The sequence below is a fragment of the Ensifer sp. Root954 genome, assembly GCF_001429005.1.
In the GTDB taxonomy this organism is placed as follows: Bacteria; Pseudomonadota; Alphaproteobacteria; order Rhizobiales; family Rhizobiaceae; genus Ensifer; species Ensifer adhaerens.
This window is the reverse complement of sequence record NZ_LMJM01000045.1, coordinates 57,940-170,611: the sequence shown is the minus strand read 5'-3', so window position 1 is coordinate 170,611 and position 112,672 is coordinate 57,940. Positions and strand designations below refer to the sequence as shown.

Sequence of the window (112,672 nt, the reverse complement as noted above, 5' to 3'; positions counted from 1 at the left end):
CGGCACTGGCTACTTCTACATCCCGGGCACCGAAACCTGCCTCAAGATCGGCGGCTTCATCCGTTTCCAGACCTCCTTCGGCCCGAACGAAGTCAACAGCCGTCAGGGCTGGGGCGATGCCGGCACGTCTGACTGGGATTCGTTCTCGCGCGCTTACATCTCGTTCGACGCCAAGAGCGACACCGAGTTCGGCACGCTCACCGGCTTCTTCGCAGCTGAATTCAACGCCGACAACGACACCGACGCTGGCGACAGCCGCATCGACGTTGACGAAGCCTACATCCAGCTCGGCGGCCTCAAGGCCGGCTTCTTCTACAGCTGGTGGGATAAGGGCCTGAACGGCGAATCCGACACGCTCGGCAACAACACCGAGTTCAACTCGATCGCCTACCTCTACGACGGCGGTTCGTTCCAGGCTGGTATCGCCATTGACGAACTCGAAGGCGCAACCACCAAGCCGAACGGCGTTGGTGTTGAAGCCATCGTTTCGGCCACCGTTGGCGGCGTTTCCTTCGACCTGCTCGGCGGCTACGACACCGAAGTTGAAGAAGGCGCGATCCGCGCTCTGCTCTCGGCTGACCTCGGCCCGGGCACGTTCCAGCTCGCTGGTATCTGGGCTTCCGACCCGAACGCTTACTGGAACGCTTCGGAGTGGACGGTTGCAGCTTCGTACGCCTTCAAGGCGACCGACAAGCTGAAGATCACCCCCGGCGCTCAGTATTGGGGCGACTACAAGTTCAACAGCGACCTCGACCGTTGGCGCGCTGGCCTGACCCTCGACTACGCGATCACCGAAGGTCTGGCGACCCGCGTATCGGTTCAGTACAATAAGGAAGACATCAACGCGACGACCGACCGCGATTTCGTATCGGGCTTCGTCCGTCTGCAGCGTAACTTCTAATCCGAATAAACTCGGATGAAAGAAGCCCGCAATTTCGCAAGAAGTTGCGGGCTTTTTCTATTGATTAAGTAAAACTGATTGCCGTTGCTTATTTCAAATCGAACGGGCCCGCATTACTTTGCTGGCGTCGGCATCAACGCTTCGCGGCCTGAAGTTGCGCCGGCTCGCGCGCCCTCCCGCGCCCCTCAAGCGTTCGCTTCCATGGCGTGCGCCGTTTCCGTCGCAGGCGGCTTTCAGGCAAGCGGACGATGCGCACGCAAAAGCCCGCAGCTGCGGGCCTTCGTGGGTCTGGCGCCAATTGCGGCGGGCCGTGTGCGGCTCAGTTTGCCGGGGTTGGCTCTCCAAGTGAGAGCATCAGCCGGTTTGCCCAATTGAAGAAGGCGGCACCATGGATGACGTCGGCGATCTCCAGTTCGTCTAGGCCTGCTGCCGAAAGTCGGCCGATGTGCTCCTCCCCAAAGGTAGGCGGGGTCGCCGTCAACGCCACAGAAGCGGCGACTATTGCATTCCAGCGTTCGCCGAGATCGGTTTCGACGCCCTCGTCGAGGAGCTTCTGCACATCCTCTGTGCGCTTTGAGTGATGCGAAGCGAAGCGCGAATGTACCGAGGCGCAGAAGATGCAGCCGTTATATCTAGACGCGGCGGTCGCCGCCAGTTCGCGCTCGGCGCGCGGCAGGCCCGAGCGGGTGTTGTAGAAGATGTCCTTGTCAGTTTTCGTGCGCGCTTCAAGCACTTCCGGATCGCGCACGAGCAGGCGGAAGTAGGGCGACTTTGCGCGCCCAGCCTCGACCAGGCCTTTGAGGTGACGCTCCGTCAGCTCTTCCTCAGGCAAGGGCTGCAGCCACGGTGTCCAGCCGATCTCGGCCTGCGTGAAGGTAACAGGCGGATTTTCAACGATCGGGATGATGGCATGTTCGGTCATTCGCATGTCCTCTTGAGTTCTTAAGCCGCAGCGCGCTTCGTGGCGGTCGACAGCAAGCCAAGACCGGTGATGACGCGGATCTGAAACGCAACGAAGGAAACCAGCTGCGACAGGGTAACGACACCATTTGTCGTCCAGCCAGCGTCGAGCAAGGCTTGCAACGCCTGCGGGCTGGCATCACGCGAATGGAAGACGAGCAGGTGGGCGTGCTCCAGCGCCGCGGACAGCTTACGGCCGAGCACCTCGCGGCTTGACCGTGATACTTGATAGAGTGGGCCGGCTTCATTCTCTCCATTAAGCGGCCCGTCCGGATAGTTGCCGTATGGCCCTGTTGCCCGTCCTGCCCCGATCTCGGCCTTGATGACCTCGATCAACCAGCGATCGGTGTCGCTATCTTCGAAAGGACTGCTGTAAAATTCGAAAATGTCCGGCTGACGGTGCAGGCCGGCAACGAAACTTGCGATCGCATGCCGCTCCGCCGCCGACACGTCGCCGAAATCCGCGGGCTGAAAGAGTGCAAGATAACTTTTCTGCGCCTGTTCGCGGGTTTCCGTCCGTTGGGCGCGAATGCGGTCGAGCGCCGACCCGGCGGTGATGCCGGCCAGCAGATCGATGATATCCGGTGACGTGGTGGTCATGACGTCGTCTCCTTTGAAAAATGGAACCAGCTGTCCGTTTCAACCGACGGCGCCGAAACGCCGGGCATGGAATTTCTCCTGTGGCGACCAGCCGAGCGCCGGAGCGACCTTGGTGGCGATGAGCTCGATGGAGCGCAGAATCAATGGGTGCGGCGGATCAACGGAATGAACCTGGAACACCAGATCGGTGACACGCTCCAGCGTCTCATCTGCGCTGAGACTGGCGATGACGTCGTCAACGGCGCCGACATGTACGTCGAAGGCCGCAATCAGATCGGCAAGCGAATTGCCGGGAACTGTATGACCGCTAGCGATCAGTCGTTCCGCACCCCGTCTCAACCCAACTTCGGCAAGCCGCAACGCTTCGGCGCGGCTGTCGGCAACGAACAGGCTGCGAGAACCGAGGATACGCGGCGCGCGGCCGGAAGGAAGCGCATGCAGATAGGCGTCGATGATCGGGTTTTGCAACTCCGCCAACGAAGCGTGCGGATTGTCTTCTGGCCGCGGTTGGGTGCGTGACAACATCAGGCCGTCGCCGGCCCGCCCTGCCCGCTCGCCACCCGCCACCGAAAAGGTTGCCTGCCAGATACGGCCGAGCAGTTGCGGCGCTGACGGGTAGAGGCGATCTCCGCCTGGAAGGCCACGACCTGCCCAGGCGTCGAGAACCGTTTGGAGATGCCTGCCGAAGATCGCGCCGCGATCGGCGCTTTCCAAGCCAAAGGCCGTGAAGGAGGACGGCGTGCCGCCGGTCCCGAACCCGACCTCCAGTCGCCCGCCGGAGAGCAGATCGAAAACGGCGGCGTCCTCGGCCACCCGGATCGGATTTTCGAGCGGCAGCGTAATGACACCGGTTCCAAGACGGATGCGCGTCGTCTCCGCGGCGACATGGGCAAGGAAAACCAGAGGCGCCGGAAGGCCGCCTTCGTCCGCGTGGAAATGGTGCTGCGCGACCCAGGCTGTGTCAAAGCCGAAACGCTCGGCGGTGACGATCTGCTCCTTTGCGTAGTAGTAGCGGGTGCCCGCCTGAACGTCGTCGAGCAGCCGGGTAAAAAAGCCAAGGCGTTTGCGTGGCGTCGTCTCAATCATGGTCGGTCCTGTCTGTAGTCCGCTGCTTCAGGCCGCAGCCCGGCGGTTGCGTCCGGGAATGGCATTGATCAGCTCACGGGTGTAATCGCTGCGAGGGTTTTCGAAGACGTCGGAAACGGTTCCGCCGTCGACCAGACGCCCATCCTTCAGAACCGAAACGGTGTCCGAGATCTGACGCACCACGGCGAGGTCGTGGGAAACGAAGAGGTAGGTGAGCCCGAGGTCGCCCTGCAGTTCGTCCAAGAGGTCGAGAATGCGGGCCTGCACGCTGACGTCGAGTGCGGAAACCGCTTCGTCGAGCACAACCAGTTGCGGATCGAGCACGAGCGCCCGGGCGATGGCAACACGCTGGCGCTGGCCGCCGGAAAGCGCATGGGGCCGCCGTGCAAATGCGTCCTCAGGCAAACCGACGCGGCCAAGGATCGCCCTTGCCTTCTCCTCACGATCAGAACGTAGAAGTCCCGGGTAATTCGTCAGCGGCTCGGTCACGATCTTCAGCACGCTTTGACGCGGGTCCAGCGAGCCGTAGGGATTCTGGTAAACGAGCTGGACCTTGCGGCGGAACTGCCGAAGCCCTTCTCCGCTCAGGCCCGAGACATTGGTGCCGTCGATCTCAATCCGCCCGGCCGTCGGCCTGTCAAAGCCGACGATGTTGCGGATCGTCGTCGTCTTCCCAGAACCGGATTCCCCGACGATCGCATGGGTCGTTCCGCGCCGGACGCGAAAGCTCAGTTCGTCGACGGCGCGTAGCGGGGACCCGCCGTCCTTGCGAACGAATTCGCGGACAAGGCCCTCGACGACGACGATATCGTCCGGGGCCTCCGCAACGGGTGGTCGAACCGTTGCCAACCTCGGGGGGGCGGTAAAGGATGGCGCGTCCGAAAGCAGTTGTTTCGTGTAGGGACTGCGTGGTGCGGCCAGAACAGCGCCCGTTGCGCCCTGCTCCTGAATCCGGCCGCCCTGTAGGACGACGATCCGATCGGCCCGGTCGGCGGCAACACCGAGATCGTGGGTCACCAGAAGCACGGCCGTACCATACTCCGTTCGCAACTCGTCGATGAGATCAAGAATGCGCTTCTGGACTGTGACGTCGAGCGCGCTCGTCGGCTCGTCGGCGATGATCAACTGCGGCTTCAGCGCAATCGCAATCGCAATCAAGACCCTTTGGCGCATGCCGCCCGACAGTTCATGCGGATACTGCCGCGCCCGAAGTGCCGGCTCGCTCAAGCCGACGCGGGCCAGAAGAGAGAGCACCTGGGCCTCGATCTCGTCGGATCTCAGCGCGCCGTGGATCCGGAACATCTCGCCGAGTTGCGAGCCGATCGTCTTGACCGGGTTGAGCGAACTTCCCGGATCCTGAGGCACGAGGCTGATCCTCGCGCCGCGCACCGTATCCAGTTGCCGATCCGTCCAGCGGGCAATGTCGGTTCCATTCAGCTTGATGGTTCCGCGTTCCACTCGGCCATTCGCAGCGAGCAGGCCGATGATCGACTGTGCGGTCGTCGTCTTGCCGGAACCGGATTCACCGACAAGGGCCACAACCTCGCCTGGATTGATGCGAAACGAAACGTCATGAACGGCGCGGCGTTCGCCGCTGCTGTCAGCGTAGGCAATGCAAAGATCCTCGACCTCGAGAACGGGGGGAAAAGGTCCAGGTATGACGGTCATGCTGCGGGCCTCCCGAAAGATTGGCTGACGCGATTGGCAGCCAGCACGACGAGGACAACCACGATGCCGGGCGCGGTGGTCAGCCACCAGGCGGTCGAAATGTAATTGCGCCCCTCGGCGATCAGCAGCCCCCATTCCGGGGTCGGCGGCGGCGCGCCGTAGCCGAGAAATCCAAGCGTCGAAATCTGCAGTACGGCCGATCCGAATTGCAGCGCGGCAAAGGCGACGACCGAGGTTAAGGAATTCGGCAGAATATGGCGCCACAGAACCGAGGCAAAGGTCCCGCCACTGCCGAAGGCCGCCTCGACATAATCGCTGCGACGCACGCGCACGACTTCCGCCCGCGCCAGCCGGGCAAAGCCTGCGACCGAGGTGACCCCAACAGCGATTGCCGCGTTCACAGTTCCAAAGCCGAGCAGGATAATGATGCTGAGCGAAAGCAGCAGCGGAGGGATCGACAGGAGCACGTCGACAACGCGCATGATCGCATCGTCGAAGCGACGCCGCACCGAACCTGCGACGACGCCGAGACCGGTGCCAACCGCAAGTCCCAGCCCAACGGCGACAAAAGCACCGGTCAGGGAATGAACGGCCCCGTAGACGATGCGCGCATAGAGATCGCGCCCGAGCGCATCGGTTCCGAGCAGATGATCGGCGCTCGGCCGCTGCAACTGCGCGCCACCGACGCCCTCAAGCGGGTTGTAGCCTGTGAAGAACGAGGGGGCGACCGCCCAGAGGAAAACAGAACCGAGGATAAGCCAGGAAAGGGCCAGTCCTACGGGTACACGGCGCAGCCGCGATGCCGCGCCAGAACGCCGCTCGCTCTTTGCCCTTGGCGCCGCAATAGCGTCATCGCGAAGCGTATCGAAGGTCGTCATGCAACGGCTCCCGTTTTGGTCCTGAGGCGTGGGTCGAGCACCGGATAGAGCAGGTCCACAGCGAGATTGATGATCACGAAGGCCAGCGCAGACAGAACGACGATCGCCTGAAGCACGGCTGCGTCCTGGCTGCCCACGGCGCGTTCGGTCAGCCCGCCAATGCCGTTCAGCCCGAAGACGGTCTCCGTCACCACTGCCCCGGCAATCAGTTCGCCGAACAACACGCCGGCAATCGTCAGCGTCGGAAGCAGCGCGTTCTTCGCGACGTGCCGCCAGAGAACCCAAAGGCGAGTGGCGCCCTTTGCCCGCGCCACGGCGACGAAGGGCCGCGTCATCACCTCGTCGATATTGCGAACGAGCACCTGCGCCAGTGGCGCGGAAATCGGCACGGCAAGCGTTGCGACCGGCAGGATCAATTCCTGCCAGGGACCAGGGTTGATGACGGGCACGAGTTTCAGGCGGAAGGAGAAGATCTGGATGAGCATGATGCCGAGCCAGAAGGTCGGGATAGAAATGAAGAGCGACGGAACCGACTGCAGCGCGCCACGCAGCCACGCAAACGGCGCGAGACTGGAGAGGAAAGCGATGACGGTCGCCAGGATCGCAGCTAGCAGGAAGCCTAGCCCCGCGAGCTTCAGCGTTGCCGGCAGATGCGCAGCAAGCAGACTTGAAACCGGAACACCGGCTTGAACCGAGTAGCCGAAGTTGCCGGCCAGGAACTTGCCGATAGTCCGCGCGTATTGCACCGGCACGGAGCTATCGACCGCATAAGAGGCGCGGATTTCGGCGACCTGTTCGGCGGTCAGGCCGAGATCGGGGTTCTGGAACTTAATGAGGATCGCATCGCCGGGCATTGCCTGCAGCAGCACGAAAGAGATCGTGAATGCGGCCCAAAGCACAAACAGAGCCTGAGCAACACGATTGAACAAATAGGCGGACATGATCCGTTCCTCGCAGGCGGATTTCAGAGACGACGGCCACCGACGTTGCGGTGGCCGTCGAACCGATCAATGTTCAGCAAGCCAGGTGCTGTAGAAGCTTGGACGCCCGACGGCCTCGAATGCCACACCCTGGACGTAGGGCGCACCTGCATAGGCCTGCGGCTCCTCGAAGATCGGGATCGCATAGGCTTGATCGACGACGTAATCCTGAACCTCGCCGGCAATCGCGAGGCGCTTCTGGCGATCCGGCTCGGACGCGAGCGCATCGAGCAGACCATTCAGCTTGGTATCGACGAAGCTCTGGACCTTGTCGCTAAGCCCGCCCTTCTGGCGCAGCACATCGCGGTTCTTCGGATAGTACTGGCTCTTGATCACATCGGGATCGGCACGGCCGACCATGGCAGGCGACACCGGCGTCTTCAGCGGATCGAGATCATCCACCGTCTTGCTGCCGCTATCGCCGGCAAGAACGCTCAGCTTGACGCCCACCTTTCCCCACTGCTGCGCGACCAGTTGCAGCGTTCCCTTGTTCTGCGGCTGCGGCAGCGATTCATAAGCCGTCAGCACCAGTTCCTTGCCGTCCTTCTGGCGCAGACCGTTGGCGGCGACCGACCAGCCCGCTTCATCGAGCAGGGCCTTGGCCTTCGCCGGATCAAAAGCGAGCTTGGCCGAGATATCCTTGTAGCCGAGGGCCGACGACGCGATGATCGAGGTTGCCTGCGGATAATTGGCAGAAAACAATGTGGTGACGATTTCCTTGGTGTCGGTCGCATGCAGCAGCGCCTGACGCACCCTGATGTCGGACACCAACGGGTTGTCCGGGCGGAAGACGACACTGTTGTTCACCCCGCGGGTGGAAGGCGCGTAGATCTGATAGTCCTGCGCCTCGACTTGGCCCTCGTCATAGGCCTGGACCTGGCGGATGAAATCCGCCTGCCCTGCGAGCAGTGCACCAATGCGCACGCTGTCTTCACCGGTGATGATGTACTTGATGCCGTCGAGATAGGCGCGGCCCTGGTGTTCGAGTTTGGCCGGGCCCCAATTGTATTCGTCGCGCGCCTTCAGGTTCAGTTCCTTGCCGATCGTCTCGCTCTCGACGACGAATGGGCCGGAGCCGATGATTTTCGTGGCGTCGCCGAGTTCTTCGAAGGGCAGCGCCAGCGTGCTTGCCGCGACCAGGCCCGAACCGATCACGGACGTTCCCTGAAGGAATCCCGGCGACGGTTTCTTGAAGTAGAATTTGACCGTCAGCGGATCGACGACTTCGCTGCGCTCGTAGTTGTTGATGACCTCGGAGACCGGCTGCTTCAGGGCTTTGTTGCCGAGGCCGAAGACGTCGTAGTTCTTGGCAACGGCAGCCGCGTCGAGCGGCGAACCATCGGAGAACGTCACGCCGGGACGGATCTTGAACGTATATTCGGTCGCATTCGCGTTGACCGTCCAGGACTCGGCGATCCAGGGCTCGATCTCCAGCGTCTTCGGGTTCTGATAGGTCAGCTTGTCGGTGATCTGGTTGAGGATGCCACCGTTCGGATAAAAGCCGCCGGCCGGCGGGTAGAGGTTCGTATGGGCCTGCTGCTCAAGATAGATCAGCGTACCGCCCTTGACCGGATCTGCCGCTTGCGCCTGCGCGTCGCTCAGAGCCAGGCCAGTGGTCGCAAGTGTGGCGAGCGTCAGTGCCAAGCGTTTCAGTTTCGTCGTCATGAGAGCCTTCCTTCAGAAATCTGGAGGCTATGGTACGACTGCGGCCGGCGTAATCAATTAAATCTAGTAAATTAATATGCTATATGTTTTACCCGAACCGAAAGAAGCATCTAGCGCGCCGTCGCCGGGGAGATAATTGTCCCTTCCCGCATTTTTCCCACCAATTTTGAAGGGCCGGGATCGACGGAAGTGTGGAAAGAAGCCCGCTGGTAACCACCGCCACATACGCGACATGGACACGTGCTTGATTGCGCGCGGCATTGACACCATTGTCGTCATCCGTTGAAAAATCTTGGCAATTTCTCTGAACCTCCCAAGGATCGTAAGCATCATGGAAAGCAATAAAGTCCTCGTCGTCGGCGGTGCCGGCTACATCGGCTCGCATACGTGCCTCGAACTCGCCAACAAGGGTTTCGAGCCTGTCGTTTACGACAACCTTTCGAACGGCCACGAAGAATTCGTCAAATGGGGCGTGCTGGAAAAGGGTGATATCCGCGACCGAAAGCGGCTCGACGAAGTCCTTGCCCGTCACAAGCCACGCGCCATCCTGCATTTTGCCGCGATGATCGAGGTGGGTGAATCGGTGAAAGACCCGGTTTCCTTCTACGACAACAATGTCATCGGCACGCTGACCTTGCTTTCGGCTGCCCTTGCCGCGGGCGTCGAAGCTTTCGTCTTCTCTTCGACCTGCGCCACCTATGGCCTGCCGGAGAGCGTGCCGATCGACGAACAGCACCGCCAGGCGCCGATCAACCCTTACGGCCGGACCAAATGGGTGTGCGAACAGGCATTGAAGGACTACGGGCAGTACAAGGGCCTGCGCTCGGTGATCCTGCGCTACTTCAACGCCGCTGGCGCCGATCCGGAAGGCCGCATCGGCGAGTGGCACGAGCCGGAGACGCATGCCATCCCGCTCGCCATCGACGCGGCCCTCGGCCGACGCCAGAGTTTCAAGATCTTCGGCACGGACTACGACACCCGCGACGGCACCTGCGTGCGCGACTACATCCACGTGCTTGATCTTGCCGACGCCCATGTGCGCGCGGTCGAACACCTGCTTTCGGGCGGCGACAGCGTCGAGCTCAATCTCGGAACAGGTACCGGCACGACCGTCAAGGAACTCTTGACGGCGATTTCCGAGGTTTCGGGACGCGAATTCCAGGTCGATCTCGTCGACCGCCGCGAAGGGGATTCGACCACCCTGGTCGCCAACAACGACAAGGCGCGCGACATTCTCGGCTGGGTTCCGAAATACGGTCTCACCGACATCACGCGCACGGCCTGGAACTGGCATTCCCGTCGTAATCAGGGTGTCTGAGATACAGACCACGTCTGGCGCGGCGGTGATCGCCGCGCCAGACGGCTCCGATTTGTCAGGCCGTGTGCTGCACCGGCCTTGAGAAAAAGCCCGAGCGCAGCCGTGTGGCCAGCGGCTTCTCGATCAGAAGATAGGCGAAAACGCCAAGCGCAGTCCCCGCAATGACCGCCAGCAGCGCCGATGTGAGCAGCCCTATACCCATCATTCCACAAGCCTTGACCACGACCGAAATCGCAAAGGTGTGCCAGAGGTAGATCGAGTACGATGCGTCGCCGAGCATCATCGGCAGCCTGCTGGGGCGGAACCAGCCCTGCGCTTCGAGCGCCAGCGTTCCCAAGACGAGCATGACGGCCAAAGGCCCGAGGATGAATTCGTCGAAAGGCAGGCGAAGCACGGCGACCGCCGCAAATCCTGAAAACGCGCCGGCGACAAGCATAAGGCCGGACTTTGCGCCGGGCACCCTGCCTCTCAGCCACAACTCGGCGACGACCATGCCTGCCACAAATTCAAGAATAATCGGCCGCGTATAGGTGACGAAGAGCGCGTTGTCGCTGTCGACGGCAAAGCCGATGGCAACCACCGCCGAGAAACAGCCAGCGATCGCCGGCAACCGGCTCGACCGCGGCAACAGCAGTGTCAAGGCGAAGATCGCATAGAAGAACATCTCGTAGTTCAGCGTCCAACCCTGCACCAGCACTGGCCAGATTTCGCCGCTGCTTGGGGATCGCATGGGAATGAACAGCAGCGAGGAAAGCACATGCGCGTTGCTCAAGACAAGATTGGGAAACAGGCCAACAAGGCCGCCGATGACCATGACCGCGGTTGCGAGCCAGTAGATCGGCGCGATCCTCTGGATGCGATCGCGGAGGAAGGCGAGCGGTGACACCGGCCGCCGTTCGCTGATCACCCACATGATGAAGCCGCTGATGACAAAGAAGACGTCGACGCCGGCAGCACCAATTGCGAAGTGGTGCCCGGTGCGCTCGGCGGCATGAAAGACGACGACCCCGAGCGCTGCGACGGCCCGCAGATACTGAATGCCGTAGATCGTTGTCGTCGGGGCGCTGATCATTGATACCTCAGTCGTAGCGGGATCTCCGATACGGCCGGCGCCGGACGATCTTCGACGCTCTGGTGCGTGCGCGCTTCCGGTAAAGTCAGCTTTCCGGCGGCGAAATAGAGCAGGAACGAGCCGATGTGATAGGGGTTCATGATGTCGATTTCGACGAAGGACCGCACCAGCAGAAGCAGCGCTATGCCGAAGAGCACGGAAGATTGCGTGTCATGATCCTGCGTCAACAACCGCTTGGTATGCCCGAGCACGGTTATCAGAAGGATGCCGGACAGAAGCACGAGCCCGATCGCGCCGGTCTCCACCATCGCTTCGATAAAGGTGTTGTGGAAGTGGAAGCCGGAGCGCGTGGCAATATAGAACTCTTCCCACAGGCGTTCGGGCTCCGAGAAGCCCTGGACCCAATAGGCCTGATAGCCGACACCGACCAGCGGTGACGACATGGCCGCCTCGATGCCCTGCTGCCACAGATAGGTCCGTCCGGTTAGGGTGGAATCCTTGCCGAAAAGCCCGAGGACAAGATCGACGCCCCCACCATAGATGGCCGCAACGGCGACCATGACGCCACAGACGGCGGCGGCGAGGAAGAGCCCCTTGCGGTGTGCCGGCGACAATAGTCCGACCAACCGCATGCCCAGCCACACCCCGATGATGACCACTGTGGTCAACACCGACGTCGCCGATTGCGAGGCAAAAAGTGAATAGGCCGACAGCAACGCGACCAGGCTGGCTGCCGCGAACCACAGGCCGCGTTCGCCAAGCGCGATCGGCGCGACAAAGGCGAAATAGATGCCGAGCGAGGCGTAGAAGCCCAGCTGGTTCTTCGAGGCGAAAGCGCCGACGAAGCTGTAAGTGCCGTCGAGAGGATCGAGGTGGTAGACGCCGAAGAGGAGTGAGTGGACGAGAACGACGCCGGTTCCGGCAATCGCGCCGCGCACCAGGGTCCTGATGTCGACAACCCGCATGGCAATCAGGGCGCAGATCACGTGGGAGAGATACTGTATCCCCGTTCGCGCCGTCATTCCGGGCGCCGCCGACCAGAAGACCGACAGGCAGGCGAAGATCGCAAATCCTAAGATCCAGAGGCGGATTCCGTAATTGCCGAGCACACGACGGTAATCGACCAGCACCAGCGGCAGCCACAGGCCATAGTAGAGCAGGATCGACGCCTGTCCGAAGCGCGAGGAATAGGCGAAGACGAACAGCGATAGCGCGATCGCAACAGTGCCATAGACACCATTGCGATCGGGAGAAATCAGGCTCGCCTTCGAAATTTTCACAGCCGTTCCTACTGCGTTGCCAGGTTGGCTTCGACCTTGATCACGTCACCGGGCAATACAGGCGTATTTTCGTCGGCGGAGATCTCTGTCGGCTTTCCGTCGCGCTCGCGCATGATCGAATAGGCGATCGTCGCCTCCTCCGTATTGTCTTTCGACTGCGCGGCTTCGGCCGATTGCAGCAACGCTTCGGCCATCAAGTCGCGGCTGGTGCCGAGCTTGATCGAAAGCGTGTCGAGTTCGGCCTCGGTGTTCTGCAGGTCCTGCGCCAGCTGAGCGTCCCAATCGTTGCGAAGATTGGTTTCGTCCTGGCCCGCCTTGCTGACATCCTGTTTCGCCTTCAGCGAAGCAGTATCGATGTCGAGAAGGGCGGCCTGCAGTTCGGCTACGCGCTGCTCCAGGGACAGCTTGCGCTGGCTGAGCGCCAGGCCCTTTTCGGCGAGGCTTTCGACCTTCTCGCGGTCTTCAACGACGAGCTCGAGCTGGCGGTTCTGGGTTTCCGTCTTCTTTGCCAGCGACTGGATTTCGCTTTCGAGCAAGGACTTCAGATCGGCGAGCGACTCCAGTTGCAGCTTCTGCTTCCTGTCACGCGAGGCCATCAATGCGGTCTCGTTTGCGAGAAGCTTGTCGATACCGGGAACACCCTGAAGGTCCTTCGGCAGTTCGATGCCATCCTTTTCGGCGATCTCGGCCTGAAGGCGGGCGCGACGGATCAGCAGCCGGTTGCGCTCGGATGTCTGGACGCTCGAATCGCCATGCGCATTGATGTAGTCGCGCGCAAAGCGCTGGCCGCTTTCCGAACGGCGCAATCCGCCGCCAAGGCTTACGGCCTTCAACACCGTCAGATTGGGGGCAAAAGGATATTCGCCGGGCTTCTGGACCTCGCCCGCGAGATAAACCGGGCGGTACTGCGCGAGTTCGACGGAGGCGGACGGCCGATCGCGCAGACCGAAGAGCGTCTGCATCTTCTCGCCGATCGCTTCACCAACTTCGGTCGTCGTCTTGCCCGCCGCCGGCAGGTCGCCGATGAAGGGCAAGGATAGAGCACCCGAAGGACCAACGGTGTACTCGCCGCTGACGACCGACCAGTCGCGGACAGCCCCCTCCGCGGTCTGCCATTCGGCCACGCGAATTCTCAGCCTATCCATAGTGCCGAGCTGATACTCATCGGCCCAAGCCGGAAAAGCACAAGTGAGCGCCGCGGCGATGAAAACCGCCCGGCGCAGGAAACGGGGTAGCGTGCGCGGCATGCGCGACTGTCCCGACAGATGATGTTCTCTCATTTGGGCTTCCCGAATGAAGGCGCCTTCCCGCGACCGGTCGCGCGGGCTTTCCAGGCGCTGTTTCGTCAGTAGCTGCCGCGCGAAAGGCAAACGGCGGGAATGGTTCTGACAACGATGGAGAAGTCCTTCAGCAGCGACCAGTTCTGGACGTACTGGGTATCGAACGCGATGCGGGTTGCGTAGGATACGTCGTTGCGCCCGCTGATTTGCCAAAGGCCGGTAAGACCGGGTCGGGATTGCAGGTAGTAGACGGCGGCGCTGTCGTAGAGCTCCAGTTCGTCCTCCACCACCGGGCGCGGGCCAACCATGCTCATTTCACCGCGCACGATGTTGACGAGCTGCGGCAGTTCATCAAGGCTTAGTTTGCGCAGGACACTGCCGACGACCGTAACACGCGGGTCGTCCTGCAGTTTGCGCGTCGCGCGCCATTCCTCGTAGGCGGCCGGATTGGCCTTGAGGTAGTCCTGCAGGATCCGGTCCCCATCAGGGCGCATGGTGCGGAACTTAAGGCAACGGAACGACTTGCCGTTGTGGCCGATGCGGCGGTGGCCGTAGAAGATGCTGCCGCCGTCGGAAAACTTGACCAGCGCCATGAGCATCAAGAACAGCGGGCTTAAGAAAACAAGGGCGAGGGAAGCGGCAAGCACGTCGAAGCCACGCTTCGAAACGCCACCCACGGGTGGGATTGCCGCAAACTCTGCGGCACTGAAAAACGGCGAATTGGCCGATCTGGTCGCAGACTTCATAGAGGTGACTCCATTTACGTTTGGCGATTTGTCGGTCTCCCCAGGGGGGCCTACAGCCCACACTGGGGCGCGCTCATCGTGAATAATGAACGTCCGGTAAGGATTTGCTTTTTGAAGGCGAAATAAAGGCGAGTATCCGAGCAGGGGCCAAAATGGGTATATCACCACTTTCGAATATGAAATATTTCTCGTGACAGGCGCTGTTATATTATTGCGAGAAACAGTATCACCTCGCACGTATTCCTGTATTGTTTCTGGCGTGCCAAATTACATTTCCGGAGAAGTGGCGATATCTTCGCAGGCCGATGTTTTCCTTGAGCTTCGGGAGCGTGATTTCCCCTGCTCCAAAATTAACGGTCGTCCGTATTTCCCAAATTTTGCTGCGTCGCACCAAGTCTTCGCGGCGCACACAAAGACTCGCAACATCGTTCAAACTTGTAATAAAAGTTGATCAGCACGTGAGTGTGGCGGCAACCATCGGGCGACGCGGAGAGCGTCTCCCGACGGGAGGTGGAAAATCAGCTGCCGAGCGCAGGCTCGCGTCACAATGGCGTTCGAGGCCAATCAACTGATTTTGATTCGATCGACGCTGCTCGAAACGCGACATAAAGATTTGCCTGTTTCTATGTGCCAAAGCGGCGGCTATTGCCGGTTGCAGCCGATGTCCGTCGCCAATATATTAACATTTGCAGAGGAAAGGCCGATTTTGCGATGACGTCTGCAGCGATAGAACCGATTGCGAGCTAGTGCCATGTACGCACCACGCGTCTTCGTGAGTATGATCGGCGCCCTGACGGTTTTTGCTGTCGTCACCTATTTCCTCAATGGCTCTCTCACATCCACGCTGATCCAGACGGCGATCTGTGCGGTCCTCATTCAGATCGGCTATTTCCTCGCGGTCGTTTTCCTAATCTGGAGGAAAGCGCGCGAGCGCGGAAAAAAAGCGGCTGAAGTGCTGCAATCGGCCAGTGACGACAAGCCGGGCAGCAATAGCCACCGCCTGGACCGGCCCGGTCACTTCAATCGTTGACCGCACGGCCGGACAAGCCGCCTCGCCATTCTTCAAAAAAATCGCCTTTGACGCGGTTGCGACATGATCGCCCTGCATGGTGCGGCCCGTTACGGCAAGATTCCATGCCGGGCTGCATGATCTAGCGGGTTGCCAATGACCCGGCTGCGTCATGCAGCGATCGAGAACTGGTGCAGTCCACTTGGCCCCTAGGCGCCGCGCTGCCCGCGAGACACGATACTGGAGGCCCCCATGACCACAGTCGCCCGGACAGATGTCTGCGTCATCATTGCTGCGAAGAATGCCGAGGCGACCATCGCCCGCGCGGTCGCGTCGGCGCTGGCCGAACAGGAAACCGCCGAAGTGATCGTGGTGGATGACGGCTCCACCGATCAGACCGTCGCCGCGGCGCGATCTGCCGACGATCACAGCGGACGGCTGACGATCGCACGCTTTGAAAGCAATCGCGGTCCTTCAGCAGCGCGCAACCATGCGATTGCCATCAGCCGCGCCCCGGTCCTGGCGATCCTCGACGCCGACGATTTCTTTCTACCGGGCAGGCTCGGCAGGCTGCTCGCAGTAGAGGAGTGGGATTTCATCGCCGACAATATTGCCTTCATGGGCGAGGCCGCAGTGACTGGTGCGGCTCCAAGGGTCGATGACTTCCCGCCACGGCCGCGCCTTCTCGGCCTCATTGATTTCGTCGAGGGCAATATTTCGCAGCCGGGCGTGAAACGTGGCGAGATCGGCTTCCTGAAGCCGCTGATGCGCCGCCGCTTCCTCGATAAGCATGGCATCCGCTATCAGGAGGCGCTTCGTCTGGGGGAGGATTATGACCTCTATCTTCGCGCACTGGCCAAAGGTGCACGCTACAAGGTCATTCAAAGCTGTGGCTATGCGGCGATCGTGCGCGGCAATTCGTTGAGCGGCAGCCACCGGACCGAGGATCTAAAGCGCCTCTACGAGGCCGACCGCGTCATACTCGCGGCAAACGACCTCGACGGTGAGGCAGCGGCTGCCGTGCGACGGCATGAGCGTCACGTGCGTGGCCGCTACCAGCACCGCCACTTCCTCGACCTCAAGAAAGAGCGCGGTGCTATGGCTGCGATCGGTTACCTCATGCGGCGCCCGGGCGCCGCGCCGGCCGTCACCGCCGGTATTTTCGCCGACAAGACGGAGCGCTTCAGGCCGCGCCAGGATGCGGCACCGGCGGGCGGAGGCGCGGCAGTGCGCTACCTTCTGCCCATCGGCGCGGAGCACGCGCGCTAGCACCACGCGTTGCGGCGTCGGCGCCACGTCGAACCATCGCGAGCGGAATACGCTCCGGCATCTCGTCCGGAGCGTCGTTTGTCACATCCTAGAAGTAGGCGCGCCGTACGGCGGCCAACGCATCCTGGAAGCGTTCCTTGCGTTCGGCGAGCCGGCTGTCGCTGCTCAATTGCGGCTCTGCGCGAGTGGCCTGCCAAAGTGCAAGCGTCGACGGCGCCGCAAGCACCTGCTTGGCCGCGCTGCGCAAGAACGTCTGACGCGGTTCTCTGGCCGCGACGATCACCTCGCCGTCGGCGGATCGCAGGTTCGCAGCCTCCGGCACGGTCTGCGCCTCGAAGCCCATGCCCCAGAAACGTGCGCCCTTGATCATGGCTTCGGTGCGGCTGGAGACCGGAACATGGCGGGGACGGTATTCGACGCCGACGGTTTTTGCCCAGTCGTTCCACTTGAAGCTGTTGATGCTGTCCGACGTCGTCACCGCCACCCAGGGAACGCGGAATGCATCGGCAAGAATCGCCCCATGCATCGATTCGGCGACAATGAACTCCGATTGCGCGATCTCGCGGATCACGCTCTTGGCCTCGCCGCGCGGGTCGATGTAGTGCATGCCGACGGTGCCGCAGGTGACGGGCCACATACCGGCGATCGCACTTTCCCAATGGGGAATGAAACTGCGCTTGTATAGCTTAGGCAGGTTCCGGAATTCCGGCATGTCGGCGACCATGACCGCGGGATCGACAATACCGCGCTCCGGCGCAAGGCCGATCTTCTCGGCTGTCAACGGCCCGCGCACACAGCGAAGGTCCCATTCGGCGGCATCCCGCATGTCCGGCAAGCTGCCGTAGCCGAAACCGCTGCCGATAACGAGCTTGCGGACGCCATCAGGCAGAAGCGCGCGGTTGAGCACCGTGCCGACGCCGACAAGGAGGATGTCGTCATGGACATCGCGAAAACCCGGCAGCAGGAAATCCCAAAGCCAGAGGTTGAGGTCGTCGCCGAAATTGCCGTGCTGAGATTCCCAGTAATAGGGCTTCATGGGCGGTCCCTTCTTTCAAATGCGAGATAGGTTCGATGCCGCGCCTGGCGGGCTTGTTCTTCCTCCAAAAGGAGTTTCTGTCCGGATCAGCGTGAACGGGAAAACTTGCCGACGGCAAGCTCGAATGCGCTTTGCAACAGCTTGGGATCGCGCAGGACCCAACGTGCCAGCAGTCGAAACTGCGGCGACTTGCGCCGCTTCAGCCGGCGCGCCTGGCTCCAGAGCGCCTGACGACGGGCCGTGTGCTGGTAGGACTGGATCGACGCGACGGCCGATGGCTTGCGCGAAAGCCGGTGCTCAAGCGTCTCAAGGGCAACAAAGGTGTTGAACTGCTGCTGCAGGAATTGCGGCGAATCGTTGTCGATCGAGTGGAAGATGTTGATGCCCTCCCCGCGCATGGCACCGGCTGCATCACAAAGCACGACACGATTTGCCGCCAGAATGCAGTCGCAGAAGAACAGCACGTCCTCGGCCGCGAGACGCAGCTCGGCATCAAAGCGCACCGTCTCGAAAAGCCGGCGACCAACCACCATGCAAGACAGGTGCAGGAAGCTCCAGTTCCGCAGCATGACATTGGAAAGATCGGGAACTTCGACGACAAGCGGGCTTTCCTGCAAGCGCACGACCGTATCGCTTGCCTCGAGATCGGCGACGCCGAAATGGTAGTAGAACGCCTCCCCGCCTGTTATCGACGCCCAGTAGCAGTCGGCACCAAAGCGGCTCATGCTGTCGACGGCATTCTGGAGATGATCGGTGGTCCAGATGTCGTCGGAATCGAGGAACGCGGCGAACGCGGCGTCGGCCGGAACGTTGTCGAGCCCGGTGTTGCGCGCGCCGCCTGGACCCTTGTTGTCCTGCCGGATCACCGTCACGCGCGCCCGCTCGCCATCGGCAAGCGGCCTCAACTCCTCGTCGATCGAGTAGGGAGATTGATCGTCTATCACCAGGACATGGAAGTCTTGATAGCTTTGGGCAAAGACGGACGCGAGCGCGCGCCGAAGAATACCCGGCTCCTTCTGGTAGTAGGGAATAATAACAGTCAGCTTCGCCATCTTTTCGCCCCTGCGGTTTCTCTAAAAGAGTATTTCGTGGTCTCCTCCCACCGGGTCGCGACCTCAAATCTAGCGCTTGCCCTTTGTCGGAAATCCTTCAAAGGCATCACGGGATGCTCACATGCCTTCAAACGTAAATGCCAAGTCTGTGACTCGGAACGTCGGCTGGAGCGTCCTTTCAAAGACAGGCACATTCGGGCTGAAGTTTGTCACCGTGCCGATTCTTGCCCGTATCCTGACGCCCGAGGAGTTCGGAACGGTCGCCGTCGCGCTCACCGTCGTGCAGTTTCTGGCGATGATCGGCGGCGCCGGTCTTGCCTCCGCTCTGATCATCCAGCGCGACGAGGACATGGAACTCATCCACTCCGCTTTCTGGGCCAATCTGGTGGTTTCGCTGATGATGGCGCTTGGGCTTTTCGTCTTTGCCGAACCGCTGGCGAGCCTGCTGGGTGCGCCGGAGGCAAGCCATCTGCTCCAGATCATGAGCCTGCTCATCCCGTTGCAGCTTGCCGGCGATGTTGCCTATTCACTGCTTGCCCGGCGGATGAATTTCAGCAAGGACGCGGTCTGGACCATGCTCTCCGAAATCCTCGGCGCGCTCATCGCGGTCGGGGCGGCGCTTCTCGGCTTTGGGGTGTGGTCGCTGCTCGCCCAGCTTTTCGTTTCTGCATTCATCCGTTTGGCCGGTCTCTACGCCGTCTCCGGCTATGTCCCGCGTTTCGTGTTCTCGGCACGGCGCGTACTTTCGCTCTGCCGCTTCAGCTTTGGCATGATGGGCTCCGAGATCGCCAACTTCGTCACCTTCCAATCGCCGATGGTCGTCATCAGCCGTTATCTCGGCCTTTCGGATGCCGGCGCCTATTCGGCGGCGAACCGCTTTTCCAGCATTCCGAACCAGATCGTCCTTTCAGCAGTCATGGGCGTTCTCTTTCCCGCCTTCAGCCATATGGGCGAGGATCGCCAGCGGCGCTCGCAAGCGCTGATGCTCAGCACGCAGGTCACCACCGTGCTGCTCGCGCCGATGATGTTCGGCCTCTGGGCGCTTGCCGAGCCGGCGATGCTCGTGCTCTTCGGACAGCAATGGGCCTCAGCCTGGCCGGTGCTCGGCCTGCTCGCCCTGTCGAAGGGCCTGCTGACACCCTGCAGCACCTACATTCCCTATCTCAAGGGTATCGGCCAGGGCACGACCCTCTTCTGGTGGGCGGTGATCCGGGCAATCGCCACCACTGCCGCCGTCGCCTATGCCGCGATCGGCGGATCGCTCGTCGAAGCGATGATCGCCCTCTGCCTCGTGAACCTAGCGACGCTTGTCGGCTATTCCTGGGTTGTCTTTCGCGCCGACCAGCTGCCCTTCCTGCGCGGGTTCCTGATTTCGGTGAGGCCGCTGGTCTCGGCTTTCCTCATGGCTGTCGTCGTAAGGCTGCTGCTGGACCACTACGGCATGCTTCTTCCAAGCGCGGTACTCCAGGTTCTTGTTGGCGCCACGATCGGTGCCCTGATCTATCTGGTGCTGGTACTCGTTACCGAACGGTCGCTGCTGGCAAAGCTCACCGATATGGTTCGTTCCCGTGGTGCTTCGAGCTCGGTACCAGCCGCCGCCGAGTAACGATTGGAATAGCGCTAAAGACTGCCCCACCCTTGCCGCATTTCGGCGAGGAATGAGTTCCACGGCATTGTCTCAACTGAAAAACAGAAGAAAAAGCGCACAACTTTTCGGCGTTACATATGCACTTTAACAAGCAGAAGCATCAGAAAATCAGCGGCCGTTAATATTCCGCAACTGACGCCCACGTCATGGTTTTTTCCCAGTCCAAGTGCGGGGATAGGCCTATTTTCCTAGTATTGCCGCGATTTCTAATGCTGCACCGCAGCAAACCAAGGCCGATTCGTTTGCTGCGGCGCCATATTTTGATCCGTGCCCGAGCCTAATCTTCTGGGTGCGGGCTCTGGTCTGCTCTGTTGAAACGGCCGCTTCTAAACGCGCTGCCAGATGGGGGTGACGGATATCGTTGATGTGAACGCGAATATCTCCTCGCGGATCAATCTGATGCGCATCGTGCTGATCTCAGGCATTGTCTTTGTGCATGTGCCTTACGATCCGGCGACCAGTCCGTATGTCGGCACCTATGGCGGCATCGACTGGTTGCGCATTTTCCTGGGCGACAGCCTCTTCCGTGTCGGCGTCCCTTGCCTCAGCGCGATTTCCGGTTATCTCCTGTTCCGTCGCGGTCTCGAAAATTTCGACTATGGCCGGACGCTGAAGACCAAGGCTCGGACGGTACTTTTGCCATTCCTGTTGTGGAACCTGGCGTTTCTCGCGCTGGTTTTCGTCGCGCAGAGCAAGGACATCAGTTCGGGCTATTTGCCGGAGGTCATCGGAGCCAGCCCCAGAGAGTGGCTGAGCTTTGCCTTCGCGCTCGAGGATCTGCCGATCAATCTACCGCTCTATTTTCTGCGCGATCTCCTGCTATGTATCGTTCTTTCGCCTGCGCTCGCGTGGCTGATCAAGCGCTATCCGGCACAGACGCTCGCCGTCCTCTTCGCCTATGCAGTGCTGCCCGTTCCGAACGGCATCTTCTTGAAGAAGTCGATCCTCTTCGGGTTTAGCGCCGGCATCTACATGAGCCTGCATCGCATCGATGTCCGCAGCTTCGATCGCTTTTCCTGGCCGATTACCATCGCGTTCCTAAGCGCAGCCGTGCTCCTGTCCATCCTGCTCTATCAGTTTGGCCCGAATTTTCCGGTGTGGCTCGAAATGCTGCGCAGTCTGATTGCGATTTCCGGCATCGTCGGTTCCTGGGCGGTTTCGGCACTTCTCGTCCGAACCAACATCGGCGCTCAGCTTTCGCGCGGCAGCGGTCTCAGCTTCTGGATCTTCTGCACGCACTTTCCGCTACTCGTGCTCTTCTGGATGATCTGGAACCGCTCGGACATCGGCTACTACCCGGCGTTTTACTGCGCGGTTCCGCTCATCACGATCGCCTTCCTCGCCGGCGCCTACGCTCTTTCCGCGCGCTGGCTGCCAGCCCTCACCGCTATTCTCACCGGCAGCCGGACCGGCTCCGCCCGCGACATGCGTGCGCGGACAGGGGCTGTTCGCGCCGGTCCCTCCCCCCAGCAAAGGACCTGACCATGAGATCGAAACGACCTCACCGCCTCGCCCTGCTCACCCTTGTCGCCGTCGGCCTTGCCGGTCCGGCCCTGGCCGAAGAGACCACGACGGGTGCGTCTTTCATCGACAACTTCGATACACTCGACACCGCCGTCTGGTACGTCTCGGACGGCTGGAACAATGGCGCGCATCAGAACTGCACCTGGTCGAAGAAACAGGCGAAGGTCGTCAACGGCATCGCCGAACTGACGTTTGCTGAAGGAAAACTCGGCGAGCGCAATTACGCCTGCGGCGAAATCCAGACGCGCAAGCGCTTCAGCTATGGCACCTACGAGGCGCGGATCAAGACGGCCGACGGCTCGGGGCTCAACTCCGCCTTCTTCACCTATATCGGTCCGGCCGACAAGAAGCCGCATGACGAGATCGATTTCGAAGTGCTCGGCAAGAACCCGGCAAAGGTCCAGATCAATCAATACGTCTCCGCCAAGGGCGGCAACGAGAAGCTGGTCGACGTGCCGGGCGGCGCCAACCAGGGCTTCAACGACTACGCTTTCGTCTGGGAGAAGGAGCGTATTCGCTATTACGTAAATGGCGAACTGGTCCACGAGGTCACCGACCCAGCGAAGATCCCGCCCAATCCGCAAAAGATTTTCTTCAGCCTTTGGGGAACCGAAACCCTGACGGATTGGATGGGCGCCTTTGCCTACAAGGGTCCCTCGATGATGCAGGTCGACCGGGTCGCTTTCACCGCGCCGGGAGACGAGTGCCAGTTCCCCGAGTCGATTGCCTGCAAAATAAACTAGCCGACGATCGGGAGCCGCGCCGGTGGGCGTGGCTCTCGCCGCTGCAAGGCGCAAAATTTGAACCATGTCCGGCTCAGCCGGACAGAAAACTGGATGTTCATGCTGCAGATACTTTACTTCGCCCAGGATCTTGCCGACCCCGCCGTTCGCCGACGCGTGCTGATGTTGCTTACCGGCGGCGCAAAGGTGACGCTTGCCGGGTTCAGGCGCGACGCAAACCCGCTGGCGGCGATCGAGGGCATCGTACCTGTCGAGCTCGGCAACACCCATGACGGCCGGTTCGTCCATCGCGTCGGTGCGATCGCGAAGAGCTGTCTCTCGCTGAAGCAGGCGCTGCGCGGCGTCGAACGTCCAGACCTGATCATAGCCCGCAACCTCGACATGTTGGCCATCGCCAGGAAGGCCGCCAGCCTCTTCGGCGGCGACGTCCCAATCGTCTACGAATGCCTCGACATTCACCGCCTACTCCTTTCCCCCGGCATCGCTGGCAAGGCGTTGCGGACAAGCGAGCGCCTGCTCGGCCGTGACGCGCGCCTTTTGATCACCAGTTCTCCCGCCTTCGTCGAGAACTATTTCCGCCCGTTATCGGGTATCTCGGCACCGACCATGATGCTTGAGAACAAAGTGCTCGAACTCGACGAAACCGATGCGCGACCATCGGTGACCGCTGCCGCCGCACCGACACATGGCCCATGGCGGATTGGCTGGTTCGGTGCTCTGCGCTGCCGCAAATCACTTGCGCTGCTGGCGGCCTTCTCGCGCCGCATGGAGGGTCGATTCGAGATCGTGCTGCGCGGCCGGCCGGCCTATCGCGAGTTCGACGACTTCGACGGCTTCATCCGCAACGAACCTTTCATGACGTTCCACGGCCCCTATCGCAGCCCGGAAGAGCTTGGCGCGATCTACTCCGACGTGCACTTCACCTGGGCGATCGACTTCTTCGAGGAAGGTCAGAACTCCAAATGGCTGCTCCCGAACCGGCTCTATGAAGGCTGCCGCTTCGGGCGGGTGCCGATTGCGCTTCGCGGCACCGAGACCGCGCGGTTTCTGGCCATACGTGGCCTTGGCGTGCTGCTCGAAGAAGCTGATGCCGACGCGCTTGCCGCGCTCATGGGGTCGATGACCTCCGAGATTTACGACGCCACATCCCGGCGGATCGCGGCCTGCGCGCCGGAAACCTGGATCTTCAATCGCAGCGATTGCGAGGGCCTCGTGCGCCGTCTGTCGGCCGTCACGTCCGCCGCTCCGCCGCGCATCGCGCTGGACTTCCCGCAAGCACATCAAAACACCTCAACGCCCCAAAACGAAGGTGGATTGTCATGAGCATACGTGTCCTCATCGTCATTCCCTGCCTCAACGAGGCGGAACATCTGCAGGGCCTCGCCGAAGCCTTGCTACCCGCGGCAAGGCGCCTCAACGGCGCCATCCTGATCGCCGACGGCGGCAGCACCGACGGCACCCGTGAGATCGCGGCGCGTCTCGCCGAGAAGGATCCGGCCGTGCTGGTGCTCGACAATCCGAAACGCATCCAGAGTGCTGCGATCAATCTCGCCGTCGCACGCCATGGCACCGATTTCGATTATATGATCCGCATCGACGCGCACGGCACCTATCCGGATGACTATTGCGAGCGCCTCGTCGAGGAGGCTCTTCTGACCGGCGCGGACTCCGTCGTCGTCGCCATGCAGACGGTTGGCTTCACGCCCTTCCAGAAGGCCACGGCCTACGCCCAGAATTCCAAGCTCGGCAATGGCGGCGCCAAGCACCGTCTCGGCGCGGCGAGCCACTGGGCCGATCACGGTCACCATGCACTGATGCGCATTTCCGCCTTCCAGGCGATCGGCGGCTACGACGAGATCTTCAGCCACAACGAAGACGCGGAGTTCGACTATCGCTTCCGCCAGGCGGGCTATCGCATCTGGATGACCGACCGGACCAGCATGGTCTACTACCCCCGCGCCAAGGTCGGGCCGCTCTTCCGCCAGTACTTCGCCTATGGGCGCGGACGCGCGCGCAATGTGTTGAAGCATCGCGCCTGGCCGAGCCTCAGGCAGTTGCTGCCGCTTGCCGTCGCTCCGGTCGCTGTCGGCGCACTGCTCGCGGTCGTCAGCTGGCTTGCAGTCGTTCCGGTCGTGCTCTGGGCTGTGGCCTGCATCGGCTACGGCATGTGGATGGCGCTCGGCCAGAAGAACCCCTACGGCCCGCTCGCGGCCATCTCGGCAATGGTCATGCATTTTGCCTGGTCGGCCGGCTTCTGGCGGGAATTGCTCACCACGCGTAACCGGAGGGTGGCACCATGACCAACACCGTCGCCCGGACACAGATCGACATAGCGGTGTGCACGTTTCGCCGGCCGGAGCTTGCAGAAACGCTGCACTCCCTCGCGCTCATCACCGTGCCTGCCGGTGTGGCGATCCGCATTATCGTCGCCGACAACGACGTGACGCCGAGCGCGCAGGCGCTCGTCAACCAGATGCGCCCGACCATGCCTTGCGAGATCCTCTACGTGCATTGCCCGGCGTCGAACATTTCCATCGCCCGCAACGCCTGTCTCGACAACAGCACCGGGCACTATCTCGCCTTCGTCGACGACGACGAGACGGTGTCGAGAACCTGGCTTGTGCAATTGCTCGATACCGCGCTAACGACCGGCGCCGATGTCGTGCTCGGCCCGGTTCGTGCCGAATACACGCTGTCTGCCCCGAACTGGATGCGCCGCGGCGATTTTCATTCAACCCGGCCGGTCTGGGTCGATGGCGAGATCCGCACGGGCTACACCTGCAATGTTCTGATCGATCTCACTCGCCCGGTCGTCTTCAACAGGCGGTTCAATCTGGCGCTCGGGCAGACAGGCGGTGAGGATACGGAGTTCTTCCGCCACATGCATGCGGATGGTGGGCGTCTGGCCTATGCGCCCGATGCGCTGGTCTTCGAACCGGTACCGGAGAAACGCGCGCGACTTGCCTGGCTTGCAAAGCGTCGTTTCCGTTCCGGCCAAACCCATGGCCGGCTCTTGAGTGAACCGGGCCAAGCCGGCAGCCGAGTTGCCGAAATCGTCCGCGCGACGGCGAAATCAGGCTATTGCGCTATCGCAAGTCTTATGCTGCTCGGATCGCCGGTCGCTCGCTCGCGCTACGCGCTTCGCGCAATCATGCATGCGGGCGTCGTCAGCGGCCTCATTGGTGTGCGCGAACTCCAGCAATACGGAGCGGCGACCGCTTGATGACGCAACGCGCCCCCGACGTCAGCTTCGTCATCGCGGCCTATAATGCTGCCGACACGATCCGACGCTCCATCGACAGTGCGCTTGCGCAGACGGGCGTCGACGTCGAGGTGATCGTCGTCGACGATTACTCAAAGGACGAGACCTGTGCGGTCGTCGAAGAACTCGCTGATCCGCGCGTGCGGCTGCTGCGACTTGCCGAGAACCGCGGGCCCGGCGGCGCGCGCAATGCCGGTCTCGAAGCGGCCCGTGGCGACTGGATCGCCATTCTTGACGCGGACGACACGGTTAGCCCTCAGCGGCTGTCGCGCATGATCGGCCTTGCTTCCTCGACCGAAGCTTCGATTGTGGTCGACAACATCGACGTCCTCAATCTCGATGGGCGGCTGGAGCGCATGTTTCCCGAAGCCGAGCTTGAGCGCCGTCGGACGCTGACGCTTGCGGCCTTCATCGGTTCCAACGTGCTTTTCCGCTCCACCTTCAATTTCGGCTACATGAAGCCGATCTTTGAGCGCCGGTTTCTGAACGAACATCGCTTGCGCTTCGAGGAAACGATCCGCATCGGCGAGGACTACATCCTGCTCGCCTCGGCGCTTGCCCATGGCGGCCGCTGCGTTGTCGATCCCTCGGCCGGCTATTGCTACCACATCCGCGAGGGCTCGATCTCGCGCGTGCTCGAACTGCGCCACATCGAAGCGATGATGACGGCCGACCGGGAATTCCTTGCCAGGCACACGCTCGATGCCGAGGCGCTGGCGATGCAGCGCCGGCGCGACAAAAGCCTCGTCGAGGCGCACGCCTTCCTTCGCCTTGTCGAACACCTGAAATCCAGATCGTTGGCCGGAGCTACCCGTGTGGCTCTGACCAACCCCAGAGCGCTTCGGCACCTCAGAATGCCGATCGCCGTGCGATTGCGCCGGCTACTTGCGCCAATCGCACGCATGAAGCCTGCCACCTCGACGGTGGCGGCCGAACGACCCACCTCGGGCGAAAGCCCACACGTAAGTAAAGGATAAGACCATGGACCGTATCAGGACCGTCAGGAAAGCTGTGATCCCGGTCGCCGGCAATGGAACGCGGTTTCTTCCCGCAACGAAGGCGATACCGAAGGAGATGTTGACGATCGTCGATCGTCCGGTCGTGCAATATGCGGTCGATGAAGCCCGTGAAGCGGGCATCGAGCACATCGTTTTTGTGACCAGCCGCAACAAGCAGGCGATCGAAGACCACTTCGACGACACGCCTGAACTCATATCGTCGCTGACCCGCTCCGGTAAGAACGCCCAGATTTCCGAACTGGAGCAGATGCTGCCGCGCGCCGGTTCCGTCAGCTTTACCCGGCAGCAAGCGCCGCTCGGCCTCGGCCATGCCGTCTGGTGCGCCCGCGATCTCATCGGCGACGAGCCCTTCGCACTGCTCCTGCCGGACATGCTCTGCCACGGCGGACGCGGCTGCATGGCCGGTCTTGTCGACCTCTACCGTCAGACCGGCGGCAACGTTGTCGGCGTCGAGCAATGCGCTCCGGAAGATGCCTCGAAATATGGCATCGTCGGCAAGGGTGCGGCCGTCCCCTATGGCTTCGAAGTCACCCAAATGGTCGAAAAACCGCTTATGGGCGAGGCCCCGTCCAATTTTTATCTGAACGGTCGCTACATCCTGCAGCCGCAGATCTTCGACATACTCGCCCATCAGCCGCGCGGCGCCGGAAACGAGATCCAGCTAACCGACGGCATGCTGAAACTCTCGCAAAATCAAGCGTTTCACGCTCATCCCTATGATGGGCGCACGTTCGACTGCGGCTCCAAGGAAGGCTTCATCGCGGCCAATGTCGCCTTCGCACTGGCGCGTTCCGATCTCGGCGACGCGGTCTATGCCTCGGTCAAGGACATGGTCCTGTCTCACGAAGGCCGCATCCGCGCCGCATAACTGGCTTCGGCGCCTCTTTTGAAAACAAGAGGCGCCAGCCTTCGGACCAAAGGGAAACGGACAGAGCGACCCAATGAACCAAAGAAGTCTCCCCTTCAACAGTGTCGTACCGCGCAACGTGGAGGAGCCCGACGGCTTCATCGACCTCGATCGTCTGTTTTCGGTCGTCTTGCGTCGCGCCAGAATGGTCGGCCTGTTCGTGGCGCTCTTCATCGCGCTCGGTGTCGCCTACCTGGTCTTCGCAACACCGCTCTACACATCGGCAACGCAGGTCCTTCTCGACGAGAACCTGTCGAAATTTGCCGAAGAACAGGCGCCGCCGCAAAACAGCGCCCTGCTCGACACCCAGATTGCCAGCGCCGTGGAAATCCTGAAATCCGGCGAACTCGCCCTGCGTGTCGTCGACAAGATGAACCTTGCCGACAACGACACCGTCCTCAATCCACCGCGCTCGCCGTTCGACGTCGTCAAGGACGGGTTGAAGTCCGTTACGGGCATCTTCTCGAGCGGGCCGGAGATTTCCGAGGATATGGCCCGCAACGGCCGCAGGCAAAAGGCGGCGGCACTGCTCCAGCAGGGACTGGCCGTCGAACGCGTGACGCGAAGCTCCGTCGTCTCGCTTGCCTATCGCTCCAGCGATCCGCAGCTTGCCGCCGGCATCGTTCGCACCTATGCCGACGCCTATCTCAACGACCAGCTCAACGCCAATTTCGAGGCGACCGAACGGGCCTCGGTCTGGCTGCAGGAGCGTCTTGCAGACCTTCGGCAGCGCACGCAGACCGCGTCGCTCGAGGTCGAAAAATACCGCAGCGAAAACGGCCTGACGCTTGCGCGTGGCGAACTCATGTCGGAACAGCAGCTCGCCGATCTCAACAGCCAGCTGATCATTGCCCAGGCCGATAGCGCAAGCGCTTCGGCGCGCTACAAGCAATTCCAGGCGATCGTCGACCAGGGACCGGAGACGGCCGTCAAGAACGCCACGATTTCCGCCAAGGAGGGTGACAACTCGGTCATCCGCGATCTGCGCACGCGCTACCTTGCGGTCAGCAAGCGCGAACAGGACGTGAGCCAGAGCTTCGGCGCCGACCATCCGCAGGCCGTGTCGCTGCGCAAGGAGAAAACCGATGTCGGCCGCCAGATCTTCCAGGAACTGCAGCAGCTGACGGCGAGCTACCGCAACGAATACGAGGTGGCGCGCTCACGCGAAGCGTCGCTGCGCGAAAACATAGAAGGCACCACCGGCCGCAACGCAAATGCAAATGTCTCGCTCGTGCACCTGCGCGAACTGGAGCAGCGGGCAGCCGCGCTGAAGACGCTCTATGAGACCTATCTGAACCGCTACGAGCAGGCCTCGCAGCAGCGCTCCTTCCCGATCGCCAAGGCACGGGTGATTTCCAGCGCCGGCGTCCCGGCCTCGCCTTCGAGCCCGAAGAAGACGATGGTGCTGGCCCTTTCGGCGGTGCTCGGCCTGATGGCGGGCGGCGCGTTTGCCGCTTTCCAGGAATTTCGCGAGCGGACGTTCCGGCTCGAAGGCGACGTGCGCGCCATCCTCGGGCACCGGTCGTTCGGCTACATTCCATTGGTCGGCCCACGTCACCCTGGAACGACGGATCTCGTTCGCGCCAAGCTGATGAAGAACAAGATGCCGCCACCGGTAACGCAAGGGGCTCCGTCTTTCGAGCGCCTCAGCCGCATCGTGCTCGACGCTCCGCGCTCGTCCTTCACAGAGACCTTCCGCAACGCCAAGCTTGCCTGCGACCGGATGCTGACCGGAAACGGCTCGCGCGTCATCGGCATCGCCTCGGCGGTGCCCGATGAAGGCAAGTCGATCATTGCCGCGAATTTTGCGGCCCTCCTTGCCGCAAGCGGCAAGAAGACCCTTCTGATCGATGCCGACATCCGCAAGCCGGGTCTGAGCAAGATGATCAATCCGCCGCCGAAGGCGGGTCTGGTGGAAGCGTTGACCGGGCAGGCATCCTGGCCGGCGGGCATCAAGATCGACCAGCAGACGAAGCTTGCGATCCTGCCGGTCGGCGGGGAAGCAGTGGACGGCAACGGCCCGTATGACAGCCATGAGCTGCTTGCGTCGCCGGCCATGGCCGAGCTCATCGACAATGCACGCAAGTCCTTCGACTATGTCGTCGTCGATCTCGCGGCACTCGCCCCGGTCGTCGATGCCAAGGCCTTCTCGCCGCTTGCGGACGGCTTCCTCTATGTCGCCGAATGGGGCCGGACGCCGTCGCGCCTGGTGCGCGACCTCTTGCATTCGGAGCCGCAGATCAATGCCAAGATCCTCGGCGTGATCCTCAACAAGACTGACATGCAGGAACTGGCAAAGTACAGCGATTTTGGCGGTGCCGAGCATTACCGCCACCGCTATGAGAAGTACTACATCGAAAGCGCCGGCACGCGCCGCAAGACCGAGGCCGCCTGACAGGGCGCGCCTCGTTTCGACCTGTCGCTCAGTCCCTCCAGAAAAGCGGTGTCAGGATGACCAGGACCGTCAGGATTTCCAGACGGCCGAGCAGCATCATGAGCGACAGGAGATAGAGCGCCGGGTCGGTCAGCGTCGAGAAGTTGCCGGCCGGCCCGATGATCGGGCCGAGCCCGGCACCAACGTTTGAAAGCGCCGTTGCGACCGCCGACACCGCCGTGACGAGATCATAGCCCATCGCCCCCATGGCGAGGCTTCCGAAAGCCCAGATGAACATGTAGGCCGTGAAGAACATGAACACGGTGCGCTGCACGTCTATGTCGACAAGTGTCTTGCCGTAGCGCACCGTGTGGACCGCGTTGGGGTAGATCAGCTTGAAAAGACCGGCGCGGATTGAATTGAAGATGATGATGAAGCGGTAGGCCTTCATGCCGCCCGCCGTCGAGCCGGAGCAACCACCCATGAAGGTGGCGGCAAAGGCAAGTGCGACGATGAACTCACCCCAGAGCATGTAATCGTCGCTGGCAAAACCGGTGGTCGACAGGATGGACGAGACGGTGAAGAAGCCGTGCGCCAAAGCCTCATGCGCCGAGACCCCGTTGACGATCCGCTGGTAGAGGCTTGCGGCGAGCGCAAGTGCCGTCAGATAGGACAGAAAGACGATGATCTGCGGATCCTTCAGCGTATCGAGCCGGCCACGAACGATGAAGAGGATGAGCACCGAAAACGGCAGGCTGCTCAGCGTCATGAAAAAGGTTGCGACCCAGAGGATCGGCAGGCTGTTGAAGTAGCCGAGCGAGGCATCGTGAGTGGAGAAGCCACCGGTCGCGACCGTCGACATTGCGTGGTTGATCGCGTCGAAACGGCTCATGCCCAGATAGGAGAAGATGATCGTGCACGTCACCGTCATCACGACATAGATCAGGATGAAGGCGCGCGTGAAGGTGACGATGCGGGCGAAGGGCTTTTCGGTGGTGTCCGAGGACTCCATCTTGAAGAAGGACATGCCGCCGACCCTGAGATAGGGCATGACGAAGAGCCCGAGCGCCACGATCCCGATACCGCCGAGCCAGTGCAGAACCGAGCGCCAGAGAAGAATGCCCGGAGGCGCATGGTCGAGCCCGCTGATGACGGTCGAGCCCGTCGTGGTGATGCCGGAGACCGATTCGAAGAAGGCCTTGGCGAAATCGAGCTTCAGCGACGACAGCCAGAAGGGCACGGCGCCGACGAGAGACACGACGATCCAGAGAAGATTGACGACGAGAAAGCCCATCTTGCGGCTGAACAGCGGCGAGCCGCCCTGCGTGGCGGCAATCGCCAGAAGCGACAGACCGCCAGTCGCAAAGGCCGAACCGGCAAACACTCTCCAGTTGGGATGACCATAGAACAGATCGACTGCGGCCGGCAGCAGCATCGCGAGCGACAGATAGAACGCGGCCTTCGCGGCGATGTTGATCGCGGTCTGATAGAGGGGTGCATGCAACGGTTGATCGCCTCAGCGCTTTGTCCAGGACCGAATCCGTCCTCTGGATCTGCGGCCATTCAACCTCAAAGGCGCGTGATTCGCACCGGCTCGGGGCAGAGAACCCTCTGGAGAGCGACGGTCAGTCCCGTATTTTCGTCGATTTTGTCGCATGGGCGCGGCAATCGTGTCCAGGCGGTCCCGGCAAATGCCGCGTGAAAGGCGCCATTTCCATGCTGCACTGCGGCATTTTGCCCAATCAACTCTAACTCACGAAAAGATCACGACTTTTGGCCGCGGCAAGTCATCACCTTGACTTATTTCCACGTGTAAAGCCTGCTTCATCCATTCCACATGCAACCTTGAGCACAACCGATGACCCCCGCCCGTTTCACCCAATGCCTTCTCGTTCTTCGTTGGACGCCGATCAATCTGGCAAGCGCCCTCCATTGCAACCTGGCATGGATCGAGGCGATGGAGACCGGGGACGAAATGGTCCCGGAGGAGCTGGCGACCTGGCTGGAAACGCTGGCGCGAACCCACGAGGAACTCGGCATTCCCGTCACCTACCGCGGCAAGGGGCTTGAACCGGCGACGAGCCGCGCAACGCGGCGCTGATCGACAAGGGCGCTTGGCTCCATCCAGCTCACAGCTAAAAATGCCTCGCATCAATCACCCTTGGCCGGTTCGATCGCAAGCGCGCCGGCCGGGCTTAGAGCACCGCAGCGCCATAGCCGGTAGTTCTGCTGGGTGTCCCAGTCGTAGTAGTAGGCGGCATCCAGGCGTTTTTCTTCGGAAAAGCGCTCGAAGACCGTCCGCATGGCCGTCATCGCCCCTTCGCGTTCGCGATCGTCGACGGGGCAGCTGCGCGCCGTGTTGGCAATCCCCCATTCTGTCACCCAGCAGGGCCGCCCCCGGTCGGCAGGCGCGCAGAAATCGAGAAGTTTGGTGACGATCGAGGTGATTGCAGCCTTATCCTTGCGCGCCGGGTAGATGTGAATGCCATAGGCATCGACGAGCGCGTCCATGCCCCGCGCCTTCAAATGGGCAATCACCTCGCCCGGATCCAGCCGCTCCATCCCCTGGCGGTCCGCTTCCTTGGGCCCCATGTCGGAGAGCCCGGCGGAGACGATGATCGCCTTGCTGTTGGCGCTCGCTCTTACGGCGTCGCGGGTGATCTTCAGCGCCTCGACGTAGTTGTCGAGACCTTTTCCGAACGCCTGGGGATCCCTGAGTTCGCCGAGATGTCGCGGCGTCGCTCGGCCCGGCTTCTCGTAGACGGCGAGGTCGCCGTTATAGCCGGCGAGGTTGATCTCGTTTCCGGGTTCTACCGCGTCCAGACGGATGCCAAGGGCATCGATGCGCTGCAGAGCTGACGCCAGGCCGACGCGGTAACGATCAAGGTCCAGATCGGACAACCGGTTGATATCCCAGATGCGCCCGAAGCCGGTGCGCGGGCGAACGCTGTCCGGATAATAGCTTTTGTTCGACAGCTGGATTTCGAGCAGGATCCGCAGACCCAGCCGGTTGGCAATCTCCAGCGCGTCGATGCTTTTTTCGACGGGGCGCGACAACGATAGCCGCACATGGGTCGCGCCGCTGTCGGCAATTTCGCGAAGGATGCGTTCCTGATCCGTGCGCTCCAGCCAGGCGAGATTGAGCCGATTGACGCCGTAGCGCGCAGCCGCAGCCTCGCCCGCGAACGCCGGAGCGCCACGCGAAAGCGCCGCCCAGGAGACCAGGGCGGCAAGGAGCAGCGCTAACGGCGCTGCCCGGGTCAGGGGCAGATTAAATGCCAACCTGTTTAAGCGCACTTTGGAAGTTCGCCTCGCATGCCGAATAGCGTTCGGTAACCGCCTGCGCATCGATCTTCGACAGGAAGTTGGCGAGATGCGCCTTCTTGTCCGTCTCACGATTCCAGACACCCGCCTCGATATAGGGGAAGCCGATGAATTCGAGCATCTCGCGCATACGGTCGTCGACGGCGATCATCAGCGAAGGCGTGCCCGCCTGCATGCCAATGACGCAGCCATGGAAGCGCCTGCCGATGCAGAGGTCCCGGGTCGATGACCAGGCGCGCCACTGGTTGGTGTCGAAGAACACCATCAGTTCGTTCTGCCGCTGCCATTTTTCCTGATGCTTGTATTCGGTCTTGCCGGTGATGCGGCCGCTGGAGCGGTCGTAAACCGGCGCGTTGTCATCCACGGGAAGCGTCAGGTTATAGGCGACGACTTCGTCCTGGATGACGTAGCTGGCCACGCTCTCCGGCTTCAGCAGCGCGTGGGCATCGACGATGGTGTCGGCGACGCTACCGAGATAGCCGCCGAGCGCGAGCTTCTGTGCCGAGGCAAGGTCTGCGTTGGCAAGCGACGTCAAGGAGTGGCGCATCTCGTTTGGAGCGAAGAAGAGCGAGGGGCAGCCGGTCGGCTTGACGAACTTCATGCCCTCCGCGCGCAGGAACTCGGCGGTGAAATAGCCGCGGGTCAGGAAGAAGCTTTCCTTCTGCTTCAACACCTCCAGGAACCGCAACGTACCGGCCGGCAGGTTTTCCTTCAGACCTTCACGCTTCTGGATGCCGATGCCCATCACCAGAACCGGCATCTTCAGCTTCTCGAACACATCCGCTTCGAGATCGGCCGAATATCCCGGACGCAACAGGTTCGCCGAAGCGAACACGCACATGTCGAATTCCTTGTTCAGGGCATCGTAGACGTCGTTGGCCCCGCGGCTGTTGACCAGATGCCAGAACGGCACATAGGTCACGTCATGACCGCGCAAGGCGTAAGCTGCGCCCTCGCCGATCAGGTAGTTGCCGGTGTTGGCGATCTTCTTGACCTGGTCGACCAGATCCTTCTTGCTTCGGATATCGTCGAAGTAGGGTTTGTGATGAACCGTCGCACCGGAAACGCGCGCCACGGTACGCTGGAGGTAGGAAGGGATTCCGGTGAGCAGGATACGCATCGATACACCTGGTTTGTGGACTGGCCCACAGAGTTGAGGAAGAGGGAGGGCGGCACGAGGAAGCGGATCTGCAAACCTCACCGTGCCGCCCGAACATCATGAATTGAGCGCCTCGGATCGAACGCGTCCGAGGCATCACGGTTTAGAGGCCGATGCCGATCTCGCGCAGCACCGTACGGAAATTGCGTTCGCGATCGGAGTAGCGGTCGACCAGTTCCGATGCGTTCAGCCCGGCCAGATGGCTGGCAACGAACTCCGCCCGGTTTTCCGCCTTTTCGAGCTCCTGGACGTCGACCGACGGCAGGCCGGTAAAGCCGAGCATTTCGCGCATGCGATCGTCGACAGCCACCATCAGGCTCGGCACGCCTGCCTGCATGGCGATGATCGAGCCATGGAAACGACGGCCGAAATTGAAGTCCATGTGCGAGGCCCAGGCGCGCCACATGTTGGTATCGAAGAAGGTGCGTACATCGAAGGGCACCTTCTGGCGCTCAGCGCCCGGGAAAGCGAGCTCGCCGAGCATCTTGCCCGAGCAGGAATCGAAGACCCTGCCATCGGCATCCGGCTCGACCTTCATGTCGAAGTGCAGGAATTCGTCCTGGATGATGTATTGGGGCTTGGCGCCTTCTGGGTTGAGCGCGATCGCATCGACGATGCAATCGTGATTGGCGCCGAGATAGCCCGAAAAGATCGTCTTTGCCTGACCGATCTTGACGTCAGGCAACTTCTTCATCGAGGCGCGCATGTTGTTCGGCGCGAAATAGACCGAGGGGCAGCCGGTTGGCCGGACGTACTTGAACCCCTGGTCCTTGAGGTAGCCGGCGGTTTCGTAGCCGCGGGTCAGGAAATAGTGCTCGCGGTCCTTGAGAACATCGAGCAGGCGCTTCGTCCCCTCCGGCAGGCCTGTTTCCAGGTCCTTGCGGTTCTGGTGGCCGATACCGAGCATGACGATCGGCATCTTGAGCTTGCTCAAGACATCAGCCTCGGCATCCGCAGAAAGCCCCTTGCGCAACAGATTGGCGCAGGTGAACACGCAGATGTCGAAGTTGTTGTTGAATTCATCGAAACCGGTGCCGTTCTTGTGGGCGTTGTAAAGATGCCAGAACGGAATCTGCTTGGCATGCGGTGCGATTGCACGAAGAGCGCCCTCACCGATCAGATAGTTGCCGGTGTTGCTGATGTTGCGAAGCTCCTGAAGAAACTCGTCCTTGGATTCGGGCTGTTTTTGCCGTTCCGAATAGGAAACCGACAGGCCATTGGCGCCGTTTGCGAGGCGCGTGTAATGACCAGGAATACCCGTCAGGAGGATTCTTGGACGCATGCGTAAGTCCCTTCTCTTTGAAAAGTCGTACGGGTCGATCAGCCTGCAGCTGCGACGCCGGTATTGGATGTCTCACGCGCCCGGATGACCTTGGCACGCGAAAGCGAGGAATTGTTCACGGCGCCGTCGCACCAGCCGAGGAACTCCGAAAAGGAGTTCGCCCAGCCGCGACGCGCCGCTGTTCTCAGGCACCCTTCCATGATCGGAGCCAGCAGGTTGCGATCGCGCGAAACCTCGGCGATCGCCTTGACCATGTCGCGCACCACCTGGGGATCGGAGGAGGCATCGATCAGGATGCCGTCCTCGCGATCGACGATCAGTTCGTCGACGGCGCCAACCGCGGTTGCGATCGGCACGCACCCGAGCTGTTGGGCTTCGGCGATCATCAGCGGGGCACCTTCCCAGCGCGAAGGCATGATCAGAACATCGGCCCAGCCGAGCGCCTTGATCAGGTCGCGGCTGGCAAAGACCGGTGGGCGCACGTCGACGCCCAGTTCCTTGAGCCGATCCGTCCAGGAGAACGAGGCATCCGCCAGGATCTCGCCACCGATCGCCCGCGCATCGAACGACACGTGCGCCGCACGCAGCTCGGCAATGGTCGCGGCCAGGCGGTCGATGCCCTTCTGCTGGTCAAGACGACCCATGTAGAGCAGCCGCAGCCGGTCGTCCTTGCGCTCGATCCGCCGCACCTGCAGCACGTCTGCAAGCACCTTGGGCGGCACGGAGAAACTTGCGCCGTTCGGAACGGCAAAGATCTTCTCGAGCGGCACGCCGAAGCTGTGCAGGTAGAACTTCAGTTGTTCCGAGCAGGTGAGGAAGGCGTCGTAGCAATGCTCGTGGGCGATGGCTGCAAAGGGCTGGCCGGCCGGGCGCTTGAACGGCGTGTTGTCGACGACGTGCAGATAGCACGCCGTGCGTGTCCCTTCCGAGCGCAGCCGCGCGATCAGCGGATGCATCGCCATCACGTGGTTGTTGATGACGAGATCGAAGCCCGAGAGCTGGCCTTTAAGCACGCCCCAGTCGACATCATGATGTTCAGCGATGAAATCCTGACCGAGGAACGAACCGGAGCCGCCCCATGTAGGTATACCCTGATCCCAGAAATGAACATAGTCGAAGCTCGAATCGAACTCGTCGATCACGTCCATGCGGCTGGTGCCGAGCACGAACAGATGCGTCTCGTAGCCTGCGGCCTTGAGTTCGCGCGAGGCGGCGTAGATCACCTTCTCGGCACCACCGAAGGAGGCATTCGGCACCAGAAGCGCTGCGGTCTTCTTGCCGGCATCGCTATGACCGAGCGGCAGCACCGGCGAGCCGCCGATCTCCGTTCGCAAGGCCTTGTGCAGGTCGGAATAGGGCATGAGCCGCGCGGGCCGCCAGGTCCAGCGGCGGCCGGCCGTGCGGCGAAGCGGACTAGTGGCAATCGCGTTGACGCAGTTGATCATCACCTGTTGCGGCGTGATCAGCGTGCGGCGCGGCAGAGCGCGCGGGAACGGGAAGCGCACATTGAGAACCGCCGAGGTCGGCCAGACCTGCTGCGTGCCGATCGAAGCAAACCAGTCGAGCGCATTGTTGCGGATGACGTCGCGCAAGAGCGCCGTCGAAATGAAGATGAGATCCGGTTGGCCGAGATGCTGGGCGCCGGCGTCGAGGAAGGTCGGCTCGATCTTGCGCTGCGTCGCGTCGTTGCCGAGATGAACGAAAACGACGTTGGCTTTCTCACTCAGGCGCTCCAGGTGGCAAAGCACGTTGGGCAGCATGCGCGAGCGCAAAAGCAGATCGATCGTCGCGCCGCTGCCGGCCATCACAAAGGGCGGGAAGTGCACGTTGTCGGGCTCGCCGGTGCTTGCCCAGAAGGCCGGGATGATGTCGTCGAGGCGCAGCCGCTTCGGTTGCTTCGTCGGATCTGTGAAGAACGAGATCGCCGCGTCTTCGGTGCGCGCGAAGAGATAACGCGGGCACTCCTCATGCTCGAAATCGACGAGCATTGGCCGCTGGAACAGAGCCTTGTGGCGCTTTCTGAGGAAGCTCACGGATGTCGCGCGGTCGCGGTTGGCTTCCTTGAAACGGCTTTCGGCGCGCAGGCGATATTCGAAGGTCGTGTCATGGCAGGGCGTTCCGACGAAGCCGTGCTCGACGCAGGAAAGCCAGAACTCCCAATCCTCAAAACCGTTCTGTCGATCGTCGTTGAACCGAACGCCTTCCTGGAAGACCTCGATCGAAATCATCGAGCCGGTATCGCAGATGTTGTCCGTGATGCAGTGGACGAGCCGCGAATACTGGTTGCCGTAGTGAGCCCGCCAGCTCACCGAGAAGGTGTCGATGTTGGTATAGACCCAGCCGGCGCCGCTTTCGTGCAGGCGCCGATAGAGGGTCTCGATCGTTCCCGGCAAGACTCGGTTGTCGGCATCGAGGAAATAAACGGCCTTCGCCTCGGGCAGATTTTCGAGCACGTAGTTGATGGCGCGGTTGCGCGCGCCGCCGGGGCCGGCGTTACGCCCGAAGACCACATGGATATCAGGGTGGGCCGCGGTATAGAGCAACAGCTGATCGAAGGTTTCCTGCCGCGGGTCGCCGTCGACCGAAACGACGATGGCAATACGGCAGCCCTCGAGATCCGATGCAAGCGCGGATTCGAGCGCTTCGAGCGCCAGCGCCGCGTGGCCATAGAGCGGCATGGCGATCGCAACGAGGTCCCTTGGATCGCTATTGCTGTGCATGAGACGCACCACCCGACTGCTTGACCATCCGGAAGCCCGACACCTTGAGCCAGGAGAAATCGACCGAGTCGGTTACGGCGCGGCTGAGGATCATCAGATCCATGGGCTGGCGCACCGGCTCGTCGAGTTGGAAGTTGATGTTGATCGGCTGCTCATTGGTGACCTCGCGCCAGCCGCTGAAGAAGGCGGACGGCTTGACCACCCCCTTGCGAGCCAGTTCCGCCACTTCGGAGCGCGCGTTCGAGCCCGCTGGAGCGAGCAGGAAGCTGACGGCCGCCGGGGCGCCCTTGGGATGATCGACCACTGCGCTTGCGGAGAAGGATATGGTGCCGGGCTCGACAGCGCGACCGACGGCGCCGGCCGATACGCCATTTGCGAGCGGATGGCAGACGACGGCGTGTTCGTGTTCGAGAAAGCGTACCGTCTGGAATTCCGGGACAACCGGCGTCACCGATACGTCGACGATCTGGCTGAGCAGATCGACCGACAGACGATAGTCCTCGATGAAGTGGCCGTCGAGCAGCGCGGTCGGCGCGATCATGTTCGGCATGCGCGTCGGCTTGACGCCGGGCAGACCGGTATAGACGCGGAACGCTAGAGGGCGCAGATCAAGGTCGGCGTGGCGGGTCTCGGACCGAGCCGTATAGTGTTCGCTGGCGATGGGATAGCCGAGCGAAAGCCCGATCGTTTCACTACCGGTCGTCGAAACGCGCAGCCGCAGGGTCTTCGCGCCACCCCCGCAGGTGCGCGGCAGGGCAAAGAAGTTCCAGCCTGGAACGAGCTGCGAGAATGGAACGGCCCACTCGGCAACCCCCTCGCCGCTCTCGACATAGCTCAAGACAACGACCAGTTCGCCGCCATCCCGCGGGACCGAATTGAAGTGAAGCGCGATACCGGCGACGCCATGGCTGGAGACCGGCAGGAGCTGTTCGACGAAGGCATTGGCAATCAGATGGCCGATGCCCTCGTCCTTGGGATCGACATAGGGGTCGTGCGCAAAGACTTCGGCGACCGGCTCCCAGTTGCGTGCCTGGAACGCATCTTCGAGTGCGCGATAGTTTTCAAGTAGCGTTTCACGCTCGCGGCGAAGCAGCGCAAGCTCGGATGTGATTGCCGACGAAAACCGGGCAAGCCGCCCGACACCACCGTCGACCAATGCCTGGATGAGCCCCGCACTTTCGCTGACGGCCTCGGCGCTCAAGCGCTTGATCGGGATATCCGGGACGGTGCCAAGCGCCCGCAACGAGACGATGCCGTCGGCCAGATCCGCCTCGCCCTCCCTTGAAAAGGCGAGCCCGATCAATGGAAACACGTTTTCCAGGGTCGCATCAGGCCGATCGCCTGCCGGAAGAAAATGAACCAGGTGCTCGATGCCACTGCCCTGGACACTCGCCCTATCGTGATCCGAGGCCAACACCAGCTTTCTCTTCGCCTGCGAATACCTCACGCCAGAAGACACCAACCCTTGCACGCGCCACCCTCAATACAACCGAATTCTCTCTGTAGTTGAATCCGCCGATCCGAAATAAACCGGCGAATTCAACGACCTAGAGAAAGCATATCAAGGTTATTTGCACTGCACAATAAGTTATATTTGCGTTTTTCGTGAAATAATACTTCGGGTTTTGAAGTATTATGCAGATGAGACCCGTAATATTTGAGTGGATCCGGGATTTCCCATCGCCTTATCCAGCAATGTCATCTGTCGTGCAATGCAATCGCCCAGACGGAACCTTTGCTCGACGGTGCGGCGGGCGGCTGCACGCAACTCGGAATACTTCTCCGGTTGCTGCAAGGCGCCGGAGATCGCCTCCGCGAGCGCATCCGTATCGAAGAACGGCACGAGCAGGCCGTTGCGGCCGGAGCTCAACACCTCCTGCATCGGCGCCGTATCCGACCCGATGACGAGCGCGCCGCAGGCCATGGCCTCGAGGACCGACCAGGAAAGCACGAAAGGATAGGTCAGATAGATATGGGCGGCCGAAATCTGGAACAGCTGCCTCAGGACGCCATGCGGCACCACGCCTGGAAACAGGAACCGGTCAGCCGGGATATCCAGGGACTGAAGCAGGTAGTCTTTCCAGGAACCGCCACCAGGTGGCGGTGCGCCGTAACTGACGCCGTCGCCGCCGACGAAAACGAAAAGCGCATCAGGATGGCGCTTCGCGACCTTTGCGGCCGCCTCCAACGCCTGCGGGAAGCCGCGATAGGGCTCGAGATCGCGGGCGACGAAAGTAACGATCGGCGGATCACCCGCCTTTAGCACCCGTCCGTCCGGAAGCTTCAATGATGCCGACGGATCGGGACGGAAGACGCGAGTGTCGACGCCCTCGTGGCACACGCCGATACGGGCGCGATGCTCCGCCGGATAAAGGCTCCGTTGCCATTGGGTCGGGCTGAAGCCGCCATCGATCGCATCAAGCGTCAGGAGTTGCGCCATGTTGCGCAGCCGCAGCCGCTTGCGCGTATCCTGGTCGGGCTTGTCGTCGGGGGCAAAGCCGATATCGGCCCCTTCGGCTCGGTAGAAAAACTCGCAATAGCCGAGTGCCGGGACATTCGGCAGCACATCCTTGACGAAGGTCATGCCGCCCCAGCCGATGTGCCCGACGATAACGTCGGGCACCTGCCCCTGGCGGGCCATGGCATCGAAGGTTTCGGCGACCCGGTGACCGATCCGGACATGATGGTCAGGCACACCGAGGTGCCTTGCCATCTGCGAATTGGCCTGCGGGCCGGGTTCTGCTCTGTGGCGAATGACGCGCGTTGCCGGAATCCGCTGATCCACGGTTTCCGTCACGAGTGTCACTTCATTTCCCGTCTGCGCCAAATGAGACGCGAGAGCGGCGAACTGGCAGAAGCCGCGCCGGTGTACAAATGCTACGTGCATATTCCCTGCCTATAGCCGTTGAAAGGACAGCCTGTGCGCGGGCATCTCAGATGCCGTAGCGCGTTGCATTCCCCCAAACCAGCTCGAGCCGGTGCAGCGTTTGAAATGCGGTTTCGAGATTGCGCCGGTCCTGCTCGCCGTGGCTGAGGACACGTTCATAGGCGCCAGCCGCCTTGCGCAGGGCATCGCAGAGTTGCTTGCCCTTCTCCGAAAGCTTGATGCGGGCCGAGCGCCGGTCGCGCTGGGAGGCGGCCCTGTCGATATACTCCCCGTCACCCAACTGCTTCAGGTAGTAGGAAACGTTGGAGCCGACATAGTGGCCACGGTCCAAAAGCTCCGCCACCGACACTTCCGCATCGCCGATCGCCAGAAGGACCATCGCCTGTGCCGGGCCGATATCGTCGACGCCAAGCTTCGTGAGCTCGGCACGCAACAGGCCGGTAAAGCGCCGGCTGGCCCGTTCCATCATCCGTGCCAACTCGAAATATGTGACCACGGATGCTTCGCTCTCCTGGTCAATATTGTCATGTTCAGGGGCACTTCCAACTGCGTCATCCCCGGGGCGGATGGCAACAGCGCCGCCAAAATCTGCGAACGGATAGAGAATCCTTTGATTCATCCCTCTCTCCAACTGAGCATTACTACAATATTCAAAAATTACTTCAAATTTTGAAGCAATTTTTCGCCCCCTTTACTCCCCCCGAATACGACTATCTTGAGCATTCCACCATTATTGTGTCACACTTATCACGGCAACACTGTGATTTAAGTGATAACAAACAAAATAGCTTCCTCAAGACCCCAACGAACTTATCCAGAAAATCGCCACGCGTGACAGCAAACGAGGCAATATGATTAGCAAGAACCAAATTGGGCCAAAGAAGGCGCAAAATGGAGCAAACGATCCGCGGCTGCTTATTTTGAAGGCACGCCGCGTGTTCGTTTTGGCACTTATTTATGCAGCCCTGCTGAGTGCTTGCATCGGCATATTGCAGCTCTCGACACCACTCTACATGATGCAAGTTCATGACCGCGTGTTGAACAGCCAGAGCATGGACACGCTGACCATGCTGACGATTCTCGTCATCGGCGCGCTCGTGATCTACGGCGTGCTCGAATACATCAGGGCTTTGACGTTCCAGGCGATGGGTAGTGCGGTCGTGCGCTGGCTGAACCTGCCGGTGCTGACCGCCGCCGTTCAGGCGGCCGCCGATCAAGGGCTGACCCGGGCGACCCAGTCGCTGCGGGACCTGGCGGAATTGCGCAGCTTCCTCACGACGTCTGCCGTCAGCGCTCCGCTCGATGCCGCCTGGTCGCCGATCTTTCTCGGGGTGCTCTTTGCGCTGCACCCGATGTTCGGCCTTCTTGGCGCCATTTCCATTGCCCTGCTTGTATGCTGTGGATTGCTGACTGATTTGCTGACTCGCCGGCTGATGAAAGAGGCCAATCAAGCCAATATCGAGGCCGTTTCGAAAATAGGTTCAAGCTTGCGCCATGCCGAGGCGATCGAAGCGATGGGCATGCTGCCAGCACTCGCCCGCCGCTGGCGTACCGCACAGCTGCACGCGCTCGACGCTTTGGAAATAAGCGGAAGCCGCAGCAAGGCGATGGCTTCGATCACCCGTTCGCTGCGTTTCATGATCCAGGCGGCCGCACTGGCAACAGGCTCTATCCTCGTGATGAAACAGGAGATTTCCCCCGGTGCGATGATGGCGACGACCATCCTCGTCGGACGCCTGCTCGCCCCGTTTGATTCGATGATCGAGAACTGGCGTCAGTGGGTGCTCGCCATCGCAAGCTGGCGCCGGATAGAGACTGCGCTGAACCAGGATCTGGCCGTACGCCAGACCATGCCGCAGCCGCGCACGCAGGGCGATCTTGTTGTGGATAAGCTCGTTTACGCGGCGCCCGGCCTCGATGTGCCGATCATCAAGGGCGTTTCCTTCTCGCTCTCGCCCGGCCAAGTTCTCGGGATCGTCGGCCCCTCGGCGGCGGGCAAATCGACACTGGCCCGGCTCCTCGTCGGAATTCAGAAGCCGACCACCGGCGGCGTCTTCCTCGACGGTAACAATGTCTATCTGTGGGAACGCGCTTCCTTTGGCCAGATGACCGGCTACCTGCCGCAGTCCGTTTCGCTGCTCGAAGGAACAATCCGCGACAACATCTCGCGCATGGAGGAAGGCGAACCCCAAAAAGTGCTCGAAGCGGCTCGGCTTGCTGACGTGCACGACATGATCGGCCGCCTGCCGCTCGGCTACGACACCCCGGTCGGCGATGGGCATCTGACGCTTTCGGGCGGCCAGCGCCAGCGCATCGCTCTTGCCCGCTGCCTTTACGACCATCCTCGCCTGATCGTTCTCGACGAGCCGAACGCCAATCTCGACGCCATCGGCGAGCGCGCATTGATCCGCGCGATCGAGCGGGCGCGCAACGACGGTGCGATCGTCATCATGATCGCCCACCGGCCGACGATCATGCAGGCCGCCGACAAGCTGCTCGTTCTTGAAAACGGGCGCATCACCCAGTTTGGCCCGCGCACCGACGTGGTCGCATCCATGACACCCGGCGAGCCGAGACGGGAAGGCGTATCCGCATGACGAACAAACAGAACCTGCCGGCCTCTCGCGAGGCGCGCACACTCGTGGCCAAGGACGACCGCGCGAACCTGCCCGCGATCCCCGACCGGCCCCACCCGCTGCACGGGCTGGATGCGGACGCCGAAGGAAGCGCCACCGCGCCGCTGCGCGGCGTGGTCCTTGCGGGCCTGACGACGATCCTCGTCGCCTTCGGCGGCTTCTTCGGCTGGGCGTTTTCGACGGAACTCAGCAGCGCGTCGGTCGCAAGCGGCACGATCGTGGTCGATTCGAAGCGCAAGACCGTCAGCCACTTCGAAGGCGGCATCCTCGACCGCCTCCTCGTCCAGGAAGGCGATCGCGTCACGCTCGGCCAGCCGCTGGTCAAGCTTGCCGACACCCGCGCCCGATCCGACCTTGAGGCACTGCAAAGCCGGCGCCTTGGTCTGATCGCAAAGCTTGCCCGCCTCAGGGCGGAGCAGACGGAGGCCGCGCAGATAGACTTCCCTGACGAGCTGATGGGCACCGCGGAAACCGCTGCCGACGACGCGGTGAAGGCGGAGACAAACTTCTTCGACCGCCGGCGCGAAGCAAAGGCCGGCCGGCTCGAGGTTCAGGGCAAGACCATCGAAGAGTACTCGGAAAGGGCCAAGTCGCTTGCCGAGCAGATCAGAGCGACCGACCGCCAGATCGAACTGATTACCGAGCAGCGCACCGCGATCGCGACGCTGGTTGCAAAGGAATTTGCCCAGCGCTCCAAGCTGATCGAGATCGATGCCAAGCTCAGCGAACTTGCCGCTTCGCGCGGTGAGCTTGCCGGCAACAAGGCCCAGGCCGAAAAGGCGGAAGCCGGAGCGGAACTCGGGCTGACCGGTATCGAGAACGAATTCCAGTCGGAGATCGCCGGCGAAATCACGACGGCCCGCCTCGAACTTGCAGACGTGGGACAGCGGCTCGTCTCGGCCAAGGACGTCTTGAGCCGCCTCGAAATCCGCTCGCCGCAGACCGGCATCGTCACCAACATTCAGTTGCGCACACCCGGCAGCGCGGTCTCTGCCGGCCAGCCCTTGCTCGACATCGTCCCCGAGGACGAGCCGCTTCTCGTCGAGATGCATGTCGGCACCCGAGACATCGATAGCATCGGCATCGGCTCAAAGACGCAGATCCGGCTGACCGCCTACAACCAGCGCTCGCACCTGCCGCTCGACGGCGAAATCAGCTACGTCGCAGCCGACCAATCGGTCGATGACAAGTCGAACGTCTCCTACTACGTGGCGCGCGCCCGCATTGCGCCGGCGTCGCTCACCGCCAACCCGGACATCCGCCTCTATCCCGGCATGCCTGCGGAAGTGCTGATCGTGCACAAGCCGCGCTCGGCGATCGATTACATGGTCTCGCCGATTGCAGAGAGCCTCAATCGAGCCTTCCGCGAAGACTGATCCAGAGAGCTCCAACACCACCTGCACCGGCGAAATTCAATTTCGCCGGCAATTTGTTTCTAATTTTGAATTTATTTCTAAGTAATAACAAAACTATCTCCCCTTAGATCTCAGGGATAATCATCAAACTGATACAAGATATACATCGTAGGTAGCAGATAATAATACAGTACAGCTGTTTTTATTTCTTTTTTGCTGTTGCCATATGTTTTTTTGCAGTGCAATGTCGCCGCGCTCGCCACCGGTTTGAGACCGGGGATGAGCGCAAGCAACAACCAAGATGACGTAAGCAACAACTAAGAGGAGTAGCATATGGCCACGTTGGAAGGCGGCGCGTATGATGACGCCCTTTTTGGCTCACGCTTCGACGACTTCATCCATGCCCGTGCTGGCGATGACTTCGTGAACGGAGGCAATGGCGACGACACCATTTTCGGCGACGAAGGTGATGACATGCTGTTCGGCGGTAACGGCAGCGATACCCTGTTCGGCGGCTGGGGCGACGATGTTCTCCATGGCGACAACGGGAACGATGTCCTGTTCGGCGGCCAGGGCAACGACCTGCTCTACGGCGACAACGGCAACGACATTCTCATTGGCGGCGACGGTAGCGACCTGCTGATGGGCGGCCGCGGCAGCGACATTCTGTTCGGTGGTGCCGGCAACGACATCATCAACGGCGGCCACGGCGACGACGTCATGACCGGCGGTGAAGGCAGCGACGTGTTCGTGTTCGACGGCGGTGGCGGCAACGACGTCATCCTCGACTTCACGCCCGGCGAAGACCTTCTGCAGATTTCGAAGGACATCAACGGCCTCGACATTTCGTCGCCTGAAGATCTGGCATCGCGCGTCACCCAGGTTGGTGGCAACGTGGTCATCGACTTCGGCCATGGCGATACGCTGACGCTCGTCAACGCGGACGCCGACGACATCCAGGCGAACCCGAACCACTACTTCACGATCCATTGAGATTGACTGGCGCGCCCCACTTCCTCCCGTGGGGCGCCCTCCCTTTTCGTCCTTCAGGAGTAGCGCGTGACGGCAGACGACCGTATCAGAAGCTTCGGCCTCGACTTCACAAGCGCCGCAGCTTTCAGGCTCGGCTTCGACGTTGCTGTGCTGATCTGGGACGCACCTTCCGAACTCCCGGCAAAGACAAAATACGCCCTTTCTGCGTCGCGTTCCCTCGTACCTCTCGTCAGCATGGCGCTTCCGCGCGCCCAAGGGGGCCAACGGATCTTCTGGGCGATGCGCCCCGGAAACGACCGCGAACTCGCCGAAATCGCGGCGGACGGCGAGATCTTGCAGACGGTGGTTCTGGAACCGACCGCCAAACTCCCTTTCCTCGATCTGGCGGCCCAGCTTTCCGATCTTCAGCCCGAAGGTCGTCTCAAGTTTCTCAACAATCTGCTGACGGTCTGGCGAAGCGCGTTTCGCCTGTCTCGTGACGAATTCTTTATTGGCCTCGTCGATGACGTGATCCACGCCCTGAACCTTGGGCAGCGCCCCGCAACCATCGCCTGTCGGCTCGCGCATGGACGCTATCTGGCAGAGACGACCGTCAATGCCGAGCTCGGCGAGATCAACGCCATCTATGCGCTCGGCGCCGAGGCAATTTTGCCGCTGCCGCAGCAATTCGCCATAACCGGCCGAACCGAGCGCGGCCAGCGCCGCTGCCATTTCGTTCTTGAATCGCCGCGCGCGCCCCAGGCGCTCTCACTCATCATCATGGGAAAGCGCGGTATCGCCGTGCGTGAGCTTTCGCCGCGCGGTTCCCGATATCCCAACCTCCAGCAATGGTGGCCTGAGCACGGCGCAGCGCCGGGCTTGCGCGAGTTCGTCGTGCGGTCCTTGAGCGAGGTTCCGGAAAGCGGGACGGCGCTTGCGATCGACCTGCAGCTTCGCTCCGCCCTGCCGGCAAGGCAGGCCGGCAAGTCCGCACTCCACCCAGGTGCTGAGATTGACCTCGCCCTTGCCATGTCGGAAGGCCTGCTCATCGGCGGATGGACGCGGGACGCGAACGGCGTCCTTGCCGGCATCGACTATCTCCAGGAAGACGGCACGGCCATGCCGCTCGATGGTAACTGGTATGAATTTCCGGGCTGGGCCCGCGGCGCCGAAGAAGGCTCCAAGACCGACGTGACCGGTTTTGTAAGCTGGCTGCCGATGCGCGATCCACTTGGTCCCCTTCTTCAGCCGCGCTTCCAGTTGCGGCTGGCGTCCGGCGCAGTCAAGCCGCTGGTGCCAAAACCGCAACCCTTCGATCCAGCAACACAACGCAACCGCATCCTGCGCGCCGTTCCGCCCCAGCACGCCAACGATCAGGCATTCCGCACGATCCTTGCGCCGGCGCTGAGAGACGTGGAGCAGCGACTGGGCAAGACGATCAGGGTCGACCAGACCAAGGACTTCGGCCCGATGATGGCCGCGCCTCTCATCTCGATCGTCGTTCCCCTCTACCGCGTGCTCGACTTCCTGCGCTTCCAGCTGTCGGGACTTGCGACCGACCCTTTCGTCGCGGCCAACGCCGAGATCATCTACGTGCTCGATTCCCCGGAGATCCACGACGAGACGGAACACCTGCTCGGTGGCTTCCATCTGCTTCACGGGCTTTCGATGAAGCTCGTGGTGATGAACCGCAACGGCGGCTATGCCCGCGCCTGCAATGCCGGTGCACGCTTTGCCCGCGGTTCTGTCATCGTCATGCTCAACTCGGACGTCGTTCCCTGCGGGGCCGGCTGGCTGGAAAAGCTTGCGCTGCCGGTGCTGAAGGAAAAGTCGATCGGCGCCATCGGCCCGAAACTGCTGTTCGAGGACGGCTCGCTGCAGCATGCGGGCCTCTATTTTGCCCGTAACAAGCAGGACATCTGGCTCAATCACCATTTCTACAAGGGCATGCCGGGCGCCTATGCGCCGGCGCAGGAAATGCGCAGCGTGCCCGGCGTCACCGGCGCCTGCCAGGTGATGCGCAAGGAGGTGTGGGACATCGTCGGCGGCTATGCCGAGGACTTCGTCATTGGCGACTACGAGGACAGCGATCTCTGCCTCAAGATCCGCCAAGCCGGCTTCGACATCGTCTATGAGCCGGCAGCCTGTCTCTATCATCTGGAGCGGCGCTCGATCAGCCGCAGCCAGGATTACACGCGCGGCGTCGCCAGCCAGTACAATGCATGGCTGCATACCGAGCGCTGGAACCAAGACATTACCACCCTGATGCCATCCTACCTCGGCGCCGAAGAGGCGGCAGCGCCGAGCACCCGTAAGCCTGCCGCCAGGAGCGCCGCATGAACCAGCCCGCACTTCGCCACGCAGACAACCTGCAGCCGGCCTGGCAACAGAACGAAGACCGTATCGAAGGCATGCTTCAGACGGTTCTCACCAATCGTTTCTTGCCGCAGCCGGACCAAAACAGCGTCTTCGTCGGAGATGGCAACTACCGGGCTGTCGGCGCGGAGTTTCTCGGCCACTTCATCCGCATGGGCGGATTACAGCCGAAAAGCAGCGTGCTCGACATCGGCAGCGGCATCGGCCGCATGGCAGTTCCTCTGACGCAATATCTCGATAGCGATCACGGGCGCTATGTCGGTATCGACCCGGTGGAAGGCGGCGTCACCTGGTGCCGTCAATCCGTCACGCCGGTCTATCCGAATTTCACCTTCCAGCATGTCGACATCGCCCACGAACTCTACAACCCGTCAGGCAGGATCAACGGCAAGGCGCTGAAGCTGCCCTACCCCGATCGCCAGTTCGACTTCGCCATCATGACGTCGATCGTCACCCATCTGCCGCCGGACGAGGTGCTCGTCTATTTCAGCGAGATCAACCGGATGCTGAAGCCCGGCGGACGGCTCTTCGTCACCGCCTTCGTGGTCGATAGCATCGCCGCGAAGGATGAACACGGCCGGCGGGATCCCCGTCTTGCCTTCGTTCGCAGCGGCGACGGCCCCTGCTGGTTCGTGCCCGGCCTGCCGCCGCTTGCCGCCGTCGGTTTCGACGACGGCTTCCTCGACCGGGCGCTGGAGCGGGCAGGCTTCACGACGGTCCTGAAATCGCTCGGTCACTGGCGGGGCCAAAGTGCCGGTCACTACCAGGATGTCTTCGTCGCCGAACGCCGGAGTGTGAGCGGATGAAGAAGCGTATTCTGGTCGCCGCGCACAACCATCCGGCGCTTCACCCCGGCGGCACGGAGATTTTCGCGCACGACCTCTTCCGTGCCTATCAGCGGGCCGGTCACGAGGCGCTCTTCCTCGGCGCCACCAACCAGACCCACCGCCAGGTGCGGCCCGGCACGAGCTTTCAGGCGATCGGCCCCGAAGGCGACGAGGTGCTGTTGTGGTCCGGCCATTTCGATCGCTTCTTCATGAGCCAGATCGACCTCTATGGCGTCGTGCCTGACCTTACCGAGCTTTTGCGCGATTTCCGGCCGGATGTGGTTCACATCCACCATCTCCTGCTGCTGGGCGCCGAGTTTCCGCACATCGTCCGCCGCACCTTGCCCGATTGCCGGATTGTGATGACCCTGCACGACTACTATCCACTTTGCCATCACGATGGCCTGATGGTGCGCACCAGTGGCAAGGAGCTTTGTCACAAGTCGAGCCCGGACCGTTGCCATAGCTGTTTCAAGGACATTCCGCTCGATCGTTTCGTGTTGCGCGAGCAGCATCTGAAAGCGTTGCTCAGAACCGTCGATCGCTTCATCTCGCCGAGCCAGTTTCTGAGGCAACGCTTTATCGACTGGGGTCTTAACGGCGACCAAATCGACGTGATTGCCAATGGCCTACCGCCACGAGACGCGCCGTCGCGCAAGGGCCAGCCGGAGAACGATCGGCCGGTTTTCGGCTATTTCGGCAATCTCAATCCCTGGAAAGGCACGTCCGTGCTTCTCGAGGCTGCGCGGCAGTTGATCGACGAAGGCCTGCGTTTTGAGCTGCGGGTGCACGGGGGCGCCCCCTTCCAGGCCGACAGTTTCAAGGACGAGATCGCCCGCCTCTTCAAGAAGACGGCGCCTTCGGTCCAGCAGCGCGGCGCCTACAGGCGCGAGGACATCGGCGAGCTCATCGCGGCGGTCGATTGCACCATCGTGCCTTCGATCTGGTGGGAGAACGCACCGCTGGTCATCGGCGAGGCCCAGTCTCAGCGCAAACCGGTGATCGCCAGCAATATCGGCGGAATGGCCGAAATGGTGCAGGACGGCGTCAACGGCATCACCGTCTCACCAAACGATCCGCGTGCGCTGGCCGCCGCCATGCGCCGCATGGCGGAAAGCCCTGACCTTCGGCGCCGCCTTTCGGCCAATGCCCGCAAGCCCAACGATATCGATACAACTGCCCGGCGCTATCTCACGCTCATCGACGCGATCGAGCCCCGAGAAACCGTCGCCGCCTAGAGGGAAGACCATGTCTGTAGCAGCCGACAAACCGGACGTCGCACCGGAGCAAAACAATGCAAAGCCGCTGAAGGGCCGCGTGGACGCGATCGACCAGGGCCGAGTCTTCGGCTGGGCATTCGACCCGGAAACTCCGGAAAAGCGGCTTGCCATTCGCGTGCTTCTCGACGGCAAGGTGATCGCCGAGGCGCTCGCCGACCGCAACCGGCCCGATCTCAAGCGCAACGGCATTGGCGACGGCAACCACGCGTTTGAAATCGCGTTGCCCGAGATGGCGAGCGCGCGCAGCGGCGAACTCGTCGTGCTTGCGGCGACCGGCAAAGGCGGCGAACTGCCGCTTCGTGTTCCCAAACCCGATGAACAGGCGGCCGAAGCGCTGATTGCAGCACCGCTTGCAAAAGTGCTCGACAAGCTCGACGTGCTTATGGCAGCGCAACGGCAATTGCAGGTCTCGCAGCGTTCCGCCCTGCGGTCGAAAGTTGACGACGGCGATGAAGCCGAAAGCCCCGGACTTGCAGCAATCAGCGACGATGTCGCAAACCTCCGCGGAGAAATCACCCAGCGACTGACCGATCTCGACGTTCATCTGATGCGGCTCGACGGTGTAATCGCGGGTATGGAAAAGAGCCTCAACGCACTGAAGCAGCGCTCGAACGGCGATTTGAAGCCGGCGTTTCTGCTTCTTTTTGTCCTTGCAGGCTTTGCGGCAGGCGCGATCCTTTCCGTCTTCCTTCGGACCTGAGGCGCATCTCATGCCCAGTACGGAACTCAGCCTGTCCGCAAGCCCAGCACCGCTTGGCCGCATTGCGCGCAGTGGACGCATCATCGCTTGCCCGATCGACGAAACACTGCTGCTCGTTCTCGGCACCGGTGGCCCGATGGCAGATCAGTTGTCGGTCGAGATCAATGAAGATGCGTCGACCCACGTCATGGCATCGGTCGTCGGCTGGCGGCTGGCAGCACCCCAGTCTTCCACCACGCATGGCTTCGCCGCGCTGTTGCCGGTCGAAGGCTCCGAGCCGCTGCCGACTACCCTGCGCTTCGGCAAGACGGGTAACGGCAAGCGCTATATGGTTGCGCCACGCACCGTTTCGATCGGCGAAGTCACGGTGATGCTGAAGGATTTCGCCGGTCCGCAGCTGGTACACGTGCTCGGCCGCCTGGTCGACGTGCTGATCAAGCCACCGCATGCCGACCAACGGCTCGCGGCCATTACGACCCTGCTTAAAACGGGAGCGGCGAGCGACGGATATATCGAACTGCTCGGCGAGGCGCATGATGGAACCATCGCCCTGAAAGGATGGGCGCACGACCTGCCCGCCGGCGTCTGCCGGGCGATCGTCAAGAGCGAGGATACCTTCCTTGCCGATTGCAACGTCGCCATTTTCCAGCGCAACGACGCGCCTGACGGCTCGGCCGGCTTTGTCGGCCTCCTGTCCGCAAACGATCTGCCCCGAGCGCGCGACATCAAGGGCATATTCTATCGCGGCCGCGGCGCCTGGCGTTATGTCGGGCTCCACGAACGCCGGGTCGTGACCGGTCCGCTCGAGACACCCGGCCATATCCGCGCGATGCTGCTCCAGAGCCAGAGCTCGTCCCAGGTCATGCTTCGCCTGCGCGATGCCGCGAGCGGATACGATGGCACCGAGACGATCTCAAGCCTTCCGGTTCCTGTCCGCCTTGGCGTGGATGCACTCTACCAGGGTGAGGATGGTGCCTTCCTGATTTCGGGCTGGCTTTTAGACCCTGATGGGCATGTTGAAAGCGTGCGACTTTGCCGACAGGGCGGCGGCGCGCGGCTGGACGCGGCCTGGACCCGTACCGAACGATCCGACGTCGAAGAGGCCTTCGTCGATCGGGCGGAATTCAAAAGCGCGATTTCCGGCCATCGCCGGTCCCATGGCTTTATCGGTCGCGTCGAGGCGCTTGGTGGCGAGGCGGAGGGACCAGTTCACCTCGAACTCACCCTCAGAGATGCCCGCCGCGCCTACATGCCACTTTTCCCCGTGCGGCTGCCCGCACGCGCCGCCGCCCTACGGCTGCTTGGCTCGATCGATCCGACAAGCTGGGCCCTGCCCGATATTATCGACCGACAGATCGTCCCGTTTCTGACGGCGGCGCGCAACACCGCACCGACCGTCGAGACCGTTGTCGACATGGGCCCCTTCGACCAGGCCGAGGGTACCGCCATCCTTCTTGTCGTCGGAGAAACCGAGACGGATTTCGCACCGCTCCTGGGGCTGCTCGCGCTTGATCCCCAAACCCGTCGTGCGCCGATCGCGCTCGTGCTCCAGGCCGAGCGGTTCCGAAGGCACGCGGTCCACATCCGTCAACTCTCCGAATTCTATCGCCTGCCGCTGCGGCTCGTATCCGTCGAAGGCGCCGGCGATGCATGCGACCTGGCGCAAGCGGCCGCTGCGAGCACGAACAGCGACGCCGTCATCCTGCTTTCCGCGTCGCTGACGCCAGCCAATGCCGGGTGGTATCAGGCACTCGTTGCCGCTTACGAGGCAAACACGGGAAGCATCATTTCTCCGACCCTTGCCTATGAGGATCACTCTATCCGCTGGGCCGGCAGCACGTCGCTCGATCGCCCCGACCATCTTCAATCGAGCCGCTACGCCGGCTATCCCGTCGGCGCCGTCAATCGCCTCAAGCTGACGCGGGTCGCAGCCGCATCGCTCGATTGTTGCATCATGCCGCGCGAAGCGCTGATGGAGGACGCGGGCGCGTCGCCGACTTATCTCGGCGCAGCGCTGAAGGGCCTCGATCTCGCCCTTCGCCTCAGCGGAAAGGGCTACGAGGCCTACTGGCTTCCTTCCCTGCAGATGGTCGGATCGGACGAGGTGCCCGGAGCGGGCTCTGCCGCCACCGCCCGGTTCGTGGAGCGTGTCGACCGGACGCTCTTCCGCGCCCGACGGATGCCCGCCTCCGAAACCGCCCAGACATTCTTCGAGGAGACTGGCGCATGAGCGAAAAACTCCGCGTACTTGTGGCCTCCCACGGCCACCCGACCCACTCTCTCGGCGGGGCGGAAATTGCTTCGCATGGTCTTCACAAGGCGCTGAACGGCCTGTCGGGTGTGGAATCGATCTACCTCGCCCGTGTCGGCAATCCGGTTCCGCGCCATGGCGCCTCCGCGCTGATGAGCCTGCGGCTCGCCATGGACGAAGTCCTCTACCATGCCGAGGACTTCGACCATTTCTTCCTCTCCAACGGCGATACGGACGCGATCCGCCGCGACCTCTTGCGCTTCGTCGGCGACATCAAGCCGGATGTCGTTCACTTCCACCATATCCTCGGCTTCGGCCTGGAAGCCCTCTATGCCGTTCGTGATGCCCTGCCCAAGGCACGCATCGTCGTGACGTTCCATGAATATCTGCCGATCTGCCACAATCACGGGCAGATGGTGAAGCGCTCCTCTGGCCAGCTTTGCAACGGCGCCTCACCGATCAGTTGCCACACGTGTTTTCCTGAAATCCCGGTGTCGCGGTTCGTTCGCCGCGAACAGTTCGTGCGCGGCATGCTCAATCTCGCCGATGCCTTCATCGCGCCGAGTGCCTTTCTCGCCAACCGCTATGTCGAATGGGGTCTTGAAGCCGCAAAGATCTTCGTCATCGAGAACGGCATCGTCATGGGCGACAAGGCGCCGGCCCGCGAATTGCCGTCGCCGACGGCCCGGCGCAACCGTTTTGCCTATTTCGGGCAGATGACACCGTTCAAGGGCGTTCATGTGTTGATCGACGCGGTATCGCGCGTGCCCGGCGACATCTGGGGCGACGATTCCTCACTGATGATCTTCGGCGGCAACCTCGAGCGTCAGCCGAAGGACTATCAGGAGAAGGTGGCTAAACTGATCGAGGACGCCGGTCACCGCGTCCGCTTCTACGGCGCCTACCAGAACCAGGACATGCCGCGGCTGATGCGCTCGGTCGACTGGGTGGTAATGCCCTCGGTCTGGTGGGAAAATTCGCCCGTCGTCATCCAGGAGGCGTTGCATCACGGTCGGCCGATCCTGTGTTCAGACATCGGCGGCATGGCCGAAAAGGTTCGCGACCGGCTGGATGGCTATCACTTCCGCGCCGGCAGCGCACAAGACCTTGCAGACCGCCTTATAGACGTGCTGAGCACGCCGCGATCATGGGACAATCTGCGGGCAACGCTCCGGCGACCGACGAGCCATGTCGACTGCGCGCGCGAGCATGTGGCGCTCTATCGCAAGATGCTCAAGGGCGAGCAACCGGCTGCGCCGAGCGCGGCAGTGGCCTGAGGTGCAATGAACGCCATGCTACCGCGGAAAGCCATACTGAGTCATTCGTCCGAGGCGGCCGTCTGCTTAGGCCCCTTCCGAAGACGCTGTGCTCTTGCTGCGGCTATCGCCCCACCAATGATGAAAATGATGCACCGGCCCCCGCCCCTGTCCGATGGTCAGACGATCGGCAGCGACCAGCGCATCATGCAAATAGGCCTTGGCAGCGACGACCGCATCCTCGATCGGCCTCCCCTTGGCAAGACCCGCAGCGATTGCAGCCGAGAGGGTGCACCCGGTGCCGTGATCGTTCCTGGTTTCGATCCGCGGCCGCGACAGTTGCAGGACCGTTCCCCCGCTATAGAGGATATCGATCGCAACTCTTCCCTCTGCATGCCCGCCTTTCATCAGCACCGAACGGGCGCCGAGTTTCAGAAGCATCTCGGCCTGGCGCGCGATCTCGGTTTCGGTTTCGGCGATCCCGCGTCCGGTCAACAGCGCCGCCTCGGGCAGGTTCGGCGTCAGAATGAGCGCGAGCCGCAACAACTCCTCCTTGAGCGTCGCGACCGCGTCCGGCTGCATCAAGTGATCGCCCGAGGTCGCCACCATCACCGGGTCGATGACAGCCAGCCGGTCGTAGCGCTTCAGACCAGCCGCGATCACCGCGATCGTCTCGCGCCGCGACACCATTCCGATCTTCACCGCACCGATGGCGAGATCCGAAAACACGGCGTCGATCTGAGCGGCAACCACGGTTTCGGAGATATCCTCAACCGCAGAAACCCCGCGGGTGTTCTGCGCCGTGACCGCGGTGATCACGCTTGCGCCATAAACTCCGAGCGCCGAGAACGTCTTCAGATCCGCCTGGATGCCGGCCCCGCCGCCGGAATCCGAACCTGCGATGGTAACGGCGATCGCGGTCATCGCCCCACCTGCATGAGCCTTGAGCCTTTTTGGATTGAGTCAAAAACAGACACGAGCAAAGCGACCTCCCGGAAATGGACGGAGATCCGATCGGTAAGCGCAAAGACGGCTGGTGAGCAGAAGGGCCCTTGCCGTTCCTACGCCGGTATGATCCGGATCAGGTTCAAGGGTCTGGCTCACCGCCATCTCAGCACCGTTACAGTGCTCCCCTCGGCGGGTGGGATGCTAGGGGAGCGTGGGCGGGGATGTCAATTGGCCGATACCGCGGATAGACGCCGCGCTTTTCGACACAGGCGCTGCGGAGCAAGCCGTCAAGTGACAGGCCACGGAATAATACTTCCACTTCATGAGCCTGCTTATCCGGGATCGGAAATGATCAAGGCGAAAAACAACGTTAGCACGCCACGATCGGCGTATTATTTTGCACATAGGCCGCGGCGACGGAGGAATATACAATGAAGATCGAAGAAACGGCTATTCCCTCCGTTTTCTTGATCAAGCCCAAGCGATTGATCGACGCGCGTGGCTACTTCGCTGAGACCTTTCGGGCTGATTGGTTCGCCGAGGTCGTCGGTACGTACTCTTTCGTTCAGGACAATCAATCGCTGTCACTTGAAGACGGCACTGTGCGCGGACTGCATTTCCAACTGGCGCCGCGAGCACAGGGAAAACTGGTTTCTTGTATCGCCGGCGCCCTTTGGGATGTGGCGGTGGACCTTCGACGCGGATCACAGACCTACGGGAAGTTCGTAGCCGCTGAGCTTTCGGAAGAAAACGGTCACCAGCTCTGGATTCCGCCGGGTTTCGCTCACGGCTTTTGCACCCTGAAACCGTCGACCGTAGTCAGCTACAAAGTGACCGATTACTACAGCCCTGAGCATGATCGTGGGCTTCTCTGGAACGACCCAGAACTCGGGATAAACTGGCCCGTGCCCCCGAGTAACGCCATCCTGTCGGACAAGGACAGGGATCAGCCAAAACTCTCCAATCTACGCGCTACGCTCGGACGAGAAGCTTAGTCTCGATGTTGATCATAAAAGGACTTCGCTGAGTTATGCGTGTACTTGTCACTGGCGGGGCTGGCTTTATTGGTTCAGCGGTTATTCGACACCTCATTATCGACAGGGGATATGACGTGTTGAACGTAGACAAACTGACCTACGCAGGAACCCTTAGCTCCCTAAGGTCCGTCGCAAACAACCCATCATATCGCTTTCTCAGGGCTGACATATGCGATGGGCGGGCTATTGCCGATGCCTTCTCCACATTCAGGCCCGATCGCGTCATGCATCTCGCTGCCGAGAGTCATGTCGACCGCTCAATTACTGGAGCAAGGGATTTCATCGAAACGAACGTTCTTGGAACGTTCAACCTGCTGGAATGCGCAAGGGCATATTGGCAGTCCATGAAGGAGGAGGGCAAGCGCAGGTTTCGCTTTCTTCACGTTTCAACGGATGAAGTGTACGGCTCGCTCGCGGACGCGCAGCTGTTTTCCGAGGAGACGCGGTATGATCCAAGCTCCCCTTATTCGGCTTCGAAGGCCGCTTCCGATCATCTCGCCAAAGCATGGGCACGCACCTATGGCATGCCCATCTTGGTGTCCAACTGCTCAAACAACTACGGTCCCTATCACTTCCCCGAAAAGCTGATCCCGCTGACCATCCTGAACGCGCTCGAAGGCAAGCCACTCTCGATCTATGGCGACGGCACGAACATTCGCGACTGGCTCTTCGTCGATGACAATGCCCGCGCGCTCGACCTGATCGCGGAGCGCGGTAGAATTGGCGAGACTTACAATGTCGGGGGACGCAACGAGCGGCGGAACCTCGATGTAGTCAGGCGCATCTGCGCCACACTCGACATGCTGGTCCCCGCATACTGTCCACGGAAAGAGCTCATTCAATTTGTCGATGACAGGCCGGGGCACGATTTGCGCTACGCTATCGATGCGACGAAACTGGAAGAGGAGCTCGGCTGGAAGGCGGAAGACAGCTTTGAAAGCGGAATTGAGAAGACGATCCGCTGGTACTTAGACAACGAATGGTGGTGGCGCCCTCTTCGCAAGGGATATGACGGGGTGCGCCTGGGTGTGCTGCAGTCTGGTGTTGGGCAATGAACCAGATTCCACGCATCGTTGTCACGGGCCTGAAGGGCCAGGTTGTTCAGTCGTTTGTCGAGCAAGGGAATGGCCGCAGCGACTTTGAAGTCATTCCGCTCGGTCGCCCGCAACTAGATCTGAAGGATCCGAGTTGCATAGACGGTGTCATAAGGGCAGCAGCTCCTGACGTGATCATTTCGGCCGCCGCCTATACCGCCGTCGACCACGCCGAGGCCGATGAGACGAGAGCATACGCGATTAACGCGGTCGCACCACAAGAATTGGCGCGCGTCGCGAAAGCCCTGAATATCCCGATCATCCATCTATCGACGGACTACGTCTTCGACGGGACAAAATCCACACCGTATACCGAAAGCGATAGGGTGTGCCCTGTAAACGTCTACGGCAAAAGCAAGTGGGAAGGCGAGCGAACGGTCGCCGCTGGCACCGACAATCACGTCATTCTGAGGACCGCATGGGTCTACAGCCCGTTCGGCAAAAACTTCGTCCGGACGATCATTCGCAACGCCCAAGGCCGAACCGAACTGCCGGTTGTTATGGACCAGGCAGGCAACCCGACATCCGCACTCGACCTGGCGACCGCGATTTTCGGTATCGCGAAGAATCTGCTGGCGTCAGATGAGCAGGCTCTGCGCGGCACTTTCCATCTGGCGGGCACGGGTGATGCGAGTTGGGCCGATCTGGCTGAAGAAATCCTCGCCCTGTCTCAAGAGCTCGGAGGCCCGTCCGCCAAGGTCAACCGCATCTTGGCCACAGGCTACCCGACTGCGGCAGCGCGCCCCTCAAACTCACGCCTGAACTGCAGCAAAATCGCGCGACACCACGGCATCAGCTTGCCCTACTGGAAGAGCTCCATCGAAGCCACCGTGCGCCGCGTAGTCCAGCACCGGACGGACCTAGAGGTGACGAAATGAAGGGCATTATTCTTGCTGGAGGAAGCGGCACCCGCCTACATCCGATGACATTGGCAAGCTCAAAACAACTGCTTCCGATCTACGACAAGCCGATGATCTACTACCCCCTGTCAACCCTGATGCTGGCGGGGATTCGCGACATCTTGATCATTACCACGCCGCGGGACCTCCCCAGCTTTCAACTCCTGCTGGGCGACGGGTCGAAATGGGGCATCAACCTGAGCTACGCCGAGCAACAATCCCCCGATGGCCTTGCTCAGGCCTATGTGATTGGAGCCGACTTCGTGGCAGGCCATCCCTCATGCCTCATTCTCGGCGACAACGTCTTTTTTGGACACGGCATCACCGAACTCTTCAAGCGCGCCATGGAACGCAAAGAGGGCGCAACGGTCTTCGCCTACCATGTCAGCAATCCGGAACGCTACGGCGTCGTCGAGTTCGACAGCGAACTGAAGGCTGTTGCAATCGAGGAGAAGCCGACCAAGCCCCGCTCCAACTGGGCCGTCACGGGCCTGTATTTCTACGACGAACAGGTCGTAGACATCGCGGCCAACCTCAGTCCTTCGGCCAGAGGCGAGCTTGAAATTACCGACGTCAATGCGACCTATCTCAAGAGGGGTTCACTGCATGTTGAAATGATGGGCCGCGGATATGCTTGGCTGGACACAGGTACACCGGATAGCCTGCTAGAAGCATCCGAATTTGTCGCAACCATAGAACGTCGGCAGGGTTTTAAGATCGCATGCCCCGAAGAAATAGCCTATCGCTTGGGATTAATCACCGCCGATGAATTGGAAGGTCTAGTTGCCCGATACCGTGAGACCAACTATGGAGCTTACTTAAAACGCCTATTAGCCTGATAGGCGTTATCGCGTTGGTCGTTGCCTCATAAGCGCGCAGGGCTAAGAGCGGCGATGCGAAGGCCACAGCAGCGAGGACGTTGCTCGCCAGCATGTCGTCGACGCGCCCGAGTGTTCGAGTTTGCAAAAAAGTAGCGTTCGACACGCTGGCGCCGTCGGTAGCGGCTTGTATCGACTGATCTCTGGATATTGCGATCGCGCTGGGTCAGGTTGTGGGCGCTCCTGCCGCGCGGGCGAACCATATCCAGGAATTCGACCGCCCTCAAAGAGGATCCGATTCATGTGCGCCTCCGACGCTAACTCGCGGAAAGCAGTTCGAGTAGCGCGCTGAGATCATGTTAGACGAAAAGCTGTCATGCGGGTAAGCGTGTTTTGCACATATCAACGTGACAAAAATTTAAGACCTGTTGAATCCTGCGGATAAGGTGAATAGACGTCTTGGTATGCGCATTCTGCTCGATGTCACACGTACCCTAGTTCACTCTCAGAAATCGACGCCCAGCGGCATCGATCGGGTTGAGCATGCTTACATCCGTTACCTTCTCTCTGGGAAATGTGGCGAAGATGTTTGGTTTATTGCAAACACCCCGCTCGGTCGTGGCGCGCTTTCTAGGAAACAGATGCTGGAAATTTTTGACAGTATCGAAAATCAGCATCGGCAAGTCAATTTCCCCACACGCCACTCCAATTTCCAGGACCTAATAGATGTCTTAGCTCGTCCGATAGACGCTAATCGATCGAGGCCGCTCAGCCTGCGCTCTCGCAGGAAAGCAGCCGGTGATAGCCTGTGGACAGTTGCCGTGGCCTTCATGAATGGATTTATGCAGTTCCGACGCTTGATGTCTCAAGACGTGCAAGCGGTGTACTTGCATACGTCGCATTTGCAGCTTGATGAGCCTAACTGCTTTAGCTGGCTTTCACGATCCACTGTCGTTCCGTTCTTTTTTGTTCACGACCTCATTCCTATCGAATTTCCGGAATATTGTTCCGCAGGCGCAACGGAGCGACATGAACGACGTATCGAGACCGTTCTGAGGCATGCAAAAGGAATCCTTGTAAACTCTGAATTCACTCGCGCCTCGTTGGAAAACTATACGAGAGACCGCCATCTTCCAGCGACGGCTGTTGTGCCGCTGGCAAACACTATCAGCCACGGCGTCATCAAGTTGAAGACCAAGTCTGTTGGCAACCCTGCATTCTTTCTTCATGTAGGTACGATCGAAGGTCGAAAGAACATCGGTCATCTCTTAAACGTTTGGCGCCGCTTGATTCAAGTTCTCGGTCCCGAGTCGACTCCGCGACTTATTTTGATTGGGCGCCGAGGCTGGGAGTGCGAGAACGTCCTCTCCGTTATTGACAGAAGTCGAGAGCTTGCAAACCATTTGATTGAGGTCTCTGACGTAAATGACAGCGAACTGCAGGATCTTATGCTTCGGTCCGCTGGTTTGGTAACCGTGTCTGTAACCGAGGGATTTGGGCTCCCCCCGGTAGAGGCAGCTCGGCTTGGACTGCCCGTTATCGCTTCAGACATACCCGCGCATCGGGAAACACTCCGAAATGCTGCGCGGTTCGTGCCGGTACATGACGGGGAGGCGCTGTTGAACGAGGTAATCTCTGCACTAAGGAGAAGCAACGACAAGCCGCTGCCTGCGCAGATCGAAGCCATCGAATGGGACCGCCATGTCCAGAGCGCGCTGGTGTTTGTGGAGTCGGAGTTAAGGCGATAAATAGGATGCAAGTTTTCGCCAACAGACATCAACGTATGAGTGGTTGGCGATGGGATTTTGGCCCACCGGGCGCCAGCCTAATTGATCCGCTCAACTCCGTCTTTTTCTGCACCTTAGAGACTATAACTTGGCGCCGTTTTTTTGTTCCATACTACATAAAGCGTAATCAACAAGGCATTCTCGCATAGAATGAATCCGTGCCGCTAATATCAACGTGGACCGAAGGAGACCCGTTCTTGAACCGTGATTCGCGATTCTACCTGTTAACTCCCAGACAAGGTTTACGACGCGCTTCGGGATTAATGGCCGCCGCTGCAACGACTCGTCATTTGCCCCCTCGAACTCGCGAGGCCGTCGAAAACACCGCCAGTAAAGAGAGGGTCTAGGGGATGGATCACGAACGTCGGATTGGCTCCTTCCTGGTTGACGGAAAGAATCTGGCACTCCCCAACGGTACGGGCGTCGCCAGCTATGCACGATCTCTCTGCGACAATCTTAGAACCACGAGCAATCGAGTCGAACTGCTATATGGCGAGAAGCTATCCACCGTCGCCAGGCAAAACTTGCCTTCGGCGATACACTACCCCCTACGGTATACTAAGAGGATAGTAAGCGCGCTGAGGACCACAGTGCCACAACGTTACCACATCGAACAAGCCAGCGACTCGAGATTGCCCTCGCATCAGCCGGCTGTCGACGGATACTGGAATGCACCAGATGTATTCGATCCGCCACTCGACCTGGTTAAAGCTGGCTGGATGCAGCGTGTTCGCAATGTTATGGCCGTTGATGCCGCGCATTGGACCTATCCTGTTCCGACGCGGCTTGAGGACGCCTACAACATTTACACCTTACACGATCTTGTGCCGCTGATGATGCCCGAGATGACGCTCGACAACAAGCGCGCCTATTTTTCTATGATCAAGAAGATTACTGAGACAGCAGACCTAATAATTACAGTTTCCGAGCAATCAAAGATTGACATTCACACTATATTCAACATTCCGGATACTCGCGTCATAAATACTTACCAAGATGTAAATATTCCGGCAGAGTATTTGACCAAAGATGACGAGCAGGTGAGCACGGAACTCAGGGAAGCCTACGGTTTAGAATGCGGCCAGTTCATTCTCTTCTACGGCGCTATAGAGCCCAAAAAAAATGTCGGTAGGCTGGTGGAAGCTTTTCTCTCGTCGCGCATACAGATCCCACTGATCATCGCCGGAAAGGACGGCTGGTTAGTAAAACACGAATTGCGCGCATACATGGATCACATAGAGAACGCCTTGAATCCGCCGCGGATCAGAAGAATACCCTATGTCCCACGTCACAACTTGTTCAACCTCATACGAGGTGCCCGCGCAGTCGCCTTCCCCTCCCTTTATGAAGGCTTCGGATTACCAATTGCCGAAGCGATGCTGTGCGGAACGCCCCTCTTGACAAGCAACTGTGGGGCAATGCGGGAAATCGCGGGCTCCGCAGCAATTCTGGTGGACCCGTATTCCACGGAGTCCATCCGTTTGGGTTTAGAGAAGCTCACCTACGATTCGGTGCTAAGGGAAGAAATGGGGCGTGCCGGACGCGAGCGCTCGGCCATGTTTAACAGTGACAAATATCGCTCGCGTTTGAATTCCGCCTACTCCAGTCTATGTTGAGTTCGCACCTGAGCCCATGAAAAATCTCCAGCGTCGGCCCACACTTTTCCGGCATTAGGTAGCAAAAGCCACCAAATGCGGCTTATGTATTTGACTCGTATGAGAAATTCATTGTTCGGCGAGTGCGTCGCGGGTTTTAAGATAGCACCTGCAAGAGAGCCGATGGTGAACTGAGGAAGCCGCCAACTACCAGGCCAACGAATCCTAACGCCAACGCTCCGACGATGCCGTGGTTTTCCCAGCCGATGTAAGCACCTACAGCGGTTGCTGTCGCGATGATCGAAACCGTCCATAGGATTTTGATCAGCGAAACCGCACGACGAATGGCTGTTGGTTTGTCTTCGGTCATGCGGACATCAACTTTCTGAAACGCCTGTGTCTTCGATGTAAGTACGGAAAACCCATTCCACCAGAGGTTCAGGTTCATCATCCGTTGCAGCGGATCATTTCCGTTCTCGCCAACCGCTTTTGCGGCCTAGACAATTAACCATTTGAGCCTTTCTCCGATCGACTCCCGCGGAAAGTCCAGGTAAGAACCTGGGTCATGTTCAGGATGATACGCATACAGCTCTGATCTTTCCGCGGCCGTTTTCGGCCGCCGATCCGCTGTGCCCGCTGTCGACTACTGGAGCCTGAACATGACCCTCGACGCCATCACCACCGCCGCCATTGCCTATCGCCCGCATAGTGCGGTGTTGGCCGTCAGTGCCTTGGGCGGGGGCTTGGAAATACGCCAGACCCTCCTCCGGATCGCGGAGGGGTTGAGCCATGGCGAAACCCGGAGACACACCCAAGGGCCAGCACTTCTTGCTCTCGCCAGAGTGCCGAACGCTGACGGTGCTCGACCTCGCCAGGATGCGGGATACGACTGCCTACAACTGGTTTAAGCGCCTGCGCTGGCATGAGACGGAGGGCGAGCCTTACTGCCCAAAGTGCGGAACGCTGCGGTGCCACACGATGAGCCGCAACCGCTTCAAATGCACCGAGAAGACCTGCAAGGCCGTGTTCAGCGTCACCTCGGGCACGGTCTTTCATGCGCGGAAGCTGAGCTTCAAGAAGATGCTCATCGCCATCTGGTTCTCGGCGAACTCGGTGAAAGGCAAGGCGGCGCTCCAGCTCTCGCGTGAGATCGGCGTCCAATACAAGACGGCCTGGGTGCTGCTCATGAAGCTGCGCGAGGCTATCGCCTGGCGCAGGGAGGAATTGGTGCTCGATGGCGAGGTCGAGATTGACGGCAAGTACGCTGGCGGCCACATCCGTCCTGAAAACAAGGCCGAGGATCGAATCGATCGCCGCCTCAGGAAATACCAGAACATGAAGCGTCTGTGCGCTCTTGCGATCCGCCAGCGCGGACTGGGAGGCCAGACGTTTACCCGGATCATCCGAGACGAAGACAGCAACGCAGCCTGGGCGGCGGTCCGGGATCACGTGTCGCGGGAAGCAACGGTCTTCGCGGACGAGCATGGCAGCTATAACGACCTGGCGGGCCTCAACGAGCTGCAACGCGTCAACCACTCAAAGGCCTATCAGACCGACGATGGCACGAACACCAACCAGGTCGAGAGTTTCTTCTCGCGGGTCCAACGGGCCTATGTCGGCATCCACCATCGGTTTTCGTTGAAATACTTCGACTGGTACGTGGCCGAGCTCGCATGGCGCGAGGATTGCCGACACGTGAGCAATCGCAGTCATACGTTCCAGGTGCTGGGCCAGGCACTGTCTCGCCCGACGTCACGCTATCTGTGTGGGTACTGGCAGGGCAACAAGCCGCCGGACCTGATCTGGGAAGGCTAAGGGGCGACCTCCCACAGAACCTTACGACCGTCGAACTGGCCGGACTGCCGAACGCGTCCCGCAGTCGTCAGTTGGGTAAGGACCGCTGACAGGCGGTGTGCGATGTCTGAGAGATTGGCTGGCTCGCTCGCGATGCCGATCTTGACTGCAAACTTCGCTGCGCAGTCGGTCACCGAAATCGGTTCCCCTGCCTCGCGCAGGACCTCCAAGACGGCTTGGCGCTTGTTTACGCCGTTCATGGCCGCTTTCACCTCGGACGACGACGGCTTGGCCTTTCGAGAGCGGTTACCCTGTTCAGGTCCCGTCAGCGCCGATCCCTGATAGTCGGGCTCGTAGCTCAGGATGACGCGGTCCAGCGCTCTCATCAGCTCCTGAATGTCTACCCGCTCCCTTTCAAGCTGCTGCAGCCTGTCAGTCAAGGCGGCTCGCTTCTGCTTCAACTCGTACGCTACACTCATTCGAGGCTCCGTTTTCACCCGGAACCAGGGTAGTCGCGATGCCATTTTAGGTCTGGTGGTTTTTGCTACCTAATGCCGCACTTTTCGCTAGCAACATGCACCCCTCCTAACAAACCGAAAGAAGATTAGTTCGGCCCCACGGGTGAACTGCAACTTGTCCCCAAAACGGATCCTGTCATCCATATTCTCCATGGCAATTCTTGGTCTTTTTGGTTTTGGCGGCTCGCCGAATTTTTTGGTAGTCCTTGCTTTTGGGAAAGCGTACCCTTATGCCCGTGAGGGTGGCCACGATCGGACGCGGTCATAAATAAGCTACCGTTCGGATGCATTTCAGGCGCTCCAGTTCATATATGGTTTGTTAGGTAGAAGCAGTGAAAACAGACGCTAGCGGCCCATCCCTGCTCAAAGGCGCGGTCGATAGGCCTTGGGAGTTGTTCCTTCGCGGGCAATTCGGCACATTATTCAACCGGCATTACGCCCTGGTGCTGTTTGTCGTCATTTTTCTGATTCCGACGGTCTGCTCTCTCCTTTTTGTCGCTATCGCGTCTGGCCGTTACGTATCTGAAGCGCAATACATTGTACGCGGCGTTAATTCGGTGCAAGCAGGGGCCCTCTCGAACCTTCTGCGAACCTTCGGTCTATCACGATCGAATGACGATTCTTACGCTATCGAAAGCTATGTACTTTCGCGCGACGCCCTAACCGGATTGAACAAACGGATTGATATTGCGTCAGTTTACCGTCGCCCAGAAGCCGATATTCTCACTCGTTACAAAACATACTTTGGCTCCGACAGCATTGAATCCCTGTTTGATTATTACCAGAACCAGATAGTTATTATTAGGGACTTCGAGACTGGTATAACTACTCTTACTGTTTCTGCTTACCGCGCGGAGGACGCTAAAAAGATCCTCGAAGAGTTGCTCGCTTTGGGTGAGGCCCGCGTCAATGAGATGAATGAACGAAGCCGCAACGATTTGCTGAGAGTAGCAGAGCAGACGGTCCGAGAAGCCGAGAAGCGCGTTCTCGAAAGTCAACTTGAACTTACCAGATTCCGTTTTGCAGAACTGAATGTGGACTTGGAGCAAGCAGCAGCAGGCCGAGTCGACATTGTCATGAATCTTATCAAAGATCTCGTGAAAGAAGAGGTAAGTCTCAGCAGCCTCGAAGAAAGCGCTCCTTCTAGCCCCGCGGTGGTACGGCAGCGACGCATCGTGGACGCGTTGCGCGACCAAGTGAATGTGGAGAGGTCGAAAATTGCCGGCTCGGACGTTAACGGACTTGCAGCCCAGCTCGGCGCGTATGAGCCACTGATCCTAAAGAAGGCGATGGCTGAAAGGGCATATGAAGCTTCCGTTCGGGCACTAGACCAAGCGCGCGAAGAAGCACGGCGCAAACAAATCTACCTGGAACCGATCGTCAAGCCTCACCTACCAGACAAGGCTACAATGCCTAGGCGCATCCATACAGTCTTTACCGTGGCACTGCTGACATTTGCCAGCTTCGTAATGATCTACCTTCTTGTGTCCGGCGGCAAAGAACACATGAATTTACACTAGGAACGGGTCATGGCAGCGTTTTTTCAAGCAAATATGACGCAAAAACTGAAAGATAAAACACGGGTTTTAAATGCACTTCTAATCCGCGATCTAATGCTCAGGTTTGGCCATGGCAATATCGGCTTTATGTGGCTAGTAGGTGAACCCCTGATACTGACTGTTGGCGTGATGATCGCCTGGTCTGTGATGTACGGCGCACAGAAACACGGAGTTAATATTGCACCGTTGGTCTTGACGGGATATACCACCCTGACGCTACTGCGACACTTCGTAGGGCGCTATGTTCACTGCTTCCGTCAAAATTCGGGGCTTCTTTTCCATCGATGCGTGAAACCTGCGGATACTCTCTTCGCTCGCGGTATCCTCGAATCTATTGGTCTTCTCATTGCGTTCTTTGTGGCGTACATTCCTCTTCTTCTACTTGGCGTAACGGAACCTATTTATGACTTCACGATCGTTCTCGGCGCATGGATCCTGCTTTGCTTCTGGTGCAATGGGTTCGCAGCGATACTAGCATGCCTAGCCGAGCTATCAGATGCAGTCGAACGTTTCGTCGGGCCAGTCATGTATCTGGCGATCCCTCTAACAGGCTCCTTTTACATGATTGGTTGGTTGCCTCTTAACGCACAGCAACTCCTGCTATACTCTCCCTTTGTGCACGGCAACGAGATGCTTCGCGCAGGGTACTTCGGTCCTGGAATCAGAACCTACTGGGATGCAGAATACCTATTTCTCACCGGGCTCGCTTTGAACGCCATCGCCTTGCCACTAATTGGAGTAGTTCAAAAGCGTATCGAAAGCGAATAAGTCGCTCTCTACCTAACGGACCGTAGGCGATCCAAAAAAGAACGAAAGTGAAATGAGTCTGGAAGCGGAAGAAGCGATCAAAGAACGTGACTTGGTTATCGAGGTAGCTTCAATAAAGGGCGACCTCGAGCCAATTGTCTACCACGAGATGCCGATGCGACCTGAGCCCGTAAACGGACTCAAACGTTTCGTTCCGTCGCGTCTCTTCTCTGTGCTAGTAATAGCACCAATGGTCTTGGGGCTGATCTACAATTTCCTCATCGCATCGGATCGTTTTTCTTCAACAGCTTCCTTCGTTGTGCGGCAGAATAAGCAAGGCTCGGGGCTGGCAAGCGTCATAGACGGCGGTGGCGGTCTCGGGCGTTCTGACGAGAACAGTTATGCCGTGACAGATTTCATCTATTCGAGAGACGCCATCGATGAGGTCAATGGGGACGGCTTCGTTTCGCAGCTCTTCTCCCGACAAGGAGTCGACATCTTCTCTCGGTTTCCCTCCATCGCTACAGGGACCACAAAGGAAGATTTTCTACTTCACTACCGGAAATACGTTGATGTCGATTTCAATACCTCTACCGGTATAACTACTATCGATGTTCAGGCTTTTACCACGGAAGACGCCTACGAACTAGCGCGACGCCTGGTAGCCGCGAGTGAAAAACTTGTTAACGATCTCAATATACGTGCTCAGCAAGACGCGACGCACTTCTCAATAATGCTCGTGGAGGAAAGCAAGAAGAATCTCAACGAAATTCAATCGGAGATTACGCGTTACCGCAACGAGAACATGATACTGAATGTTGACAGCGAAGTGTCCGTGTCGAGTGGCCTCATCGGCGGACTCCTCACGCAACTTACCTCGCTCGACGCAGAGATTTCGCAGGTTGAGTACCTAACACCAAGCAACCCTAGTTTACCGGAGTTACGCCGGCGGCACAAAGCGCTCACTCAACAGCTCACAAAGATTCGTCAGGAGTTGGCAGGCGGCGACTCCTCCATCGCAAAGAAAATGGAGCGTTTTGAAGAGCTATCGATTCGACAGAAGATCGCGGAAACAAATCTCATTTCCGCCGAAGCCTCATTGTTGAAGGCGAGGCAAAGCGCCGCCACGGATAAGCTATACCTAGACACCGTCGTAACGCCTCATTTCAGCGACGAGAATAGCCACCCCACCCGCATTCTAAACATCGGACTTTTGCTCTTTATTAGCTTCTCAATCTTCACGATAGTGAGGAGTCTTCGGAGCCTCGTCTTGGAGGATGCTTGATGAACGACACACGGCGCTTGGTCGATTTTACCCCTTTCCGACAGGACTCAATTACGCTTCGGAATATCGTAAAAGAGTATCACACGCCTTCCGGCGTCAAGACCGTGTTGAACGATGTATCCTTCGATATCGGGCCTGGCGAAAAGATCGCCGTTCTCGGACGCAATGGCGCCGGGAAATCCACTCTGGTCAAACTAATTGGAGGCGTAGAGCAGCCGACGAAGGGATTTATTTATCGTGGCTTATCTATGTCCTGGCCTGTAGCCTTTGGCGGTGGCTTTGAGACATCAATGACCGGATTGGACAATATACGCTTCATAGCGAGGCTGTACAACAAGCCCATTCAAGACACCATTGAGCAAGTTGATGACTTCGCTGAACTTGGCAAACATCTGCTGCTACCCGTAAAGGCATATTCTTCCGGAATGCGAGCGCGTCTCGCTTTCGCGCTCACACTTTCAATCGACTTTGAGTGTTTTCTGATAGACGAGGTAATATCGGTGGGCGACCAGCGCTTTCAAAGAAAGAGTCATGATGCACTCTTTGTAAAAAGAAAACACTGCTCGATGATATTAGTTAGTCATGATATAAACATTATCAAAGAATACTGCAGCAAGGCACTCGTATTGAAGGCAGGCAGGGGGAAAGTGTTCGACGATCTTGACTTTGCGCTTAGGATATACTCGTCACTATGATAAGAAAATCTCGATTGTCACCCGTTCCCCCGAATAGCAAAATGAGAAGCATTATCACCGACATTTTATCAGGAATAGTCCGGTGATTTATTGGGTGGTTGGGGCAACATCGCCTCGCTTCATGTTGGTCGCGCGTCTCACGCGCTTCCTGGTTGAGCAGGCGCATGGCCCTACGCTCGTATGTGATGCCAACTCCGCAGAGTCTCTCAAAGCCGGCCTTTCCAATCGCAATGGAGCTCCTTGCCTAATTTGCTCGGATTGCCCCGAAGAAATACTTGCTCAACTTATCGTTCGGACACGCCTGCCTGCCATTTTGGTAGCCGAACCCTTTGATGAGCTTCACGCATTCAGCGCATGCCAATATGACCTCGAATTCTATCCAGCTTTGAGAGAAGTTACGCGTAAACTCTCATCGATGCATACCCTTGCCGGCGTGCCGAATGTCGCAGTCATAAGATTCTCGGAAGACGACAAGCTTCTTTGGCTCTTGAGCCGTATAGCTTCCTTTCTTGACCTCCCGGTGTCCGAGGAACAGTTGCAGGAAGCTCTCGATGCGCATCGAGATCCTCTTGATCCCAACCAGACTGTACTAAGGGCGTGCCGGGTTGTTTACGATTCCAGTGAGAAGATGAGGACGTACGCCCGGAATTATACGATTGAAGAAAGAGATATAATTCAAACGCTTGGAAAATCATACGAGCCGTTACTTATAGATCCCTACATCGATACTATACACTGGCCCATTGAAGCCCTCGTTAACGCGGAGACAGGCTCTCCTTTATCAAGTCCCATTGAACTCCTCGGACCAGCGCGAATTATATCGTATGGCCCGTATCTCTATGTTCCAAGAGGTCGGTGGTTGATAACTTTAACCTTTGATGTCCGAGACAACCACTCGGGCGCTCGTCTAATGATCGACATATATACTCCGGGCTTAGATAGAGTTCTCGTTGCCGCTAAGGGTGAAATTCCGCTTAGTGGTGCATTCTCGACTTCAATGGACTTTGAAATTGACTCCTCGCTTCATGCGATTGAGATTCGGCTCTATTCTCAAGTGGGGGCAATAGAAGGCGTCATTGAGGTGCTTGATATCTCTCTGCAAAAACAAGCGGAAATTTGAATGTGGCGACAAACGTCATCCTTGCCATCTAACTCGAAATCCTAACCAGCCGCGGTACGCGGGACGAAGAACGCGATGTACGGTCATCGAGCGGCTTCATGTCCTCTGCAGCCATGCTACGACAAATCTACGGAGCCCGATTTGCAAATGAAACTGGAGATCGATAGGGAGGCTATCGCCTTGCGACCCGCGGAAGGAGAAGTGTTGCCAAAATGGGGCAAGTCGCTCGTCCGCTCCCTGGCAAATAAAGCGCCTGTAGTATGGATCGACGTATCGGATTTCCTCGCATATGCGCGAGATGGAAACGTGACGGTCAGCGGAATTCAACGGGTAACGGCCAACCTGATCACCAACCGCCACCTTGCCGGACTTGAGACGATTCCTGTGATTCCCGAATTTGATCGGTTACGCTTCCTCGCGGCAGACCCATTGGCAATGGAACAACTAGTTATCGCGCTGCAATCGGGAATGGCGACACGAGAGGAGATAGAGGCACATATGTACTCTGTCTACGAAAGTCGGGTAGAGTTGTGGCCGAGAATGAACGACCGTTTCGTGATGGTTGGAGCATTTTGGATTTACTACAACCACGACCTCCTTATTAAATTTCGCAATACTGGTGTGCGAAATGTTCTGTTTGTTCACGATTTAATCCAGCTAAAAAACCCAGAGTACCTCTCAGCGATCGCAAATAGAACATTTAGACGGTCTTTGGTCGACGTACTTGCCGTCTGCGACCATATCCTGACAAACTCCGAATTCGTAAAAGGGGAGGTGGAGAGCTTTATAGCCACACGCCTCAATCTTTCGTTACCTGTACGTGCCGTTCAATTACCGACAGAGTTGCCAGCAACAGAAGCGGTAACAAGCGCCCCCGCCTCCCTTGCTGAACTTGAGGACCAAGAATTCATCCTATGCGTTGGGACGATCGAGATCCGGAAAAACCATCTCTATTTGATGAATATTTGGAAGAATCTTTCTCTAGAAGGACGCATCAAACTTCCTAAACTGGTCTTTGTTGGGAAATGGGGCTGGAATGTTGAACCACTAAAGGAGGAAATAACGCGAACCGAAGCGACGAAGAAATGGCTACGAATATACAATAACGTAACCGACAACGAGCTGAATTACTTGTATCGTCGTTGCTTGTTTACAATCTACCCAAGTTTCGCCGAGGGCTGGGGACTGCCTGTCGGGGAAAGCCTAGCGTACGGCAAACTCTGTGTGACGTCCGATACCACTTCGATGCCAGAGGTGGGAGGCGACTTCGCTGAATATATCAATCCTTTTGATGTGGCGGATGGTCTTAACACAGTTCGCGGCCTTCTCGCGGACCGCTCCGCGATTGCAGATTGGGAACAGCGTATCAAAGAAGGCTTTGTGCCGAAGACTTGGAGCGCTTTTTGCGGCGAATTTTTTGGGGCCCTTCAATGTATCCCGGACACAGGCGTGACCGCTGCCGTATCAAATTTCAGCTTCAATCCAGGAATCTTCTACAGTTTAGGTGCAGAAGAACTACCACTGCTTGATCGATCTGGTGATTTGTTAGTAACCGCCCGAATGTCGCGCAAAAGTGGTTGGCTGCCATGCGGCGAAGACCTTGCATGGGTAAATGGAACCGACGCGGTAATAGAGTTTCAAACCGATTTTAAAGCGGGCGTGAAATTGCAGGTGTATTGCGAGGTTATTCTTGCGAGTGCGGGTACAATAGTAAGACTCAACGCAGGGGCCGGGTATAAATTGGTTGCAGTTCATCCAGCCAGGCAGCAGGTGTTCAAGCTTGATGGCCTAGTGGGAGCCGACGGTGTCCTTAGAGTGCGCGCGCTTTGCTCCGGAACTTCCTACGTCTTAGATGAAGAACTTGGTCCCGTATATTTTGGGCTCTCATCGATTGCGTTCATACGTGCCGACGATGCGGGAGCGCGAAATGCGTTATTGGAGATGCTGACCATCCGTGGCTATTCCCGTTCGCAGGCAGTGCGCGAAGGAGACGCCGCAGGCGTCGGATCGGTTGATGCCGCGCGCTTTGCGATCCGTTTTCTTTCTAATTCGAGCGGATCCAGTTTTGTAAACGCTGGGCGTCTGTGGCTCGAAGCCGCGCGCTTTGCGGCACGAAGGCATCATTGGCGCTTGGCAGAGATATTCTATACGCGCCACCTTAGGTCTTCACCAGGCAATGCTTCCGCATGGAAGCAACTAGGCCATGCATTAAAGGAGCAATCAATGTATGAAGGCGCACTCTTCGCCTATTCTATTTGCCGGGAGGTAGACCCGGCAGATCGGGAGGTAGACCAACATTTCAAGCACGTAAAGGCAATGCTAAAAAAGAACTAACCCTTCCTGCAAGGAGCACGCGGTCTCATGCTATCCAAATCTTGGACGGGTGTGAGCAGAGGCGAGGCTGCCAGTTTGTCCTGTTCTCGGGGGCGCTGCCGCTGGATGGATGCGCACTTTCACGTGTCGTGGGCGAAGGACGCATAACCCATCGCAAGCGCATTCCGGAGCCGCGTTATCGCCGAATGGCTCGGACGCAGCAATTGGCCTCGCATGGCTTGAAGGTGCGGGTTTCGGTAATTCGCGGACAGGGTTTCCATTAAATCCCGGACAGCGATTTCACTAAATCCGGGACAGCATTTCCGCTAATTCCCGGACAGCGATTCCGGTAAATCCCGGACAGTCTTTCGGCGATTAAAACATCGACTTTCGCACGCGCCGTTTTGCCATTCTGGACCCCGATTTGAGAGGGGTGCGGGGAATGGCGAGACGGAAGCAGGCGAGACTTACTGACGTGAAGGACATTCGATCGATATTGCGACTGACGCACGAACAGGGGCTTTCGGTTCGTGCGATATCGGAACGGCTGAAGATCAGCAAAACGACCATTTCGACCTACCTGCTGCGGGCGCGTGAGGCCGGGCTGACGGGCTGGCCGTTGCCGCCTGGCCTTGACGAGGACGCTGTGTTGCAGCGTCGCCTGTTCCATCGTCGCGGCCGCCCGCCCCAGGATATGCACGCGCCTGACTGGAGCCAGATCGCCAGTGAACTGAAGCGAAAGGGCGTGACGCTGACGCTGTTGTGGCAGGAATATCGCGAGCGGCACCCGAACGGTTATGGATACACTTGGTTCTGTGAGCGCTTCGCCGCTTTCGAACAGCGCGCCAGCGCCACTTTCCGCAATCGCCACACCGCCGGCGCGGCGATGCAGACCGACTATGCTGGTCACACCGTCCCCGTCATTGATCCGGCGACGGGCGAGATCCGGCCGGCGCAGATCTTCGTCGCGGTTCTGCCGGCCTCTTTGTACACCTTCGCCTATGCGAGCTTCACTCAACGGCTGCCAGACTGGATCGAGGGTCAGCAACGGGCTTTGAGCTTCTTCGGTGGCGTAACGAAAGCGATCGTCTGCGACAACCTCAAGGCCGGCGTTGCCAAGCCCTTGTGGTTCGAGCCGACCATCAACGCCACTTTTGCAGCATTCGCCGAACATTACGACACGACGATCCTGCCGACCCGCCCAAAACGGCCGAAGGACAAAGCCAAGGTCGAAGGCAGCGTTCTGATCGTTGAGCGCTGGATCCTGGCGCGACTGAGGAATGAGCGCTTCTTCAGCCTCGTTGATCTCAATGTGCGGATCAGCCAGCTCCTCGACGATCTCAATAACCGGCCGATGCGGCGTGTTGGCAAATCCCGACATCAACTCTTCGAAGCGATCGAACGCGACGCGCTCGCCCCCTTGCCAGCAACGCCATTCGAATATTCCGAATGGAAATCGGCAAAGGTTCATCCCGACTATCATGTCGAGGTCGATAAGGCCTTCTACTCCGTGCCGCACCGCCTGATTGGCCGCCAGGTCGATGTCCGGCTCACAAGCCGGATCGTCGAGGTCTTCCATGATCACCAACGCGTCGCCAGTCACCGCCGGACGTCGCAGCGGGCTGGTCACGTCACCGTCAACGAACACATGCCCAAGACGCATCAGCACTATGCCAACACCACCCCGGCGAGCCTGATCAAGCAGGCCGCAAAGATTGGCCGCAACGCTGCGATCCTGATCGAACGGCTGATGCGCGATAGGCCCCATCCCCAGCAGGGATACCGCGCCGCTCAAGGCGTTCTATCACTCGCGCGCCGGTACGGACCTGAGCGTCTTGAAGCCGCGTGCGATCGGGCGCTGACGATCAATGCGACCAGCTATTCCTCCGTCAGCACCATCCTCAAATCCGGCCTCGATCAAGCTCCACCAGCCGCCGAGCCGGTCAAGCCAGCCCCGCCGCATGGCAACATCCGCGGCAGTTCCTATTACCAGTGAAGAAAGGAAGACACTTGAATGCTCACACATCCAACCCTCGACCAGATGCACGCACTCGGTCTATCCGGCATGGCAGCAGCTTATCGTGAACTGGCCAATCAGCCCGAGGGCAGCGATCTCAACCGCGACGAATGGCTGGGTCTGATGCTCGACCGGGAGATGGCCGTGCGCGGTGACAAGCGCCTGACCAACCGGCTTGCAATCGCCAAATTGCGCTTCCCCGACGCTTGCATCGAGAACATCGACTTCGCCGCCCATCGCGGCCTTGACCGCAGACAGCTTCTCTCCCTGGCACAAGGCGAATGGCTCAAAGCCCATGAGCACTTGATCCTGACCGGACAAACGGGAACCGGCAAAACCTGGCTTGCCTGTGCCATCGGACGGCAAGCAGCCCGCCTCGATTATTCCGTTCTCTATGTCCGAATGCCTCGTCTCTTCGAGGATTTGGCACTGGCGCGCCTCGACGGTCGGTTCCCTCGATTGGTCGACAAGCTCGCACGTGTTCAACTGCTCATCTTGGATGACTGGGGAACCCATGCGCTCAGCGATCAGCAGCGGCTGGATCTCCTGGAAATCTTCGAAGAGCGCTACCGCAGGAAATCAACTCTGATCACCGCCCAACTCCCCGTGGCGCAGTGGCACGAGATGATCGGCGAACCAACCATCGCTGACGCCATCCTCGATCGCATCGTTCACAACTCTCACCGAATTGCGCTCGAAGGCGATAGCATGAGGAAGCAAAAGCAAACCTCGCTCTTGACCGAAACGCGAAACGCCGAAATCAATAACAAATGACATCAACCAGGCGAACGAAAGTCGATCCCGCGAGACTGTCCGCGATTTAGTGAAACGACTGTCCGGGATTTACCGGAATCGCTGTCCCGTTAATCCGAAATCCGCATTGAAGGAAACTTGGGGCCGTGGTTTGACCGCTCCGGCAATGCCGTGTGACAGTTCATCGGATGCAATTAATGCCAGTGCAGCTTGAGCAACACCGGCCCATACTTGCCGGCCAACGTCCGCACTGAAAGGCATGTCGGCGTGATCGACGGAAACCTGCACAAGGTCTAGCAAGACGCTACGCAGCTGTAGCCGAAAGGCAAGGCCTATACGCGTATACGCTTTTACCCCCGAAAGATTACTGGCCAGGTTTACGTTCATGTGGACGCGCTACTTTGCAACCGTATCACCCTTGCATGAATTAAGCGGCCGGCGAATGATGCAAGCTTCTGCTGCCCTAGTCACGCGATCTCAATCCAATCAAGTTGACTTTCGCCAAGGTAGACGCATGTTGCGTCCAGCGCAAATACGAACGATTCAGGGCGCCGAATGCGGTTCCTACATCGTTGCCCGGCCTACGCTTCGTCAATTCAAGAAGTGTTCTAGATGCATTTATCGCCACGTTGGAAGCCTGGGGATACGCGTCGTCGAAACATGTCAATCGGTCGGCATGTCGGGGTCCAGAATGATCGCGCGACGGAAGTATTCGCTTGAACCTTCCCGATCACCTTTGCTCCTCAAGAAATGCGCAAGTTGGAAATTTGCGTCCCAGTTCAAGGGCTCCGCCGCTACCGCCGCATAATAGGCCTGTTCGGCCTCGGCCATTCGTCTTGCCTCTTTCTCGGAATGGCCGAGTTGAACTAACCAAGTCGCATTTGCCGGAGCAGTAGCAGCAAGTCTGCGATACAGGGCCGCCGCGTCCTCCCAGCGAGCGCTACGTGCTGCGGCCTGCGCCTTCCAGAGTGTGACATGCTGCCTAAGACTGTAACGCGCTTCTCTCGCCTTCAATGTCGGCTCGTTTTCATCAGACACTTCGGCTCCCAACGCTTCGAGCGCCTCTCGCACAGGGCCAAAATCAGGCGCTATCGCGTGGGCTGCACGAAAAACGAGTAGGCCGCCCTCCACATGACCTAAATCTTTCAGCAAGTGGCCGAGATGCAGGCAGGTGTCAACGTTCGTCGGATCGAGCCGCAAAGCCCTGAGATAGCCTCGTAGGGATGCCTGTTTATCGAATGAGCGCAATGCATGTCCGAATTGTTTCCAGACATTCATCTTCGTGCCGTCAAGTGCTAAGAGCTCAGCGTAGTGGCGTGCAGCGTCCGCCTTGGCGCCGCTCCGCATGCACTTTCTGGCTGCAGCAAGAAGGGCACTTCGCCTCAAAGCTGAAAACGGCGATGGCTTAGAGCCACGCCTACTCGGGGCTAGCACGCCACGGTAGACAATCGTAGCCAGCTGTGACTGTGCTTCCGCAAGCTTGCGACAAGTATCCGACAATTCAGCTTGTCGCTGGACGAGCTCTACACGTCGCGATTCGGCGAGTGCGAGCGCTCGCTGGCACTTCTCGCCTCCCCCCAAATACGCCCGCTGCAGTTCCCGCTCAAGACGACTGCACTCGTCAGCAAGTTCGTGTACACGCGCTATATTTGTAGCGCGCTGACGAGACAACAACTCATTGCGGCGTAATTCCAACGCAAGTTCGTTCCGCAACCTAATTATCTCGTCATTCAAAACAGCGCTAACCGTGGCAATCTCTTGCGACAAAGACTTTTTAACTTGCTGCAACTCCCGGACGATTGAAATCTCTTCGTCCGCAGTTGATGTAGGCGATTCGGAAGTAGGCATTTTTTCGAGATTTTTCTCTAACATTTCTTCATCATTCATTTTCGCTAATGCCGCCAAACGTTCATTGCCGGGACGGCAGAGAAGAATGTTGACTGAATGAAATAATGTAGCGTCTGAAGGGCTGAAAGGGTGGACCCGCGCTTGGTTCTCTTCTATCCACCAATGCTCTGAAAGTCCAAGCTGATTAAACGCAGACAGCCATTCGTCAATCGTCAATCCCGTGTGTTCCAAATGGCTGAGTCCCATCTCGGCAACGATCACGATATCTGGGTTTTCAAGAACGATCCGTTCCATCCCACGCGCAATCGCCGGCTCGGCACCTTCCGCGTCGATCTTGACGATACTGACTTTCGAGCCAGTCTCAAATGAGCGATCTATCGTCGTAACGGGTACATCAACATGGCCTGATGGGTCGTTCCCGGGGTACAGCGACCCCATCATGCTATTTGTGCCACCATAGAACCGCGCGAAGCCAGCACGATCAGCGAGTGCCGTCACATGGATCGAGCAGCGATCTGCTATCCCATTGATGATCAAAGCTCTACGCAAACCTTCAGCGGATCGTGGCACAGGTTCGAAAGCATGAACCTGTCCGTTAGGCCCGACTTGAAGGGCTAGCGGGATTGTTAGCAATCCTATATGAGCTCCAACGTCTATGCAGACATCGCCCGGCTTCGCCAGAAACTTTAGTACCTCGGTAGTCCCGACTTCGTGAGTGGCGGTCCCCGCACTGAGGTAAACGAGGGAGCTGAACTCCTCTTCTCCAACGACTACCCAACCAACAGTGGTCCTGACCGCGACAAAACCATCATCCAAAGGAATGCGTTGTCTTCGTTGTAGGTCTTCCAACTCTGATTGTACAGTTGCGACCCTATGTTCAATCAACTCTGCCCTCATAGAAAGGTCGATTAAGATCGACTTGCTTGCCTGTATACAAGCAACCGCCATCTCCAACTCGCCATCATACGCTTCTTTATCAGAAATACTCATCGCACCGATGTTTCAGTAAATGGCGGAGCTTGCATAGTCAGCTGCTACTTGATCCCATCCCCGGGCGACCAGTTGCTCAAATATACCCAGTTGCTTATCTATTGCGCTCACCGGATTAGAAACGACGTACTTGATCAGTTTCACCAAGCCCAAGCTATCGTTTGGATCAAACATATAATCGTTTAGCTCGGGCGCATCGTCCAGCAACTCTCGCGTGTGCGGACCAGCCGCCATAAGACAGGGAGTTCCTACACTGACGGACTCATAGAAGGGAAACGGACCGAGGCCACCTTCGAATATCGAAGGATGAACAGTCAATTTGGCGCAATGATAGAATGCGGCATGTACAGGCCTCGGCAAGTCGGTCATCGAAACGATATCAGGGATTAGTTGCTCCCTTTCAATCAGCCCGGGCAAAGCAGTCCATGTTGCACCGAAATGCAAGGGCGCAGTCATTATTAGCTTTATGTTTACCCTATTTTCGCGAACCAGAAATCGAAAGGCTTCCGCGACAATGCGCAGGTTCTTCGTAACCCGATCCTGAGTTGACACCGCGATGTAGTCGATCTCTTCGAAAGGGTAATTCGTGAAATATCGCCAGCCGCGCTCCGCAGCATGCTGCCGTAAGATCTGCGCAGCCTCGCTCAGGCTCGCTTTTGTCTTCTGTCGGTTCGAAACAAAAGGCAGCAAATCGATCAGATCTGGCGCAGCGTGTGGCACGATCCGTATCTTACTCGGATCGACCCCAAACAATGGCGTCGCCTGTTCGGTCGCAACATGGCGAGAGAACGTTATGACTCGGTGAGAGCCGCTTAACAACTCTTGAACCTGATTTCGCCAGCGAAAGTGATAGCCATCCTCGCCCCAAGCGGCTGGATCGTGAACGGGAAATGTGATTGGGATTGCATCCGGAAAAATTGTTGCAACGGGAGCGTCAAGCATCAGCGCGTGGTGAAAATAGGGATAGAGGACTAGCCAACCGTCGACGCCAACATTGGTGTTGGCGAAATTCGCTAATGCGACAAAGTCTCCTTCGGCTATCGCCCCCGGTGGCGGTGAGTGAATTGTATAATCTGTACCAGCCACGGCGTTCAGTGAACCAAGATCGGCCTCCGCCTCGCTACGAATCGAGGCTGGAACCACGACTCGAAATACATACTCCTTGCTTGCCGCGGCACCTTGGATGATGAAGCCGAGCAGTCTGGTCATTCCCTCATTTGACCAACGTGCGCCGTGCGGCCATTCCGTCCAAATTCCAACGGACTTTCGTTGAGAATGTTGAAATCCCATAGCTTCTTCGCTTGCTTGAGTTTTCACTACCACCCCCCCCTCGCCTTGCCTGAAGCGGCATTTGCATATACGCGCGCGGCCTGGTCCCAGCCCCGCTCCAACCGGCGTTCATAGGCTGGCAGTTGCGTCGCAAGTGCTTTGGATGGATTATCTATTACTTCATTTATAAGCTTTACCATTCCTTCGACATCGTAGGGATCGAATACGAGTGGCTCCAACTCCGGCTCGGTTTCAAGTAGTTCGTCAACATGCGGGCCCCGCCCCATGATGCACGGCGTGCCTACACTCACCGACTCGTAGAACGTGAGGGTGCCTACGATACCCTCATAAAATGAAGGATGGATCGTAACTTCGGCGCAGTGGAACAGTGCAGCATGAACTTCGCGGGGAACATCGGGTAGCGAAAGCACGTCGAACTGCAATTGTTGCGCCTCCAACAAGCTCGGAAGCAGAGTCCAATCCGCGCCCCAGTGGACCGGCGTTGTCATAAGTAATTTCAGGCTAACTCGATCTCGACGCAGCATCCGATTGATTGCAAGCGCAGCTCGCCCGACATTCTTTGTAATTCGCTCTTGGGTTGCTACGAACGCGAACTTAACCTCTTCGAATGGAAAATCCCGTAGATACGATATTGATCGCTCCTCCGCAAACCGCCTCAATATCGCCGCAGCACAATCTCGAGTTGCTTTAGTCTTCTGGCGATTGGTGACAAAAGGTAACAGTGACGACAGATCCGGCGGAGCATGTGGGTTGATGCAAATACTACGCTGGTCGAGGCCCAAGAGCTTCACACCGTGCCGCGTCGCGACATGCTTCGAGTGCGCTACCACAGCCTCCGCATCCCTCAAAGTTTCCTGAGCGATGCGCAGCCAACGAACCCATTCGCCTTCGTCGGACCAGTAATGTTCATAGTCCCAACCAATTGGAAAGTCGTAAGGAATCGCATCGGGTAGCAACGCAGCTTTTCCCTGCGTCAAAAGTTGTGATCCTGTGAAGTGTGGGAAAGTATTCAGCCAACCGGAAACTTGAATATGCAAATTCGCGTAGGCCGCCATTATGGCCACGAAGTTGCTAAACCCTGCAACACCGTTCGGATTAGAAGCGATCCAATCTCTTTCAAATGCTTCCGTGGCCTCGTGCACTTGCCAATCAACCCCTTCCGTCGCAGCGAGACTGCGTAAATCTTCGCGCACCGTCTCAGCCATACCCCTTGGAACGAGTACATGAAAAATGAACTCGGCGTTCTTTGCACCCCCCTCAATAGTGAACCCAACAATTCGCGAGATGCCTTCATTGGCCCATCGAGCGCCCGGCGGCAATTCACTCCATATGCCGATGGGAACACGTTCCACATGTTCTGTCATCATCTTACCTCAACAGTCGGTCCAACACTGGAAGCCATTCCTCAGGAAGGGTAGGTGCAGGCAACGTACTGTCTCGCTCAATTCCAGAAAAAGACGTTGCGTCACTTGCTAGATGTAGCGCGTCAGCGATCTCGGGCGGGGTGCTCTGATTATAGAAGGAAACTCTCACGCCAAGAGCTTCTGCTAGCATTTCGCTTTGTGGATAGCGGTAGCCGATGAAAGGAAGGTTTGCTGCGCTAGCGCGCACCAAACCCTCATTTTCGCCATCGGCCAGAGCACTAGACCAGACAAGATCCACTCGTTGAATAAGCCTGCGAAGATCAGATTCGTGCGCAATTGGCTCGAGCGCCGCACACTCAAGCACTTTACGGGACCAAGTTGGCACCGTCCGAAGTTCCGATGCCAACTCACTAGACACCAAACGGTGTGCATTCACACCAGCAACCAGTATTCGCGCCAAGCCTCCTTCTGCTTTGTAGATCCGAAGCCCCTCCAATGCATTCGCGAGATCATATCCGGCATCCGGTTCTACGAGCCAAAGCAAGGTCGGATCGGCAGTCCGCTCGCTCTTCACACGCCTCACGGGCAATGCTCGAAATGCAGGCACTTTAATTAGTCGGCTCCTCCGGACACCAGCGTAGCTCGATAAATCATCTAGTGTGGCATCGCTAGAAGCGACGACCGCGTGCGATTGCCTCCAAAGCCTAAAAGCATCTGTCTGTCGTTCCCAATAAGGCGCGTGGAGATCCTGACCGAAAGCGCTCGGCACATAGCGCGCCGCCAAATCGCGAACATAAAATGCCGTGGGCTTTAAAGGAAGAACGGCCCCGTGCCATGCGTCTGCAAGCACGATCCACGCATCGCAATCGGTAAAGTTCCAACCCCAGTCACGAGGGATTGAGACTTCATGTATTCCTTCCAGATCTGACTGTATGGCCGGGTACATGCGAAGAGCCATTTCGGTCGCTACTCGTTCCCACCCGAGATGTCGTACGATGCAGCGAGGAGCTATCGCTTTAATTTCAGCTTCGCCGCGCCGCCAGACCTCATCCGCAGCCCTAGGTAGGCCGATAACTACTTCAACTTCCGCACCGTCGGCGCCTTTAAGAAACTGAAGTAATTCAGCTAGTTTCGCAGCGCGCCAAACGTCCCGATATATTGCCTTTTCAGGGAGAATGATAGCAATTTTCAAGTTTATGTTCCCAAACTACTTTCTGCTTAGAAAAATTAAATCGGCCAATTAACGAATCTTTCAAATGCCTTAAACGACGATACCATCCATCAAGTCAATGCTTGTACGATGACATCGCAAACGTAATCTATATCGTCGATCGATAGGCCTTCATGAGTAGGTAAATTGATACCACGCTCGCTACAGAAAACTGCATTTGGAACCTGCACCCTCTCGTCAAAATAGGGCGGCATCTGATTCAGAGGAAAGAATACAGGGCGCGTTTCCACGCCTTTCTGCTCGAGAGTTCGCATCAGTTCATTGCGCGCCAAACGCGCTTCATCACCTATCAGCACTGTATACATCCAGTACGCGTGCGTGCATTCATTTGAGACATATGGTCGTACGACCAACTTCCCCAAATGCGCTAGCCTTTCGTCATAATGGGCGCCGATATTTTTGCGTACTGCAAGCGAGCGTTCAAGATTCTCCATCTGAGCGACGCCTATCGCCGCTGTAACATTCGTCATTCGGTAATTGAATCCAATTACGGGGTGCCAGTAACGCCGATCTGGATCCATGCCTTGATTGCGAAGCAGTCTCATCCTGGCCGCGAGATCTGAGTCATTGGTAGTGACCGCACCTCCTTCACCGGTTGTAACAATTTTGTTGCCGAAGAAACTGAAGCTGCCGCACGCAGCAAGGCCACCTACCCGCTTCCCCTTGTATAGAGCACCGTGGGCTTCCGCCGCGTCCTCAAGTACCCATAAGCCATACCGTTCCGCGATTTCTAGGATGGGGTCCATGTCAGCCGCCTGGCCATACAAGTGAACAACCACAATGCCCCGTGTCCGAGGCGTAATAGCAGCCTCGAGCTTCTCTGGATCGATATTGAAAGTGCGTGGATCGTTGTCCACGAAAACGGGTGTGGCAGCACAATATCGAACACAATTAGCCGTAGCGATATAGGTGAGCGCTGGCATTATTACTTCGTCACCGGGTTGCAAGCCGAGTCCTACCATAGCCAAATGCAGGGAGGTTGTGCCGTTGTTGCATGCGATTGCATACTCAACACCTGCCATCTCAGCAACTTGTTCCTCGAATCGGTCGATGAATTCACCCTTCGATGATATCCAAGTCGAGTCCAACGCTTCGTTTACATAGCGCTTTTCATTTCCCGACAAACGCGGTGCCGCAACGCTGATCTTTCTAACACTCATTTCACTTCACCAGAAGACAGAGGACGCGCTGGAATACCGACGAACTTTGCGCCAGTGGGCACGTCACGGTTGACCACGGCACCAGCACCGATTATTGCGCTGGAACCAACACTAATATTAGGAAGCAGGATCGCGCCCGCACCGATGAACGCACATTCGCCAATTCGGACAGCACCTGTCACAGCCGCGGCCGGGGCGATATGGGCCCCATGGCCCACACTGCAATCGTGATCAACCGATGCATTCGTGTTTATGATTGCAAAATCGCCTATGATGGTTTCCGCATTGATCACTGCGCCAGACATAACGACCGAGCTCCTACCGACTGATGCACTCCCGGAGACCAGCGCCCCTGGGGAAACAAGCGCGGGCAACGCGTAGCCCATATCGAGCAACTGGCGGGAAAGCCTGACACGTAGAGCATTGTCTCCCAATGCCACAACCGCCAATCGAATGCCGGAAGCGAAAATCGCTTCTAGCTGTTCGTCCCCCCCTATGACGGGGACGGACAAAACAGTTCTCGGAGTGGGGTTCGCATCCGTGCAGCAGGCGGGCTCAAATCCTCGAGCCCGCGCGATTTCTATCACGACCTTCGCATGTCCACCCGCCCCAACGATTAACATCTTTTGTGTCACGGCAGTTCGGCAATCCTTTAGTTTCGCCTGAGACGCGCCATATCAGCATCGACCATTTCGCAGATCAACTCCTCTAGTGACACGGTGGGCTCCCAACCGAGCTTCATCTTGGCCTTGCTTGGATCACCTAAGAGAATGTCCACCTCAGCGGGGCGGAACAAGCTCTGATCAATAACGACATGCTCCTCGGAATTTAAACCTACATGCCTAAATGCAATTTCAAGCATATGCTCGACCGTCCAAGTCCGGCCTGTAGCGACCACATAGTCGTCGGCAGTTTCCTGCTGAAGCATCAACCACATCGCCTTAACGTAGTCGCGCGCATGCCCCCAGTCACGTTGCGCGTGCACGTTACCGAGACGCAATTCTCGCGTAAGGCCCATCTTAATACGGGCAACGCCCGCGGTGACCTTCCTGGTCACAAACTCCTCGCCGCGCAAAGGCGACTCATGGTTGAAGAGTATACCAGAGCTTGCATGCATACCAAAGCTCTCGCGATAGTTGACCGTAATCCAATGACCATAGAGTTTGGCAACTGCGTACGGCGAGCGGGGGTAGAACGGCGTCCTCTCGCTCTGATGTTCGCTTTGAATCAGTCCAAACATTTCAGACGACGACGCCTGATAGAAACGTGCCTTACACCTGAGCATCCTGATCGCCTCGAGCATGTTCAGAACCCCCACGCCTGTGACATTTGCCGTTAGGTGAGGCTGCTGCCAAGAAGTAGCGACAAAAGACTGAGCCGCCAAATTGTAGATCTCATCGGGCTCGATGCCATCTATTAGCCGAATAAGACTAGACAAGTCCGAGATATCGCCCTCCACAATCGATATGCGGCCTAGAACACCAAGCCATTCGAGACGATCGAGATGCAACCCACCCGTGCTAGACCTTCGAGCCACGCCCCAAACTTCGTAGCCTTTGCCCAGAAGGAACTCGGCCAAATATGCACCGTCCTGTCCCGTGATGCCGGTAATCAATGCTTTGGGCAAAATTCAGCTCCTAAATATTATCATAACCCGCATACAGAGCGGCAGCGCGCCTTATTACACGCTTTTTCTCCAACGAAAAGCGCAAAAATATCCGCTCACGGACCACTGAATTCTGCGGTTGGAACCACCTAGGTAAGGATAAAAAATCCTAACTCGCGGTAATTCGCCTACCGTGTCCCGCCTCATAGTCACGAGAACCGGTTAGCAGGGCTTTGACACGGCAGAATTGCAAAATAAAGATTACGAGTGACCCTGAAGAAGAACCGGTCGCTAAGCATCGAGAGCGCGGCGATAGTCGTCTTCCACGCGAATAACGTCATCGTCGTGGATGTAGGCGCCGGTCCTCACTTCGATCAGTTCTAGTGGTATGCGCCCTTGATTTGCTATGCGGTGTAGGCGACCTAGCGGGACATATAAGGATTCGTTTTCCGTCAAAACCGAACTCTCTTCTCCTATAGTTACGGTAGCAGTGCCACCGACGACCACCCAGTGTTCGGCCCGGTTCATATGCCTTTGTAGTGATGTACGTGAACCTGGATCAATCACCAATCGCTTGACGCCAAAGCGTTCTCCCATGAGCATTTCTTCGACGAAGCCCCAAGGGCGGTAGCTTCGCTTATGGTTCTCCGTAACCTCACCATGACGGCTTCCCTTCAGAGTATCTACAAGGCCCTTGACATCTTGACTTCGGTTCTTAGGCACGACCAATACCGCGTCCTTGGTCGCGACTACGACTAAATCTTTTGCGCCAACAACTGTGGTCATAATGCCAATCGAATGAACCAAGCAACCTTCCGACCTCAAGACGACCCCCTCACCCTCAACGGCATTTGCATCGTCGTCCTTTGACGCCACCTCCCAAATAGCATCCCAACTGCCGATATCCGACCAACGAAAATGGCCGCGCACTACGGCAATCTTTTTCGAGTTTTCAATTACAGCGTAGTCGATCGAGTTCTTCGGAGAAGCCTCAAAAGCTTCTCGGTCAAGACGCAAAAAACCGAGATCCATCTCCGCTTGGTCAACCGATTTTTGAACCGCCTTAACAACCTCTGGCGTGAAGGCCTCCATTTCTGAAATCATAACATCGGAGCGGAACAAAAAATTGCCGGAGTTCCAGAGGTAGCCCTTATGAAGGTAGCTAATTGCGGTTTCCACATTTGGCTTTTCGACAAAAGTGTCTACTTCGTAGAGGTCCGTTTCGCCGCCAATTCCTGCACCTGGGCTGATGTATCCATAGGAAGTTCGGGGTTCACTTGGCGTTAGGCCGAACACCACGATCTTTCCGTCACGAGCCGCATTGCACCCCCTCACCACTGCCGCGGAGAATAGATCGTCATCGAGCACAATATGATCGGCCGCGAGTGCTAGCACCGATCCTCCAGGCCAATGCCGCTCAGCGATTACGGCCGCGGCCGCAATGGCTGCAGCGCTGTCGCGCCGGGCTGGCTCTAGCACTACGGAAGCGGGCACTCCAACGTCACTCGCCTGACGCTGTGCAAAAAATCGAAAATCTTCATTCGTAATAACTATTGGTTTGTTATAGAGATTTGGATCGGAGACTCTTTGCAAAGTCTGTTGGTAGGTGGACAAGTCCCCAACCAACGGTTGGAACTGCTTCGGAAGCTGATCTCGCGAAACTGGCCAAAGTCGGGAGCCAGCACCGCCAGCAAGGAGTACAGGGGTTATCTTAGCTGTCATCGTCTCGCTAAATCCATTTAACCAGGTTTTTGTTGGTTAGCATCTACAATTCGCCTTCGAGTTGAGCAATGATATTGTTTTTCGCACCTGCTGCGTCGCGATCTTGTTTCCAATAAGCGTTGTCTCATCGCGGATTGGCCGCAGGTGTCTTGAACCCGCGTAACACAATCCCCCGATCCACTAACACCACTGCACTCGTACCGGTATTGCGCTCCCCAAGGTAGCCACCGTATCGCGTGTACTATCGTTCCTCGTTCTACCGGCACTTTTCACATTCCAGAGGCGCGTACCATCTGACAATCCACCCCGATTAAAGGTTGGCGCAGGAATGCTCCGTCTACAATGATAGCAATGTTTGTGGGTTCGGCCTTCGACCCTTCAACCACGCCCCGCTGCCCCTGTCGCCTTTCGCAGCTTCACAGCCGGCGCCTCGCCTTCAAACGCCTCAACCCGCCGGTCATAGTTTGGCGCCACCGTTCCCATCACGCGATCCCAAAATGAGAAATAGTTCGCGTAGTTGTATTTGAATTCGGCGTGGTGCTGGTCGTGATAGGTCGTGCAAAGCATCGGCGAAGGATACCGCGCCGTGCGTGACGCGAAATATTCGAAGCCGGCGTGGCCGAAGGTGCCGTTAATCTGATCGAACAGACGGTGAGCCAGGAGGATGATCGGCGGGAACGGCACGAGAAGCGTGATGACGGCGTAGTAGCCTTGGCTCATGGCCGTATCCACCAAGCCGATTGAATCGTTGCTCCAAGCCGTCGGCGCGACACTGCGGTGATGCAGGAGATGGTACTTATAGAAGAGCTTGGTGTGCAGCAGCCGGTGGGCGAAATAGAACCAGGCGTCGAAGAGAACCATGCAGATCACGAAGAGCGGAACGGCCGTCCACCAGCTGAACTCCCAGGGCGAGAACAGGGTCCATCCCTTGTACTGGACGAAAAGTCCGATCGCGACCGACGTGCAGGTGACGAGGATCGAGGCCATGCTCTGGCGGATCTCGATGGCCTTGCGCTTCTCGCCGCGCCGCCCCTTCTGGATGCGGCGTTCGGGGTTGCGATCGTTGAGCCAGGTGATGCCGTAGCCGAGGATGAAGTACAGCGCCACCGTCGCCGCATAAATCGCTGCCAGCACGCCGACAAAGGTGAGACTGTCCTGAAGAAGGGCGCTCAAATCGTGATCCGTCGCGGAAAGAAAAGTTGAATTGGCGCTTGGACTATACCAAGCACCCTCTTCCGCGCAAGCCGTACGGCTTTAGCCGCGCTCGAGTTCGGCCAGAAACGCGCGCAATTCCGCGCCGTCGATACCGACGAGGTGCCCCTCCTGCGGGTAGCTGCCCGAGCGGACATCCTCGGCAAACTCCGAGAACGCGGCGATCCGTTCGCGCTGCAGCCTGTCGTATTCGGCGGCAAAGTTGCGGTAGGTCTTGGCGTGACGCGGCACGTGGCCGCGATTGCTGCCGAGCACGTCGTCGGCAAACAGATATTGGGCGTCGCAGCCTGACCCCGCCCCCATCGAAAGCATCAGCATCGAGGTTCTGGCACTGATCGCCGCTGCAACACCTCCCGGCACGACCTCGATTTCCGCCGCGAAGGCGCCGGCTTCCTCAAGCGCCTCGACCTGCCGCCAGATCTCGAGCGCGCTCGCCGCGGTCTTGCCGACGGCGCGAAAGCCGCCGGTCCAGGTGGCCTTGGAAGGGATGAGACCCACATGACCGCAGACGGGAATGCCCTCCTCGCGCATCCGCCGGACGGTGGAAAGCCCTGCCGCACAGTAGACTGCATCGCCGCCGGCCTTCAGCGCCTTGAAGGCCGCGCGCATATAGTCTTCCGCGGTGACGTAGTCGCCGTATTCGAGGCCCGGAAAGGCAAAACAGGTCGGCGCCACCTCTCGAAACTCGGGCCCTAAGAGCGCCGGCGGGACGGAAACGAGATCGATGCCGGCGGCCTCCGCCGCTTCGGCCTCATCGAGCGTTTCGACACGCAGCATGGTCAGCTGGCGCTTGCCCTTCATCGACAGGAGATCGGCAACGGTTGGACGGTGGCTTTTCATGAGAAGGCTCCGGAGATCATGAAAGAAGGATGATTTGCCTCTCGCGCTAGGCGGCGAGGAGTGCCTTGAGCTTGGTTTCGGGCGAGATGAGCGCCTGCGGATCGGGTCGCTTTCCGGCTGCAATCAGCATTTCTGCAAGCCGGATGTCGCGCGCGACCGCATTGCCCGGTCCGATGCCGGAGGCCGCAAGCAGCCGACCGGTATCGTCGAGATGAAAAAGAATGAAGGCATCGTCGGTAAGTTCGCGCCTGACGGTCGTTGCAGCACCCTCGGCAAGCCCCGCGATCTGCAGCGTCAGATCATACTGGTCGGACCAGAACCACGGCACGCTGGTGATCGCCTCGCCACCGCCGAGCAAATTGCCGGCAACCAGCGTTCCCTGATCCTGCGCATTGCGCCATGCCTCAAGGCGTATTCGGCGATCCCCATAGTGACAGAGCGGGAACGAGCAGCAATCGCCGGCGGCATAGATATCGGGATCGCTCGTTTGAAGCGTTGCGTCGACCGCAATGCCGTTCTCGATTGCAAGGCCGGAGACGGCTGCAAGCTCCGTGTTCGGGACCGCGCCGATGCCAACGACGACGAGATCGGCCTCGATTGTCTCGCCGACGGCGAGGACGACCCGCGCGCAGCTCTCGTCCGCTTCGATGCGCTCGATCTTCGCGCCGCACCGTATGTCGACGCCTTCTGCACGATGCCGCGCGGCAACGATTGCAGCGATCTCCTCCGGCACGCCGCGCGAAAGGATGCGCGGCAACCCTTCGATAAGCGCCACGGCAGCACCGAGCCGGCGCGCCGTTGCGGCAAGCTCCAGACCGATGAAGCCACCGCCGATGATCGCAAGCTTGCGGCCGGGCGAAAGTTCGCGGCCGATCTCCTCAGCATCGGCATGGGTTCTAAGCGTGCGGATGCGGCGTGCCGCCTCATCTATACCGGCGATGGTTCGCGCCCGCGCACCGGTCGTCAACAACAGCCGGGCATAGGCGATGCTGCTTCCGTCTGCGAGCGTCACGCGCTTTTCGGAGCGATCAATGGCCATGACTGGGGTATCCGTCAGCACTTCGATCCCAGCCGCCGCGTAGCGCTCGGCATCGGCGACATATTTCGGCGCGACCTCAGCCTTGAGCCCTTCCTTCGAGAGAGGCGGCCGCTCATAGGGAAGATGCGGCTCCGCACCGATCAGTGTGATCTTGCCGTCGTATCCCTTTTCCCTGAGGGCAAAGGCGGCCCTTGCGCCGCACTCGCCGGCGCCCACGATGACGATGGAACCCATCTCAACCTCCCTGCCCGCCGCGGCGAGCCCAATCCTATCGAGAACGGCTTCAGCTGAGCGAAATGAACACGCTTCCCGCCTCGACCTTCACCGGATAGGTCCTCAGGTTGACGCACACGGGAGCGCCCTTGGCCTGGCCAGTCTTGTAGTTGAAGCGGCCGTTGTGCTTTGGACATTCGATGATGTCGTCCATGACCAAACCGTCGGCGAGATGGATGTGCTCGTGCGTGCAAAGCCCGTCGGTCGCGAAATATTCGTCGTCGGGGCTGCGGTAGACCGCAAAGGTGCGTCCGCCGTGATCGAAACGGATCACATCTTCCTCATCGATTTCGTCCGCTGCGCAGACCTCAACCCAGTTTCCGCTCATGACTTCCTCCCATTTCCTGGCATTCGTTGGTTATTCGGCTGCGTGCACGATCGCACCGCTGTGAAACTCTCCCCGGTAGGGCTTCGCCGTTGCCGGCAACTCGCGCTTCAGGAAGTAATCTTCGTTCCGCAACTGTCGCAGAAAGGCCGGGATCATTTCGCGGTAGCCGTGCAGCATCGACGGGTTCGGTTCCGGCAGATCGTGCCTGATCATGGCATGCAGCTTCGGCAGCGCGTGATAAGGCACCATCGGGAACATGTGGTGTTCCACATGGTAGTTCATGTTCCAATAGACGAAGCGGCTCACCGGATTCATGTAAACGGTGCGGCTGTTCAGCCGATGGTCGGTCACGTTGTCGGCCAAGCCGCCGTGCTGCAGCAGCCCGGTCAGCACGTGGTGCCAGGCACCGTAGAGCCTGGGCAGACCGATCAACATCAGCGGCAGGATCGAGCCGAGATAGAAACTGGCGGCGATGGTGGCTGCATAGATCGCAAACCAGATGCGTGCGACCAGGATCGCCTTCGGCTGCTCCATTTTGGGGATGAAAGTCGCTTCCTCGGCGCTGATGATGCCGAACGTGTTGCGCACCATGTCGATCATCGCGTGCCAAACGTCGAGTACGCCGAAGAAATTGAGGACGAGGCGAAGGAGATCTGGCGGCCGCATGACGGCAATCTCGGGATCCCGGCCGACGATGACCGTATCCGTATGGTGGCGGGTGTGGCTCCAGCGCCAGGTGACCGGATTGCGCATGATCATGAAGCAGGCGATCTGGTAGACGACGTCATTCATCCACATTGTCTTGAAGGCCGTGCCATGGCCGCATTCATGCCAGCGGCTATCGGAGGCGGATCCGTAGAGAACGCCATAGGCGAGGAAGAACGGGACGGCCCACCAGGTGCCCCAGAAGGTGATGCCGGATGCGCCGAACAGAACGAGACAGCCGAGCCAGATCGCGGTGTCGCGGATGGCCGGACCATCCTCGCGCTTCATCAGTTCCTTCATTTGCTTGCGCGGAATGTCGGTGTGATACCACTCCGCGGCCGAGAGACCGTTGGCGACGGCTGCCTCAGCATCTCGGCCAAGCAGGCTGTAGTCTCGCTTCGTCGGCGTCATCGTCATTTGCGCTCCTCCCCGCGGTCCGACCCGATCTGGCCAGTGGCGTCTCATGTCGTGCAGTGACGATAGGTTGACTTTTGCCAGGTCTCAATGCAGCAATGATATATTCTCTCAAATGATGTCATCATTCGCATTTCATTCATGATGCAAACCTATCAGGAGACGCGATGAGCAACCGACCGACAATTGCCGACCTTGCGCGCACTGCCGGCGTCAGCGTCGCCACCGTCGACCGCGTACTCAACGGGCGCCATCCCGTGCGCGAGGAAACCGCGCGCCGGGTCTATGAGGCTGCTAAATCGATCGGCTATCACGCCGTGGGCTTGATCCGGCAGCGCGTCTTTGAGGACCTGCCGCAATACAGGCTTGGCTTTGTGCTGCAAAAGCCGGAGCAGGCTTTCTATCAAACGGTTGCGAAGGAAATCGAAAGCGCGGCGCTGTCGCTGTCGCATGCCCGCGTCTTTGCCCAGGTCGATTTTGTGGCAAATTCCACTCCATCGGCCATCACGGAGAAGCTTCGGGCCGCCGCAGTGCGCAACCAGGCCATTGCGCTCGTCGCTCCCGACTACCCGGCAGTGACCACCGCAATCGAGGAACTCAAGGAACGCGGCATTCCGGTCTTCTCCCTGCTATCGGATTTTGCGGCTGGCGTCCGTGAAGGTTATGTCGGCCTCAACAATCACAAAGTCGGCCGCACAGCCGCGTGGATGATCACCAAGGCGGCCAAACGTCCTGGCAAGGTCGCAGCCTTCGTCGGCAGCCACCGCTTTCTCGGCCACGAGCTTCGGGAGATTGGCTTTCGTTCCTATTTTCGCGAGCACGCACCTGATTTCGAAGTGCTGGATACGATGGTCAACCTCGACACCGCCGAGATCACCCATGAAGCGACACTCAATCTGCTGCAGCGCCACCCGGACCTGATCGGCTTTTATGTCTGCGGCGGCGGTATGGAAGGGGCGATCTCGGCGATCCGCGAGGAAAAGCTTGAGGGAAAACTGATCGCTGTCGTCAACGAGCTAACACCGGATTCCCGTGCGGCCCTTGGCGACGATGTCGTGACACTGGCGATATCGACCCCGACTCCCGCGCTCGCCCGGGAAACGATCAACCTGATGATCCAGGCGATCGACAAAGGCCCGACCGGGGCGCCGGGGCAAACTTTCCTTCCCTTCGACCTTTTTACGCCGGAGAATATCTAGCGGATCCTGATGGAATTCCATCATTGACGAAAGGCAATCTTGCAGGGATGCAAGACCTTTGCGCGTTGCGCGCTTTGACTACGCTCCAACAGTTGGTGAATTGTCCGCAAGGCTATAAATGGAATGAACGTTCTATTTATAGCCTTTGGCCCATCCAACTGGAGGAGACATTCCCGTGACCGCCCTGCCCTTTGCCCTCAACCACATGACGACGCCGAACCTGCCGCTTGGCGCCTTTTTCGAACTCGCCAGATCCCTCAGCATTTCATCCGTCGAAATCCGCAACGATCTCGCCGGCAACGCAATCCTCGACGGCACGCCCGCAAACGACGTCGCCGCCCTCGCCAGCCGTCACGACATCACGATCATCTCGATCAATGCTCTGCAGCGTTTCAACGAATGGAACGAGACCCGTCAGGCCGAAGCCGAAGAACTGATCGCCTATGCGCGCGACTGCGGCGCCAGGGCCCTTGTCCTCGTTCCCGTCAATGATGGCACGGGCCAGGCCGATGGCGAGCGGCAGGAAAGCCTTCGCAAAGCTTTGACGGCACTGAAACCGATGCTCGAAACGGCCGGAATCATCGGCCTCGTCGAACCGCTCGGCTTCGAGATCTGCTCGCTGCGCTCGAAGACGGAAGCTGTTGACGCAATCAAGGCAGTCGACGGCGAAAAGATCTTCCGACTGGTGCACGACACGTTCCACCACCACCTCGCCGGCGAGCCTGCAATCTATCCTGAGATGACCGGCCTCATCCACATTTCCGGGGTCGCGGATGAACGTGTCGCGGTGGCGGACCTGCGTGATTCGCACCGCGTCCTCGTCGATCGGAGCGACCTGCTCGACAACGTCGGACAGATCCGGCGCCTGCGCGCGGCGGGCTATGCAGGGCCACTCTCCTTTGAGCCATTTGCCGCCGAAGTCCACGGATTGGCGGATCCCGCCGCCGCGGTGGGACAGAGCGTGGATTACATCCGAAGCCATATCTAAGCGCCCCCCGGCGCGAGGCCGGCAAATCAACAGCGGGCGCCGCATCAGGCCTTGACGGCGTCCGTATAAAATGGAATACATATTCCGTAATCGCAATTTACTGGTTCGTTTATTCCGTTTCATTCGAAAGCGCAGCGGGAGTGCCGCTCTTGAAATGAATGAGCGCAATCCGGCATTGCGTCCCCGGCAGGAGAAGGTGTCGCCGGGCACCATTGTGGAGGAGAAAGACAATGAAGAAATTTGTGCTCAGCACAGCGCTGGCGATGATGATGTCGACGGCAGCCCATGCCGAGACCATCGGCGTATCCATGGCCCTTTTCGACGACAACTTCCTGACGGTCTTGCGCAACGGCATGTCCGACTACGCCAAGACGCTCGATGGCGTCGAACTGCAGATCGAAGACGCGCAGAACGACGTCTCCAAGCAGCAGAGCCAGATCCAGAACTTCATCGCCGCCGGCGTGACCGCGATCATCGTCAACCCGGTCGATACGGATGCGACGGCTGCCATGTCGAAGATCGCAGCGGATGCCGGCATCCCGCTCGTCTACGTCAACCGCGAACCGGTCAACGTTGACACGCTGCCGGAAAAGCAGGCTTTCGTGGCATCGAACGAGCAGGAGTCCGGCACGCTGCAGACGCAGGAAATCTGCAAGATGCTTGGCGGCAAGGGCAAGGCCGTCGTGATGATGGGCGAACTGTCCAACCAGGCCGCCCGCATGCGCACCAAGGACATCCACGACGTGCTTGCCACCGACCAGTGCAAGGGCATTGAGATCGTCGAGGAACAGACCGCCAACTGGTCGCGCACGCAAGGCTCGGACCTCTTGACGAACTGGCTTTCGGCCGGTCTTGAGTTTGACGCCGTCATCTCCAACAACGACGAAATGGCGATCGGCGCGATCCAGGCGCTGAAGGCCGCCGGTCGTTCGATGGACAGCGTCGTCATCGGCGGCATCGACGCAACGCAGGACGCTCTGGCAGCCATGGCCGCCGGCGATCTCGACGTCACGGTGTTCCAGAACGCTGCCGGCCAGGGCAAGGGCTCGGTTGACGCCGCACTGAAGCTCGCAAAGGGCGAGCCGGTGGACAAGAAGGTCTACATCCCCTTCGAGCTCGTCACCAAGGACAACCTCGACAAGTACCAGGCGAAGAACTGATCGCCACAGTCGGGAGTGCGGGCAAACCCGCGCTCCCCCTTTAAAATGCAGGTCGTCCGCAAATGCCTGCGTCCAATGGATGCCGCATGCGGTAAGATGGGCTGGTCACCCGCCAGCGACGAGGACTTTCCGCGACAGCCGGAAACGACGGGGAGGCAAGGAACATGACGCTCAGTCCGACAACGATGGCAGCCGTGCGCGCCAGCGGCGCGGTACCCAAAGCCGAATATCTTCTTTCTGCGGAAGGGATCCGCAAGGAATTCCCTGGTGTCGTCGCGCTCGACGATGTCGAGTTCAAGCTGAAGCGCGGCACGGTACATGCGCTGATGGGCGAAAACGGCGCCGGCAAATCGACGCTGATGAAGATCCTCGCCGGCATCTACACGCCCGACAAAGGCGACGTGAAGCTTAAAGGTGCCGAAATCCGGCTGAAGTCGCCGCTCGACGCCCTCGAAAACGGCATCGCCATGATCCATCAGGAGCTGAACCTGATGCCGTTCATGACGGTCGCGGAAAACATCTGGATCCGCCGGGAACCGAAGAACCGCTTTGGCTTCGTCGATCACGGCGAGATGAAGCGCATCACCGCCCGCCTGTTCGATCGCCTGAAGATCAAGATCGATCCTGAAATCGAAGTGCGTCACCTGTCAGTGGCCAACCGCCAAATGGTCGAGATCGCCAAGGCGGTCTCCTACGAATCCGACGTCCTGATCATGGACGAGCCGACGTCTGCACTGACCGAGCGCGAAGTCGCGCACCTCTTCGAAATCATTCGCGACCTGCGCGAACAGGGCATCGGCATCGTCTACATCACCCACAAGATGAACGAGCTGTTCGAGATCGCCGACGAGTTCTCGGTTTTCCGCGACGGCAAGTTTATCGGAACGCATGCCTCAAGCGACGTTACCCGCGACGACATCATCCGCATGATGGTTGGTCGCGAGATCACCCAGATGTTTCCGAAGGAGGAAGTGCCGATCGGCGACGTTGTCCTGTCGGTCAAGAACCTCGCGCTTGACGGCGTCTTCCGCGACGTCTCCTTCGACGTGCGCGCCGGCGAAATCCTCGGCATTGCCGGCCTCGTCGGCTCCGGGCGCTCGAACGTCGCCGAAACCCTCTTCGGCGTCACGCCTGCAAGCTCCGGCACGATTTCGATCGACGGCAAGACCCTTTCGATCGACAGCCCGAACAAGGCGATCAGGAACCGCATGGCGTTTCTCACCGAAGATCGCAAGGACACCGGCTGTCTCCTGATCCTCGACATTCTCGAAAACATGCAGATCGCCGTGCTTCAGGACCGCTTCGTCAAGGGCGGCTTCGTCACCGAAAAACAGGTCACGGCGGCCTGCGAAGAAATGAGCCGCAAGCTGCGTGTCAAGACGCCGAACCTGCAGGAGCGCATCGAGAACCTCTCGGGCGGCAATCAGCAGAAGGTGTTGATCGGCCGCTGGCTGCTCACCAATCCGCGCATCCTGATCCTCGACGAGCCGACACGCGGCATCGATGTCGGCGCCAAGGCGGAAATTCACCGTCTCGTCACCGAACTCGCGCGCAACGGCGTCGCCGTCATCATGATCTCTTCGGAGATGCCCGAGGTGCTCGGTATGAGCGACCGCATCATGGTCATGCACGAGGGCCGCGTCACCGGCTTCCTCGACAGGGCGGAAGCAACCCAGATCAAGGTCATGGAGCTCGCCGCGAGCTGAGCGAAGTGCCACCCGACGAAAGGGAGGAATGAAAATGGACACCAACATCGCCGCACAGGGCACGAGCGCACCGCTCTCAGGGACAAGGCGCCGCTTGCCGCCTGAATTCAACATCTTCCTGGTCTTGATCGGCATCGCGCTGGTCTATGAGATCCTCGGCTGGATTTTCGTCGGCCAGAGCTTCCTCATGAACCCGCAGCGCCTGACGATCATGATCCTGCAGGTTTCGGTGATTGGCATCATCGCCGTCGGCGTCACCCAGGTCATCATAACGGGCGGCATCGATCTTTCCTCCGGTTCCGTCGTCGGCATGACGGCGATGATTTCGGCAAGCGTCGCCCAGGCCTCCACCTGGCCGCGCGCGCTCTATCCATCCTTGACCGATATGCCGGCAATCGTTCCGATCGGGCTTGGCATCGGCATCGGGCTACTCGCCGGCTTTATCAACGGCCAGCTGATTGCCCGTACGAAGATCCCGCCCTTCATCGCCACGCTCGGCATGATGGTTTCGGCACGCGGCATTTCCAAGTGGTACACCAAGGGCCAGCCGGTCTCAGGCCTCACCGATCAGTTCAACTTCATCGGAACCGGCATCTGGCCCGTCATCGTCTTCCTGGTCGTCGCGCTCATCTTCCACATCGCGCTGCGCTACACCCGCTACGGCAAGTTCACCTATGCGATCGGCGCCAATGTCCAGGCAGCCCGTGTCTCCGGCATCAATGTCGAGGCGCATTTGATCAAGGTTTATGCCATTGCCGGCATGCTGGCGGGCCTCGCCGGTGTCGTCACCGCCGCCCGTGCCCAGACCGCACAGGCCGGCATGGGCGTTATGTACGAACTGGACGCGATCGCCGCGACCGTTATCGGCGGAACCTCGCTGACGGGTGGCGTCGGCCGGATCACCGGCACGGTCATCGGCACCATCATCCTTGGCGTCATGACCTCAGGCTTCACCTTCCTTCGGGTCGACGCCTACCACCAGGAAATCGTCAAGGGCCTGATCATTGTCGCGGCTGTCGTCATCGACGTCTATCGACAGAAGAACCGCAAGAAGGCCTGAGTCCCAAAAGGAATACTCTCCTCCCAGTGAAGCCAACTGGCCGGGATGACGAAAGTCATCCCGGCATTTTATTTTGTTCAGAAAGCTATACCGCCAGGCTCAAGCCGTTTTTCACATATGCTTGGCGCGCAGGGCTGCCCCGGCGCACGCGCTCTGGCAAAAACCTTGGCGATGCACTAGATCACAGGCGTTCAAAACTATTGGAGACTTCCCATGTTGTCGCAGCGCAAGCTTGCGAGCCAGTTTCAGCCGCGTTTCGTTCTTCAGCTTTGGAACGCGATGCTGCGGGTACAGACCCGCGAGACAGCTTCCTTCTTCGGCCACCGCGGCCGCTAAGCAAGACCCAAAAAACTAGAATTGCCTGAACCACGTGAGCGTGTCGCCTGACGGCTCGCAGATGGCTTTCGCTCAACCGGCCCGCATTTGGCGGCGCCGGATAGAGCCTATTCGTGCTTAGCCCTCTGGAAAGCGGATGGTCACCTTGAGGCCGCAGCCGTCAGCCCCCTCGCTGAGGCTGGTCGTCGCGCCGTAAAGCTCGGCAATCTCTTCGACGATCGGCAGCCCGAGCCCGGAGCCCGGAGCATCACTGCCGCCGCGCTCGAAACGCCTGAGTACCGTCTCGTGCAATTCCGGCCGAATGCCGGGTCCGTTATCCTCCACCTCCAGCGACACCGAACCGTCCCGCGCAAAGACACGGCTCGTCACTTCCGCACCGCGGCCGGCATAAAGCAGCGCATTGCCGATCAGGTTCTTGAGGAGTTCACCGATGAGCAACGGTTCGGCGCGGATGAAAGCCTCGCCCTCGCCGTCAAAGCCGAGATCGATATCCGCGTCGCCGGCCGCCGGCACATGCTCTGCCGTTATCTCCCGCACCAGTTCGACCAAATCGATGCGCTCCAGCGAACCGGTTTCGTCCTTGCCGGCAGCGTCGATCTTCGCCAACAGCAGCAACTGCCCCAGAATGCGCTCGGCATTGGCGACCGCCTCGTCGGCCTTTTTCACAGCACTTCTCGTCTCCTCGATCGAGCCGGCGCGTTGCGCCAGCGCGAGCTGCGTGCGGATAATGGCGAGCGGCGTGCGCAGCTGGTGGCTGGCATTGCCGGTGAAATTGCGAAGCGCATCGAGCGCCGACTGCAAGCGCCCCATGAAGGAATTGACCGTATCGACGAGGCCCTGGACCTCGTTCGGAACCCGCTCACCGATCGGATGCAGATCGTCCGGACTGCGCTCCGAGATCGCGTCACCCAGCCTGTAGAGCGGGCGCAAGGAAAACGTGACAGCGATCCAGACGATCACGGCAGCGCCGGCAATCATCATGCCGAGGCGGAGCGCCGAGCGCACCAGGATCGTCTGCGCCAGATGTCGGCGCGCGATCGTCGTTTCGGCAACCGTGACCACGAAGGGCACGGAGTTGATGCCTGTTGACGCGGAGCGGCGAAGCGCCGCGATGCGGATCGGTTCGCCGCGGAAGATCGAATCCGCAAAGGTGGTCGATGCACCCGGCTCCTCCGCCAGCGACGGCAGCGTCTGGTAGCCCGTGATGAACTGGCCGGGCGGCCCGTCGACCCGGTAGAAGACCCGGTCCTGCGCGGCCGACGTCAGCATTTCCAGCGCAACATAGGGGATGTCGACTTCAAGCGACCCGTCCTCCGCCACGACCACGCGCTCGGCGATTGCCAGCGCCGAGCCGGCAAGCACCCGGTCGGAGACGACGTTGGCGGTCGTTACCGCCTCGCGGTAGGTATCCATCAGTGCAATGACCCCGATCACCACCGTCGAGATCAACAGCCAGCCAAGCAGGCGCCGGCGGAGGGAATAGACCGTCGTCCTCATTCCGGCCCGGCCGCTTTGTCGAGATAGTAGCCGATGCCGCGGGCGGTGCGCACGGTCAGCCCATGCGGTGCGAGCCGCTTGCGAAGCCTGCTGACATATTGCTCGATCGCGTTGGAGCTCAAGTCATCGTCGAAACCTGTCAGCGACTGCATGATCGCATCCTTGGCGACCACCTTGCCGGCACGCATGAACAGAAGCTCAAGAAGTCCGAGCTCGCGCGCCGGGATCTCGATCGGCGCGCCGCCGGACGAGAAGCTGCGGGTGTTGAGATCGAGCGACACATTGCCGTAACTGACGGTCGAGGCCCTGAGGCCCGCCTGACGGCGCAAGAGCACGCGCACGCGCGCTTCGAGCTCGCCGACGTCGAAAGGTTTGATCATGTAGTCGTCGGCGCCGAGGTCGAGCCCCTTGATCCGCTCTTCGGGCGCGCCCCTTGCTGTCAGGATCAAGACCGCGGCGCGGTTCTGGCGAGCACGCATCGCCCGCAGCACATCGAGGCCATCCATTTCCGGCAGATTGAGATCGAGAATGACAAGATCGAACGTTTCGGTGGCGGCCACCGCATGCGCCGACGCACCGTCACTGACGACGTCAACGGCATAGCCACTGCCGCGCAAGATCGCCGACAGGCCCTCGGCCAGGTCCTGGTTGTCCTCAACAAGCAAGATACGCAATTATCATCACTCCCCCGACCACCTTATCCGCCGACGCCTTGCTTGTGAACGGTGCGACACTGAGGCATTGTGGATTCATGCGGTTCTTGATTTCTTTTCTTTTTTTCGCCCTTTGTCCCCAGCTGCTCCTTGCGGCCCCCATCATATTCCCAGCTCTTTCCGGCAAAGCGGACGTGCGCACGCTGGTCGTCTATTCATCGCTCGACGAGCCGCTCGCAAAGCCTATGATCATCGGTTTCCAGCGGGCCAATCCAGACGTTGCCGTGCGCTATGAGGACATGCTGACCGGAGAAATCTACGACCGCATCATCAAGGAGACCGACGCCGGAATGAAGACGGCGGACTTCGCCTTTTCTTCCGCCATGGACCTGCAAGTCAAGCTCAGCAACGACGGTTACGCCCAGCGCAGCGACCTGCCGATGAGCGACCGCTGGCCGGCCTGGGCCAACTGGCGCAACACGGCTTATGCGCTGACCTTCGAGCCTGCCGTCTTCGTCTATCACAAGCCGAGCTTCACCAAGGAGAAACCGCCGTCGACGCGCGCGGAATTTGTCGATTACCTGAAGCGCCAGGGCGCGACCGTCTTCGGCAGGATCGGAACCTATGACATCGAGCGGTCCGGCGTCGGTTTCCTCTTCATGTCACGCGACCAGGAACAGTTCGGCGATATATGGGATGTCATCCAGGCCATGGGTGCGGCCGGCGTCAAGCTCTACTCGACCAGCGAAGCAATCCTCGAGCGTGTCGCAGACGGCCGCTTCGTGCTCGGCTACAACATCCTCGGCTCTTACGCCGCCGACTGGGCGGCACGGCATCCGGATGTCGGCATCGTTCTGCCGAAGGACTACACCGTGGTGATGTCGCGCATCGGCCTCGTCCCGCAAGCTGCCGCCTCCCCCGACCTCGGCCGGCGCTATCTTGAATTCTTCATGTCCAAGGAAGGCCAGACGATCATGGCGCGGGAACTGCAAATCCCGGCCGTCAGCCCAGAGGTCGCCGGCGAAAACACCGCCAACACCATGCAGGAGATGCTTGGCGGCCAGTTGCGTCCCGTCCCGGTGAGCCCGGGACTGATGGTCTATCTTGATCAGGTGAAGCGCTCACGGCTGATTGCCAAATGGAACGAGGTTCTGAGGCTCCATTGAAGACGACCGACCGGAAGCGCGGCGCTCCCGGTCAGGTCGCAAACGCTCCAGGCGTCGGCCCTAAGCCTTCTTCCGCGAGCGCCCGGAACGCAGGGCCTGCGCGGAAAAGTTCAGTTCGACGGCGGCAAGCACCAACGCTTTCAACGCCTCTTCGTCGATCTGTTCCCCCTCATGGATGTCGATGGCCCGCCGGGTATTGCCTTCCAGGCTGGAGTTGAAAAGACCGGCCGGATCCGCGAGCGCCGCCCCCTTGGCAAAGGTCATCTTTACCACCGCCTTGTAGGTCTCGCCGGTGCAGATGATGCCGGCACGTTCCCAGACCGGGACACCCCGCCATTTCCATTCCTCGACGACCTCAGGATCGGCTTCCTTGATCAGCTTGCGTATCTGCGCGAGCGTCGCTCCGCGCCAGTCGGCAAGTTCCGCGATCCTCGCATCGATCTGTGCGGAGGCGGAAGTGACGTCTTCCGCCGCATCGTTGTTTTTCGCCTTGGTCGTCGCTTTCGCCATCTAATTTACTCTCCCATCATCCTTGCCGGAGCTCGCCTTCATGCGGGCTCGGCGCAAACCTGACTTCGCCTTGTCGGCGTTGCTTCCTCATACCTAGGCTCGGGCCGGCTGGCGGCAATATCCCAGTCGCGATTCGTGGTTCCGTCGCGAAATCCGGTCGGGAACTTCCTCAATTTGAACACCGGGGACCGGCAGCATCGCCTGTCAGCGCATGCGAGAACCTAAAATTCCGTAAACGATGCGGCAGGATTTTCGCATTCGGGGCTTGATGTCAGCTAAATGTCAGCTTTCTATGGTGCCTTAAGGTCACTGGCACCCGTGGAGGCGGGCCGCCGGTTGCGTACTGGGAGGAAGCCACCAATCCGGTCAAGCGATAAGGGTCGAAAGAGCCCGTCGCCGTCTTCCCGTTCGCACACAGCAACAACGTGCGCGGTGAAAACGCGCCTCACGGAGGACTGACCTTGAAACATATTTTCCTCGCAACGATTCTCGCCGGTGCCATGTCGCTCCCGGCAGTTGCCGCTGACTACACGATCATTGCACCGGCAAATCCGGGCGGCGGCTGGGACCAGACGGCGCGTTCGCTGCAGACGGTCATGCAGCAGGAAGGCATCTCCGGAAACGTTCAGGTTCAGAACGTCCCGGGCGCCGGCGGCACCATTGGTCTCGCCCAGTTCGCAAGCCAGCAGAAGGGCAACCCGAACGCCCTGATCGTCGGCGGCTACGTCATGGTCGGTGCAATCCTCACCAACAAGTCCCCGGTCACCCTTAAGGACGTCACGCCAATCGCGCGCCTGACCGGCGAATACGAAGCTGTCGTCGTTCCGGCCTCGTCCGAGATCAAGACCATGGGCGACCTCGTCGAAGCCCTGAAGAAGGATCCGGGCGCCGTGTCCTGGGCTGGCGGCTCGGCCGGCGGTACCGACCACATCGCCGTTGGCCTGATCGCCAAGGCGGCCGGCGTCGACCCGACCAAGATCAACTACATCGCCTATTCCGGCGGCGGTGAAGCACTTGCTGCCATCCTCGGCAGCCAGGTTACGGCCGGTGTCTCGGGCTACGGCGAATTCGAATCGCAGGTCAAGGCCGGCACGCTTCGCCTGCTAGCCGTCTCGAGCGCCGAGCGTCTTGCCGGCGTCGATGCTCCGACGCTGAAGGAATCCGGTCTCGACGTGACTGTCGAAAACTGGCGCATGATCGCTGCTGCTCCGGGTCTCTCGGACGAGCAGAAGGCTGCCGTAACCGCCGATATCGAGAAGCTTGCGAAGTCCGCCGGTTGGCAGGAAGTCCTGAAGACCAAGGGCTGGCAGGACACCTATCTCGCCGGTGACGCCTTCAACACCCAGCTCGACAAGGATGTTGCGGCGACCGAAGGCGTTCTCAAGGACATTGGACTGGTGAAATGACCAAGGGGCATCACCCTTCAACTGCAACGCGTCGCCCGGATCGGGCGGCGCTCTTCATCGCGGTGGTTCTCGCCGCTATCGCTGGACTCATTTTCTGGGATGTGTCGCGCCTGACCGGCGCTGCCGGCTACTCCCAGGTCGGACCGACCACGGTCCCCTATGCGATCGCCTGCTGTCTTTTTGGCCTTGCGATCTGGACCGCGATCGAAGCGTTTCGCGGCGATTTTCCAGAGCGCGAGCGCCAGGAAATCGCTCCGGTTATCTGGATCGTCGGTGGTCTTGCCGCCCAGATGCTGCTTTTGAACATTGCAGGCTTCTCGATCGCCACCGGCATTCTGTTCGCGTTGACCGCACGTGGTTTCGGCAAGCGCAAGCTTTGGTTCTCGCTCCCCGTCGGCATTGCGATCTGCTTTGTCGTGTGGGTGATCTTCGCCAAGCTCCTGCTCCTGTCGCTGCCCGCGGGGCCGCTTGAACGCCTGTTCTTCTAAGAGGGCCGACGACCATGGCTACTTTTGAATTCCTGATGCAGGGGTTGCTGGTTGCTGCGCAGCCGATGAACCTGCTCTACGCGCTGATCGGCGTGACGCTCGGCACGGCGGTTGGCGTCCTGCCCGGCATCGGCCCGGCACTGACGGTGGCGCTCCTGCTGCCGGTCACCTACCGTCTCGATCCCGGCGGCTCACTGATCATGTTTGCCGGCATCTATTACGGCGGCATGTATGGGGGCTCGACCACGTCGATCCTGCTCAACACGCCCGGTGAAAGCGCCTCGATCGTGACTGCGCTCGAAGGCAACAAGATGGCGAGAGCGGGACGCGGCGGGCCCGCACTGGCAACGGCCGCGATCGGCTCCTTCGTCGCCGGCCTGATCGCCACGCTCGGTCTTGCCTTCATCGCGCCCTACATCGTCAAGCTGGCCCTTGTTTTCGGTCCGCGCGAATATTTCGCGCTGATGGTTCTCGCCTTTGTCACCGTTTCCTCCGCCTTCGGCGACAGCACCCTCCGCGGTCTGACATCGCTGTTTGTCGGCCTGGCGCTTTCCGTCGTCGGCATCGACCAATTGACCGGCCAGGCACGCCTTTCCTTTGGCGTTCCCGAACTGCTCGACGGCATCGAGGTCACGACGCTCGCCGTTGCCATGTTCGCGATCGGCGAGACGCTCTACATCGCCGCACAGGGCGACAAGGGGCCTGACAAGGTCGAGACCGTCCGTGGCTCGGTGTGGATGAATGCGTCCGACTGGGCACGTTCCTGGAAGGCCTGGCTGCGCGGTACGCTCATCGGCTTCCCGATCGGCGCCATGCCGGCTGGCGGCGCCGAGATCGGCACCTTCCTGTCCTACGCCACCGAAAAGCGGCTGACGAAGCATCCCGAAGAATTCGGCAATGGCGCGATCGAAGGCGTCGCCGGTCCGGAAGCGGCCAACAACGCCTCGGCCGCCGGTACGCTCGTTCCGCTGCTGACGCTCGGCCTGCCGACCACGGCAACCGCGGCAATCATGCTTGCCGGCTTCCAGCAGTATGGCCTCCAGCCCGGACCGCTGCTGTTTGCGACCAATCCGCAGCTCGTCTGGGGCCTGATAGCCAGCCTGCTGATCGCCAACTTCATGTTGCTGGTGCTGAACCTGCCGCTCATCGGTCTTTGGGTGAAGCTGCTGACCGTTCCGAAGCCCTGGCTCTATGCCGGCATCCTGCTGTTTGCCACGCTCGGCACCATCGGCGCCAACCCGTCGGTCTACGAACTCGGCATGCTGCTCGCCTTCGGCCTGCTCGGCTACGCCATGCGCATCTTCGGATATCCGATCGCGCCTGTTGTCGTCGGCCTGATCCTTGGCCCGCTCGCGGAACAGCAGCTACGCCGCGCGCTCGCGATCAGCCAGGGGGACTACTCGGTCCTGTTCACCTCGCCGATCGCAGCCGGTCTTCTGATCATCGCGGCAGCGGCGCTGATCGTACCGCTCATCCTTCGCGCCCGCGGCCGCGGCGAAGTCCTTTCGCAACTCGCCGCCAGCGAAGACTAAGCCCCAATAACAATCGGTTCCGGAAACCCTTTCGGACCCGATCGACATAGCGCCTCCTCCCAAGGCCTATCCGCAGGCCCGGACGGTTTGAATACCGACCGGGCCTGCTTCCATTGCATGGCTGGCGTGTCCGATTGTGCATTGCAAAAAGACCGACCAAACCCGATCTTTTGCTCATCAAAGAGAAAACGAAAGCGAGCAAGAAGATGGCTACCACAACTTATCACAAGGGTTTCATCGGTCGTGCATTCGCAGTTCTCGGCGCTGCTAGCGCTGCCGCCGCCGCTGTCGAAGGTCACCGCCGCCCGAAGGCAAGCGACCTGCGCACGCTGGGCATTGATCCGGCGAACTTCCCGGACACGCGCCGCGGCTAACAAATTCCAGCGCCCCGAGGGGCGCCTTATCCTCCCAAGGATCAAAAACGGCTCGGGGTCGAGAGACCACCGGGCCGTTGTGTTTTCCGGCACCCGGCAACTTCAGCCATCACGCCCCGCCACTTCACTGGCCCGAGTCAAGAGGGCGGGCGGTCCGACGCCTACCCGTCGCAAGTTCAACCAGCCTGCTTCCTTTGCATGGCTGGCGTGCTTCATTGTGCATTGCAAAAAGACCGGCCAAACCCCATCTTTTGCTCATCAAAGAGAAAACGAAAGCGAGCAAGAAGATGGCTACCACAACTTATCACAAGGGTTTCGTCGGTCGTGCATTCGCAGTTCTCGGCGCTGCTAGCGCTGCCGCCGCCGCTGTCGAAGGTCACCGCCGCCCGAAGGCAAGCGACCTGCGTACGCTGGGCATTGATCCGGCGAACTTCCCGGACACACGCCGCGGCTAAAAAATTCCAGCGCCCCGAGGGGCGCCTTATCCTCCCAAGGATCAAAAAACGGCTCGGGGTCGAGAGACCACCGGGCCGCTTTGCATTTGAAGGTATCAGCGAGATTTTGCGAACGGCAGGAAATCCCGCAATCGCGTCCGAAGGATCTGGGACCAAGGAACCTCGGCATCGATTGCTGCGTAGCCGGCCCGCGTCAGCGAAAACTCGACACGACCGGCACTGTCTTGCCGACGGATCATGTACTGCATGTTGAGCGCACGGAAGACCGCCGCATGCAGGTCCTGCGGCCAATCGACGTCTTCGGCCGGCACGCGATGGGCACCTGCCCTGTATAGCTCCTCAAGCACATTCTTCAGATCGTCAGCCAGCATTCGTTACTTATCCGGTGTGCTGCATGATTTGACAACGCGACGGTCGATCCGAGCCCAAAGAAAAACGGCCCGGCGTTTCCGCCGGGCCGTTTCCGATTTGAAAGAGAGGCTCTCCGCTTAGGCTTCCGCGCGAGCCCGCTCTTCCTGGTGCGCGCCAGCAAGCTCTTCCTGGCGTTCCCGCTTGTTGTAGCGGATCGACGACCAGAGCGAGATGCCAATAAGCGCAGCGCCACCGAGGCCGGTGATGACTTCCGGAATGTGGACCAGGGTCTGGAAGTACATGACCACCGAGAGGATCAGGATCGCGTAGAACGCGCCGTGCTCCAGGTAGCGATATTCGCTGAGCGTACCCTTTTCGACGAGCATGATCGTCATCGAGCGCACATACATGGCGCCGATGCCGAGGCCGATCGCGATAATGAAGAGGTTCTGCGTCAGTGCGAAGGCGCCGATAACGCCGTCGAACGAGAAGCTGGCATCGAGAACTTCGAGATAGAGGAAGGCACCGAAGCCGCCCTTTGCCGCAGCACTCATGGTTTCCTGCTGCGCATCGAGCAGTCCGCCGACCACCTCAACCACGAGGAAGGTCAGGAGGCCATAGATCGCCGAATAGACGAAGGTGTGCACGTCTGCCGGCTCAAGCAGCGTCGAGAAGCCGAGGATAAGAGCGAGGACGAATGCGATCTCGACGCCCTTGATGGTCGCAAAACGCGCCATCTTGGTTTCGACCCACTTGATCCAGTGCACGTCCTTCTCATGGTCGAAGAAGTAGCTGAGACCGACCATCATCAGGAAGGTGCCACCGAAGGCCGCGATCGGCAAATGCGCGTCGTTCATGATGCGCGCGTATTCTTCGGGCTTGCTTGCCGCCAGAACGATCGCTTCGATCGGACCGATCTTCGCTGCGATAACGACGATCAGGAGCGGGAAGACGATACGCATGCCGAAGACGGCGATGAGAATGCCCCACGTCAGGAAGCGATGCTGCCACTCGGGCGTCATGTCCTTGAGCTTGTTGGCATTAACGATGGCGTTATCGAAGGACAGGGAGATTTCGAGCACCGCAAGCACGGTGCAGATGAAGAAGACGGAGGCCATGCCACCGATGGTGCCGGTCGACTGCCAACCGAGCCATGCGCCGAGCACCAGGCCGACCGCCGTGACGATGAAGGCCCAGGTGAAATAGCCGAGCGCGCTCGAATGCGATTGAGGCTGGTTCATCGACGTGCCTCCTTCGCGCGGACGACGCCGGATTCGGTGAAAAAATGGGGTTTCAAAACAGAAATGCGCACGGCCGAAGGTGCGCATGCGTGAGGCATGAGATCAGTTTTCATGAGAGCTAATCCGCCGGCTAATTTGCTGGCGGTACCGACATCACGAGAGCGCCGTAAAAACTCTCGCCAGAGGGGCCCGGCACCAGTGTTCGACCCGCGATCCGATGTCTGGACGGCGGGCACGCTTGACTAATTAGCAGTGTCGGGCGGAACGTCAAGGGGGCGGCCACTCGCTTTGATGGTGGATCGCCAAACGGTTGTTACCAAGTCCTGTCTTAGTTCGGCTGCCGCACCAAGCGTCGCCACCGATTCATTCGCAAAACTTATGGTTCCATATGCAGACGGCAATGGATCGGCCGCGCTGAATGTGGCATGGCGTGCGCAACTTATTGAAGGCCCTGACATGACCGTGATCTCCGCCCCCATAACCGCCCCGAACGCCGCCCGTACCGGCGTCCTCATCATGCTCTTGGGTATGCTGATGTTTTCGCTAAACGACGTGATGGGCAAATGGCTGGTGGCGACCTACTCCGTCAGCCAGCTGATGGTGATCCGAAGCGTTGCGGCACTTCTGTTCCTGTCGCCCTTCATTCTCAGGCGCGGCCTGCGCTCTATGTTCCAGGTCGAGCGTCCTGGCCTCCAGGCCCTTCGCTCGCTGCTCTTTGCCATCGACGCTTCCGCCTTTTATTTCGCGGTCGCCTACATGCCGCTCGCCGATACCATGACCTACTGGCTGGCCGCGCCGATCTATGTGGCGGCGGCCTCGCCGTTCCTGCTTGGCGAAAAGGTTGGCTGGCGGCGCTGGACGGCGATCCTCATCGGCTTTGCCGGCGTCTTGATCGCGCTCGAGCCCTCCAAGGAAAGCCTCGGCCTTCCGGCCTTGATTGCGCTTGCCGGCAGCACCGCCTTCGCCTTTGCCCTCATGCTCGGTCGCACGCTCCGCTCCACGCCTGACACGACACTGGTCTTCTGGCAGATCGTCGGCGCGCTCATCTTCTCGCTCGTCGGCGTTGCCGCCAATCCCTCCGGCTGGGCGCCGGTCGATGGCGAAGCGCTGTTGCAACTCGGCGCGCTCGGCATCGTCGCGATGCTCGCGCATATCCTCGTCAATCGGTCGCTCAAGCTCGCCGATGCAGCCACCGTCGTCCCGCTGCAGTACACGCTGCTCTTCTGGGCCGTCGTCTTCGGCTGGTTCTTCTTCGGCGACACACCGCGTCCGACCGTGCTCGTCGGCGCGGCATTGATCGTCGCCTCGGGCCTCTTCATCTTCTTCCGCGAACAGCAGTTGAAGAAGCGAAACGCAAAAGCCTGATCTCCCGCCCGGCGGGGTTCCCTCATCGGCGACACTCTGCTACGCCGCCGAGGTCCAAGCTTGAAGGAGATGTCCGTGGCCAAAGCGATCCATTCGATGATCCGTGTTCTCGAAGAGAAGCGATCGATCGATTTCTATCGCGTGGCCTTCGGGCTCGAAATCGCTGAACGGCTGGAGTTCGAAACCTTCGTGCTGATCTACCTCAGCAACGGGGAAAGCGAATTCGAGCTGGAGCTGACGGTCAACAAGGACCGGACCGAGCCCTATGCGCTCGGTGATGGCTATGGTCATCTGGCGTTGTCGGTCGACGACCTCGACGCCGAACATCAGCGGCTCACGGAATCCGGCCTCACCCCGGGAAAGATCGTCGACTTCAACCGAGACGGCGCCCTGCTTGCGCGGTTCTTCTTCGTGGTCGATCCCGACGGTTACAAGGTCGAAGTGCTGCAGCGCCACGGTCGCTACAAGTAGGACCTGGCCGCCAGACAGATCAACCAAAACAATACCGATTATCGCGCCTATCTATTTCGCTTATAGACAAGCGCGACTTAGTCTTCCCCGGAAGCATCAAGAATGATGCGCAACAAGGGGAACGCGAATGAAGAAGCGGATTGCAGCAGCAGTGCTCGCCATCATGGCGGCAACGGCCGTTTCGGCCCAGGCCGCCGAAAAGATCAAGATCGGCACGGAGGGAGCCTACCCTCCCTTCAACTTCATCGACCCCGCCGGCAAGATCGGCGGCTTCGACGTCGACATCGGATTAGCACTTTGCGAGCGCATGAAGGTCGAATGCGAAGTCGTCGCCCAGGACTGGGACGGCATCATTCCCGGTTTGGTCGCCAAGAAATACGACCTGATCATCGCTTCGATGTTCATCACCGAGGAACGCAAGAAGCAGGTCGCCTTCACCAATCCCTACTACCTCGCAGCCATGACGCATGCGGCCCCGAAGGGTGCAGGCTTTACCGAGTTCACCAATGAGGCGCTCAAGGGCAAGGTGATCGGCGCACAGTCAGGCACGACCCAGGCCGAATACATCACCGCCACCTACCCCGATGCGGAGATCAAGCTCTACCCGACCCAGGACGAGGCGAACCTCGACATGGTCAACGGCCGCCTCGACCTTCAGGTGGGCGACATGCTGCCGCTGCTCGACTGGGTGACGAAGAATGCCGACGGAAAGGCATGTTGCGAACTGATCGGCGAGCCGATCACCGACAAGAAATTCGTCGGCGAAGGTGTCGGCATTGCTGTGCGCCAGGAGGACAACGACCTGCGCGAACGGCTGAACAAGGCGCTGGACGAAATCCGCGCCGACGGCACTTACAAGAAGATCAACGACAAGTACTTCACCATCGACGTCTATACGATGAAGTGACGCCTGAAGGCGGGCGGAACAGCCCATTTGAGATCCGGCCGCGCCCCAGAAGCGCGGCCGGATCCTCTTCTTATTCTTCTCTTATCGCGCGCTGCCTTGCCACGATCGTCTTGAATTCGGGATCGTCGACGAGCGATTGAACGGCCCAGTAACCTTCGAGCCACTCGGCCTCGCCTTCCCAACCGCCATCGACAAGCTCGCGGAGATTGGCAAGCGCCCGGGTGCGGTCGCCGGCAAGCATCCAGGCCCCGGTAGCGTGGAAGCGATACCAGCTGATGTGATCGCTTGCCCGCTCCAGATGAAGGCCCCATTCCCGGCAGGTGTCGAGATCGAGATCGCCGACGTTCTCTGCCGGCAGGTTACCGCTATAGGCTACGTGCCGATCGCGTTCGATGAGGCCGATGCCCCTGGCAATCGCGATTGATCCCTTGTTCGAGGCGTGCGCGTGCCACTCGATATCGGGACGTCCGCGCTTGATGCACTCGGCGATCGTCACAGCCGCTGCCGATTTGCCAAGCCCAAGGCGCCGGTAGGCAGGCTCGGTCCCGACGCCCACTTCGCAACGAGTACCGCTGACGCTGTCGGTTGCGCAATGGCTGACGACGGATCCGTCGTAAAGCACACAGAAGCCGATGGCGTTTTCCAGGAAGAGTTCGGGAGAAGCCCACCCTTCCATGAGATCGGTTACCGTCTCGATATTGCCGGGTTCCAGATCGAGCAGGCGCTGGTCGATCGGCACGAGACGGAAGCCGTCAGGCAACACCGTCGCAGCAAGACCAAGACTTGCTCCCGGCAAGCCCATCCTGACGCGCGGATGGGGCCGGGCGAAGCGATTAGACCAGATATCGCCGAGACGATCGGACCAGCGGTCTTCGACGAAGAAATAGGCCCAGTCAGGGATCAGTTCCTTCAGATTGGCAAAGCTATCGACCACCTCGTCGGGCAGACCCGCGAGATAATAGGCATCGCCATTGGCGAGCAGCGCGACGCGTGGTTCGACCGGACGATCGACCCAGATTTCACCTTCTATGGTGCCGTCGAGTACGGCAGCGATGGCTACGTGGGTGGAAGAAAAGTCTTTTAGGAGGGCGTGAGCAGCCGGATAGGCCGCTTGTTCGAGTAGAAACATGGAAATGCAATCCTGTTGCGGTGGGATATCCCATCCCTGCCGCCAGAAGAAAGAGTTGAGACGAGAAGGTCGTCCCGTTTCAGACCGACTTCAGCCGACCGGCGCACGGCGTTGGACACTGTCATCTTGCACCCTCTCTCTTCCTGTGCGCCCCGGATCGGGCGCGATTGCACTCGACGAACTAGACAGCAGGGCCGGATGGAACAAGCGCTTTACGGTATCCGCTTCAGGACGGCCCTGCGGTCCGTGCGCTTGCGCCATTGGCGGCTGCAACGACAGGCGCTAAAGCTCTTCTGCCGGGATTTGGTGTAGCGTCAGCCCGGAACCGGCGGAATGCATCGGAGACCGACATGTTCGACCTCAGCGGAATGACGG

98 protein-coding genes and 1 riboswitch (1 of these 99 cut by a window edge) are annotated in these 112,672 nt (G+C 59.5%); of the genes, 55 read left to right on the top strand and 43 right to left on the bottom strand.

Annotated elements, in window-relative coordinates; translation table 11 throughout:
- A partial coding sequence (locus ASE71_RS35270) for a porin (protein WP_244497388.1) occupies positions 1-901 on the top strand: 901 nt, incomplete at its 5' end.
- 319 nt (positions 902-1,220) lie between these two features.
- On the opposite strand, the gene ASE71_RS25905 is transcribed toward ASE71_RS35270, so the two are convergent.
- The 7 genes from ASE71_RS25905 to ASE71_RS25875 form a co-directional block, all read right to left on the bottom strand.
- Positions 1,221-1,823, bottom strand: a complete 603-nt coding sequence (locus tag ASE71_RS25905) for an alkylhydroperoxidase domain protein (protein WP_060521095.1) — start codon at positions 1,821-1,823, stop codon at positions 1,221-1,223.
- A gap of 20 nt (positions 1,824-1,843) precedes the next feature.
- Positions 1,844-2,461, bottom strand: a complete 618-nt coding sequence (locus ASE71_RS25900) for a CMD domain protein (protein WP_060521094.1) — start codon at positions 2,459-2,461, stop codon at positions 1,844-1,846.
- A gap of 39 nt (positions 2,462-2,500) precedes the next feature.
- Positions 2,501-3,547, bottom strand: coding sequence for a putative FMN-dependent luciferase-like monooxygenase (locus ASE71_RS25895; protein ID WP_060521093.1), 1,047 nt, complete (start codon positions 3,545-3,547; stop codon positions 2,501-2,503).
- A gap of 27 nt (positions 3,548-3,574) precedes the next feature.
- Positions 3,575-5,215 (bottom strand): dipeptide ABC transporter ATP-binding protein, encoded by a 1,641-nt coding sequence (locus tag ASE71_RS25890; RefSeq protein ID WP_060521092.1) that lies wholly within the window; start codon positions 5,213-5,215, stop codon positions 3,575-3,577.
- Positions 5,212-6,093, bottom strand: a complete 882-nt coding sequence (locus ASE71_RS25885) for an ABC transporter permease (protein ID WP_060521091.1) — start codon at positions 6,091-6,093, stop codon at positions 5,212-5,214. The genes ASE71_RS25890 and ASE71_RS25885 overlap by 4 nt, the downstream gene beginning before the upstream one ends.
- Positions 6,090-7,034, bottom strand: a complete 945-nt coding sequence (locus ASE71_RS25880) for an ABC transporter permease (protein WP_060521090.1) — start codon at positions 7,032-7,034, stop codon at positions 6,090-6,092. Before ASE71_RS25880 ends, ASE71_RS25885 begins: the two co-directional genes overlap by 4 nt.
- Before the next feature lie 66 nt (positions 7,035-7,100).
- Positions 7,101-8,738, bottom strand: a complete 1,638-nt coding sequence (locus ASE71_RS25875) for a TIGR04028 family ABC transporter substrate-binding protein (protein ID WP_060521089.1) — start codon at positions 8,736-8,738, stop codon at positions 7,101-7,103.
- A gap of 331 nt (positions 8,739-9,069) precedes the next feature.
- Here ASE71_RS25875 and galE point away from each other — a divergent pair, with 331 nt between their 5' ends.
- Positions 9,070-10,056: a UDP-glucose 4-epimerase GalE gene (galE, locus tag ASE71_RS25870; RefSeq protein ID WP_060521088.1), complete on the top strand. Its 987-nt coding sequence runs from the start codon at positions 9,070-9,072 to the stop codon at positions 10,054-10,056.
- A gap of 55 nt (positions 10,057-10,111) precedes the next feature.
- Here the strand turns inward: galE and ASE71_RS25865 are convergent, their stop codons facing one another.
- From ASE71_RS25865 to ASE71_RS25850, 4 genes are all read right to left on the bottom strand, one after another.
- The gene (locus ASE71_RS25865) at positions 10,112-11,128 is read right to left on the bottom strand and encodes an acyltransferase family protein (RefSeq protein ID WP_060521087.1); all 1,017 of its coding nucleotides are present in this window, start codon (positions 11,126-11,128) and stop codon (positions 10,112-10,114) included.
- Complete coding sequence (locus tag ASE71_RS25860; RefSeq protein WP_060521086.1) at positions 11,125-12,408, bottom strand: O-antigen ligase family protein; 1,284 nt, start codon at positions 12,406-12,408, stop codon at positions 11,125-11,127. The genes ASE71_RS25865 and ASE71_RS25860 overlap by 4 nt, the downstream gene beginning before the upstream one ends.
- An 8-nt stretch (positions 12,409-12,416) precedes the next feature.
- On the bottom strand, positions 12,417-13,688 hold the full coding sequence (locus ASE71_RS25855; protein ID WP_060521319.1) for a polysaccharide biosynthesis/export family protein: 1,272 nt from the start codon (positions 13,686-13,688) through the stop codon (positions 12,417-12,419).
- A 65-nt stretch (positions 13,689-13,753) separates the two neighbouring features.
- Positions 13,754-14,434 (bottom strand): sugar transferase, encoded by a 681-nt coding sequence (locus tag ASE71_RS25850; RefSeq protein WP_034797965.1) that lies wholly within the window; start codon positions 14,432-14,434, stop codon positions 13,754-13,756.
- A 751-nt stretch (positions 14,435-15,185) separates the two neighbouring features.
- On the opposite strand from ASE71_RS25850, the gene ASE71_RS25845 reads away from it, so the two are divergent.
- Together ASE71_RS25845 and ASE71_RS25840 are read left to right on the top strand one after the other, a co-directional pair.
- Positions 15,186-15,464 (top strand): exopolysaccharide production repressor protein, encoded by a 279-nt coding sequence (locus tag ASE71_RS25845; RefSeq protein ID WP_060521085.1) that lies wholly within the window; start codon positions 15,186-15,188, stop codon positions 15,462-15,464.
- 231 nt (positions 15,465-15,695) lie between these two features.
- A complete protein-coding gene (locus tag ASE71_RS25840) occupies positions 15,696-16,712 on the top strand; it encodes a glycosyltransferase family 2 protein (protein WP_060521084.1) in 1,017 nt (338 codons plus the stop codon).
- 88 nt (positions 16,713-16,800) lie between these two features.
- Here the strand turns inward: ASE71_RS25840 and ASE71_RS25835 are convergent, their stop codons facing one another.
- Together ASE71_RS25835 and ASE71_RS25830 are read right to left on the bottom strand one after the other, a co-directional pair.
- Positions 16,801-17,748: a polysaccharide pyruvyl transferase family protein gene (locus ASE71_RS25835; protein WP_034797971.1), complete on the bottom strand. Its 948-nt coding sequence runs from the start codon at positions 17,746-17,748 to the stop codon at positions 16,801-16,803.
- Positions 17,749-17,834: 86 nt separating this feature from the next.
- On the bottom strand, positions 17,835-18,800 hold the full coding sequence (locus ASE71_RS25830) for a glycosyltransferase family 2 protein (RefSeq protein ID WP_060521083.1): 966 nt from the start codon (positions 18,798-18,800) through the stop codon (positions 17,835-17,837).
- Between the two features lie 121 nt (positions 18,801-18,921).
- Here ASE71_RS25830 and ASE71_RS25825 point away from each other — a divergent pair, with 121 nt between their 5' ends.
- The 9 genes from ASE71_RS25825 (at position 18,922) to ASE71_RS25785 (ending at position 30,298) form a co-directional block, all read left to right on the top strand.
- Entirely contained in the window at positions 18,922-20,406 is a 1,485-nt protein-coding gene (locus ASE71_RS25825; RefSeq protein WP_060521082.1) for a lipopolysaccharide biosynthesis protein, read from the top strand.
- Between the two features lie 408 nt (positions 20,407-20,814).
- A complete protein-coding gene (locus ASE71_RS25820; protein ID WP_090297405.1) occupies positions 20,815-21,930 on the top strand; it encodes an acyltransferase family protein in 1,116 nt (371 codons plus the stop codon).
- A 2-nt stretch (positions 21,931-21,932) separates the two neighbouring features.
- Positions 21,933-22,715, top strand: a complete 783-nt coding sequence (locus ASE71_RS25815; RefSeq protein WP_060521080.1) for a glycoside hydrolase family 16 protein — start codon at positions 21,933-21,935, stop codon at positions 22,713-22,715.
- 99 nt (positions 22,716-22,814) lie between these two features.
- Positions 22,815-24,038: a hypothetical protein gene (locus tag ASE71_RS25810; RefSeq protein WP_060521318.1), complete on the top strand. Its 1,224-nt coding sequence runs from the start codon at positions 22,815-22,817 to the stop codon at positions 24,036-24,038.
- Positions 24,035-25,015, top strand: a complete 981-nt coding sequence (locus tag ASE71_RS25805) for a glycosyltransferase family 2 protein (RefSeq protein WP_060521079.1) — start codon at positions 24,035-24,037, stop codon at positions 25,013-25,015. The genes ASE71_RS25810 and ASE71_RS25805 overlap by 4 nt, the downstream gene beginning before the upstream one ends.
- Entirely contained in the window at positions 25,012-25,938 is a 927-nt protein-coding gene (locus tag ASE71_RS25800) for a glycosyltransferase (RefSeq protein WP_060521078.1), read from the top strand. Before ASE71_RS25805 ends, ASE71_RS25800 begins: the two co-directional genes overlap by 4 nt.
- Positions 25,938-26,954 carry a glycosyltransferase family 2 protein gene (locus ASE71_RS25795; protein ID WP_060521077.1) on the top strand — a complete coding sequence of 339 codons (1,017 nt, stop codon included), beginning with the start codon at positions 25,938-25,940 and terminating at the stop codon, positions 26,952-26,954. Before ASE71_RS25800 ends, ASE71_RS25795 begins: the two co-directional genes overlap by 1 nt.
- A gap of 4 nt (positions 26,955-26,958) precedes the next feature.
- The gene (locus ASE71_RS25790; protein ID WP_060521076.1) at positions 26,959-27,864 is read left to right on the top strand and encodes a UTP--glucose-1-phosphate uridylyltransferase; all 906 of its coding nucleotides are present in this window, start codon (positions 26,959-26,961) and stop codon (positions 27,862-27,864) included.
- Between the two features lie 73 nt (positions 27,865-27,937).
- Entirely contained in the window at positions 27,938-30,298 is a 2,361-nt protein-coding gene (locus tag ASE71_RS25785; protein WP_060521075.1) for a polysaccharide biosynthesis tyrosine autokinase, read from the top strand.
- Positions 30,299-30,326: 28 nt separating this feature from the next.
- Here the strand turns inward: ASE71_RS25785 and ASE71_RS25780 are convergent, their stop codons facing one another.
- The gene (locus ASE71_RS25780) at positions 30,327-31,781 is read right to left on the bottom strand and encodes a TrkH family potassium uptake protein (protein ID WP_034798022.1); all 1,455 of its coding nucleotides are present in this window, start codon (positions 31,779-31,781) and stop codon (positions 30,327-30,329) included.
- Positions 31,782-32,135: 354 nt separating this feature from the next.
- Here ASE71_RS25780 and ASE71_RS25775 point away from each other — a divergent pair, with 354 nt between their 5' ends.
- The gene (locus ASE71_RS25775; protein ID WP_034798024.1) at positions 32,136-32,378 is read left to right on the top strand and encodes a hypothetical protein; all 243 of its coding nucleotides are present in this window, start codon (positions 32,136-32,138) and stop codon (positions 32,376-32,378) included.
- A 50-nt stretch (positions 32,379-32,428) separates the two neighbouring features.
- Here ASE71_RS25775 and ASE71_RS25770 read toward each other — a convergent pair whose 3' ends face one another.
- The 7 genes from ASE71_RS25770 to ASE71_RS25740 form a co-directional block, all read right to left on the bottom strand.
- The gene (locus tag ASE71_RS25770; protein ID WP_162251912.1) at positions 32,429-33,502 is read right to left on the bottom strand and encodes a glycoside hydrolase; all 1,074 of its coding nucleotides are present in this window, start codon (positions 33,500-33,502) and stop codon (positions 32,429-32,431) included.
- A 46-nt stretch (positions 33,503-33,548) separates the two neighbouring features.
- Positions 33,549-34,721: a polysaccharide pyruvyl transferase family protein gene (locus ASE71_RS25765; protein ID WP_060521074.1), complete on the bottom strand. Its 1,173-nt coding sequence runs from the start codon at positions 34,719-34,721 to the stop codon at positions 33,549-33,551.
- A 142-nt stretch (positions 34,722-34,863) separates the two neighbouring features.
- Positions 34,864-36,042, bottom strand: a complete 1,179-nt coding sequence (locus ASE71_RS25760; RefSeq protein WP_060521073.1) for a polysaccharide pyruvyl transferase family protein — start codon at positions 36,040-36,042, stop codon at positions 34,864-34,866.
- 38 nt (positions 36,043-36,080) lie between these two features.
- Complete coding sequence (locus ASE71_RS25755; protein WP_060521072.1) at positions 36,081-38,762, bottom strand: glycosyltransferase; 2,682 nt, start codon at positions 38,760-38,762, stop codon at positions 36,081-36,083.
- Positions 38,749-40,221: a DUF6212 domain-containing protein gene (locus ASE71_RS25750; protein WP_162251902.1), complete on the bottom strand. Its 1,473-nt coding sequence runs from the start codon at positions 40,219-40,221 to the stop codon at positions 38,749-38,751. The genes ASE71_RS25755 and ASE71_RS25750 overlap by 14 nt, the downstream gene beginning before the upstream one ends.
- A 174-nt stretch (positions 40,222-40,395) precedes the next feature.
- Positions 40,396-41,649: a glycosyltransferase family 4 protein gene (locus tag ASE71_RS25745; RefSeq protein WP_060521070.1), complete on the bottom strand. Its 1,254-nt coding sequence runs from the start codon at positions 41,647-41,649 to the stop codon at positions 40,396-40,398.
- Between the two features lie 46 nt (positions 41,650-41,695).
- Positions 41,696-42,217 carry a MarR family transcriptional regulator gene (locus ASE71_RS25740; RefSeq protein WP_375292956.1) on the bottom strand — a complete coding sequence of 174 codons (522 nt, stop codon included), beginning with the start codon at positions 42,215-42,217 and terminating at the stop codon, positions 41,696-41,698.
- Here ASE71_RS25740 and ASE71_RS37130 point away from each other — a divergent pair.
- The 10 genes from ASE71_RS37130 (at position 42,148) to ASE71_RS25695 (ending at position 55,323) form a co-directional block, all read left to right on the top strand.
- Positions 42,148-42,504, top strand: coding sequence for a hypothetical protein (locus tag ASE71_RS37130; RefSeq protein WP_234852794.1), 357 nt, complete (start codon positions 42,148-42,150; stop codon positions 42,502-42,504). The genes ASE71_RS25740 and ASE71_RS37130 overlap by 70 nt on opposite strands.
- Complete coding sequence (locus ASE71_RS25735) at positions 42,501-44,246, top strand: type I secretion system permease/ATPase (RefSeq protein WP_060521068.1); 1,746 nt, start codon at positions 42,501-42,503, stop codon at positions 44,244-44,246. Before ASE71_RS37130 ends, ASE71_RS25735 begins: the two co-directional genes overlap by 4 nt.
- Positions 44,243-45,661 carry an HlyD family type I secretion periplasmic adaptor subunit gene (locus ASE71_RS25730; RefSeq protein ID WP_060521067.1) on the top strand — a complete coding sequence of 473 codons (1,419 nt, stop codon included), beginning with the start codon at positions 44,243-44,245 and terminating at the stop codon, positions 45,659-45,661. Before ASE71_RS25735 ends, ASE71_RS25730 begins: the two co-directional genes overlap by 4 nt.
- Positions 45,662-45,973: 312 nt before the next feature.
- Positions 45,974-46,633: a calcium-binding protein gene (locus tag ASE71_RS25725; RefSeq protein ID WP_060521066.1), complete on the top strand. Its 660-nt coding sequence runs from the start codon at positions 45,974-45,976 to the stop codon at positions 46,631-46,633.
- A gap of 66 nt (positions 46,634-46,699) precedes the next feature.
- On the top strand, positions 46,700-48,952 hold the full coding sequence (locus ASE71_RS25720; RefSeq protein WP_060521065.1) for a glycosyltransferase family 2 protein: 2,253 nt from the start codon (positions 46,700-46,702) through the stop codon (positions 48,950-48,952).
- Positions 48,949-49,794, top strand: coding sequence for a class I SAM-dependent methyltransferase (locus ASE71_RS25715; protein ID WP_060521064.1), 846 nt, complete (start codon positions 48,949-48,951; stop codon positions 49,792-49,794). The genes ASE71_RS25720 and ASE71_RS25715 overlap by 4 nt, the downstream gene beginning before the upstream one ends.
- Positions 49,791-51,053: a glycosyltransferase family 4 protein gene (locus ASE71_RS25710; protein ID WP_060521063.1), complete on the top strand. Its 1,263-nt coding sequence runs from the start codon at positions 49,791-49,793 to the stop codon at positions 51,051-51,053. Before ASE71_RS25715 ends, ASE71_RS25710 begins: the two co-directional genes overlap by 4 nt.
- Before the next feature lie 10 nt (positions 51,054-51,063).
- Positions 51,064-51,795 carry a hypothetical protein gene (locus ASE71_RS25705; protein WP_034798045.1) on the top strand — a complete coding sequence of 244 codons (732 nt, stop codon included), beginning with the start codon at positions 51,064-51,066 and terminating at the stop codon, positions 51,793-51,795.
- Positions 51,796-51,805: 10 nt separating this feature from the next.
- Complete coding sequence (locus tag ASE71_RS25700; RefSeq protein WP_060521062.1) at positions 51,806-54,025, top strand: hypothetical protein; 2,220 nt, start codon at positions 51,806-51,808, stop codon at positions 54,023-54,025.
- Positions 54,022-55,323: a glycosyltransferase family 4 protein gene (locus ASE71_RS25695; protein WP_060521061.1), complete on the top strand. Its 1,302-nt coding sequence runs from the start codon at positions 54,022-54,024 to the stop codon at positions 55,321-55,323. Before ASE71_RS25700 ends, ASE71_RS25695 begins: the two co-directional genes overlap by 4 nt.
- 66 nt (positions 55,324-55,389) lie before the next feature.
- Here the strand turns inward: ASE71_RS25695 and thiD are convergent, their stop codons facing one another.
- A complete protein-coding gene (gene thiD / locus ASE71_RS25690; protein ID WP_060521060.1) occupies positions 55,390-56,226 on the bottom strand; it encodes a bifunctional hydroxymethylpyrimidine kinase/phosphomethylpyrimidine kinase in 837 nt (278 codons plus the stop codon).
- Positions 56,227-56,343: 117 nt separating this feature from the next.
- A riboswitch (TPP riboswitch) is annotated at positions 56,344-56,447 on the bottom strand.
- Positions 56,448-56,681: 234 nt separating this feature from the next.
- Here thiD and rfbC point away from each other — a divergent pair.
- The 6 genes from rfbC to ASE71_RS25660 all read left to right on the top strand — a co-directional run bounded on the left by rfbC (position 56,682) and on the right by ASE71_RS25660 (position 63,501).
- Complete coding sequence (rfbC, locus tag ASE71_RS25685) at positions 56,682-57,245, top strand: dTDP-4-dehydrorhamnose 3,5-epimerase (RefSeq protein WP_060521059.1); 564 nt, start codon at positions 56,682-56,684, stop codon at positions 57,243-57,245.
- A 35-nt stretch (positions 57,246-57,280) separates the two neighbouring features.
- Positions 57,281-58,342, top strand: a complete 1,062-nt coding sequence (gene rfbB, locus ASE71_RS25680; RefSeq protein WP_060521058.1) for a dTDP-glucose 4,6-dehydratase — start codon at positions 57,281-57,283, stop codon at positions 58,340-58,342.
- Positions 58,339-59,259 (top strand): dTDP-4-dehydrorhamnose reductase, encoded by a 921-nt coding sequence (gene rfbD / locus ASE71_RS25675; RefSeq protein WP_060521057.1) that lies wholly within the window; start codon positions 58,339-58,341, stop codon positions 59,257-59,259. Before rfbB ends, rfbD begins: the two co-directional genes overlap by 4 nt.
- A complete protein-coding gene (gene rfbA, locus ASE71_RS25670) occupies positions 59,256-60,119 on the top strand; it encodes a glucose-1-phosphate thymidylyltransferase RfbA (protein WP_060521056.1) in 864 nt (287 codons plus the stop codon). Before rfbD ends, rfbA begins: the two co-directional genes overlap by 4 nt.
- Before the next feature lie 443 nt (positions 60,120-60,562).
- The gene (locus ASE71_RS25665) at positions 60,563-61,846 is read left to right on the top strand and encodes a glycosyltransferase family 4 protein (protein WP_060521055.1); all 1,284 of its coding nucleotides are present in this window, start codon (positions 60,563-60,565) and stop codon (positions 61,844-61,846) included.
- 629 nt (positions 61,847-62,475) lie between these two features.
- Positions 62,476-63,501 carry a glycosyltransferase family 4 protein gene (locus ASE71_RS25660; protein WP_162251900.1) on the top strand — a complete coding sequence of 342 codons (1,026 nt, stop codon included), beginning with the start codon at positions 62,476-62,478 and terminating at the stop codon, positions 63,499-63,501.
- A 136-nt stretch (positions 63,502-63,637) separates the two neighbouring features.
- Here ASE71_RS25660 and ASE71_RS25655 read toward each other — a convergent pair whose 3' ends face one another.
- Complete coding sequence (locus ASE71_RS25655; RefSeq protein WP_244497387.1) at positions 63,638-63,928, bottom strand: hypothetical protein; 291 nt, start codon at positions 63,926-63,928, stop codon at positions 63,638-63,640.
- Between the two features lie 410 nt (positions 63,929-64,338).
- Here ASE71_RS25655 and ASE71_RS25645 point away from each other — a divergent pair, with 410 nt between their 5' ends.
- On the top strand, positions 64,339-65,295 hold the full coding sequence (locus ASE71_RS25645) for an IS1595 family transposase (RefSeq protein ID WP_162251899.1): 957 nt from the start codon (positions 64,339-64,341) through the stop codon (positions 65,293-65,295).
- Here the strand turns inward: ASE71_RS25645 and ASE71_RS25640 are convergent.
- Positions 65,292-65,753, bottom strand: coding sequence for a hypothetical protein (locus ASE71_RS25640; RefSeq protein ID WP_060521051.1), 462 nt, complete (start codon positions 65,751-65,753; stop codon positions 65,292-65,294). The two genes, ASE71_RS25645 and ASE71_RS25640, sit on opposite strands and share 4 nt — an antisense overlap.
- Positions 65,754-66,124: 371 nt before the next feature.
- Between ASE71_RS25640 and ASE71_RS25635 the strand changes: the two genes are divergently transcribed.
- The 8 genes from ASE71_RS25635 (at position 66,125) to istB (ending at position 76,302) form a co-directional block, all read left to right on the top strand.
- Positions 66,125-67,312 carry a hypothetical protein gene (locus ASE71_RS25635; protein WP_060539343.1) on the top strand — a complete coding sequence of 396 codons (1,188 nt, stop codon included), beginning with the start codon at positions 66,125-66,127 and terminating at the stop codon, positions 67,310-67,312.
- A gap of 9 nt (positions 67,313-67,321) precedes the next feature.
- Complete coding sequence (locus tag ASE71_RS25630; protein ID WP_060521049.1) at positions 67,322-68,119, top strand: ABC transporter permease; 798 nt, start codon at positions 67,322-67,324, stop codon at positions 68,117-68,119.
- A gap of 52 nt (positions 68,120-68,171) precedes the next feature.
- Positions 68,172-69,383, top strand: a complete 1,212-nt coding sequence (locus ASE71_RS25625; protein ID WP_060521048.1) for a hypothetical protein — start codon at positions 68,172-68,174, stop codon at positions 69,381-69,383.
- On the top strand, positions 69,383-70,078 hold the full coding sequence (locus ASE71_RS25620; RefSeq protein WP_060521047.1) for an ABC transporter ATP-binding protein: 696 nt from the start codon (positions 69,383-69,385) through the stop codon (positions 70,076-70,078). Before ASE71_RS25625 ends, ASE71_RS25620 begins: the two co-directional genes overlap by 1 nt.
- Before the next feature lie 415 nt (positions 70,079-70,493).
- Positions 70,494-71,198: a hypothetical protein gene (locus ASE71_RS25615; protein ID WP_060521046.1), complete on the top strand. Its 705-nt coding sequence runs from the start codon at positions 70,494-70,496 to the stop codon at positions 71,196-71,198.
- A 147-nt stretch (positions 71,199-71,345) separates the two neighbouring features.
- Positions 71,346-73,532 carry a glycosyltransferase family 4 protein gene (locus ASE71_RS25610; RefSeq protein WP_060521045.1) on the top strand — a complete coding sequence of 729 codons (2,187 nt, stop codon included), beginning with the start codon at positions 71,346-71,348 and terminating at the stop codon, positions 73,530-73,532.
- 421 nt (positions 73,533-73,953) lie between these two features.
- Positions 73,954-75,507, top strand: coding sequence for an IS21 family transposase (gene istA, locus ASE71_RS25605; protein WP_060521044.1), 1,554 nt, complete (start codon positions 73,954-73,956; stop codon positions 75,505-75,507).
- An 18-nt stretch (positions 75,508-75,525) separates the two neighbouring features.
- Positions 75,526-76,302 (top strand): IS21-like element helper ATPase IstB, encoded by a 777-nt coding sequence (gene istB, locus ASE71_RS25600; RefSeq protein ID WP_060521043.1) that lies wholly within the window; start codon positions 75,526-75,528, stop codon positions 76,300-76,302.
- 642 nt (positions 76,303-76,944) lie between these two features.
- Here istB and ASE71_RS25595 read toward each other — a convergent pair.
- The 13 genes from ASE71_RS25595 to ASE71_RS25540 all read right to left on the bottom strand — a co-directional run bounded on the left by ASE71_RS25595 (position 76,945) and on the right by ASE71_RS25540 (position 92,306).
- Entirely contained in the window at positions 76,945-79,119 is a 2,175-nt protein-coding gene (locus tag ASE71_RS25595; protein ID WP_060521042.1) for an FkbM family methyltransferase, read from the bottom strand.
- Positions 79,120-79,131: 12 nt separating this feature from the next.
- Positions 79,132-80,436 carry a hypothetical protein gene (locus tag ASE71_RS25590; protein WP_156400757.1) on the bottom strand — a complete coding sequence of 435 codons (1,305 nt, stop codon included), beginning with the start codon at positions 80,434-80,436 and terminating at the stop codon, positions 79,132-79,134.
- Complete coding sequence (locus ASE71_RS25585) at positions 80,436-81,776, bottom strand: glycosyltransferase (RefSeq protein WP_060521040.1); 1,341 nt, start codon at positions 81,774-81,776, stop codon at positions 80,436-80,438. Before ASE71_RS25585 ends, ASE71_RS25590 begins: the two co-directional genes overlap by 1 nt.
- Position 81,777: 1 nt before the next feature.
- Positions 81,778-82,965: a hypothetical protein gene (locus ASE71_RS36015; RefSeq protein WP_156400756.1), complete on the bottom strand. Its 1,188-nt coding sequence runs from the start codon at positions 82,963-82,965 to the stop codon at positions 81,778-81,780.
- A gap of 89 nt (positions 82,966-83,054) precedes the next feature.
- Complete coding sequence (locus ASE71_RS25580; protein WP_060521039.1) at positions 83,055-84,164, bottom strand: DegT/DnrJ/EryC1/StrS family aminotransferase; 1,110 nt, start codon at positions 84,162-84,164, stop codon at positions 83,055-83,057.
- A complete protein-coding gene (locus ASE71_RS25575) occupies positions 84,161-84,787 on the bottom strand; it encodes an acetyltransferase (RefSeq protein WP_060521038.1) in 627 nt (208 codons plus the stop codon). Before ASE71_RS25575 ends, ASE71_RS25580 begins: the two co-directional genes overlap by 4 nt.
- A 29-nt stretch (positions 84,788-84,816) precedes the next feature.
- On the bottom strand, positions 84,817-85,794 hold the full coding sequence (gmd, locus tag ASE71_RS25570; RefSeq protein ID WP_113544624.1) for a GDP-mannose 4,6-dehydratase: 978 nt from the start codon (positions 85,792-85,794) through the stop codon (positions 84,817-84,819).
- Positions 85,795-86,061: 267 nt separating this feature from the next.
- Positions 86,062-87,492 carry a mannose-1-phosphate guanylyltransferase/mannose-6-phosphate isomerase gene (locus ASE71_RS25565; RefSeq protein ID WP_060521036.1) on the bottom strand — a complete coding sequence of 477 codons (1,431 nt, stop codon included), beginning with the start codon at positions 87,490-87,492 and terminating at the stop codon, positions 86,062-86,064.
- A gap of 378 nt (positions 87,493-87,870) precedes the next feature.
- Positions 87,871-88,665: a sterol desaturase family protein gene (locus ASE71_RS25560; protein ID WP_060521035.1), complete on the bottom strand. Its 795-nt coding sequence runs from the start codon at positions 88,663-88,665 to the stop codon at positions 87,871-87,873.
- A gap of 81 nt (positions 88,666-88,746) precedes the next feature.
- Positions 88,747-89,544 (bottom strand): 3-methyl-2-oxobutanoate hydroxymethyltransferase, encoded by a 798-nt coding sequence (locus tag ASE71_RS25555; RefSeq protein ID WP_060521034.1) that lies wholly within the window; start codon positions 89,542-89,544, stop codon positions 88,747-88,749.
- Between the two features lie 46 nt (positions 89,545-89,590).
- Complete coding sequence (locus ASE71_RS25550) at positions 89,591-90,817, bottom strand: NAD(P)/FAD-dependent oxidoreductase (protein ID WP_060521033.1); 1,227 nt, start codon at positions 90,815-90,817, stop codon at positions 89,591-89,593.
- Positions 90,818-90,866: 49 nt separating this feature from the next.
- Complete coding sequence (locus ASE71_RS25545; RefSeq protein ID WP_060521032.1) at positions 90,867-91,184, bottom strand: MocE family 2Fe-2S type ferredoxin; 318 nt, start codon at positions 91,182-91,184, stop codon at positions 90,867-90,869.
- A gap of 30 nt (positions 91,185-91,214) precedes the next feature.
- Entirely contained in the window at positions 91,215-92,306 is a 1,092-nt protein-coding gene (locus tag ASE71_RS25540; RefSeq protein WP_060521031.1) for a fatty acid desaturase family protein, read from the bottom strand.
- Between the two features lie 164 nt (positions 92,307-92,470).
- Between ASE71_RS25540 and ASE71_RS25535 the strand changes: the two genes are divergently transcribed.
- The 6 genes from ASE71_RS25535 to ASE71_RS37440 all read left to right on the top strand — a co-directional run bounded on the left by ASE71_RS25535 (position 92,471) and on the right by ASE71_RS37440 (position 98,752).
- Positions 92,471-93,502, top strand: coding sequence for a LacI family DNA-binding transcriptional regulator (locus ASE71_RS25535; RefSeq protein ID WP_060521030.1), 1,032 nt, complete (start codon positions 92,471-92,473; stop codon positions 93,500-93,502).
- A gap of 175 nt (positions 93,503-93,677) precedes the next feature.
- Positions 93,678-94,490: a TIM barrel protein gene (locus ASE71_RS25530; protein WP_060521029.1), complete on the top strand. Its 813-nt coding sequence runs from the start codon at positions 93,678-93,680 to the stop codon at positions 94,488-94,490.
- A gap of 230 nt (positions 94,491-94,720) precedes the next feature.
- Positions 94,721-95,650: a sugar ABC transporter substrate-binding protein gene (locus ASE71_RS25525; RefSeq protein ID WP_060521028.1), complete on the top strand. Its 930-nt coding sequence runs from the start codon at positions 94,721-94,723 to the stop codon at positions 95,648-95,650.
- A gap of 164 nt (positions 95,651-95,814) precedes the next feature.
- Complete coding sequence (locus tag ASE71_RS25520; RefSeq protein WP_060521027.1) at positions 95,815-97,356, top strand: sugar ABC transporter ATP-binding protein; 1,542 nt, start codon at positions 95,815-95,817, stop codon at positions 97,354-97,356.
- Between the two features lie 34 nt (positions 97,357-97,390).
- Positions 97,391-98,416 carry an ABC transporter permease gene (locus ASE71_RS25515; protein WP_060634985.1) on the top strand — a complete coding sequence of 342 codons (1,026 nt, stop codon included), beginning with the start codon at positions 97,391-97,393 and terminating at the stop codon, positions 98,414-98,416.
- A gap of 213 nt (positions 98,417-98,629) precedes the next feature.
- The gene (locus ASE71_RS37440; protein ID WP_255381084.1) at positions 98,630-98,752 is read left to right on the top strand and encodes a hypothetical protein; all 123 of its coding nucleotides are present in this window, start codon (positions 98,630-98,632) and stop codon (positions 98,750-98,752) included.
- A gap of 117 nt (positions 98,753-98,869) precedes the next feature.
- Here ASE71_RS37440 and ASE71_RS25510 read toward each other — a convergent pair whose 3' ends face one another.
- Positions 98,870-100,249 carry a sensor histidine kinase gene (locus ASE71_RS25510; protein WP_060521025.1) on the bottom strand — a complete coding sequence of 460 codons (1,380 nt, stop codon included), beginning with the start codon at positions 100,247-100,249 and terminating at the stop codon, positions 98,870-98,872.
- A complete protein-coding gene (locus tag ASE71_RS25505) occupies positions 100,246-100,923 on the bottom strand; it encodes a response regulator transcription factor (RefSeq protein WP_034800583.1) in 678 nt (225 codons plus the stop codon). The genes ASE71_RS25510 and ASE71_RS25505 overlap by 4 nt, the downstream gene beginning before the upstream one ends.
- A gap of 77 nt (positions 100,924-101,000) precedes the next feature.
- Here ASE71_RS25505 and ASE71_RS25500 point away from each other — a divergent pair, with 77 nt between their 5' ends.
- Complete coding sequence (locus tag ASE71_RS25500) at positions 101,001-102,068, top strand: ABC transporter substrate-binding protein (RefSeq protein ID WP_060521024.1); 1,068 nt, start codon at positions 101,001-101,003, stop codon at positions 102,066-102,068.
- Between the two features lie 60 nt (positions 102,069-102,128).
- Here ASE71_RS25500 and ASE71_RS25495 read toward each other — a convergent pair whose 3' ends face one another.
- Entirely contained in the window at positions 102,129-102,578 is a 450-nt protein-coding gene (locus tag ASE71_RS25495; RefSeq protein ID WP_060521023.1) for a DUF1801 domain-containing protein, read from the bottom strand.
- A gap of 461 nt (positions 102,579-103,039) precedes the next feature.
- On the opposite strand from ASE71_RS25495, the gene ASE71_RS25490 reads away from it, so the two are divergent.
- From ASE71_RS25490 to ASE71_RS36550, 5 genes are all read left to right on the top strand, one after another.
- Positions 103,040-103,984, top strand: coding sequence for a Bug family tripartite tricarboxylate transporter substrate binding protein (locus tag ASE71_RS25490; RefSeq protein ID WP_060521022.1), 945 nt, complete (start codon positions 103,040-103,042; stop codon positions 103,982-103,984).
- Complete coding sequence (locus ASE71_RS25485; RefSeq protein WP_060521021.1) at positions 103,981-104,472, top strand: tripartite tricarboxylate transporter TctB family protein; 492 nt, start codon at positions 103,981-103,983, stop codon at positions 104,470-104,472. The genes ASE71_RS25490 and ASE71_RS25485 overlap by 4 nt, the downstream gene beginning before the upstream one ends.
- Before the next feature lie 14 nt (positions 104,473-104,486).
- Positions 104,487-106,004 (top strand): tripartite tricarboxylate transporter permease, encoded by a 1,518-nt coding sequence (locus ASE71_RS25480; protein WP_060521020.1) that lies wholly within the window; start codon positions 104,487-104,489, stop codon positions 106,002-106,004.
- Positions 106,005-106,210: 206 nt separating this feature from the next.
- Positions 106,211-106,378 carry a hypothetical protein gene (locus ASE71_RS36555; protein WP_089045897.1) on the top strand — a complete coding sequence of 56 codons (168 nt, stop codon included), beginning with the start codon at positions 106,211-106,213 and terminating at the stop codon, positions 106,376-106,378.
- Between the two features lie 287 nt (positions 106,379-106,665).
- Entirely contained in the window at positions 106,666-106,833 is a 168-nt protein-coding gene (locus ASE71_RS36550) for a hypothetical protein (RefSeq protein ID WP_113544630.1), read from the top strand.
- Positions 106,834-106,928: 95 nt separating this feature from the next.
- Here ASE71_RS36550 and ASE71_RS25465 read toward each other — a convergent pair whose 3' ends face one another.
- Entirely contained in the window at positions 106,929-107,204 is a 276-nt protein-coding gene (locus tag ASE71_RS25465) for a hypothetical protein (protein WP_060521018.1), read from the bottom strand.
- 117 nt (positions 107,205-107,321) lie between these two features.
- Positions 107,322-108,425 carry a DUF475 domain-containing protein gene (locus ASE71_RS25460; protein ID WP_060521017.1) on the bottom strand — a complete coding sequence of 368 codons (1,104 nt, stop codon included), beginning with the start codon at positions 108,423-108,425 and terminating at the stop codon, positions 107,322-107,324.
- A gap of 456 nt (positions 108,426-108,881) precedes the next feature.
- Between ASE71_RS25460 and ASE71_RS25455 the strand changes: the two genes are divergently transcribed.
- From ASE71_RS25455 to ASE71_RS25445, 3 genes are all read left to right on the top strand, one after another.
- Positions 108,882-109,790: a DMT family transporter gene (locus tag ASE71_RS25455; RefSeq protein WP_060521316.1), complete on the top strand. Its 909-nt coding sequence runs from the start codon at positions 108,882-108,884 to the stop codon at positions 109,788-109,790.
- 75 nt (positions 109,791-109,865) lie between these two features.
- A complete protein-coding gene (locus ASE71_RS25450; RefSeq protein WP_060521315.1) occupies positions 109,866-110,261 on the top strand; it encodes a VOC family protein in 396 nt (131 codons plus the stop codon).
- 127 nt (positions 110,262-110,388) lie between these two features.
- Positions 110,389-111,168, top strand: coding sequence for an ABC transporter substrate-binding protein (locus ASE71_RS25445; RefSeq protein WP_060521016.1), 780 nt, complete (start codon positions 110,389-110,391; stop codon positions 111,166-111,168).
- Positions 111,169-111,238: 70 nt separating this feature from the next.
- Here the strand turns inward: ASE71_RS25445 and ASE71_RS25440 are convergent, their stop codons facing one another.
- The gene (locus ASE71_RS25440) at positions 111,239-112,297 is read right to left on the bottom strand and encodes a GNAT family N-acetyltransferase (RefSeq protein ID WP_060521015.1); all 1,059 of its coding nucleotides are present in this window, start codon (positions 112,295-112,297) and stop codon (positions 111,239-111,241) included.
- 350 nt (positions 112,298-112,647) lie between these two features.
- On the opposite strand from ASE71_RS25440, the gene ASE71_RS25435 reads away from it, so the two are divergent.
- Positions 112,648-112,672 carry the start of an SDR family oxidoreductase gene (locus ASE71_RS25435; RefSeq protein ID WP_060521014.1) on the top strand. Its footprint extends 725 nt past the window's final position, so only the first 25 of its 750 coding nucleotides appear in the window; its start codon is at positions 112,648-112,650; the stop codon falls past the right edge of the window.

Excerpts from the sequence above, each read along its gene's own strand:
- ASE71_RS25865 (WP_060521087.1), bottom strand. The coding sequence starts at position 11,128 with ATGATCAGCGCCCCGACGACAACGATCTACGGCATTCAGTATCTGCGG.
- ASE71_RS25875 (WP_060521089.1), bottom strand. The coding sequence starts at position 8,738 with ATGACGACGAAACTGAAACGCTTGGCACTGACGCTCGCCACACTTGCG.
- ASE71_RS25725 (WP_060521066.1), top strand. The coding sequence starts at position 45,974 with ATGGCCACGTTGGAAGGCGGCGCGTATGATGACGCCCTTTTTGGCTCA.
- ASE71_RS25765 (WP_060521074.1), bottom strand. The coding sequence starts at position 34,721 with ATGCGTATCCTGCTCACCGGAATCCCTTCCTACCTCCAGCGTACCGTG.
- ASE71_RS25705 (WP_034798045.1), top strand. The coding sequence starts at position 51,064 with ATGTCTGTAGCAGCCGACAAACCGGACGTCGCACCGGAGCAAAACAAT.
- ASE71_RS25575 (WP_060521038.1), bottom strand. The coding sequence starts at position 84,787 with ATGTTAATCGTTGGGGCGGGTGGACATGCGAAGGTCGTGATAGAAATC.
- istB (WP_060521043.1), top strand. The coding sequence starts at position 75,526 with ATGCTCACACATCCAACCCTCGACCAGATGCACGCACTCGGTCTATCC.
- ASE71_RS25610 (WP_060521045.1), top strand. The coding sequence starts at position 71,346 with ATGAAACTGGAGATCGATAGGGAGGCTATCGCCTTGCGACCCGCGGAA.
- ASE71_RS25615 (WP_060521046.1), top strand. The coding sequence starts at position 70,494 with ATGCATACCCTTGCCGGCGTGCCGAATGTCGCAGTCATAAGATTCTCG.
- ASE71_RS25760 (WP_060521073.1), bottom strand. The coding sequence starts at position 36,042 with ATGCGTCCAAGAATCCTCCTGACGGGTATTCCTGGTCATTACACGCGC.
- ASE71_RS25880 (WP_060521090.1), bottom strand. The coding sequence starts at position 7,034 with ATGTCCGCCTATTTGTTCAATCGTGTTGCTCAGGCTCTGTTTGTGCTT.
- ASE71_RS25795 (WP_060521077.1), top strand. The coding sequence starts at position 25,938 with ATGACGCAACGCGCCCCCGACGTCAGCTTCGTCATCGCGGCCTATAAT.
- ASE71_RS25535 (WP_060521030.1), top strand. The coding sequence starts at position 92,471 with ATGAGCAACCGACCGACAATTGCCGACCTTGCGCGCACTGCCGGCGTC.
- ASE71_RS37440 (WP_255381084.1), top strand. The coding sequence starts at position 98,630 with ATGTTGTCGCAGCGCAAGCTTGCGAGCCAGTTTCAGCCGCGTTTCGTT.
- ASE71_RS25735 (WP_060521068.1), top strand. The coding sequence starts at position 42,501 with ATGATTAGCAAGAACCAAATTGGGCCAAAGAAGGCGCAAAATGGAGCA.
- ASE71_RS25785 (WP_060521075.1), top strand. The coding sequence starts at position 27,938 with ATGAACCAAAGAAGTCTCCCCTTCAACAGTGTCGTACCGCGCAACGTG.
- ASE71_RS25640 (WP_060521051.1), bottom strand. The coding sequence starts at position 65,753 with ATGAGTGTAGCGTACGAGTTGAAGCAGAAGCGAGCCGCCTTGACTGAC.
- ASE71_RS25715 (WP_060521064.1), top strand. The coding sequence starts at position 48,949 with ATGAACCAGCCCGCACTTCGCCACGCAGACAACCTGCAGCCGGCCTGG.
- ASE71_RS25485 (WP_060521021.1), top strand. The coding sequence starts at position 103,981 with ATGACCAAGGGGCATCACCCTTCAACTGCAACGCGTCGCCCGGATCGG.
- ASE71_RS25845 (WP_060521085.1), top strand. The coding sequence starts at position 15,186 with ATGTACGCACCACGCGTCTTCGTGAGTATGATCGGCGCCCTGACGGTT.
- ASE71_RS25545 (WP_060521032.1), bottom strand. The coding sequence starts at position 91,184 with ATGAGCGGAAACTGGGTTGAGGTCTGCGCAGCGGACGAAATCGATGAG.
- ASE71_RS25585 (WP_060521040.1), bottom strand. The coding sequence starts at position 81,776 with ATGATGACAGAACATGTGGAACGTGTTCCCATCGGCATATGGAGTGAA.
- ASE71_RS25465 (WP_060521018.1), bottom strand. The coding sequence starts at position 107,204 with ATGCTGGCTGACGATCTGAAGAATGTGCTTGAGGAGCTATACAGGGCA.
- rfbD (WP_060521057.1), top strand. The coding sequence starts at position 58,339 with ATGAACCAGATTCCACGCATCGTTGTCACGGGCCTGAAGGGCCAGGTT.
- ASE71_RS25445 (WP_060521016.1), top strand. The coding sequence starts at position 110,389 with ATGAAGAAGCGGATTGCAGCAGCAGTGCTCGCCATCATGGCGGCAACG.
- ASE71_RS25730 (WP_060521067.1), top strand. The coding sequence starts at position 44,243 with ATGACGAACAAACAGAACCTGCCGGCCTCTCGCGAGGCGCGCACACTC.
- ASE71_RS25515 (WP_060634985.1), top strand. The coding sequence starts at position 97,391 with ATGGACACCAACATCGCCGCACAGGGCACGAGCGCACCGCTCTCAGGG.
- rfbB (WP_060521058.1), top strand. The coding sequence starts at position 57,281 with ATGCGTGTACTTGTCACTGGCGGGGCTGGCTTTATTGGTTCAGCGGTT.
- ASE71_RS25855 (WP_060521319.1), bottom strand. The coding sequence starts at position 13,688 with ATGAGAGAACATCATCTGTCGGGACAGTCGCGCATGCCGCGCACGCTA.
- ASE71_RS25525 (WP_060521028.1), top strand. The coding sequence starts at position 94,721 with ATGAAGAAATTTGTGCTCAGCACAGCGCTGGCGATGATGATGTCGACG.
- ASE71_RS25625 (WP_060521048.1), top strand. The coding sequence starts at position 68,172 with ATGAGTCTGGAAGCGGAAGAAGCGATCAAAGAACGTGACTTGGTTATC.
- ASE71_RS25565 (WP_060521036.1), bottom strand. The coding sequence starts at position 87,492 with ATGACAGCTAAGATAACCCCTGTACTCCTTGCTGGCGGTGCTGGCTCC.
- ASE71_RS25580 (WP_060521039.1), bottom strand. The coding sequence starts at position 84,164 with ATGAGTGTTAGAAAGATCAGCGTTGCGGCACCGCGTTTGTCGGGAAAT.
- ASE71_RS25455 (WP_060521316.1), top strand. The coding sequence starts at position 108,882 with ATGACCGTGATCTCCGCCCCCATAACCGCCCCGAACGCCGCCCGTACC.
- thiD (WP_060521060.1), bottom strand. The coding sequence starts at position 56,226 with ATGACCGCGATCGCCGTTACCATCGCAGGTTCGGATTCCGGCGGCGGG.
- ASE71_RS25905 (WP_060521095.1), bottom strand. The coding sequence starts at position 1,823 with ATGACCGAACATGCCATCATCCCGATCGTTGAAAATCCGCCTGTTACC.
- rfbC (WP_060521059.1), top strand. The coding sequence starts at position 56,682 with ATGAAGATCGAAGAAACGGCTATTCCCTCCGTTTTCTTGATCAAGCCC.
- galE (WP_060521088.1), top strand. The coding sequence starts at position 9,070 with ATGGAAAGCAATAAAGTCCTCGTCGTCGGCGGTGCCGGCTACATCGGC.
- ASE71_RS25775 (WP_034798024.1), top strand. The coding sequence starts at position 32,136 with ATGACCCCCGCCCGTTTCACCCAATGCCTTCTCGTTCTTCGTTGGACG.
- ASE71_RS25440 (WP_060521015.1), bottom strand. The coding sequence starts at position 112,297 with ATGTTTCTACTCGAACAAGCGGCCTATCCGGCTGCTCACGCCCTCCTA.
- ASE71_RS36555 (WP_089045897.1), top strand. The coding sequence starts at position 106,211 with ATGGCTACCACAACTTATCACAAGGGTTTCATCGGTCGTGCATTCGCA.
- ASE71_RS25655 (WP_244497387.1), bottom strand. The coding sequence starts at position 63,928 with ATGAACCTGAACCTCTGGTGGAATGGGTTTTCCGTACTTACATCGAAG.
- ASE71_RS25890 (WP_060521092.1), bottom strand. The coding sequence starts at position 5,215 with ATGACCGTCATACCTGGACCTTTTCCCCCCGTTCTCGAGGTCGAGGAT.
- ASE71_RS25460 (WP_060521017.1), bottom strand. The coding sequence starts at position 108,425 with ATGAACCAGCCTCAATCGCATTCGAGCGCGCTCGGCTATTTCACCTGG.
- ASE71_RS25540 (WP_060521031.1), bottom strand. The coding sequence starts at position 92,306 with ATGACGATGACGCCGACGAAGCGAGACTACAGCCTGCTTGGCCGAGAT.
- ASE71_RS25620 (WP_060521047.1), top strand. The coding sequence starts at position 69,383 with ATGAACGACACACGGCGCTTGGTCGATTTTACCCCTTTCCGACAGGAC.
- ASE71_RS25755 (WP_060521072.1), bottom strand. The coding sequence starts at position 38,762 with ATGCACAGCAATAGCGATCCAAGGGACCTCGTTGCGATCGCCATGCCG.
- ASE71_RS25510 (WP_060521025.1), bottom strand. The coding sequence starts at position 100,249 with ATGAGGACGACGGTCTATTCCCTCCGCCGGCGCCTGCTTGGCTGGCTG.
- ASE71_RS25480 (WP_060521020.1), top strand. The coding sequence starts at position 104,487 with ATGGCTACTTTTGAATTCCTGATGCAGGGGTTGCTGGTTGCTGCGCAG.
- ASE71_RS25630 (WP_060521049.1), top strand. The coding sequence starts at position 67,322 with ATGGCAGCGTTTTTTCAAGCAAATATGACGCAAAAACTGAAAGATAAA.
- ASE71_RS25885 (WP_060521091.1), bottom strand. The coding sequence starts at position 6,093 with ATGACGACCTTCGATACGCTTCGCGATGACGCTATTGCGGCGCCAAGG.
- ASE71_RS25800 (WP_060521078.1), top strand. The coding sequence starts at position 25,012 with ATGACCAACACCGTCGCCCGGACACAGATCGACATAGCGGTGTGCACG.
- ASE71_RS25835 (WP_034797971.1), bottom strand. The coding sequence starts at position 17,748 with ATGAAGCCCTATTACTGGGAATCTCAGCACGGCAATTTCGGCGACGAC.
- ASE71_RS25595 (WP_060521042.1), bottom strand. The coding sequence starts at position 79,119 with ATGAGTATTTCTGATAAAGAAGCGTATGATGGCGAGTTGGAGATGGCG.
- ASE71_RS25500 (WP_060521024.1), top strand. The coding sequence starts at position 101,001 with ATGCGGTTCTTGATTTCTTTTCTTTTTTTCGCCCTTTGTCCCCAGCTG.
- ASE71_RS25745 (WP_060521070.1), bottom strand. The coding sequence starts at position 41,649 with ATGCACGTAGCATTTGTACACCGGCGCGGCTTCTGCCAGTTCGCCGCT.
- ASE71_RS25700 (WP_060521062.1), top strand. The coding sequence starts at position 51,806 with ATGCCCAGTACGGAACTCAGCCTGTCCGCAAGCCCAGCACCGCTTGGC.
- ASE71_RS25790 (WP_060521076.1), top strand. The coding sequence starts at position 26,959 with ATGGACCGTATCAGGACCGTCAGGAAAGCTGTGATCCCGGTCGCCGGC.
- ASE71_RS25695 (WP_060521061.1), top strand. The coding sequence starts at position 54,022 with ATGAGCGAAAAACTCCGCGTACTTGTGGCCTCCCACGGCCACCCGACC.
- ASE71_RS25805 (WP_060521079.1), top strand. The coding sequence starts at position 24,035 with ATGAGCATACGTGTCCTCATCGTCATTCCCTGCCTCAACGAGGCGGAA.
- istA (WP_060521044.1), top strand. The coding sequence starts at position 73,954 with ATGGCGAGACGGAAGCAGGCGAGACTTACTGACGTGAAGGACATTCGA.
- ASE71_RS25830 (WP_060521083.1), bottom strand. The coding sequence starts at position 18,800 with ATGGCGAAGCTGACTGTTATTATTCCCTACTACCAGAAGGAGCCGGGT.
- ASE71_RS37130 (WP_234852794.1), top strand. The coding sequence starts at position 42,148 with ATGCTTCGCTCTCCTGGTCAATATTGTCATGTTCAGGGGCACTTCCAA.
- ASE71_RS25895 (WP_060521093.1), bottom strand. The coding sequence starts at position 3,547 with ATGATTGAGACGACGCCACGCAAACGCCTTGGCTTTTTTACCCGGCTG.
- ASE71_RS25840 (WP_060521084.1), top strand. The coding sequence starts at position 15,696 with ATGACCACAGTCGCCCGGACAGATGTCTGCGTCATCATTGCTGCGAAG.
- rfbA (WP_060521056.1), top strand. The coding sequence starts at position 59,256 with ATGAAGGGCATTATTCTTGCTGGAGGAAGCGGCACCCGCCTACATCCG.
- ASE71_RS25900 (WP_060521094.1), bottom strand. The coding sequence starts at position 2,461 with ATGACCACCACGTCACCGGATATCATCGATCTGCTGGCCGGCATCACC.
- ASE71_RS36550 (WP_113544630.1), top strand. The coding sequence starts at position 106,666 with ATGGCTACCACAACTTATCACAAGGGTTTCGTCGGTCGTGCATTCGCA.
- ASE71_RS25555 (WP_060521034.1), bottom strand. The coding sequence starts at position 89,544 with ATGAAAAGCCACCGTCCAACCGTTGCCGATCTCCTGTCGATGAAGGGC.
- ASE71_RS25520 (WP_060521027.1), top strand. The coding sequence starts at position 95,815 with ATGACGCTCAGTCCGACAACGATGGCAGCCGTGCGCGCCAGCGGCGCG.
- ASE71_RS25550 (WP_060521033.1), bottom strand. The coding sequence starts at position 90,817 with ATGGGTTCCATCGTCATCGTGGGCGCCGGCGAGTGCGGCGCAAGGGCC.
- ASE71_RS25815 (WP_060521080.1), top strand. The coding sequence starts at position 21,933 with ATGAGATCGAAACGACCTCACCGCCTCGCCCTGCTCACCCTTGTCGCC.
- ASE71_RS25810 (WP_060521318.1), top strand. The coding sequence starts at position 22,815 with ATGCTGCAGATACTTTACTTCGCCCAGGATCTTGCCGACCCCGCCGTT.
- ASE71_RS25495 (WP_060521023.1), bottom strand. The coding sequence starts at position 102,578 with ATGGCGAAAGCGACGACCAAGGCGAAAAACAACGATGCGGCGGAAGAC.
- ASE71_RS25825 (WP_060521082.1), top strand. The coding sequence starts at position 18,922 with ATGCCTTCAAACGTAAATGCCAAGTCTGTGACTCGGAACGTCGGCTGG.
- ASE71_RS25710 (WP_060521063.1), top strand. The coding sequence starts at position 49,791 with ATGAAGAAGCGTATTCTGGTCGCCGCGCACAACCATCCGGCGCTTCAC.
- ASE71_RS25850 (WP_034797965.1), bottom strand. The coding sequence starts at position 14,434 with ATGAAGTCTGCGACCAGATCGGCCAATTCGCCGTTTTTCAGTGCCGCA.
- ASE71_RS25665 (WP_060521055.1), top strand. The coding sequence starts at position 60,563 with ATGCGCATTCTGCTCGATGTCACACGTACCCTAGTTCACTCTCAGAAA.